Annotated in this window: 95 protein-coding genes, 4 tRNA genes and 2 pseudogenes; 41 read left to right on the plus strand and 60 right to left on the minus strand. The window is 59.2% G+C overall.

What is annotated here, in order from left to right; all coding sequences use genetic code 11:
- Positions 1-115: 115 nt before the first annotated feature.
- From AC1RMX_RS28300 to AC1RMX_RS28310, 3 genes are all read left to right on the plus strand, one after another.
- Complete coding sequence (locus AC1RMX_RS28300; RefSeq protein ID WP_493073770.1) at positions 116-1,015, plus strand: hydroxymethylglutaryl-CoA lyase; 900 nt, start codon at positions 116-118, stop codon at positions 1,013-1,015.
- Positions 1,016-2,087: 1,072 nt separating this feature from the next.
- Entirely contained in the window at positions 2,088-2,453 is a 366-nt protein-coding gene (locus AC1RMX_RS28305) for a DUF6124 family protein (protein WP_493073771.1), read from the plus strand.
- Positions 2,454-2,540: 87 nt separating this feature from the next.
- Positions 2,541-2,900, plus strand: coding sequence for a DUF6124 family protein (locus AC1RMX_RS28310; RefSeq protein WP_096822298.1), 360 nt, complete (start codon positions 2,541-2,543; stop codon positions 2,898-2,900).
- A gap of 100 nt (positions 2,901-3,000) precedes the next feature.
- Here AC1RMX_RS28310 and AC1RMX_RS28315 read toward each other — a convergent pair whose 3' ends face one another.
- Complete coding sequence (locus AC1RMX_RS28315; protein WP_493073772.1) at positions 3,001-4,698, minus strand: AMP-binding protein; 1,698 nt, start codon at positions 4,696-4,698, stop codon at positions 3,001-3,003.
- A 201-nt stretch (positions 4,699-4,899) separates the two neighbouring features.
- Here AC1RMX_RS28315 and AC1RMX_RS28320 point away from each other — a divergent pair, with 201 nt between their 5' ends.
- The 4 genes from AC1RMX_RS28320 to AC1RMX_RS28335 are packed head-to-tail and all read left to right on the plus strand — an operon-like array spanning position 4,900 to position 10,461.
- Entirely contained in the window at positions 4,900-6,063 is a 1,164-nt protein-coding gene (locus AC1RMX_RS28320) for an isovaleryl-CoA dehydrogenase (protein ID WP_102621744.1), read from the plus strand.
- Between the two features lie 12 nt (positions 6,064-6,075).
- On the plus strand, positions 6,076-7,683 hold the full coding sequence (locus tag AC1RMX_RS28325) for a carboxyl transferase domain-containing protein (protein WP_007951515.1): 1,608 nt from the start codon (positions 6,076-6,078) through the stop codon (positions 7,681-7,683).
- Positions 7,684-7,696: 13 nt separating this feature from the next.
- Complete coding sequence (locus AC1RMX_RS28330) at positions 7,697-8,512, plus strand: gamma-carboxygeranoyl-CoA hydratase (RefSeq protein ID WP_085712437.1); 816 nt, start codon at positions 7,697-7,699, stop codon at positions 8,510-8,512.
- Positions 8,512-10,461, plus strand: a complete 1,950-nt coding sequence (locus tag AC1RMX_RS28335) for an acetyl/propionyl/methylcrotonyl-CoA carboxylase subunit alpha (protein ID WP_493073774.1) — start codon at positions 8,512-8,514, stop codon at positions 10,459-10,461. The genes AC1RMX_RS28330 and AC1RMX_RS28335 overlap by 1 nt, the downstream gene beginning before the upstream one ends.
- Positions 10,462-10,500: 39 nt before the next feature.
- Here AC1RMX_RS28335 and AC1RMX_RS28340 read toward each other — a convergent pair whose 3' ends face one another.
- Positions 10,501-11,157, minus strand: a complete 657-nt coding sequence (locus AC1RMX_RS28340) for a LexA family protein (RefSeq protein WP_102621757.1) — start codon at positions 11,155-11,157, stop codon at positions 10,501-10,503.
- Positions 11,158-11,286: 129 nt separating this feature from the next.
- Here AC1RMX_RS28340 and AC1RMX_RS28345 point away from each other — a divergent pair, with 129 nt between their 5' ends.
- The 3 genes from AC1RMX_RS28345 (at position 11,287) to AC1RMX_RS28355 (ending at position 14,602) form a co-directional block, all read left to right on the plus strand.
- Positions 11,287-11,625, plus strand: a complete 339-nt coding sequence (locus AC1RMX_RS28345; RefSeq protein WP_493073775.1) for a DUF6124 family protein — start codon at positions 11,287-11,289, stop codon at positions 11,623-11,625.
- A 467-nt stretch (positions 11,626-12,092) separates the two neighbouring features.
- Positions 12,093-13,244 carry a M14 family metallopeptidase gene (locus AC1RMX_RS28350; RefSeq protein WP_096822305.1) on the plus strand — a complete coding sequence of 384 codons (1,152 nt, stop codon included), beginning with the start codon at positions 12,093-12,095 and terminating at the stop codon, positions 13,242-13,244.
- Between the two features lie 149 nt (positions 13,245-13,393).
- Positions 13,394-14,602 carry an MFS transporter gene (locus AC1RMX_RS28355; protein ID WP_493073777.1) on the plus strand — a complete coding sequence of 403 codons (1,209 nt, stop codon included), beginning with the start codon at positions 13,394-13,396 and terminating at the stop codon, positions 14,600-14,602.
- A 9-nt stretch (positions 14,603-14,611) separates the two neighbouring features.
- Here the strand turns inward: AC1RMX_RS28355 and AC1RMX_RS28360 are convergent, their stop codons facing one another.
- A complete protein-coding gene (locus tag AC1RMX_RS28360) occupies positions 14,612-15,157 on the minus strand; it encodes a cytochrome b (RefSeq protein ID WP_096822307.1) in 546 nt (181 codons plus the stop codon).
- Positions 15,154-16,248, minus strand: coding sequence for a catalase family peroxidase (locus AC1RMX_RS28365; RefSeq protein WP_493073778.1), 1,095 nt, complete (start codon positions 16,246-16,248; stop codon positions 15,154-15,156). Before AC1RMX_RS28365 ends, AC1RMX_RS28360 begins: the two co-directional genes overlap by 4 nt.
- Positions 16,249-16,405: 157 nt before the next feature.
- On the opposite strand from AC1RMX_RS28365, the gene AC1RMX_RS28370 reads away from it, so the two are divergent.
- Together AC1RMX_RS28370 and AC1RMX_RS28375 are read left to right on the plus strand one after the other, a co-directional pair.
- Positions 16,406-16,912: an RNA polymerase sigma factor gene (locus tag AC1RMX_RS28370; RefSeq protein ID WP_102621740.1), complete on the plus strand. Its 507-nt coding sequence runs from the start codon at positions 16,406-16,408 to the stop codon at positions 16,910-16,912.
- Positions 16,909-17,661, plus strand: a complete 753-nt coding sequence (locus tag AC1RMX_RS28375; RefSeq protein WP_493073780.1) for an anti-sigma factor family protein — start codon at positions 16,909-16,911, stop codon at positions 17,659-17,661. The genes AC1RMX_RS28370 and AC1RMX_RS28375 overlap by 4 nt, the downstream gene beginning before the upstream one ends.
- A 5-nt stretch (positions 17,662-17,666) precedes the next feature.
- Here the strand turns inward: AC1RMX_RS28375 and AC1RMX_RS28380 are convergent, their stop codons facing one another.
- The 7 genes from AC1RMX_RS28380 to AC1RMX_RS28410 all read right to left on the minus strand — a co-directional run bounded on the left by AC1RMX_RS28380 (position 17,667) and on the right by AC1RMX_RS28410 (position 24,097).
- Positions 17,667-18,638, minus strand: coding sequence for a Csu type fimbrial protein (locus AC1RMX_RS28380; protein ID WP_096822311.1), 972 nt, complete (start codon positions 18,636-18,638; stop codon positions 17,667-17,669).
- Positions 18,635-20,992 carry a fimbria/pilus outer membrane usher protein gene (locus AC1RMX_RS28385; protein ID WP_493073782.1) on the minus strand — a complete coding sequence of 786 codons (2,358 nt, stop codon included), beginning with the start codon at positions 20,990-20,992 and terminating at the stop codon, positions 18,635-18,637. Before AC1RMX_RS28385 ends, AC1RMX_RS28380 begins: the two co-directional genes overlap by 4 nt.
- A 108-nt stretch (positions 20,993-21,100) precedes the next feature.
- Positions 21,101-21,883, minus strand: a complete 783-nt coding sequence (locus AC1RMX_RS28390; protein ID WP_192558441.1) for a fimbrial biogenesis chaperone — start codon at positions 21,881-21,883, stop codon at positions 21,101-21,103.
- 23 nt (positions 21,884-21,906) lie between these two features.
- The gene (locus AC1RMX_RS28395; RefSeq protein ID WP_096822314.1) at positions 21,907-22,407 is read right to left on the minus strand and encodes a Csu type fimbrial protein; all 501 of its coding nucleotides are present in this window, start codon (positions 22,405-22,407) and stop codon (positions 21,907-21,909) included.
- 4 nt (positions 22,408-22,411) lie between these two features.
- A complete protein-coding gene (locus AC1RMX_RS28400) occupies positions 22,412-22,948 on the minus strand; it encodes a Csu type fimbrial protein (RefSeq protein WP_102621735.1) in 537 nt (178 codons plus the stop codon).
- A 19-nt stretch (positions 22,949-22,967) separates the two neighbouring features.
- The gene (locus AC1RMX_RS28405; RefSeq protein ID WP_096822316.1) at positions 22,968-23,501 is read right to left on the minus strand and encodes a Csu type fimbrial protein; all 534 of its coding nucleotides are present in this window, start codon (positions 23,499-23,501) and stop codon (positions 22,968-22,970) included.
- Between the two features lie 86 nt (positions 23,502-23,587).
- The gene (locus tag AC1RMX_RS28410; protein WP_096822317.1) at positions 23,588-24,097 is read right to left on the minus strand and encodes a Csu type fimbrial protein; all 510 of its coding nucleotides are present in this window, start codon (positions 24,095-24,097) and stop codon (positions 23,588-23,590) included.
- 297 nt (positions 24,098-24,394) lie between these two features.
- Here AC1RMX_RS28410 and zapE point away from each other — a divergent pair, with 297 nt between their 5' ends.
- Positions 24,395-25,525, plus strand: a complete 1,131-nt coding sequence (gene zapE, locus AC1RMX_RS28415; protein ID WP_493073783.1) for a cell division protein ZapE — start codon at positions 24,395-24,397, stop codon at positions 25,523-25,525.
- Positions 25,526-25,588: 63 nt separating this feature from the next.
- Positions 25,589-26,902 (plus strand): protein kinase, encoded by a 1,314-nt coding sequence (locus tag AC1RMX_RS28420; RefSeq protein ID WP_096822319.1) that lies wholly within the window; start codon positions 25,589-25,591, stop codon positions 26,900-26,902.
- A 56-nt stretch (positions 26,903-26,958) separates the two neighbouring features.
- On the opposite strand, the gene AC1RMX_RS28425 is transcribed toward AC1RMX_RS28420, so the two are convergent.
- Entirely contained in the window at positions 26,959-27,663 is a 705-nt protein-coding gene (locus AC1RMX_RS28425) for a YebC/PmpR family DNA-binding transcriptional regulator (protein WP_007951538.1), read from the minus strand.
- Between the two features lie 219 nt (positions 27,664-27,882).
- On the opposite strand from AC1RMX_RS28425, the gene AC1RMX_RS28430 reads away from it, so the two are divergent.
- A complete protein-coding gene (locus tag AC1RMX_RS28430) occupies positions 27,883-29,289 on the plus strand; it encodes a type VI secretion system Vgr family protein (RefSeq protein WP_493073784.1) in 1,407 nt (468 codons plus the stop codon).
- A gap of 3 nt (positions 29,290-29,292) precedes the next feature.
- On the opposite strand, the gene AC1RMX_RS28435 is transcribed toward AC1RMX_RS28430, so the two are convergent.
- Positions 29,293-30,690, minus strand: a complete 1,398-nt coding sequence (locus AC1RMX_RS28435) for an FAD-dependent oxidoreductase (RefSeq protein WP_493073826.1) — start codon at positions 30,688-30,690, stop codon at positions 29,293-29,295.
- Between the two features lie 67 nt (positions 30,691-30,757).
- A complete protein-coding gene (locus AC1RMX_RS28440; RefSeq protein WP_493073786.1) occupies positions 30,758-32,083 on the minus strand; it encodes an MFS transporter in 1,326 nt (441 codons plus the stop codon).
- A gap of 270 nt (positions 32,084-32,353) precedes the next feature.
- Between AC1RMX_RS28440 and AC1RMX_RS28445 the strand changes: the two genes are divergently transcribed.
- Positions 32,354-33,253 carry a LysR family transcriptional regulator gene (locus tag AC1RMX_RS28445; RefSeq protein ID WP_007951543.1) on the plus strand — a complete coding sequence of 300 codons (900 nt, stop codon included), beginning with the start codon at positions 32,354-32,356 and terminating at the stop codon, positions 33,251-33,253.
- Here the strand turns inward: AC1RMX_RS28445 and AC1RMX_RS28450 are convergent.
- Positions 33,223-34,083: a LysR substrate-binding domain-containing protein gene (locus AC1RMX_RS28450; protein ID WP_096822324.1), complete on the minus strand. Its 861-nt coding sequence runs from the start codon at positions 34,081-34,083 to the stop codon at positions 33,223-33,225. The two genes, AC1RMX_RS28445 and AC1RMX_RS28450, sit on opposite strands and share 31 nt — an antisense overlap.
- A gap of 113 nt (positions 34,084-34,196) precedes the next feature.
- On the opposite strand from AC1RMX_RS28450, the gene AC1RMX_RS28455 reads away from it, so the two are divergent.
- The 3 genes from AC1RMX_RS28455 to AC1RMX_RS28465 all read left to right on the plus strand — a co-directional run bounded on the left by AC1RMX_RS28455 (position 34,197) and on the right by AC1RMX_RS28465 (position 36,936).
- On the plus strand, positions 34,197-35,306 hold the full coding sequence (locus AC1RMX_RS28455) for a 2-aminoethylphosphonate--pyruvate transaminase (RefSeq protein WP_493073788.1): 1,110 nt from the start codon (positions 34,197-34,199) through the stop codon (positions 35,304-35,306).
- Between the two features lie 57 nt (positions 35,307-35,363).
- The gene (phnX, locus tag AC1RMX_RS28460; protein WP_493065158.1) at positions 35,364-36,191 is read left to right on the plus strand and encodes a phosphonoacetaldehyde hydrolase; all 828 of its coding nucleotides are present in this window, start codon (positions 35,364-35,366) and stop codon (positions 36,189-36,191) included.
- A 190-nt stretch (positions 36,192-36,381) separates the two neighbouring features.
- Complete coding sequence (locus AC1RMX_RS28465) at positions 36,382-36,936, plus strand: cytochrome b (RefSeq protein ID WP_096822327.1); 555 nt, start codon at positions 36,382-36,384, stop codon at positions 36,934-36,936.
- Here the strand turns inward: AC1RMX_RS28465 and AC1RMX_RS28470 are convergent.
- Together AC1RMX_RS28470 and AC1RMX_RS28475 are read right to left on the minus strand one after the other, a co-directional pair.
- The gene (locus AC1RMX_RS28470) at positions 36,933-37,841 is read right to left on the minus strand and encodes a 1-aminocyclopropane-1-carboxylate deaminase/D-cysteine desulfhydrase (protein WP_493073790.1); all 909 of its coding nucleotides are present in this window, start codon (positions 37,839-37,841) and stop codon (positions 36,933-36,935) included. The genes AC1RMX_RS28465 and AC1RMX_RS28470 overlap by 4 nt on opposite strands.
- A gap of 41 nt (positions 37,842-37,882) precedes the next feature.
- A complete protein-coding gene (locus AC1RMX_RS28475) occupies positions 37,883-39,919 on the minus strand; it encodes an oxidoreductase (protein WP_096822329.1) in 2,037 nt (678 codons plus the stop codon).
- A gap of 205 nt (positions 39,920-40,124) precedes the next feature.
- Between AC1RMX_RS28475 and AC1RMX_RS28480 the strand changes: the two genes are divergently transcribed.
- Positions 40,125-41,255: a nitrilase-related carbon-nitrogen hydrolase gene (locus tag AC1RMX_RS28480; protein ID WP_102621722.1), complete on the plus strand. Its 1,131-nt coding sequence runs from the start codon at positions 40,125-40,127 to the stop codon at positions 41,253-41,255.
- 3 nt (positions 41,256-41,258) lie between these two features.
- A complete protein-coding gene (locus AC1RMX_RS28485; protein WP_493073791.1) occupies positions 41,259-42,299 on the plus strand; it encodes an AraC family transcriptional regulator in 1,041 nt (346 codons plus the stop codon).
- Between the two features lie 315 nt (positions 42,300-42,614).
- Here AC1RMX_RS28485 and AC1RMX_RS28490 read toward each other — a convergent pair whose 3' ends face one another.
- The 11 genes from AC1RMX_RS28490 to AC1RMX_RS28540 all read right to left on the minus strand — a co-directional run bounded on the left by AC1RMX_RS28490 (position 42,615) and on the right by AC1RMX_RS28540 (position 53,109).
- A complete protein-coding gene (locus AC1RMX_RS28490; protein ID WP_493073793.1) occupies positions 42,615-43,481 on the minus strand; it encodes a DUF2242 domain-containing protein in 867 nt (288 codons plus the stop codon).
- A gap of 226 nt (positions 43,482-43,707) precedes the next feature.
- Complete coding sequence (locus AC1RMX_RS28495) at positions 43,708-45,579, minus strand: SurA N-terminal domain-containing protein (RefSeq protein WP_493073794.1); 1,872 nt, start codon at positions 45,577-45,579, stop codon at positions 43,708-43,710.
- A gap of 233 nt (positions 45,580-45,812) precedes the next feature.
- Positions 45,813-46,085 (minus strand): HU family DNA-binding protein, encoded by a 273-nt coding sequence (locus AC1RMX_RS28500; protein WP_096822334.1) that lies wholly within the window; start codon positions 46,083-46,085, stop codon positions 45,813-45,815.
- Positions 46,086-46,233: 148 nt separating this feature from the next.
- On the minus strand, positions 46,234-48,630 hold the full coding sequence (gene lon, locus AC1RMX_RS28505; protein ID WP_096822335.1) for an endopeptidase La: 2,397 nt from the start codon (positions 48,628-48,630) through the stop codon (positions 46,234-46,236).
- Between the two features lie 162 nt (positions 48,631-48,792).
- Entirely contained in the window at positions 48,793-50,076 is a 1,284-nt protein-coding gene (gene clpX, locus AC1RMX_RS28510) for an ATP-dependent Clp protease ATP-binding subunit ClpX (protein WP_007951558.1), read from the minus strand.
- 112 nt (positions 50,077-50,188) lie between these two features.
- Positions 50,189-50,824: an ATP-dependent Clp endopeptidase proteolytic subunit ClpP gene (gene clpP, locus AC1RMX_RS28515; RefSeq protein ID WP_007951559.1), complete on the minus strand. Its 636-nt coding sequence runs from the start codon at positions 50,822-50,824 to the stop codon at positions 50,189-50,191.
- A gap of 92 nt (positions 50,825-50,916) precedes the next feature.
- Positions 50,917-52,227: a trigger factor gene (tig, locus tag AC1RMX_RS28520; RefSeq protein WP_011335037.1), complete on the minus strand. Its 1,311-nt coding sequence runs from the start codon at positions 52,225-52,227 to the stop codon at positions 50,917-50,919.
- Positions 52,228-52,628: 401 nt separating this feature from the next.
- Positions 52,629-52,704, minus strand: a tRNA-His gene (locus AC1RMX_RS28525).
- 76 nt (positions 52,705-52,780) lie between these two features.
- Positions 52,781-52,865, minus strand: a tRNA-Leu gene (locus AC1RMX_RS28530).
- Positions 52,866-52,923: 58 nt separating this feature from the next.
- Positions 52,924-53,000: transfer RNA gene (locus AC1RMX_RS28535), tRNA-His, on the minus strand.
- 32 nt (positions 53,001-53,032) lie between these two features.
- Positions 53,033-53,109: transfer RNA gene (locus tag AC1RMX_RS28540), tRNA-Arg, on the minus strand.
- Between the two features lie 274 nt (positions 53,110-53,383).
- On the opposite strand from AC1RMX_RS28540, the gene folD reads away from it, so the two are divergent.
- Together folD and pbpG are read left to right on the plus strand one after the other, a co-directional pair.
- Positions 53,384-54,238 (plus strand): bifunctional methylenetetrahydrofolate dehydrogenase/methenyltetrahydrofolate cyclohydrolase FolD, encoded by an 855-nt coding sequence (gene folD / locus AC1RMX_RS28545; RefSeq protein ID WP_085712473.1) that lies wholly within the window; start codon positions 53,384-53,386, stop codon positions 54,236-54,238.
- A gap of 228 nt (positions 54,239-54,466) precedes the next feature.
- A complete protein-coding gene (gene pbpG / locus AC1RMX_RS28550) occupies positions 54,467-55,405 on the plus strand; it encodes a D-alanyl-D-alanine endopeptidase (protein WP_493073795.1) in 939 nt (312 codons plus the stop codon).
- 54 nt (positions 55,406-55,459) lie between these two features.
- On the opposite strand, the gene AC1RMX_RS28555 is transcribed toward pbpG, so the two are convergent.
- The gene (locus AC1RMX_RS28555) at positions 55,460-55,666 is read right to left on the minus strand and encodes a hypothetical protein (protein ID WP_102621718.1); all 207 of its coding nucleotides are present in this window, start codon (positions 55,664-55,666) and stop codon (positions 55,460-55,462) included.
- Positions 55,667-55,762: 96 nt separating this feature from the next.
- Positions 55,763-56,434, minus strand: a complete 672-nt coding sequence (locus AC1RMX_RS28560; protein WP_493073796.1) for a peptidase C39 family protein — start codon at positions 56,432-56,434, stop codon at positions 55,763-55,765.
- Positions 56,435-56,665: 231 nt separating this feature from the next.
- Between AC1RMX_RS28560 and AC1RMX_RS28565 the strand changes: the two genes are divergently transcribed.
- Positions 56,666-56,836 (plus strand): hypothetical protein, encoded by a 171-nt coding sequence (locus AC1RMX_RS28565; RefSeq protein ID WP_176504897.1) that lies wholly within the window; start codon positions 56,666-56,668, stop codon positions 56,834-56,836.
- A 74-nt stretch (positions 56,837-56,910) separates the two neighbouring features.
- Here AC1RMX_RS28565 and AC1RMX_RS28570 read toward each other — a convergent pair whose 3' ends face one another.
- Both AC1RMX_RS28570 and AC1RMX_RS28575 read right to left on the minus strand, forming a co-directional pair.
- Positions 56,911-57,660 (minus strand): TerC family protein, encoded by a 750-nt coding sequence (locus AC1RMX_RS28570; protein ID WP_096822339.1) that lies wholly within the window; start codon positions 57,658-57,660, stop codon positions 56,911-56,913.
- Positions 57,661-57,688: 28 nt separating this feature from the next.
- Positions 57,689-57,931: a hypothetical protein gene (locus AC1RMX_RS28575; protein ID WP_096822340.1), complete on the minus strand. Its 243-nt coding sequence runs from the start codon at positions 57,929-57,931 to the stop codon at positions 57,689-57,691.
- 144 nt (positions 57,932-58,075) lie between these two features.
- Between AC1RMX_RS28575 and nhaR the strand changes: the two genes are divergently transcribed.
- Positions 58,076-58,975: a transcriptional activator NhaR gene (gene nhaR / locus AC1RMX_RS28580; protein WP_096822341.1), complete on the plus strand. Its 900-nt coding sequence runs from the start codon at positions 58,076-58,078 to the stop codon at positions 58,973-58,975.
- Here the strand turns inward: nhaR and AC1RMX_RS28585 are convergent.
- The gene (locus AC1RMX_RS28585) at positions 58,972-60,132 is read right to left on the minus strand and encodes an MFS transporter (RefSeq protein ID WP_096822342.1); all 1,161 of its coding nucleotides are present in this window, start codon (positions 60,130-60,132) and stop codon (positions 58,972-58,974) included. The genes nhaR and AC1RMX_RS28585 overlap by 4 nt on opposite strands.
- A 337-nt stretch (positions 60,133-60,469) precedes the next feature.
- On the opposite strand from AC1RMX_RS28585, the gene sstT reads away from it, so the two are divergent.
- Positions 60,470-61,702 carry a serine/threonine transporter SstT gene (sstT, locus tag AC1RMX_RS28590; RefSeq protein WP_096822343.1) on the plus strand — a complete coding sequence of 411 codons (1,233 nt, stop codon included), beginning with the start codon at positions 60,470-60,472 and terminating at the stop codon, positions 61,700-61,702.
- Positions 61,703-61,768: 66 nt separating this feature from the next.
- Here sstT and AC1RMX_RS28595 read toward each other — a convergent pair whose 3' ends face one another.
- Complete coding sequence (locus AC1RMX_RS28595; RefSeq protein ID WP_096822344.1) at positions 61,769-62,278, minus strand: DUF1993 domain-containing protein; 510 nt, start codon at positions 62,276-62,278, stop codon at positions 61,769-61,771.
- Between the two features lie 124 nt (positions 62,279-62,402).
- Here AC1RMX_RS28595 and AC1RMX_RS28600 point away from each other — a divergent pair, with 124 nt between their 5' ends.
- A complete protein-coding gene (locus AC1RMX_RS28600; protein ID WP_096822345.1) occupies positions 62,403-63,050 on the plus strand; it encodes a YceH family protein in 648 nt (215 codons plus the stop codon).
- Positions 63,051-63,066: 16 nt separating this feature from the next.
- On the opposite strand, the gene AC1RMX_RS28605 is transcribed toward AC1RMX_RS28600, so the two are convergent.
- Complete coding sequence (locus tag AC1RMX_RS28605; RefSeq protein ID WP_096822346.1) at positions 63,067-63,585, minus strand: cupin domain-containing protein; 519 nt, start codon at positions 63,583-63,585, stop codon at positions 63,067-63,069.
- Between the two features lie 97 nt (positions 63,586-63,682).
- On the minus strand, positions 63,683-64,501 hold the full coding sequence (locus tag AC1RMX_RS28610) for a shikimate 5-dehydrogenase (protein ID WP_096822347.1): 819 nt from the start codon (positions 64,499-64,501) through the stop codon (positions 63,683-63,685).
- Positions 64,502-64,755: 254 nt separating this feature from the next.
- Here AC1RMX_RS28610 and AC1RMX_RS28615 point away from each other — a divergent pair, with 254 nt between their 5' ends.
- The 3 genes from AC1RMX_RS28615 to AC1RMX_RS28625 all read left to right on the plus strand — a co-directional run bounded on the left by AC1RMX_RS28615 (position 64,756) and on the right by AC1RMX_RS28625 (position 65,831).
- Entirely contained in the window at positions 64,756-65,106 is a 351-nt protein-coding gene (locus tag AC1RMX_RS28615; RefSeq protein WP_096822348.1) for a hypothetical protein, read from the plus strand.
- A gap of 245 nt (positions 65,107-65,351) precedes the next feature.
- Positions 65,352-65,546: a hypothetical protein gene (locus tag AC1RMX_RS28620; protein ID WP_085712486.1), complete on the plus strand. Its 195-nt coding sequence runs from the start codon at positions 65,352-65,354 to the stop codon at positions 65,544-65,546.
- Between the two features lie 102 nt (positions 65,547-65,648).
- Positions 65,649-65,831 carry a hypothetical protein gene (locus AC1RMX_RS28625; RefSeq protein WP_096822349.1) on the plus strand — a complete coding sequence of 61 codons (183 nt, stop codon included), beginning with the start codon at positions 65,649-65,651 and terminating at the stop codon, positions 65,829-65,831.
- On the opposite strand, the gene AC1RMX_RS28630 is transcribed toward AC1RMX_RS28625, so the two are convergent.
- On the minus strand, positions 65,828-66,889 hold the full coding sequence (locus AC1RMX_RS28630) for an AI-2E family transporter (protein WP_493073798.1): 1,062 nt from the start codon (positions 66,887-66,889) through the stop codon (positions 65,828-65,830). The two genes, AC1RMX_RS28625 and AC1RMX_RS28630, sit on opposite strands and share 4 nt — an antisense overlap.
- A gap of 112 nt (positions 66,890-67,001) precedes the next feature.
- On the opposite strand from AC1RMX_RS28630, the gene AC1RMX_RS28635 reads away from it, so the two are divergent.
- The 4 genes from AC1RMX_RS28635 (at position 67,002) to trhP (ending at position 70,800) form a co-directional block, all read left to right on the plus strand.
- Positions 67,002-67,793 carry an RHS repeat domain-containing protein gene (locus AC1RMX_RS28635; RefSeq protein ID WP_493073799.1) on the plus strand — a complete coding sequence of 264 codons (792 nt, stop codon included), beginning with the start codon at positions 67,002-67,004 and terminating at the stop codon, positions 67,791-67,793.
- Positions 67,790-68,398 carry an ankyrin repeat domain-containing protein gene (locus AC1RMX_RS28640; protein WP_493073801.1) on the plus strand — a complete coding sequence of 203 codons (609 nt, stop codon included), beginning with the start codon at positions 67,790-67,792 and terminating at the stop codon, positions 68,396-68,398. Before AC1RMX_RS28635 ends, AC1RMX_RS28640 begins: the two co-directional genes overlap by 4 nt.
- Positions 68,399-68,875: 477 nt before the next feature.
- Positions 68,876-69,406, plus strand: a complete 531-nt coding sequence (locus tag AC1RMX_RS28645; protein WP_493073802.1) for a hypothetical protein — start codon at positions 68,876-68,878, stop codon at positions 69,404-69,406.
- Positions 69,407-69,471: 65 nt separating this feature from the next.
- Positions 69,472-70,800, plus strand: coding sequence for a prephenate-dependent tRNA uridine(34) hydroxylase TrhP (gene trhP / locus AC1RMX_RS28650; protein ID WP_493073803.1), 1,329 nt, complete (start codon positions 69,472-69,474; stop codon positions 70,798-70,800).
- A 6-nt stretch (positions 70,801-70,806) separates the two neighbouring features.
- Here the strand turns inward: trhP and AC1RMX_RS28655 are convergent, their stop codons facing one another.
- Positions 70,807-71,670: a LysR family transcriptional regulator gene (locus tag AC1RMX_RS28655; protein WP_493073804.1), complete on the minus strand. Its 864-nt coding sequence runs from the start codon at positions 71,668-71,670 to the stop codon at positions 70,807-70,809.
- A gap of 102 nt (positions 71,671-71,772) precedes the next feature.
- Between AC1RMX_RS28655 and AC1RMX_RS28660 the strand changes: the two genes are divergently transcribed.
- Entirely contained in the window at positions 71,773-72,666 is an 894-nt protein-coding gene (locus AC1RMX_RS28660; protein ID WP_096822356.1) for a DMT family transporter, read from the plus strand.
- A 12-nt stretch (positions 72,667-72,678) separates the two neighbouring features.
- On the opposite strand, the gene AC1RMX_RS28665 is transcribed toward AC1RMX_RS28660, so the two are convergent.
- Positions 72,679-73,395 carry a FadR/GntR family transcriptional regulator gene (locus AC1RMX_RS28665; protein WP_096822357.1) on the minus strand — a complete coding sequence of 239 codons (717 nt, stop codon included), beginning with the start codon at positions 73,393-73,395 and terminating at the stop codon, positions 72,679-72,681.
- A gap of 365 nt (positions 73,396-73,760) precedes the next feature.
- Here AC1RMX_RS28665 and AC1RMX_RS28670 point away from each other — a divergent pair, with 365 nt between their 5' ends.
- Both AC1RMX_RS28670 and gudD read left to right on the plus strand, forming a co-directional pair.
- On the plus strand, positions 73,761-75,107 hold the full coding sequence (locus tag AC1RMX_RS28670; RefSeq protein WP_096822358.1) for an MFS transporter: 1,347 nt from the start codon (positions 73,761-73,763) through the stop codon (positions 75,105-75,107).
- A 14-nt stretch (positions 75,108-75,121) separates the two neighbouring features.
- Complete coding sequence (gene gudD, locus AC1RMX_RS28675; RefSeq protein WP_493073806.1) at positions 75,122-76,465, plus strand: glucarate dehydratase; 1,344 nt, start codon at positions 75,122-75,124, stop codon at positions 76,463-76,465.
- On the opposite strand, the gene AC1RMX_RS28680 is transcribed toward gudD, so the two are convergent.
- Positions 76,462-77,337, minus strand: coding sequence for a LysR family transcriptional regulator (locus AC1RMX_RS28680; protein ID WP_493073807.1), 876 nt, complete (start codon positions 77,335-77,337; stop codon positions 76,462-76,464). The genes gudD and AC1RMX_RS28680 overlap by 4 nt on opposite strands.
- Positions 77,338-77,497: 160 nt before the next feature.
- Here AC1RMX_RS28680 and ampC point away from each other — a divergent pair, with 160 nt between their 5' ends.
- Complete coding sequence (gene ampC, locus AC1RMX_RS28685; RefSeq protein WP_493073808.1) at positions 77,498-78,664, plus strand: class C beta-lactamase; 1,167 nt, start codon at positions 77,498-77,500, stop codon at positions 78,662-78,664.
- A 71-nt stretch (positions 78,665-78,735) separates the two neighbouring features.
- On the opposite strand, the gene AC1RMX_RS28690 is transcribed toward ampC, so the two are convergent.
- Positions 78,736-79,299, minus strand: coding sequence for a DUF4174 domain-containing protein (locus AC1RMX_RS28690; protein ID WP_096822362.1), 564 nt, complete (start codon positions 79,297-79,299; stop codon positions 78,736-78,738).
- 209 nt (positions 79,300-79,508) lie between these two features.
- Here AC1RMX_RS28690 and AC1RMX_RS28695 point away from each other — a divergent pair, with 209 nt between their 5' ends.
- On the plus strand, positions 79,509-79,973 hold the full coding sequence (locus AC1RMX_RS28695) for a GNAT family N-acetyltransferase (protein WP_096822363.1): 465 nt from the start codon (positions 79,509-79,511) through the stop codon (positions 79,971-79,973).
- Here AC1RMX_RS28695 and AC1RMX_RS28700 read toward each other — a convergent pair.
- The gene (locus tag AC1RMX_RS28700) at positions 79,963-80,292 is read right to left on the minus strand and encodes a hypothetical protein (protein WP_102621703.1); all 330 of its coding nucleotides are present in this window, start codon (positions 80,290-80,292) and stop codon (positions 79,963-79,965) included. The two genes, AC1RMX_RS28695 and AC1RMX_RS28700, sit on opposite strands and share 11 nt — an antisense overlap.
- 13 nt (positions 80,293-80,305) lie before the next feature.
- On the minus strand, positions 80,306-81,091 hold the full coding sequence (locus AC1RMX_RS28705) for a sulfite exporter TauE/SafE family protein (RefSeq protein ID WP_011335062.1): 786 nt from the start codon (positions 81,089-81,091) through the stop codon (positions 80,306-80,308).
- A gap of 294 nt (positions 81,092-81,385) precedes the next feature.
- Here AC1RMX_RS28705 and AC1RMX_RS28710 point away from each other — a divergent pair, with 294 nt between their 5' ends.
- Positions 81,386-82,057 carry a hypothetical protein gene (locus AC1RMX_RS28710; RefSeq protein ID WP_493073810.1) on the plus strand — a complete coding sequence of 224 codons (672 nt, stop codon included), beginning with the start codon at positions 81,386-81,388 and terminating at the stop codon, positions 82,055-82,057.
- A gap of 21 nt (positions 82,058-82,078) precedes the next feature.
- On the opposite strand, the gene AC1RMX_RS28715 is transcribed toward AC1RMX_RS28710, so the two are convergent.
- Complete coding sequence (locus tag AC1RMX_RS28715) at positions 82,079-82,828, minus strand: hypothetical protein (protein ID WP_493073811.1); 750 nt, start codon at positions 82,826-82,828, stop codon at positions 82,079-82,081.
- Between the two features lie 246 nt (positions 82,829-83,074).
- Between AC1RMX_RS28715 and AC1RMX_RS28720 the strand changes: the two genes are divergently transcribed.
- Positions 83,075-84,223 (plus strand): aldose epimerase family protein, encoded by a 1,149-nt coding sequence (locus AC1RMX_RS28720; RefSeq protein WP_493073812.1) that lies wholly within the window; start codon positions 83,075-83,077, stop codon positions 84,221-84,223.
- 160 nt (positions 84,224-84,383) lie between these two features.
- Here the strand turns inward: AC1RMX_RS28720 and AC1RMX_RS28725 are convergent, their stop codons facing one another.
- The 16 genes and pseudogenes from AC1RMX_RS28725 to AC1RMX_RS28800 all read right to left on the minus strand — a co-directional run.
- On the minus strand, positions 84,384-84,647 hold the full coding sequence (locus AC1RMX_RS28725) for a PAAR domain-containing protein (RefSeq protein WP_493073813.1): 264 nt from the start codon (positions 84,645-84,647) through the stop codon (positions 84,384-84,386).
- A gap of 92 nt (positions 84,648-84,739) precedes the next feature.
- Positions 84,740-84,955 carry a hypothetical protein gene (locus AC1RMX_RS28730; protein WP_493073815.1) on the minus strand — a complete coding sequence of 72 codons (216 nt, stop codon included), beginning with the start codon at positions 84,953-84,955 and terminating at the stop codon, positions 84,740-84,742.
- Between the two features lie 164 nt (positions 84,956-85,119).
- On the minus strand, positions 85,120-85,557 hold the full coding sequence (locus tag AC1RMX_RS28735; RefSeq protein WP_493073816.1) for an SUKH-3 domain-containing protein: 438 nt from the start codon (positions 85,555-85,557) through the stop codon (positions 85,120-85,122).
- Between the two features lie 12 nt (positions 85,558-85,569).
- A complete protein-coding gene (locus tag AC1RMX_RS28740) occupies positions 85,570-85,878 on the minus strand; it encodes a hypothetical protein (RefSeq protein WP_493073817.1) in 309 nt (102 codons plus the stop codon).
- A gap of 284 nt (positions 85,879-86,162) precedes the next feature.
- Complete coding sequence (locus AC1RMX_RS28745; RefSeq protein WP_493073819.1) at positions 86,163-86,657, minus strand: hypothetical protein; 495 nt, start codon at positions 86,655-86,657, stop codon at positions 86,163-86,165.
- Between the two features lie 450 nt (positions 86,658-87,107).
- A complete protein-coding gene (locus tag AC1RMX_RS28750) occupies positions 87,108-87,371 on the minus strand; it encodes a PAAR domain-containing protein (protein WP_493073820.1) in 264 nt (87 codons plus the stop codon).
- A 67-nt stretch (positions 87,372-87,438) separates the two neighbouring features.
- Positions 87,439-87,771 (minus strand): hypothetical protein, encoded by a 333-nt coding sequence (locus AC1RMX_RS28755; protein WP_096822368.1) that lies wholly within the window; start codon positions 87,769-87,771, stop codon positions 87,439-87,441.
- A 49-nt stretch (positions 87,772-87,820) separates the two neighbouring features.
- Positions 87,821-88,177, minus strand: a complete 357-nt coding sequence (locus tag AC1RMX_RS28760; RefSeq protein WP_493073821.1) for a hypothetical protein — start codon at positions 88,175-88,177, stop codon at positions 87,821-87,823.
- A gap of 447 nt (positions 88,178-88,624) precedes the next feature.
- Entirely contained in the window at positions 88,625-88,960 is a 336-nt protein-coding gene (locus AC1RMX_RS28765; RefSeq protein WP_493073822.1) for a hypothetical protein, read from the minus strand.
- Positions 88,961-89,400: 440 nt separating this feature from the next.
- On the minus strand, positions 89,401-89,586 hold the full coding sequence (locus AC1RMX_RS28770) for a hypothetical protein (RefSeq protein ID WP_493073824.1): 186 nt from the start codon (positions 89,584-89,586) through the stop codon (positions 89,401-89,403).
- 360 nt (positions 89,587-89,946) lie between these two features.
- Entirely contained in the window at positions 89,947-90,210 is a 264-nt protein-coding gene (locus AC1RMX_RS28775) for a PAAR domain-containing protein (RefSeq protein WP_192558491.1), read from the minus strand.
- Between the two features lie 67 nt (positions 90,211-90,277).
- Positions 90,278-90,646: a hypothetical protein gene (locus AC1RMX_RS28780; protein WP_255261965.1), complete on the minus strand. Its 369-nt coding sequence runs from the start codon at positions 90,644-90,646 to the stop codon at positions 90,278-90,280.
- Positions 90,639-90,737, minus strand: a pseudogene (locus AC1RMX_RS28785) (PAAR domain-containing protein); the annotation flags it as partial. The gene AC1RMX_RS28780 and the pseudogene AC1RMX_RS28785, both read right to left, overlap by 8 nt.
- A gap of 177 nt (positions 90,738-90,914) precedes the next feature.
- Positions 90,915-91,313 (minus strand): hypothetical protein, encoded by a 399-nt coding sequence (locus AC1RMX_RS28790; protein WP_176504898.1) that lies wholly within the window; start codon positions 91,311-91,313, stop codon positions 90,915-90,917.
- A 2-nt stretch (positions 91,314-91,315) separates the two neighbouring features.
- Positions 91,316-95,980, minus strand: coding sequence for an RHS repeat-associated core domain-containing protein (locus AC1RMX_RS28795; protein ID WP_493073825.1), 4,665 nt, complete (start codon positions 95,978-95,980; stop codon positions 91,316-91,318).
- Positions 95,977-97,358, minus strand: a pseudogene (locus tag AC1RMX_RS28800) (DUF2345 domain-containing protein); the annotation flags it as partial. The gene AC1RMX_RS28795 and the pseudogene AC1RMX_RS28800, both read right to left, overlap by 4 nt.

Raw genomic sequence — 97,358 nt, forward strand, 5'->3', positions numbered from 1 at the left:
CCCCCCCCCCCCCCCCCCCCCCCCCCCCCCCCCCCCCCCCCCCCCCCCCCCCCCCCCCCCCCCCCCCCCCCCCCCACAAGGGGTCCGCAGGAATTCAAAAGAGCAGGTCAACGCCATGTCCCTCCCCTCCAAAGTACGCCTGATCGAAGTCGGCCCGCGTGACGGCCTGCAGAACGAAGCCCAGCCCATCAGCGTCGCCGACAAGGTGCAACTGGTCGACGCGCTGAGCGCCGCCGGCCTTGGCTATATAGAAGTCGGCAGTTTCGTTTCGCCCAAGTGGGTGCCGCAGATGGCCGGTTCCGCCGACGTATTCGCGCAAATCCAGCGCAAGCCCGGCGTGACCTATGGCGCGCTGGCGCCCAACCTGCGCGGTTTTGAAGATGCGCTGGCCGCCGGGGTCAAGGAAGTTGCGGTGTTTGCTGCGGCATCCGAAGCGTTTTCGCAACGCAACATCAACTGCTCGATCAGCGAAAGCCTCGCGCGGTTCGCGCCGATCATGGAATCGGCGAAACAGCACGGCGTTACCGTGCGCGGTTACGTTTCCTGCGTGCTGGGTTGCCCTTATGAAGGCGAGGTCGCCCCGGAACAAGTCGCCATGGTCGCCCGTGAGTTGTACGCGATGGGCTGCTACGAAGTTTCGCTGGGCGACACCATCGGCACCGGCACTGCTGGCGCCACCCGCCGGCTGTTCGAAGTAGTGTCGAAGTATGTGCCTCGCGAGAAACTCGCCGGCCACTTCCACGACACCTACGGCCAGGCCATGGCCAACATCTACGCCAGCCTGCTGGAAGGCATCGCGGTGTTCGACAGCTCTATCGCCGGCCTCGGTGGCTGCCCGTACGCCAAGGGCGCCAGCGGTAACGTCGCCACTGAAGACGTGGTGTACCTGCTCAACGGCCTGGGCATCGAGACCGGTATCGACCTCGACGCCTTGATTGCTGCCGGCCAACAAATCAGCGCCGTGCTGGGTCGCCCGACGGGTTCGCGCGTGGCCAAGGCTCGTAGCGCACAGTGAGGGCGAAGGTGTTACCGCTGTGTCCGAAACGTGGGCATAGGCGAGTAACACGGAAACAAATTGTCTGGTTTTGCCTGAAGGAAAAATCCTTCAAAAAACTCAAACCATTGATTTACAAGGGTTTTGAAAAGTTGGCACGGCTTCTGCTATCTCTATGGCATAACAAGAATAAAAAGCAGCAAACCAATAAAAATAAGACGTACCGACTCTGACATAACAAAAACAACACGGCAGAGACGCAGCTAACAGATTTTTTTGGAGAAGGTGTGCTTTTCAGGGTGTTCCTCGGAATGACCCGCAACCGGGCAGAGAACAATAAAACTACCTTCAGGTAGCTCCCGAATCGGTTGGATCGCCTAGCGAGAAAGCAGATCAGCGCTCAAAAAAATACGTTTGCTCTTGACCCCGGATGGGGGTCGCCAAAAACAGCGGTAAAGGGCCACGGTTGCCAAAAACAACAACAGACCGACCCTCAATAATAAAAAAGAGCACGCGACGACAAAATTAAAGGGGAGCTTCGGCTCCCCTTTGTGCTTTCTGGCGTTCTGAAATTGTCCGCGACTGATCTACCCCTATCTCGATCTTCCTGCAAGCGCTCACTCGGCAAGATCTCAGTGAGACAATTGATCTTGTGCCTCAACATCCAGCCCCCCCAACACATACAAGTCATCCCAACAAAAACACGGAGGGTTCACGGCTTTCGCTGTGTGTAAACACGGCGCCGCATGCGCGTTTAAATTACACGAACCGTTACGCCATAAGGGCTACAACACCTTGCGTCGTTGCCTACGCGTACGCCAGAATCCGCCGGCTTACGCAGCTTGGAGAGGGCTATATCGTTTCCCTGTCACTGAAAAACAGTGATCGGGTTTGGTAGCCCGTCTGTAATAGCTGTATGGCAACACCGTATGCAGTCCCTTTTGGGGCTCTGTTTTATGGTGGTCATGCGTGGGGCTCATTCGTGAGCGCCGGGTTCCTATTGCAGCCGGTCTACCAACCCGCGTATGGCCGCCACCCATCGTTTGGTAGCGTGGGTGATGGCTCCTTGAAGTCTGCGATAGGAGTTACACGTATGTTCAAAGCCACACCAAACCCACCAGAAACCGATTCAATCCCCTACGACGCCGCACTCGAAGCCGAAAACATAAAAACGGCAACCGAGCGGGCGATCAATCATTACCTCGATCCCGGGGCGCAGAAGACGTCCAAGCCATCGCGCAAGCCCGGCAAGATCTATCTGGTCAATCCAACGGTGGATGACGAAACGCTGCTGGTCGAAGCGTGCGAAACGCTGTCGTCGGCCAGTGACATGGCCCGGGATCTCGGCAACACCGTCGATCCGTCGCAGCGCAAGGCGATGCAGATACTGCAGCAGGTCATCATGCTGAGTGAGCTGCTGGTCAATCGTGTGCTGGATAACCATCACGTCTCGCGGTAGTTGCCGCCTCGGTGAGGGGCTTGTCCCCTCACTGCTTGGCAGCCGTCGATAAAAATCCTCAAGCGACTCTGTCCGGAGTTCCAGCTGATGTCCAAGACCGTCATTCCACCGTTAGAAGATCCGGTGTCCCCCTACGAATTTCCCGATTCAAGAAAACTCCACGACGCCGCCGAACGTGCGCTCGACTATTACCTGACACCCGCAGCCCAGATCATGGCCACGCCCTACACCCCCAACGACATGTTCATGGTCAACCCGCAAACCGACACGGAGTCCTTGCTGGCCAACGCGTGCGAATCCCTCGCGTCAGCCACGGTCATGCTCGGTGACTTTGCCGGCCTGCTGGAAGGGCCGAACCGCAAGACCCTGCTGGGCATTGCGCAAGTGGTGATGTTGGGTGAGTTGGCGGTGAATCAGGCGTTGGAAAATGTAGAAGTAAAGCAATAAGCGCCGCTTTCGAAGCCAGGGTCCGCGCCCTGGCTTCGAAGGCTCTGATCGATATAGAAAGTTGAAACTGTGGGAGCCAAGCCCCCACAGATTGATTCTGTCAGCCCTCGTTATTGCGCAACTCCTCGATACTGATCTCACGCATCCGGAATTTCTGGATCTTGCCCGTCACCGTCATCGGAAACTCCTCTACAAACTTGAAGTAACGCGGCGTCTTGAAGTGGGCGATGCGCTCCTTGCACCACGCTTGCAGCTCTTGTTCGGTGGCGCTGTGGCCGGGATGGAATTTGATCCAGGCGACGATTTCCTCGCCGTAGCGCGAGCAGGGAATGCCGATCACCTGCACGTCCGCCACCGCCGGGTGGGTGAAGAAGAACTCTTCGAGTTCACGCGGGTAAATGTTCTCGCCGCCGCGGATGATCATGTCCTTGTTACGGCCGGCGATGCACACGTAACCCTCGTCGTTCATGCTCGCCAGGTCGCCGGTGTGCATCCAGCCTGCCGCGTCGATGGCTTCGGCGGTGGCCTGCGGGTTGTTCCAGTAGCCGAGCATCACGCTGTAACCACGAGTGCACAGCTCGCCGATGGTGCCGCGTGGTACCGGATTGCCGGCCTCGTCGATGATCTTGCTTTCGAGTTGCGGCTGGGTGCGGCCGACGGTGGTCACGCGCAGTTCCAGTTCGTCCGATGGCCCGGTCTGCAGGGACACGGGACTGGTTTCGGTCATGCCGTAGGCGATCTGCACTTCGCTCATGTGCATTTCGTTGATGACCCGGCGCATCACCTCGATCGGGCACGTGGCGCCGGCCATGATCCCGGTGCGCAGGGTCGACAGGTCGAACTCGGCGCGTTGTGGCTGATCGAGCATGGCGATGAACATGGTTGGTACGCCGTACAACGCGGTGGCCTTTTCTTCGGCGACGGTACTCAGGGTCAGCAGCGGATCGAAGGCATCGTTGGGGTAAATCATCGTGCTGCCGTGGGTGATGCAGCCCAGGTTGCCCATGACCATGCCGAAGCAGTGATACAGCGGCACCGGGATCACCAGGCGATCGGCGGCGGTCAGGCCGAGGCTTTCGCCGACCATGTAACCGTTGTTGAGGATGTTGTAGTGACTGAGGGTCGCGCCCTTGGGGAAACCGGTGGTGCCGGAGGTGTACTGGATGTTGACCGGTTGATCGAAGTGCAGACTATCGCTGCGTTCACGCAATTGTTCTGGAGAGACACTGGCGGCCAGATCTGCCAGTTGCGACCACGGGAGAAAACCCGAAGGCGGTTGTGGATCGAGACTGATCAGACCGCGCAGCTCCGGCAGGCGCTCGCTGCGCAGTTCGCCGATGGATTGCTCGGCCAGCTCCGGCAGCAAGCCTTGCAACATGCCGTGATAGTTCGAAGATTTGAAGGCACCCGCGCAGACCAGCCATTGGCAACCGGATTGCTTGAGCACGTATTCGAGTTCGGAGCTGCGGTAGGCCGGGTTGATGTTGACCAGGATCACGCCGATCTTCGCGGTGGCGAACTGAGTGATGCACCACTGCGCGCAGTTCGGTGCCCAGATGCCGAGCCGGTCACCGGCCTGCAAACCCAACGCCAGCAGGGCTCTGGCATGCACGTCCACCGCGTCGGCCAGTTGCCGCCAGGTGTAACGCTGCTGCTGATGGCGCACCACCAGCGCCTCACCGTCCGGGTACTGCGCGACGGTCTCGTCGAACTTCTGCCCGATGGTCATCGCCAGCAAGGCTTTGTCCTGGGAACCAAGGGTGTAGCTGCGCTGCGGGTTTGCACTGGGTTGATCCATGACGACCCCTATTGTCTTTATTAGTGGGTGTTGGACCGGAGCCATATGAGCTCCGACCATTCAGAACTGGCCCTACTCTCGCTCAAGTTGACGTTAACGTAAAGGGTGATTGACAGCCATTCGTCACAGGCTTACGTTAACGTAAAGGTGAGAACTGAAACGCCCTTCTCCCTACCCTACAAAAAAGCCAAAAGGTGACCCATGAGCTACCCATCCCTGAACTTTGCCCTCGGTGAAACCATCGACATGCTGCGCGATCAGGTTCAGTCCTTTGTCGCCAAGGAGGTCGCTCCGCGCGCCGCGCAGATCGACAGCGACAACCTGTTCCCCGCCGATCTGTGGCGCAAGTTCGGTGACATGGGCCTGCTCGGCATCACCGTACCGGAAGAGTACGGCGGCGCGGGCCTGGGTTACCTGGCGCACGTCGTGGCGATGGAAGAAATCAGCCGCGGCTCCGCTTCCGTGGCTTTGTCCTACGGCGCCCACTCCAATCTCTGCGTGAACCAGATCAACCGCAACGGTAACCACGAACAGAAATCCAAGTACCTGCCGAAACTGATCAGCGGCGAACACGTCGGCGCACTCGCCATGAGCGAACCGAACGCCGGTTCCGACGTGGTCTCGATGAAACTGCGCGCCGAAAAACGCGGCGACCGCTACGTCCTCAACGGCAGCAAGACCTGGATCACCAACGGCCCCGACGCCAACACCTACGTGATCTACGCCAAGACCGATCTGGAAAAAGGCCCGCACGGCATCACTGCTTTCATCGTCGAGCGCGACTGGAAAGGCTTCAGCCGCAGCAACAAGTTCGACAAGCTCGGCATGCGCGGTTCCAACACCTGCGAGCTGTTCTTCGATGACGTCGAAGTGCCAGAAGAAAACATCCTCGGTGTACTCAACGGCGGAGTGAAAGTGCTGATGAGCGGCCTCGATTACGAGCGCGTCGTGCTGTCCGGTGGCCCGACCGGGATCATGCAGTCGTGCATGGACCTGATCGTGCCGTACATCCACGACCGCAAACAGTTCGGCCAGAGCATCGGCGAATTCCAGCTGATCCAGGGCAAAGTCGCCGACATGTACACCCAGCTCAACGCCAGCCGCGCCTACCTCTACGCCGTGGCCCAGGCCTGCGAGCGCAACGAGACCACCCGCAAGGACGCCGCCGGCGTGATCCTTTACACCGCCGAACGCGCCACGCAAATGGCCCTCGACGCGATCCAGATTCTCGGCGGCAACGGTTACATCAACGAATTCCCGGCCGGCCGTCTGCTGCGTGACGCCAAGCTGTACGAAATCGGGGCCGGTACCAGTGAGATCCGTCGCATGCTGATCGGTCGTGAACTGTTCAACGAAACCCGCTAAACGGAGCTGTCCATGGCTATCCTGCATACCCAGCTCAACCCCCGTTCAGCGGAGTTCGCCGCCAACAGCGCGGCGATGCTCGAACAGGTCGACGCCCTGCACACCCTGCTCGCCCAAGTGGCTCAGGGTGGCGGCGCGAAAGCTCAGGAACGTCACACCTCGCGCGGCAAACTGCTGCCGCGTGAGCGGATCAACCGTTTGCTCGATCCGGGCTCTCCGTTTCTGGAAATCAGCCAGTTGGCCGCCCACGCCGTGTATGGCGAAGACGTGCCCGCCGCCGGCGTGATTGCCGGGATCGGCCGCGTGGAAGGCGTCGAGTGCATGATCGTCGCCAACGACGCGACTGTGAAAGGCGGTTCGTACTACCCGCTGACCGTAAAGAAACACCTGCGCGCCCAGACCATCGCCCAGCAGAATCGCCTGCCGTGCATCTATCTGGTGGATTCGGGCGGCGCCAACCTGCCGCGTCAGGACGAAGTGTTTCCGGATCGCGAGCACTTCGGGCGGATCTTCTTCAACCAGGCCAACATGAGTGCCATGGGCATCCCGCAGATCGCTGTGGTCATGGGCTCGTGCACTGCGGGCGGCGCGTATGTGCCGGCGATGGCCGACGAAGCGATCATGGTGCGCAATCAGGCGACGATTTTCCTCGCCGGCCCGCCCTTGGTGAAAGCTGCGACCGGTGAAGTGGTCAGCGCCGAAGACCTCGGCGGTGCCGATGTGCACTGCAAGATTTCCGGGGTCGCCGACCATTACGCCGAAAGCGACGAGCATGCCCTCGCCCTCGCCCGCCGCAGCGTCGCCAACCTCAACTGGCGCAAGCTCGGCGAAGTGCAGCAGCGCGCGCCGATTGCGCCGCTGTACGCCAGCGACGAGTTGTACGGTGTGGTGTCGGCGGACGCCAAGCAGCCGTTCGATGTGCGCGAAGTGATTGCGCGACTGGTCGACGGTTCGGTGTTCGATGAATTCAAGGCGCTGTTCGGTACGACGCTGGTGTGCGGTTTCGCCCATCTGCACGGCTACCCGATCGCGATCCTCGCCAACAATGGCATCCTGTTCGCCGAAGCCGCGCAAAAAGGCGCGCACTTCATCGAACTGGCCTGCCAACGCGGCATCCCGCTGCTGTTCCTACAGAACATCACAGGCTTCATGGTCGGCCAGAAATACGAGGCCGGCGGCATCGCCAAACATGGCGCGAAACTGGTGACCGCCGTGGCGTGCGCCAAGGTGCCGAAATTCACCGTGATCATCGGCGGCAGCTTCGGCGCCGGTAACTACGGCATGTGCGGGCGAGCCTACGATCCGCGCTTTCTGTGGATGTGGCCAAACGCGCGCATCGGCGTGATGGGTGCCGAACAGGCGGCCGGCGTGCTGGTTCAGGTCAAGCGCGAGCAGGCCGAACGCAGCGGCCAGGCGTTCAGTGCCGAGCAGGAAAGCGAGATCAAGCAACCGATTCTCGATCAGTACGAAGAGCAGGGTCACCCCTACTATTCCAGCGCACGGCTGTGGGACGACGGCGTCATCGACCCGGCGCAGACCCGCGATGTGCTGGCTCTGGCCTTGTCCGCGTCGTTGAACGCGCCTATCGAACCGAGCCGCTTCGGCGTGTTCCGGATGTGATCGGGAGAACCTCATGAGCGACTTCAACACCCTCGAATTGCAGAGCGATCCACGGGGTTTCGCGACCCTGTGGCTGAGCCGCGAAGAAAAGAACAACGCGTTCAACGCCGAGATGATTCGCGAACTGATCCTGGCGCTGGACAAAGTCGCCAGCGACGCCAGCCTGCGTTTCCTGCTGGTGCGCGGACGCGGCAAACACTTCAGCGCCGGCGCGGATCTGGCCTGGATGCAGCAATCGGCCGAACTCGATTACCACACCAACCTCGACGACGCCCGGGAACTGGCGGAGCTGATGTACAACCTCGCCAAACTGAAAATCCCGACCGTGGCCGTGGTGCAAGGCGCGGCGTTCGGCGGAGCATTGGGTCTGATCAGTTGCTGCGACATGGCGATTGGCGCGGACGACGCGCAGTTCTGCCTGTCGGAAGTGCGCATTGGCTTGGCGCCGGCGGTGATCAGTCCGTTCGTGGTGCAGGCCATCGGCGAGCGCGCGGCACGGCGTTATGCGCTGACGGCCGAACGTTTCGGCGGGCAGCGGGCGCGGGAAATCGGTTTGTTGTCGGAAAGCTATCCGGCGACCGAGCTTGAACAGAAAGTCGAACAATGGATCGACAACCTCCTGCTCAACAGCCCCGCCGCCATGCGCGCCAGCAAGGATCTGCTGCGTGAAGTCGGCAACGGCGCGTTGACTCCGGCCCTGCGCCGCTACACCGAAAATGCCATCGCCCGCATCCGCGTCAGCCCGGAAGGCCAGGAAGGCTTGCGGGCCTTTCTGCAGAAGCGTCCGCCGAGCTGGCAAGCCGCAACCACCACCAAGGAGCCGCGTTGATGAGCGCACCTGTTCTCACCACCCTGCTGGTGGCCAACCGTGGCGAAATCGCTTGCCGGGTCATGCGTACCGCCAAGGCCCTGGGCCTGACCACCGTTGCCGTGCACAGCGCCACCGACCGGGAAGCGCGGCACAGCCGTGAAGCGGATATCCGCGTCGATCTGGGCGGCAGCAAAGCGGCCGACAGTTATCTGCAAATCGACAAACTGATCGCGGCGGCCAAGGCCAGCGGCGCCCAGGCGATTCATCCGGGTTATGGTTTTCTATCGGAAAACGCCGGGTTTGCCCGCGCCATCGAAGCGGCGGGCCTGATCTTCCTCGGCCCGCCGGCCTCGGCCATTGATGCGATGGGCAGCAAATCCGCCGCCAAGGCTCTGATGGAAACGGCCGGCGTGCCGCTGGTGCCGGGTTATCACGGTGAGGCCCAGGATCTGGACACCTTCCGCGATGCTTGCGAGCGCATTGGCTATCCAGTGCTGCTCAAGGCCACTGCCGGCGGTGGTGGCAAGGGCATGAAGGTCGTTGAAGACGTCAGCCAACTGGCTGAAGCGCTGGCTTCGGCCCAGCGTGAAGCGCAGTCGTCGTTCGGCGATTCGCGGATGCTGGTGGAGAAATACCTGCTCAAGCCGCGTCACGTGGAAATCCAGGTGTTCGCCGATCAGCATGGCAATTGCCTGTATCTGAATGAGCGCGACTGCTCGATTCAGCGTCGGCACCAGAAAGTCGTCGAAGAAGCACCGGCACCGGGCTTGAATCCGGAACTGCGTCGGGCGATGGGTGAAGCGGCGGTACGTTCGGCGCAGGCTATCGGTTACGTCGGCGCCGGCACGGTGGAGTTTTTGCTGGACGCTCGCGGCGAGTTTTTCTTCATGGAGATGAACACGCGGCTGCAGGTCGAACACCCGGTCACCGAGGCCATTACCGGGCTCGATCTGGTGGCGTGGCAGATTCGCGTTGCTCGTGGCGAAGCGTTGCCGATCACTCAGGATCAGGTGCCGCTGAACGGGCATGCGATTGAAGTGCGGCTGTATGCGGAAGATCCTTCCAATGATTTCCTGCCGGCTACCGGACGCCTCGATCTGTATCGCGAATCCACCGTTGGACCGGGGCGCCGCGTTGATGCGGGCGTTGAGGAAGGCGATGAGATTTCGCCGTTTTATGACCCGATGCTCGGCAAGCTGATTGCCTGGGGCGAGGATCGTGAGCAGGCGCGGTTGCGGCTGCTGAGCATGCTCGATGAGTTCGCGATTGGCGGGTTGAAGACCAACATCAACTTCCTGCGGCGGATTATCGGTCATCCGGCGTTTGCGGCGGCGGAGCTGGATACCGGGTTCATTCCTCGCTATCAGGAACAGCTACTGCCAGCGCCTGTCGCGCTGAGCGATGAATTCTGGGATGCGGCGGCGCAGGCTTTTGCGCAGAGTTTGCCGGGGATGACTCGGGAAGATGATCCGGCCTCGCCTTGGGCGCTTCACAGCGGCTTGCGCGCGGGGTTGCCACGTGAAATCACTCTGCATTTAAGTTGCGAGGGGCAGGATCGGGCGCTCACGCTCGGTGCTGGCGGCAATGCAAAATTGATCGGCGAGCAACTGGTGATCGAGCGCGATGGTTTGCGTCGTCAACTGCGTGCGATTCGTCATGGAGAAGTTCTGTATCTGCAATGGGATGGCGAATTGCGGCGCGTTGAAACGTACGACCCGATCAGTGCTGTCGAAGCCAGTCACAGCCATCAGGGTGGTCTGACTGCACCGATGAACGGCAGCATCGTACGGGTGCTGGTGGAGGCTGGGCAAACGGTTGAAGCCGGCGCTCAACTGGTGGTGCTGGAAGCGATGAAGATGGAACACAGCATCCGCGCACCCCATGCCGGTGTGATCAAGGCGCTGTATTGCCAGGAAGGCGAAATGGTCAGCGAAGGCAGCGCGCTGGTCGAGCTGGAAGAAGCTTGAAAGGTGGATCGATCCTACGCCTGGCGAGGATCGATCTGACTAGTACTTGGCCGATGCCTGAACCACGACACCGATAATTCGGCACTCGTCGGTAAACACGGCTTTCGGCCAGGTCGGATTGAGCGGCATCAGGTAACGCTGGCCGCCCTCTTCGATCAGTTTGCGGAAAATCGCTTCATCACTGTCCTGCCACTGGGCGATCACCAGTTTGCCGGGCTCCGCCTCCACCGCCGGATCCACCAGGATCAGCATCCCCTCGCCGATGCTCTGCCCGGTTGGTGCGGTCATCGAGTTGCCCATTACCGTGAGCCAGAATGCCGGGCCACGGGCATGGTAATCCGTCAGTTCGAAACGTCGCTTGTCCTTGCCGCTCGAATACGCCGGTTGGGCTTCACGGGCCTCGATCGGGGTTTTCCAGTCGCTGACCGGATAGCGGAAGTAAGGGTTGTACTTCTGCGCCAGAGGCATTTCGTCGTCCTTGTCGACTTGCGGTTCGCGGATCACTACCGCGACTTCGAGAAACTCCATGCCCAGCGCTTTCAGCACGCGGTTCATCTGCGTGATGCCGGGCTCACGGCGTTTGTTCAGCCAATGGCCGATACCGCCCTGAGACATGCCGACGCGCTCGCCGAGTTCGACTTGAGTGACGTTGAGTTCACTCATTTTGGCCTTGACCAACTCAATCCATTTATCCATGTGCGGCACCATACGTGCCCGTCCCGGGCCATCAAAACACATATTGTAGTATTTAAATTCTGGTCACAAATACTCTAGGTACTATTCTTGGATCACGGATTTGAATCGACCAAGGAGTGACCTTTCACCATGAACATCACCAGCAAAGACCTGCCCGACCTGCAAATGGACACCACCTTCACGTCTGCGCAAGGTTGCGCCGCTGCGCAGCGGGCATTGGACTATTACTTGAAACCGGCTGTGTCAGAACCGGATGTGGAAGAACGTTTTTTCGGCGTGAACAGCAACCTGAGTGGCGAAGAATCCCTGGTCCACGCCTCGGATTTGCTGCGATGTGCAGCGGCCACGGCATTCAAGGCAGCAGACGGCTTGCAGGGTGTCAGTCGGGATTTGGCTTTTTCGGTCGTGCACATGGTGGACATGGCACGAGCGATGGTCGATCACTCGCTCGATGCCGGTGTTCGCTGAAGACGGACGGGAAAGAATTTTCCAATCGAGCAGATAAAAACGTTTGACTTGCAAATGATAATGATTATTATTGCATGCAGCTGATCGCGAGATCAGTCGATGGACCAGAGACCTTAGGTCGGTCTTCTGGACTATCTCCTCATCAGGCTAATCACGGTTTTTGACCCGGCTTTTTGCCGGGTCTTTTTTTTGCCAGTTTTCTGGCTTGTGGCTTCAGGCTAATGAAGTCTTTGGGTGCTGCAAATTCGATGGCGCGGATAATATCAAAAGAATATCGCTTGGCAAGAGAACCCCGCCCGCGTTAGGGAAAAGTAATGCCAATTAGCACTTGAGAATCAATCGCACAGCTACTAAGCTGCATCCGCGTCATGGAGGACGCCCCCCGCCACACCCCGCAATTTCCCTCGGTTTCACCCCTGTCTTGCGTGTAAAGTAGCCGCCATAAAAATCATATTCAGGAACCGATTATGACCGTGGCCAAATCTTCGTTCGACATCAGCGCCAACTTCGACAGCGGCAACATCCAAGTCATCGACATCAGCAACCCGCTCAGCCCGGTTCTGGCGATTCGGCCAGATACCCGCAGCGCCCACTTCCAGTGGTTCCACTTCAAGGCCAGTGGCCTGCATGTTCATCAGGAACACTGGTTCCGCCTGGTCAACGCCAGCCAGTCCTCCTACAACAAAGCCTGGACCGGCTATCAGGCCGTCGCTTCCTACGACCACGTCAACTGGTTCCGCATTCCGACCCAATTCGAAGGCGACAGCCTGCGTTTCTGCCTTGAAGCCGAGCAGACTCACGCCTGGTTCGCCTACTTCGAACCCTACAGCCGTGGCCGTCATGACTGGCTGATCGAGCAAGCGCTGACCAAGGCCGGCACCGAGCTGCTGGCCACTGGCAAAAGCGTCGAAGGCCGTGATATTCAACTGCTGCGCAAAGGCACTGGCGCTGAAGGCCGACGCAAGATCTGGATCATCGCCCAGCAGCATCCCGGCGAGCACATGGCCGAGTGGTTCATGGAAGGCGTGATCGAGCGTCTGGAGCATCACAACGATCCAGTGCTGAACAAGTTGCTGGAAAGTGCCGATCTGTACCTGGTGCCGAACATGAACCCGGACGGTGCCTTCCACGGCCACCTGCGCACCAACGCCATGGGCCAGGACCTGAACCGCGCCTGGCAGAACGCCAGTCAAGAAGTCAGCCCTGAAGTCCTTTTCGTACAGCAGCAAATGGAAAAGTACGGCGTCGATCTGTTCCTCGACGTACACGGCGATGAAGAAATCCCCCACGTGTTCACTGCCGGCTGCGAAGGCAATCCGGGCTACACCCCGCGGATCGAGAAACTCGAAGAACACTTCCGCAGCCACCTGAAACACACCACCAAAGATTTCCAGACAAAGTACGGCTACACCCGCGACGAACCGGGCCAGGCCAACATGACCCTGGCCTGCAACAGCGTCGGCCAGAAGTTCGACTGCCTGTCGCTGACCCTGGAAATGCCGTTCAAGGATCACGATGACGCACCGAACCCGCTCACCGGCTGGTCGGGCCAACGCTCGAAACAGTTGGGCAAAGACGTGCTGACCACCATCGCCGACATGGTCGACACCCTGCGCTGATCCCCCCCTGTTTTTCGCCACATGAAAGATCGCAGCGTGTCTGCGATCTTTTTTTTGCGCTGCACTTTTATCCAACCAGGTTGCAAAACAAAACCAGATTACTTACCGTCAATCCAGTTTTAATTTAAAACCTGAAAAGGAATCGGGACATGAAAGCTCAAACACTCGGCAGCGGCGTGGTGTTGCTGTTCGCCATCGCTTGCGGCCTGGCGGTGGGTAACGTGTATTACGCTCAACCGCTGTTGGATGCCATGGCCGCAGCGTTCAACCTGTCGCCCGCCAGTATCGGCATCGTCATCACGCTGACCCAGGTCGGCTACGGCGTCGGGCTGATACTGCTCGTGCCGCTCGGCGATCTGCTCAACCGTCGGCGCTTGATTGTCACGCAAACCCTGTTGTCCGCCGCGGCATTGCTGATGATCGCGCTGGCAACCAGCAGCACCTGGCTGCTGATCGGCATGACCCTGACCGGTCTGCTCGCCGTCGTCACTCAAGTGCTGGTGGCCTATGCCGCAACCCTGGCCATCCCGGCGCAACGCGGACACGTCGTCGGCGTCATCACCAGCGGCATCGTGGTCGGCATTTTGCTCGCGCGCACTGTGGCCGGCGGGATGGCGGATCTGGCCGGTTGGCGGGCGATTTATCTGTTGTCCGCAGGGCTGACGCTGGTCATGGCGTTGCTACTGTTTCGCGTGCTGCCCAAGGACGAGAGCCCGCAACCGGCAACGTCCTATACAGCGCTGATCGCCTCGGTGTTCCGGTTATTCCAAGAGGAACCGGTACTGCGACAACGGGCGATTCTGGCCCTGTTGACCTTCGCCAGCGCCATGGTCCTGTGGACGCCGATGGTTCTACCGCTCGCCGCCCCGCCACTGTCGCTTTCCCACAGCGAAATCGGATTGTTCGGACTGGCCGGCGCGGCTGGCGCACTGGCGGCTGCAAGAGCTGGGCGCTTGGCGGATAGAGGGTTCGGCCAATGGGTCAGCGGCCTGTCCTTGCTGCTGATGCTCGGCTCATGGCTGCCGATTGCCTTTACCCAATCCTCGTTGTGGGCGCTGCTGCTAGGCGTGATCACTTTGGATCTGGGCCTGCAAGCTGTGCACGTCACCAGCCAGAGCATGATCTACAGCGTCCGCCCGCAGGCACAAAGCCGACTGACCGCCGGCTACATGCTGTTTTACTCGATTGGCAGCGCCGTGGGCTCAATCGCCTCGACGGCCATGTACGCCTGGGCAGGATGGCCGGGTGTCTGCTGGTTGGGTGCCGGAATCAACATGGTCGCGTTGTTGTACTGGTGGCGAACGCTCGCACCGCAAAAACGTGGCGAGCAGACTTGCTCCCTCGCCACGCCAGATTAACGTCCGTGGTCAGTCGCGACTCCGTCCCCGCAGCATGCTGTCGAGCACCTCGTCACGGCGCACCCAACCATGGAACAGCGCCGCCGCCAGGTGCAGCAACACGGTCAGAAACAACAGATACGCCAGATAACCGTGTGCTTTGCGCAACAGCGCAAACACCTGGGCATCCGCCGGCAGGATCGATGGCAATTGCAACGAATGGCCAAGCATCACCGGATCCCCCGCCGCGCTGATCATCGCCCATCCCAGCAGCGGCAACACCAGCATCAGCGCGTACAACAACACATGCGACGCCTTGGCCGCCATCACCTGCCAACCCGGCAAGTCCTCCGGCAGTGGCGGCTGACGCGTGCCCAGTCGCACCAGAATGCGCACGATCACCAGCAACAGGATCGCGATACCCAGCGGTTTGTGCAGGTTGATCAGCCATTCATGCCGCGCCGATACCGAGGTCACCATGCCGGCGCCGATAAACAGCATGGCGATGATCATCAGCGCCATCAGCCAGTGCAGCAGTCGCGCCAGCGGATTGAAATGCGTCGGTGGCGTTCTCATGGGCGAGCCTCCTGTTTGGCGGCGGGCAGTTGGCTGACTTCGCTGGTGCGACGCAGGTAGGAATCGGCGTAACCGGCTGAACGAGCGGCGAGCAGCGGGTCGTCGGAACCTTCAATCCCGGCGGGCAGGACCAGTGGGTCGTAGTTGATGTCACGGCATTCGCCGCTGAGCTGCGGCTGAGTCTTTTCCAGCACCAGGGTGCCGGCGTTCAGCACTTTGCGACCGGCAGGCCAGGCCTTGCTCGCGTCGTTCACCGGATCGTCGGCGTTGGCCAGGGTGATGTTCAACTGAAAACGCAGCGGTCCTTCGGCCAGGTGTTGCACCAGATCCTTCTCCAGAAAGTCGCTGCCTTCCGGCGCCGAGGCCCCCGCGGGATCCTGCGCCAATGGCGTCATGCTCCAGCGCACGGCTTGCTTCTTGCCGCTGGCATCGACCAGATAGAACGCGTTGACACTGTTGTAGGTTTCCGTGACATAGCTGGCCGAAGGCTTGGCGCCCTTTATCCAGGTCAGGAACGGTACGGCTTCCGGGTGCGAGGCAAAGAACGCCGGGACCTTGGTCGGGTCCGGTTTGCCGGTCGCCGGATCCGGCGATTGCGCCTGCTGCAATTGATAGAACGCCTCGGGCGTGCCGACCGGGAACACCGGCATGCTGTTCATCCCGGTACGCCACTGCTGGCCGTTGGCCTGAGTGAAACGCAGCGCCAGGCTGCGAATCGGTACGGCGCTGTCCGGTGCATAAGGACTGCCCGCCGGCAACGCAAATCGCCCGACCACCGCTGTGCGTGGCTCGTTGAACACCTGCGCAACGGAGAACGGCCGCGCTTCACCGCTGCTCTCGAAATGTCCGATCACACACACGCCCTTGGCGTGGTTGCGGCGAAACCCGGGATGCACGCCGTTGTTCTTTTCCAGCACATCGACCAACGCCTTTGGCGTCAGGCGTTGTGGGTCAAACGAGCCATGAACGTAGGCAAACGCCCCGGCCACTGCTGCGACCACCACGGCGATACCGCCAAGACGCAACACCAGGCTCGCGGCACTCAGTGGCGGGCGTTGTGGCCCGCCGGGCGGTGAGCTGCGATCAACCATGAAAGACTCCAGGGCCATCGGCCACAAGTAGGAAGAATCAGCAAGACGCACGCCATCAGGATTTATTCCACGGCCCGGTATTTATTTTTCCGAGCGTGGAATAACCTCGAATGCCGGGCGTCTTCCTAGTCCACAGCGTAGTGACTAGCAGAACTTCATGAGCGAATTCGACGAACAACTGAGAGAAATCATTCCCAGATTGCGGCGCTTTGCTGTGTCGTTGACGCGCAACGGCAGCAGCGCCGATGACCTGGTGCAGGCCAGCCTGGAGCGCGCCCTGTCCAGTTGGGGTGACAAACGCGCCGAGGGCGATCTGCGCGCGTGGCTGTTTTCGATCCTGTATCGCCAGTTCCTTGATGCGCACCGACGCTCTCGGCGCTACGCGCGGATGCTCGAATTCTTCACCGGCCGCGATGACGCCGAACCCTCGGTAGAACGCACCGTGATTGCCCAATCGACCCTGCAAGCCTTCGATCGTCTACCCACCGAGCAGCGCGCCCTGCTGTTGATGGTGTCGGTGGAAGGCTTGACCTATAAGGAGGTCGCCGAGATCCTCGACGTCCCCACCGGCACCGTGATGTCGCGCCTGTCCCGCGCCCGCCAGGCTTTGCGCCAGCTCAGCGACGGCGAAATCAGCAGCCCTTCCTTGCGGATACTCAAATGATCAGCCTGCCCCCCAGCGAGCGTGATTTGCACGCCTACATCGACCACCAGCTCAGCGACGCCGACCGGCGTGTGCTGGAAAACTGGCTGGCCAGCCACCCCGACGACGCCGCATTGATCCGCGCCTGGCAACAGGATGCCCAGCACCTGCGCGCCGCCCTCGGTGGCGCCCTGCAACAACCGGTCAACCCGGATCTGGACCCGGCACTGATCCGCCAACGGCTCAAGCATCGATCGCGCCGACAATGGGCCAGCGCAGCCGTGTTGCTGATAGCGGTCAGCATCGGCGGTATCAGTGGCTGGCAAGCCCGGGAAATAACCTTTGTGCGCACGGTTGCGCCCATGACCGATGCCTTGCAGGCGTACCGTTTGATCGCCCAGCAAGGGATTCTGCCGGCGGACTACAAGGTCGGCGGCGAAGGTGACATGCAGCGCTGGCTCGACCGTTACTTCACCCAGGCCAATCGCCTGCCGGACCTGACGGCGGCGGGTTTCCGACCGGTCAGCGGTCGCCTGCTGAGCACCGAAGAAGGTCCCGCGGCGATGGTGATGTATGAGGATCGCGCCGGGCACAAAGTAAGTTTCTACGTGCGCCCGCCCGGGCCGAAAAACACCTTCCTGCCACGCGGTAGCCGACTCGACGGGGATTTACAGGCCGAATACTGGTCCGGCGAAGGTTACAACTACGCGATGGTCAGCCCGACCGACACCCCGGCAGCGCAGCTCCTCAAGCAGACCGTGCGCTTCTGATCGGATCAGAAGCCGACATCCAGTACCACGTTGTCCAGATAGGTGCCGGCGGGCGGCGTGGTCTGATCGGTGTAGATCTTCGCGTTGTAGTTGAAGATCTGGCTGCCGGTGCCCAAACCATTGCCAGGATTGACCTCGGCATCGCTGCTGGCCCGTCGCTCCGCACCGACACTGCCCCAGCGAGTGGTGCCGGCGCTTTTGAAAATGTCGTAGGCCAGGTAATTGCTGCCGGAAATCATTCGTCGTCGACCGCCGACACTGACCGCGTTCTGTCCATCGTTCAAACCCACGGTATAGGCGCTGCCCTTGGTGCAGGCCAGGTTGATGGTCTGACCGGTCACCGGGGTAAACGCACTGATCACCGGGGCGCTGCCGAAGGCGATGTTGGGCGCAGTGATGGTGCAATCGTTGGCCACTGTCAGGTTCACTGTCAGCGTCGTGGTGCCGCTACCGATATCGCGCCCCAGACACACCGAGCCGATGCCAATCCCGGAGCAGTAGTTCCAGTTCCAGAAAATGCTCAGGGTTTCGGTATACACCCCGGCTGCTACGTTGCTGCCGATGGTGGTGCCGAAGTACAGCGGCACGGTTTTCGGCACCGTACCACCGAGCAATCCGAGCGCATCGATGATGCCGTTGCGGGCGAAGTCGTAGGCCGTGCCGCGGGTCAGCGGATAACTGGTGCTGTTGTTGGCGTAGATCGTGTAGCCGATGACGTCGCCGGTCGGCCCGAGCAAACCACTCTGGGTCGAAGTCACCGTGGCCCAGAAGTGGTCGCTGGTGCTCAGCAAGGACAGTAGCGAGCCCGTACAGCTCAAACCACCGTTCAGCGTGGAACTGGGTTGCGAGGTCGTGCGGACCGCAATCGAACTGATCGTGCCGAACGCGGCCGGTGTGGTGGTGACCACCGAACACAGCGCCTGCGCCGCCCCCGGCAACGTCAGCACCAGCCACAGACAGAGCCGAACCCTCGTCATTGGCACACCAACGGACCGATCAGCGGCACCTGATCCTGTTGCAGATCCACATTGAACTGCGCCTGACAGGTCTTGCCATCCGCCAGGGTCACCCTCAGCGAGTTCTGCGCCTGCAGGTTTTCCAGGTAGACCAGCCCATCCCAGCCCACCACCGTTCGCGTGCCGCTTTCCTCGTGCAATACGCCGCTGCCCAGCGGCAGTTCCTGTTGCTGCGCATCCACCAGGACGATGCTCGCAGCAATCACCCGGCTCAGCGGAAACTCCAGCAGATAACCGCTGCCACGGCGCACGGCAATGCGCTGTTCAACATTCGGGCTGCGCACGTTGGCCGGCAGGTTCAACGGATCGATTTCGTATTTGCCTCGGTAGTAGGCACTGCTCCACGGCACCAGCAAGTGGCCGTTGCGATCCGTCTGACCGACCTGCTGATTCTCGTAACGCACCGGAACATCCGCATAACCATCGGTACTGACCACCACGAAGGCATCGTCGATGCGGTTGGCCGCAAACACTTGATGATCCATCCACACCAGCGAACCGCTGGCATCGGCCCAGCGGGTTTCCGCATCCGAGGTGCCGTAGACACCGGCCTGCAACTGCACCGATTGCAGACGCCAGGTCACATCGGCCTGACGGTAATCAGGCCCGTCGCCGTTGGCATAACCGAGATTGAAACCTACCCCGCCCTGGGACGGCACGGCACGGCTGTAGTTGACGCGTTGTTGCGTCTGCCCGGTCTTGCTGCGCTCGCTGCTGATGGCCAGGCTGCCGCGCAGATCGAACGGGATCACCAGTTGCGCCTGCACCGCCCAGTTGGCATCGCCGATTTCGCGGTTGGCCGACAGGTAGAAACTGCTGTTGTGCCATAACGGCTTGCTCCAGCTCAGGTTGAGCAACCGCGTGCGGGTATCGTCCGCCGCCCGGATATCGAAGTAACCGACACCCAGACTGCCCCACCGCTCAAGGTTCAGGCTCAGGGTCGCCTGCTCGCTACGCTTGCTGAGGCTGGTGTAAGGACTGTCGACCACCGTGAGGTCGGCGTACTGGTCGCGGCGTTGCAACCGTTGCCAGGAAAAGCTGAAACGCTGAGCGCTGTACTGATAACCGAGACTGAGTTGTTGACCACCGTCACCGTCGAAACGGCTCTGGCTGATCGCACTGTTGAGGACCCCGAAATTGCCCAGCCGCAGATTGCCACCGAGCCCGCCGAGGGTCAGTGAATCGGCCGCTTCGGCGTGGCTTTCCAACGTGAAGCTGTCGCTGATGCCATAGCGCAGGCTGCCCGACGTCACGCCCGGCCCGTAGCTGAAATCCTTCAACCCATAGTCACGTCGCAGCGTACCGGCGCTGACCGAAAAATCGCTCAAGCCCTTTTGCAACAGGCTGCTGGTGACATAGAAAGGCACGGTGGTCGATACCTGCCGCCCCAACGCATCGGTGGTCACCACCACGGCTTCGCCCGCACCGTTGATGAACGGAATGTTGGTCAGCGTGTACGGCCCCGGCTGCAAATCGGTGCTGCTGGACTTGTAGCCATTGATGAACAGGTCCACCGAGGACGGCACCGCCGCTTCACCGGCGAACTGCGGCAGCGGATAAGTCACCAGGTCCGGGCGCACCGCAAAATCCCGGGAGAACTGCACGCCGCCCAGACGCACCGAGCTGCTCCACGGCAAGGCGCCGCTGACCACGTCCCCCGCCTCGTAGGTCAGCATCCGCTCATCATCGGAGAAGCGCCATGTGGTGTCGTAGCGCAGATACCCGTTGCTCAGCGTGCTGACCGAATCCCCCGACAAGGTGCGCCGGTACTGCCCGGTGTTGGACAGCGTGCCCCAACTGTCGAACACCCGCACCTCGTTCCATGCCGCCAGATAAGTCCCGGCGTCATCGGTGTCGTTGAGGTACAGGTCATAGTTGAACAACGCGCCGAAACTGCTCAGCGCCGGGGTGCGCGGGTAGACCTGACGGTTACCGATGAATTGCTCCGGCAGCCAGTCCGGCGGCACGTCGAGCAACAGTCGCTGGCTGACGCTGTCGTAGTCGCTGTGCAGCCCCGGCAGACCGTCGAGATCGACTTCAGCCCCCGCACTCTCGGGCAGTTTCATACCGGTGTCACGCAACACACTGGCCGGCAGGAACAACCGCCCGCCGCGCTGCTCCACCGCCACCACCCGACCGGTATTCATCTGGTTGACCACCAGTTCCAGAAACAACTGAGCATCGCTGACGGCCTCCATGCCGCTGGGAGGCGGCGGCAGTTCGCCGGCCCCGGATGGATGAATGAACATCAGGCAACACGCGCCGGTGACAAGCCACAACGGACGCTGAATACGGCGAGCCCATCCCGGACTCATTAGCGTGTTTCGTCCGTCAATGGACTGGTTCCTCCTGAAACCGCTGTTGCCCGCCGGCCAATCGCTTGCCTGGCGGCCCCGCACTACCCGACCCGCAGGCCGCCATCGCTACTTCGCCGGAGCGATGCTCTGCACTTGTGCTGCGCCATTGATCCGTCCCGCCAGTTCCCCCGCCACAGGTCCCGGCGCCGGCCAGCGCATCACCGCGCCGGGCAACACATAACCCAACAGCCCTTCCGCCAGCGGCTTGCTCTGCCCGCCCTGTTTGAGCGCAACATCGGTCAAGCGCGCATGCACCGCGCCCTGATTGCGCACCTCCACATAAGGCCGGCCATCCACCGCCACCGTGCGCCAGCTCAATTGCGGCAGGCCGATGCCTTTGGGATCACGCTGACGCGTCGTGTCTTCCTTGCTCCACAGCCCCGCGCCGTAGGCGAACAGGGGCACCGAATAGCGCATCTGGAAGCGGATCGCGGCGGCGGTTTTCCCGGCGTCGGCGGCAGGCGGCTGGGCCGAGGGAATTTCGTCGATGATGATCCGGTAGGCCAGTTCCTGGCCGGGCGGGACTTCTCTGGTCCGGGTCAGTCGCACCAGTTGCTTCTGCCCCGGCTCGATCTTCGCCACCGGTGGACTGCCGATCACGTCACGCTGGTTCTGGTATTGCTCCTGGAAACCGTTCTGGCTCCAGCCGAACACGCGGATCTGCAGGTTGGCGGTTTCGCTGCCACGATTCTCCAGCCACAGCGCACTGGCCTGCTGATCGGCTTCGAGCACCGGGTCGATCGGCCAGATCAGCACCGAACTGGCCGCCTGCGCCTTGACCGCAGCGAGCAGAGCCCACATCAACATCGCGCAACGCACGAGCCATGGCCGTGACGTGATAAACCCCATAAACCCGCTCCTTGAGCCTTGCATCACCACGACAGCTGCACCTGCAACACGTCGCTGTATGTCCCCCCAGGCTGATTGCCCGGCAATTGCACCTGACCGTAGATCGGCAGGCTGATGTTGTTGGCGTCGCTATAGGCGACCGCCACGGTCTGGCCGATGCCCAGACTCTGGCTGTAGGCCGCATCGCGAAACAGCGCATACGCCACCTTCGCACTGCCGCCACTGATCTGCATGCGTCGCCCGCCGCTGTTGTACTGACCGCCATCGACCGTCATGTTCAGCGTCACCCCCGGCGTGCATTGCAACTGCACGCCACCGGTCAATGCCACTTGCACCGTGCCGGTGGCCAGGGCGGAACTCGAGCCGAAATTCAGCCCGCCATAGTTCGACACGCCCCCCACCACCAGGCAGCCCGGTGTGATCGTCGCGCTGACCTGAAAGCTCTGGCTGGTCACCGCCGCCAGCGGCAACGGCACAGCCCCCGCGCACAGCACCAGCAGCGCCGCACAGCCATGCCGGCCCATGGCACTAGAACGTCAGTTCAACGGAAATGGTGTCGGTGTAAGTGCCCGCCGGCAGGCCGGCCTTGCCCACCGCCTGACCGTAGATGTTCACGGTCTGCGCCACACCGGTGCTGGCGGCGAGGTTGATCACGCCGTCGATGGCCAGCAATTGCGAGTGCCCGGCATCGGTGTACAAGTCGTAAGGCACATAGTTGGCGACACCGTCGTACAGCGCGCGGGTGCCGCCGGGCGACAACCCGTCATGGGCACCGGCCCGCACCTTGACCGTCGGCGTGGTGCCGGCAGAGCAGAGAATCGACAACGCCCCGCCACCGCCGCCCAGCACTTGCCCGGTGGCCGTGGTGAACAGGCTGTTGGCGGTGCCGAAGTTCAAGGCACCGAAGTTCAGACCGGAGGACCCGCCGGAACCGTTGACCTGGCAACTGCTGATCAGGATCAGGCTGGAGGTGATCTGACCGGTGACCGTGGTGGCGGCGTTGACGCTGGAGGCCAGCGTCAGGCCGAGCAACGACAAACCTATCCTTGATGCAATCGTACGCATGGTGTCCTTCCTCTACGGTTTACCAATCGAGCGTCACCGTCAGGGTGTCGGTGTAGACACCCACCGGTACCGCACGGGTGTTCGCCACCACCGTGCCAAATACCGGGATGGGTATCTGCGCGCCGCTGGTGACAGCGAAATTGTGTTGTTGGCCGATGCTGTAGCTCTGGCTGCCCGAGGCATCGAGAAACAGTTGATAGGGAATGGTCTGGCGACCGTTGCTCAAGCGCCGGGTGCTGCCGTCGCCATGGGCGCCACCGTCGATGGTCACGGTGAAACCGGTCACTGAAGGATTGCAGGCCACGTTGAGCCGGCCGCTGCTGTCATTGGCCAGGCTGGCCTTGATCGGCGCATTCCAGGTCGGGCCCTGCTGGCCGAAATCGAGTTTGCCGAAATCGCCCACCGGGCTGGCGATGCTGGACGAATTGGTCACCTCGCAGCCGGCGATCAGAATCAGCCGCGCGTGAATCTGCCCGTTGATCGCGGCTTGCGCGTCCTCGGTGAGCAACAGCAATGCGCCTGTGGCGACTACCAGCCAGTGCTTGCCTGTCATTGCGTCCCTACTCCTTCTGATCCTTCAGCATCACTCGACCTCTGCGTTCGTCATTGAACGTCGATTTCCTGTTGCATCCGGCTCGATCACCAGGTGACCGTAACCTTGACCAGATCCGAATACCGGCTGACACGCGGAACTTCGGCCATCCGCTCGATCCGCCCATACAGCGGCAATTCAACCGAACCGCTGTCCGGCACCCTCCCGGTGACCGGCACGTCCACCACCAGCGGCACTCGCCGCGCGGCGTCCTGATACAAACGGTAAGGAATGGCTTTGCCACCCGACTCGCCTGCCATGTAGCGCACTTCGCCCGTCCCGCCGTGCAGGCCGCCATCGACGCGCAACTGATACGGCGTGTCCGGGTTGCATTCCAGGCGCGGCAATCGCGAATTGATCAGCGCCGCCCCGAGCGGCCCGGCCGGATCGTCGAGGCGCGCCGTGCTGCCGAAGTCGAGCACGCCCAGTTGCTCGATACCGGCTTCGCGCTGCTGGCCGATCAACTGGCAACCGCGCTGCACATCGACGCGCACCTCAACCTGCAAGTCAGCCGCCTGCACCGTTGTTGCGAACCCGCCCAGCAATGCCCAGACCATCCCTGCATTCACTGCCCGTTCCTTGATGGCGACAGCGTCTGTGTCGTTACAGTGTTTCAGGTTAGCAACGGACGCCGATTGCGCCAGTCGATTGGATCCACTGATCGGGCGGGATTTGTTTCGAAAGATTGGCGATCCGGCACGCCAGGACGCTGAAAAAACCTGTACGCGCCGCAGAATGCTGTCCAGAAAAGTCGCCGGCCGATAAAGCGCAGTGGAAGGAAAACTATCCGTCTGGTTACACTACGCCGCCGCGCTCGGGGGGAGCCGGCCTGACGATGACGGAGTGACCTCACCGTGCCCGCCCGACCGCCCGAACGTTCGCGTCTGTCACAACGCCTTTCAGGATTACGCCGCTTGTTCGGCAAGCGAAACCTGGCCAGTGCTGGCCATTGCGCCAGCGCCCAGTCGATTCGCGATTATTTCCGGCACAAGGCCCATGGCCAGGGCTACACCCTCAGCCACAGCCAGCAGCGGGTGATCGACTGCATGGCACAGCAGGCCGGCCTGTTGTTCGGCCCTTCGGCGCAAACCCCGCCCAGTCTTTACCTGCACGGCGCCGTCGGACGCGGCAAGAGCTGGTTGCTCGACGGTTTTTTCCAGGCGTTGCCGATCCAGCAGAAACAGCGCCTGCACTTCCATGAGTTCTTCGCCCGCCTCCACCAGGGCATGTTCAGGCATCGCGAACAGGAGGACGCCCTCGGCGCCACCCTCGATGAGTTGCTGCAGGACTGCCGGGTGCTGTGCTTCGACGAGTTCCATGTGCATGACATCGGTGACGCGATGCTCATCACCCGCTTGTACAAAGCCCTGTTCCAGCGCGGAATCCTGTTGCTGGTGACCTCCAACTATCCGCCGGAAGGACTGTTGCCCAACCCGCTGTACCACGCGCGGTTCAAACCGGTGATCGACCTGATCAATGCCCGCATGCAGGTCATGGAAGTCGGCGGCCCCCACGACTACCGCAGCCAGGCGCGCAACCACGCGCATCAACTGTTCACCCAGGGCCATTACGTTTGGCCGGCCACGCCGGCACAACGTCTGGCACTGGACTTGCCACCACGCGATACCGCGCCGCAGCCGTTAGCGGTCGGCAACCGGGTTTTACAGGCGCGTCTGTGCACAGACCGCCGCGTCGCCTTTACCTTCAATGACCTTTGCGAGCAGCCCACGGCCGTGATGGATTATCTGGAGCTGTGCCGGCGCTTTGACCAGTGGATCATCGATGAACTGCCGGAACTGGACGAATGCTCGATTGCGGTCCAGCAGCGCTTCATCAACCTGATCGACGTGCTCTACGATCAGGACAAACACCTGACGCTGCTCGGGCAGCTGCCTCTGCACGAAAGCCTGGCCGGCAACGCCATTGACCTGGCCCGCACCCGCAGCCGGCTGGGGCAATTACCGGAAGTGCGTGAACCGGCCTGATTTGCCGTTATCATGCCGCCCATTCCCGGCGTCACTGCGCCCTCTTTGATAGCGACCCATTACATGCACACCCTTGCTCAATTGCGCGCCGGCGAACTGTCGGGCATCACCCGGCTGGACCTGGTCGAAGGCTTGACCGAGTTTCCACCCGAGATCTTCGACCTGGCCGACACGCTGGAGGTGCTCAACCTCAGCGGCAACGCGCTGAGCAGCCTGCCGGACGACTTGCATCGCCTGCGCCATCTGCGCGTGCTGTTCTGCTCCGATAACCGGTTCACCGAACTGCCTGAATCCATGGGTCAGTGCCAGGCACTGACAATGATCGGCTTCAAGGCCAACCGGATTGTCCAGGTCTCCGGCACCGCCCTGCCACCGCGCTTGCGCTGGCTGATCCTGACCGACAACCTCATCGAAACCCTGCCCGCCGAACTGGGCGAGCGCCCGCTCCTGCAAAAACTCATGCTCGCCGGTAACCGTCTGCGCGCACTGCCGCCATCGTTGAGCCAGTGCCATCGACTGGAGCTGATCCGCATCGCCGCCAACCAGCTGACAGAATTGCCGCAATGGCTGTTGACCCTGCCGAGCCTGACCTGGCTGGCCTACGCCGGCAACCCGCTGGAAACCGAGGCCGACGCCGCCGCACTGGAAGCCACGCCGCTGATCGATTGGTCGACCTTGCGTCTGGAACAACGGCTGGGCGAAGGCGCGTCCGGGGTGATTTCCCGTGCGGTGTGGCAGCCGGCCGGCCAACCGGAGCGCTCGGTGGCGGTCAAACTCTACAAGGGCGAAATGACCAGCGACGGCTCGCCGTTGCATGAGATGAACGCCTGCATCACGGCCGGGCTGCACCCGAACCTGATCCGGGTCGAGGGCCGCATCGGCAATCACCCCGATGGCCAGCAAGGGCTGGTGATGCAACTGATCGATCCGAGCTATCGCAACCTCGCCGCCTTGCCGAGCCTGGCGTCCTGTTCGCGGGATATCTACACCGATGACTGCCGGTTCAGTGCCGATGTCGCCTTGCGCATCGCCAAGGGGATTGCGTCGGTCGCCGAGCATCTGCATGAACAAGGCATCACCCATGGCGACCTCTATGGGCACAACATTCTGTTGAACGATCAGGGCGACTGTCTGCTGGGGGACTTTGGCGCGGCGTCGTTCCATGCCACCACGGACAACCTGGAAACCCGCGCACTGCAACGCATCGAAGTGCGAGCGTTCGGGATTTTGCTGGGGGAATTGCTGGCGCGCATCGACTCGGGTCTGAGTGCGGATCGGCGTGAGGTGCTGGAGGCGCTGGAACAGCGCTGCTGTCAGCCGGATGTGCTGGCGCGACCGGGGTTCAGCGAGGTTGTGCAGCAGCTGGAAGCGTTGTAGCCGCTACACCGCCATCGCGAGCGAACTCGCGATGGCGGCATCATTGACGCCGCGGATCAGCCGGCCAGGCCGACGAACATGTCCTGCACGTCGTCGTGGTTGTCGAGGCCTTCGAGGAACGCTTCGACTTCAGCCATCTGCTCGTCGCTCAGGCCGCTGACCGGGTTCTTCGGCTGATAGCCCAGCTTGGCCGACAGCACGGTGAAACCTTGCTCAGGCAGGGCTTTCTGCACCGAGTCCAGGTCGGTCGGGTCGGTCAGGAACAGGGTCGCGCCCTCTTCGCCCGGCTCGAAGTCCTGGGCACCGGCTTCGATCGCGGCCATTTCCGGATCGGCATCCGGGGTGTCCGGCGAGGCTTCGATCATGCCGACGTGGTTGAAGTCCCACGCGACCGAACCGGAAGCGCCCAGTTGGCCCTTGCGGAACGCCACGCGGATTTCCGCCACGGTGCGGTTGATGTTGTCGGTGACGCACTCGACGATCAACGGAACCTGGTGCGGAGCGAAACCTTCGTAAGTCACGCGATGGTACTGAACGGTCTCACCCAGCAGGCCCGCGCCTTTCTTGATCGCGCGGTCCAGGGTTTCCTTGGGCATCGAGGCTTTCTTGGCCTGTTCGACCACCAGACGCAGGTGTGCGTTGGTGGCGGTATCGGCACCGTTGCGGGCAGCGATGGTGATTTCTTTCACCAGTTTGCCGAAGATCTTGCCCTTGGCGTTGGCTGCCGCTTCTTTGTGTTTAACCTTCCACTGTGCGCCCATTACTCACTCTCTTGATCTGTGGCGCCGAGACATCTATTGGCCGACGCGTGGCGCCAAGTTTATACGGCCTAAAGTCGGCAATCGACCAAAAATTCCGTCACGTGTCGACATCTTCTACACACCTTGTAGGGCGATTCTGAAAAACCGGTTTGTCATGACCATTTCGCACTGCGGTTTCGTACCCTCTGTGGCCCGTATGACCCGACAGAGCCCGTCCGAATGCTCAATGACAAGGAAAGTCCCTTCACGCTGACTCTCATCGAGGGTGGCCTGTGCCTGCCGGTACTGCGTTTCAGCGGCCACGAAGGCCTGAACCGGCCCTATCGTTTCGAGATAGAAGTCCTTGGCCTGGCCCCGGCCCTCGCCCCCGCCACCCTGTTGCATCGGTCGGCCTTCCTGCAGTTGAGTGAAGGTCATGGCCTTCACGGCACCCTTCACAGCGCCAGTTGCGAACATCGCGGTGCCCATCGGATCGGTTACCAAGTGGTGCTGGTACCGCACCTGCAGAGGTTGGAGCAGCAGCCCAGGCGCCGGGTGTTCACCCGGTTGAGCGTGCCGGACATTCTCGAACGACTGCTCACCGAACATCGCCTGCCCGCACACGGTTACCGGCTCGACCTGACGGTGGGACACTATCCGCCGCGTGCGTTCTGCATCCAGTACGACGAGACCGACCTCGCACTGTTGCATCGACTGTGCGAGGAAGAAGGCATCCACTATCACTTCGAGCACCGGCCGGATGGCCATGTCGTGGTGTTCGCCGATGACAGCCTGAACCTGCCGCAGCCCCCGATACCCGTGCCCTTCAATCCAGAGAACGAGGCGCGATCCCCCGCCCTCAGCACGCTATTCCTGCGTCACGACGCCGTCACGGCGCAGGTGTCACCCACCGTCCGTGAGCGCGGGCAGCCATTCAACGAAGATGAAGCGGCCAATCACGCGGTGACAGGCGTCATCCCCCTGCGAGGATTCCCGCCCTCAGGGCAACGCCACGCCGATCAACGCAGCCGTCGACAGCTGGAACGCCAGCGCTGCCAATACCGCTGCATTCAGGGTCGCAGCGATTGCACGCAATTGCTCAGTGGCCATCTGTTGCAGGTTACGGATCATCCTGTGGGTGCGTTCAACGAGCAGTGGCTGATCACCGAATTGCGCCATCAGGGGCAGCAGCCGTCGATTCTCGAGCCGATGTCCACGCCCCGCCGTTATCACAACGATTTCACTGCACAGCCCTGGTCGACGGAGTATCGCCCGCCGCTGCGGCAACCGCGCCCGAGCATTCCGGGCTATCACCCGGCGCAAGTGTTGGGCTCGCCCGGGCAACCGCCGCAGCTGGACGATCTGGGCCGAATCGCCATCCGTTTATGGCCCGCGCTGGCACGGAACGCCGACGGTGACGGGTTATGGCTGGCGATTGCCATGGTCGGTGCGGGCGGCCGGATCGCCAGGGAAGCGCTGCCGCGTGCCGGCAGCGAGGTGTGGGTGAGTTTTCTCGACAGCGATCCGGATCGACCGATCCTGTGCCTGGACATCAGCCAGCCTCGCCCGGCGCGCAAAACCCCGGAACCGCACGACAACGGCCTGTTGCTCGACTGGCTGCTCAATCGCACCCCGCCTTCGTCCTGACGTTCAACCCTTGTCAGCCTTGCCGGCGGCGGCGGCGAATTTCGCCAGGCGTACATCGAGGTGCCGAGGTCGCCGCCCGTGATCCTCGGCGCGCTCCTTGCGGCGAATGGCGTTGCGCACCATCAGCGAACCGAGATAGCGGATAGGCTCAGGCGGAAAGTAACCCAACGGCCCGTTGACCAGCGGCGAACGCGTCCACGGATTGTCGAGGCCTTGCACCAGCGAGGCGAGAATCTGCCCGCCCATGTGGCACGGCCCGACGCCGCTGCCGGAGTATCCGAACCCGTAGAACACGTTGCCGCTGGCACTCATCTGGCCGAAAAACGGCAGGCCGGTGACCGAACGATCCGACGGGCCATTCCACGTTGCGTCGACCTTCACATCGGCGAAGGCCGGGAAAAAATCGTCGAGGCTGCGCTTGAGCAACCCGGCGTAAGGCGATGGTTGATCAAACACCGGCAGCATCCGCCCGCCGTAAGCGAAGGTGTTGCCGCCTTTGCCGAGCATGATCCGTCCGTCCGGGGTGTTGTGGTAGTAGTGAACGAAAATCCGCGAATCAAGCACGGTCACGCCGCTGGTCAAGCCGATTTCCTGCAACAGCTCCGGGCGCGGCTCGGTGATCAGCATGTCGCTGGAGACAATCGCCACGCTGCGTTCGAACTGCGGGAATGCACGGGCCATCCAGGCATTCATCGCCAGCACCACGCGGTCGGCGACCACACTGCCGCTGGCCGTCTGGAGACGCGCCGGACGCCCTTCCTCCAGTCCCGTCATTGCAGTGTTTTCGTGGATTTTTACGCCCAGTTGCAATGCTACTCGCCGCAACCCACGCACCAGTTTGCCCGGCTGCACACTCGCGGCGGCCGGCGAGAACCAGCCTTCCAGATGCTTGTCCGAACCGGCCATGCGCTGAACATCAGCGACCGGACGTTGGGTAAAGGAGTTGATGCCGTTGCGCTCAAGCGCCGCAATCACCGCGTCGGTCGAACCGCATTGCGCCCGGTTGGTGGCGGTGTAAAGCGTACCGTCCAACCGGTAATCGGCATCGACGCCGTACTGCTCGCAGAACTCGCCGATGGCGTGGATGCTGCGTTCGGACTCCTTGACCAGCCGTACCGCCTCTTCGACACCGAACAACCGCTCGAGGGTGAAATACTTCGCCGACCACGACAGCGCACAACCGCCATTGCGCCCACTGGCGCCGGCACCGCAGATGTCGGCCTCGATCAGCAGCACATCGAGTTCCGGGGTCTGTTGCTTGAGCATGATCGCCGTCCACAACCCGGTATAACCGCCGCCAACGATGCACACGCCGGTGCGCACTTCGCCTTGCAGCGGCGGGCACGGTTCGGACGAATCGAGTTGCAAGGCCTGCTCCAGCCAAAACGGTCTCATGAAAATTCTCCAGTCAGTCGGCCACGGCACAGCCTGCCGCGAATGCCGCAGCAGGCCGCGAGGCAGGGATTGTTCAGTTACGCAGGGGTTTGATCGTCAGGGCCCGATTGGGCACGTAGGCACGCGGTTCCATGACGCCGACCGGGCGGCTGTTCCAGTGTGGAATCAGCACCAGCGCCGAGAACAGCGCACAACCGGCGAACACGATGAACACCGTCACCGAATCGAAGTAGCCCGGCAGCAAACCACCGAGCACCGCACCGACCGAGCCGCAGCCGTTGACGAATCCGGCGGCGGTGGCGCCGGCCTTGGCCTTGCCGAAATCGATCGCGGCCGCGCCGCTGATCATCGAGTCCGGGCCGTACAGGGTCAGGCCCATCACGAACAGCAGCGCCACCACCAGCATCACGCTGCCGGTGTGCAAGGCGCCCATGAACAGCGCCAGGGTTACGGTCAGCGCCAGCAGGCTCAGTACGCAGGCCGGCATGCGTCGGGCGCCGAACAGTTTGTCCGAGGCCATGCCGATCATGATCGGACCTAAAAGACCTGCCAGTTCAAACGAGGTCGGAATGATCGCTGCGCCGACCTTGCCCACGGTGGGCATCTGCTCGAAGACGATCACCGGGCCCCACAACAGAATCGCGTAGCGCGCCGGTTTCAGCAGAAAGTACGCCAGTCCCAGCACCAGCACCGTGCGGTTACGGAGGATTTCCTTGAGCGGTTCCCAGACGCTGAGTTTGCTGTTCGCTTCGGTTTCCTCGGCACTGATGACCGGCTCCGGTTCCACCGCCGGCAGGCCGACATCTTCCGGTTTGTTGCGCTGAAAGATGAAGAACAACACCGCCACCGCCGCGACCACCGCCGCACTGGAAATGAACGCCGCGTGCCAGGTGCCGACCAGCGTGTACGCCCACCAACCGGCGAACGGCGACGCCACCAATCCACCAAAGGCGTAGCAGGAACTCCACAACCCGAGCACTCGCCCGCGCTGTTCCGAAGGGAAAAAACTGCCGAGGTTCTTGCACAACCCCGACCAACCGGTGGACTGCGCCAGGCCCTGAATCAACATGCAGGTGGCGAAGATCGGCAAGGTCGCAAAACTGCCCATCACCAACGCCGCCGCAGCGGAAATCAGCAACCCACCGAGCACCACGACCCTTGGACCAAAGCGGTCGGCGAGCATGCCCCAGGTGAACTGGCCAATGGCGTAGGCCGCCAGGTAAATCGCGTCGAGGTTGGCCATGGCCATTTTGTCGAGCATGAAGGTGGGGTCTTCGGCGATGCCCAGTTTGGCCACCGAAAAGGCTTTGCGGGTGAAATAGAACGCGGCGTAAGCGAGCCAGGTAACAGCGAAGATCTGCATGCGCCAACGCGCAAGGGTGCCGATGTGCTTGTTCATTGTGGTTCTGACCTCAGGGTGTGAGTGTGCCGGCAGAATCGATGAGTAAACGCCTGTGTTTTTTATTGTTGAGCACTGCGATATCACCCCGTCCCTTCGGCGATACCGGTCAGATGAGTCCTGGTGTTGCACGCACAGGCTCATGGCCAGCGTCGCTGCCCGACCGGGCAGTCAGCGTTGGCGTGAGCCGATCAAAGCAATTACTGTTTAATAAATAAAATCGATTTATCGTATTTCACACATAAGCTCAGCTTGTTAATGGAGTCTGCGATGTCTGTTTCCCACGCCCAGCTCAAAGCCTTTCACGCCGTGGCCGTGCACGGAAGCTTCACCAAGGCCGCCGAGCGGCTTTATCTGACGCAACCGGCGATTTCCGATCAAGTGCGCAAGTTGGAAGAACGCTTCGGCGTGTTGCTGTTCCATCGCAACAAACGCTCGGTGCGCCTGACGGATCTGGGCGAACGCCTCCTGGCAATCACCCAGCGCCTGTTCGTGGTCGAGGCCGAAGCCCAGGAGTTGTTGCAGGAATCCCAGGCCCTGCAGACCGGCAGCCTGATTCTGGCGGTGGATGCGCCGGTGCATGTGTTGCCGCAGATCGCCCGGTTCTGCGAGCGCTACCCGGGGATCAGCGTGAAGATCGAAACCGGCAACACCGATGAATCGCTGTTTCGCCTGTTCAACTATCAAGCCGATCTGGCGCTGCTCGGGCGCGATGTCAGCGATGAACGCCTGCTGTGCGTGCCGCTGCGCAACGATCCGATGGTGGCGTTCGTCTCGCGCCATCATCCGTGGGCCGAGCGTGAATCGATCTGCCTGGAAGATCTCGACGACACGCCGCTGGTGCTGCGCGAACACGGCTCGGTGACCCGCCAGACCCTGGAAGAAGAAATGGCCCGCGCCGGGTTCCGCATCCGCCCGGCGATCCAGGTCGAAGGCCGGGAAGCTGCGCGGGAAGCGGTGGTCGTGGGAATTGGCGTGGGCGTGGTGTCGGCGGCGGAGTTTGGTGCGGACTCACGGGTCTGTGCGCTGCCGATCACCGATTGCACCCGGCGCTTGACCGAGACATTGGTGTGCCTGCGGGAGCAGAGTTCGCGTCGGGTGGTGGCGACGTTTCTCGAGATGGTGCGCGAGAGTCTTGTTCAGACCGGCGCCAATCCGAAAAACGCCTGAATCAAGCGCAACTCCCGCCGCCGCTCCACGCAGCCGATCATGTGCCGATTGACCAGCCCCTCGCCGGCAATCGGAATCGCCACCACCCGCGGGTCATGGCTGACTTCAACCGATGACACCACGCCAACCCCCAATTCAGCCGCCACCGCTTCCGTCACCGCCTCACGGCTGTCCAGTTCCAGCAACACCCGTGGATTGACCGACGCCTGCGCACAGGCCTGATCGAAGGTGCGTCGGGTAATCGAACTCGGCTCGCGCAAGACCATGATCACCTGATCCAGCTCCTTGAGCCTGACTTCGCCACTGCGTTCCGCCCACGGATGCCCGGCCGGCACCAATGCGCAGATCCGCGATTCGCTCAGCGCTTGCAGATGCAGGCCCTTGCGCGGCTCGACTTCGGTCAGCACCGCCACGTCCGCATGTTCGGACAACAACGCCGCCAACGTTTCCTGAGCGTTGCCCAACCGCAGGTTCACCGTGATCCCGGGGTACCGTGCCCGCAGGCTGGCGAGCATCGGCATGACCATGTGCGGACCGTCCGCCGCCACCTCAAGTCGCCCGGTGAGCAACTGCCGGTTGGCTTCAAGCAGCGCCTGGGCCTCTTCGGCCATGCCGAACATCGCCCGGGTGATCGCCGCCAGTTTGGTGCCCTCCTCGGTCAGCTCGACCCGGCGTGCCGTCCGTCGCAACAGCGTGATCTGGTAATGCTCCTCCAGCGCCTTGATGTGCCCGGTGACCGCCGGCTGGCTGATGAACAGGCGTGCGGCGGCACGGGTGAAGCTGCCTTCCCGGGCCACGGCGTCGAAGGCGCGAAGCTGGAACAGGTTCATGAATAACCCTCACTGATGGCTGGCATAACAACAAACAATTTGATTGATGATCCGCCGAATTGCAACGTATGCCCCGTAGCTTCATCCCACAGCGCTATCGCGAGGACACACGAATGAGTACTGCCGCACCCATCCTGCTCACTCCCGGCCCGTTGACCACCTCGGCCCGCACCCGCCAGGCGATGATGGTCGACTGGGGTTCATGGGATGACCGCTTCAACCAATTGACCGCCAGCCTGTGCGAGCAACTGCTGGCCATCCTCAACGGCGCCGACAGCCACCACTGTGTGCCTTTGCAGGGCAGCGGCACCTTCGCCGTCGAAGCCGCGATCGGCACCCTCGTCCCCCGCGACGGCAAGGTGCTGGTGCTGATCAACGGCGCCTACGGCAAGCGTCTGGCGAAAATCTGCGAAGTGCTGGGCCGCTCGTTCAGCACCTTTGAAACCGCTGAAGACGAACCAACCACCGCCGCCGACGTCGACCGCCTGCTGCGCGCCGACAGCGACATCACCCACGTCGCGCTGATCCACTGCGAAACCAGCACCGGCATCCTCAATCCACTGCCGGAGATCGCTCAGGTCGTCGAGCAACACGGCAAACGCCTGATCATTGATGCCATGAGCTCGTTCGGCGCCTTGCCGGTGGATGCGCAAAAAGTCCCGTTCGATGCACTGATCGCCGCTTCCGGCAAATGCCTGGAAGGCGTGCCGGGCATGGGCTTCGTGTTTGCCCGCAAGGAATCCCTGGCCGCTGCCGCCGGCAACTCCCATTCGCTGGCGATGGACCTGTTCGACCAGCACAGCTACATGAAGAAGACCGGCCAATGGCGCTTCACCCCGCCGACCCACGTGGTCGCGGCGCTGCACGAAGCCCTGCTGCAATACAACGAAGAAGGCGGCCTGCCGGCACGGCATGCGCGTTACGCCGCCAACTGCCAGGCGCTGATGGAGGAGATGGGCAAACTCGGCTTGCGCAGCTTCCTGCCCGCCGCCATCCAGGCACCGATCATCGCCACGTTCGATGCGCCAAAGGATCCGCGCTACCAGTTCAAGGACTTCTACGAACGGGTCAAGGCCAAGGGATACATCCTCTACCCCGGCAAGCTGACCCAGGTCGAAACCTTCCGCGTCGGCTGCATCGGCCACGTCACCCCGGCGCAGATGCGTGAAGCCGTCTCGGCAGTCGGTGAAGTGCTGCGCGAGATGGAAGTGCTCGACATCTGACTCACCCGGCCCGCTCCCCCATTTGAATTGCATTGCCCACTCAGGAATTTGATCGCCATGAACTACAACAACCCAAGCAAACTGCAAGCCGCCATCCTCGACTGGGCCGGCACCGTGGTCGATTTCGGTTCTTTCGCACCGACCCAGATCTTCGTCGAAGCCTTCGCCGAATTCGACGTCCAGGTGTCCATCGAAGAAGCTCGCGGCCCGATGGGCATGGGCAAGTGGGATCACATCCGCACCCTGTGCGATCAGCCGCAGGTTGCCGAGCGCTATCGCAAGGCGTTCGGCCGCACCCCGACCGATGACGACGTGACCGCGATCTACAACCGTTTCATGCCGCTGCAGATCGAAAAAATCGCCGAGCACTCGGCGCTGATCCCCGGCGCACTGGAGACCATCGCCAACCTGCGTCAGCAAGGGATCAAGATCGGCTCCTGCTCCGGTTATCCGAAGCAAGTGATGGACAAGGTCGTGGCACTGGCCGCCAGCAACGGCTACATCGCCGACCACGTCGTGGCCACCGACGAAGTGCCGAACGGCCGCCCATGGCCTGCTCAAGCGCTGGCCAACGTGATTGCGCTGGGCATCGACGATGTCGCCGCCTGCGTGAAAATCGACGACACCGTGCCGGGGATTCTTGAAGGTCGTCGCGCCGGGATGTGGACCGTGGCGCTGATCTGCTCCGGCAACGCTTTGGGCCTGGATTACGAAGGCTACCGCGCACTGGGCAGCGACGCGCTGGCCAGCGAACGCAAGCGCATTCACGCGCTGTTCGAAGGTTCGCGTCCGCACTACATGATCGACACCATCACCGATCTGCCGGAAGTGATCGCCGACATCAACAAGCGTCTGGCCAACGGTGAAATGCCGCAAAGCAGCTGATAACGCAGCCTGCGGCAAACAGAAACGCCAGTGTCTGCGCGACACTGGCGTTTTTTTATGGGCAAACCCCTGATTTCGCGCAATGAAAGAGTTTTTAGACACGCGCAAATCGGCCAAAGCGGATTACAGTTAAAGCATGCCGTCGCTCAAGAACGGCACGTTTCGACCCTGATCCGTGAGGAAATACCGTATGCCGTGGACAAGTTCCGAATCACGCTACAGCACCGTGTCAGTCCTGTTGCACTGGTTGATGCTGGTGTTGTTGGTGCTGGTGTATGCCAGCATGGAATTGCGAGGCATCTTTCCCAAGGGCAGTGGTGGCCGCTCGCTGATCCGTGAAGCGCATTACATGCTCGGCCTGACCGTGTTCGTGCTGGTGTGGTTTCGCCTGCTGGCCCGCAGCATCGGCCCGGCACCGAAAATCTTCCCGGCTTCACCGCAATGGCAGACCGCACTGGCCCGACTGATGCACTGGGCGCTGTACCTGTTCATGATCAGCATGCCGATCCTTGGCTGGCTGATTACCAGCGCCGAAGGTCATCAAGTGATGTTCTACGGTTTCGACCTGCCGTTGCTGGTGCAAGAGGACAAAGCCTTCGCCAAGCAGGTTGAACACTGGCACGTGTTGATCGGCAACATCGGCTACTGGCTGATCGGCCTGCACGCGCTGGCGGGGCTGTATCACCATTACGTGGTAGGCGATAACACACTGCTGCGGATGATGCCCAAGCGCAACCAGGTTTAGCCATCGAATCCACGCCGGCCCTGCAAGCCGCCGGTGTGGACGAAGATCAGTCGCGTTCCACGGGCAAAGCGGCCCGCCTCGATCTGCTGTTTGAGCGCCAGCAAGGCCTTGCCGGTGTACAGCGGTTCGAGGGGAATGCCGCTGGCCAGCTCAGTCTGTGCGATGAACTCAAGCAACGGCGCATCGACTTTGGCGAAACCGCCACGGCTGGCGTCGATCAGTTCGTAGCCTGCGATGTCACCGACAATCGCTTCGACGTTGGCCGCGACACCGTGATCGTCGGGCACGGCCATCGCGCCATACACCAGATGTTCACCGGCTTCCGCCAGCACCAACCCCGCAAGCGTGGTGCCAGTACCGCACGCCAGCCACCAACCGTCATGGTCGTCCCAACCGAGCTTGCCCAGTTGCTCACTGACCTGATCCTTGAGTGATGCGCAACCCTGCGCACCCGGCAAACCACCGCCACCTTCGGGCACAGGATGCAGCGTCGGATATTGCGCCAGCCACGGCTGCCAGAACCCCGGCTCATGCCGTGCCCGGTAGCCACCAAAACCGAGCCAGTGCAACTGCATGTCAAAGTCCTGCAGATCCCTGACCGTCGGCGTGTCCTGCGGATGCCCGCGCAGCAAACCGACCGTTGCGAATCCCAAGCGCTTGCCCGCAGCAGCCAGTGCATGCAGATGATTGGAGTGCGCACCGCCCAGGCTGATGATGCCTTCGGCGCCCGCACGGTCGGCGGCTTTGAGGTGTTCGACGAGTTTGAACCACTTGTTGCCGCTGATCAGCGGATCGATCCGGTCCAGACGCAGAATCGCGACTTCAATGCCGGCGGCAGTGAGCCAGTCCAGATGAAGGGGTTCGAGAGGGGCTGGGGCCAGCCAGTCGGTGGGAGGCAGAAACATGAAGGCCGGCTCTGTGCAAAGAGCCGGCATTCTAGGGTGGATCAGAGCTCGGCGGCCAGACGCGAACCCTGATTGATCGCACGCTTGGCATCCAGCTCGGCCGCCACATCGGCGCCGCCGATCAGGTGCACGTTCTGCCCGGCTGCCACCAGCCCTTCTTGCAGCTCGCGCAGCGGATCCTGGCCAGCGCAGATGACGATGTTGTCCACCGGCAGCACTTGCGGCTCGCCGGTTTCACCGATGCGGATGTGCAGGCCTTCGTCGTCGATCTTCAGGTACTCGACGCTGTTGAGCATCTGCACCTGCTTGTTCTTCAGACCGGTACGGTGAATCCAGCCGGTGGTCTTGCCCAGACCGTCGCCGACCTTGGATTTCTTGCGTTGCAGCAGGAACACGTCACGGGCCGGGGCATGCGGTGCAGCCTTGATCCCGGCCACACCACCACGAGCCTCGAGGTGGGTGTCGATGCCCCACTCTTTCCAGAACGCAGCGCGATCCTGACTGGTGGCCACGCCTTCATGGACGAGGAATTCCGACACGTCGAAACCGATACCGCCGGCGCCGATCACCGCCACCCGCTTGCCGACCGGTTTGCGCTCGAGCAGCACATCCAGATAGCTCAGCACTTTGGCATTCTCGACGCCCGGAATCGCCGGCAGGCGCGGTGCAATACCGGTCGCCAGGATGACTTCGTCGTAACCGCCCTCTACCAGTTTCGCCACATCGACTCGGGTGTTCAGGCACACCTCGACGTTGGTGGTCTGCAACTTGCGTTTGAAGTAGCGCAGGGTTTCGTAGAACTCTTCCTTGCCCGGCACACGCTTGGCGACGTTGAACTGACCGCCGATTTCACTGGCCGAATCGAACAAGGTCACCTGATGCCCGCGCTCAGCGGCAACAGTGGCGGCAGACAGACCGGCAGGGCCGGCACCGACCACGGCAATCTTCTTGATCTGCTTGACCGGCAGGTAATTGAGCTCGGTCTCGTGGCAGGCACGCGGGTTGACCAGGCAACTGGTGAGCTTGCCACCGAAAGTGTGATCGAGGCAGGCCTGGTTGCAGCCGATGCAGGTGTTGATTTCGTCGGCGCGGCCTTCGGCGGCCTTGTTGACGAAGTCCGGGTCGGCGAGGAACGGACGCGCCATCGACACCATGTCGGCATCGCCTTCGGCCAGGATCTGCTCGGCGACTTCCGGGGTGTTGATGCGGTTGGTGGTGATCAGCGGAATGCTCACCGAACCCCGCAGCTTGGCCGTGACCTTGCTGAACGCCGCCCGCGGCACTTTGGTGGCGATGGTCGGAATCCGCGCTTCGTGCCAGCCGATACCGGTGTTGATGATGGTCGCGCCGGCCTGCTCGATGGCTTTGGCCAGGGTGACGATCTCTTCCCAGGTGCTGCCGCCTTCGACCAGGTCGAGCATCGACAGACGGAAGATGATGATGAAGTTCGGGCCGACCGCTTCACGCACCCGACGAACGATTTCCACCGGCAGGCGCATGCGGTTTTCGTAGCTGCCGCCCCAGCGGTCGGTACGGTGGTTGGTGTGGGCCGCGAGGAACTGGTTGATGAAGTAGCCTTCGGAACCCATGATTTCCACGCCGTCGTACTCGGCGGTCTGGGCCAGTACCGAGCAGGTGACGAAATCGCTGATCTGTTTCTCGATACCTTCCTCGTCCAGCTCTTTGGGCTTGAACGGGTTGATTGGCGCTTGAATGGCGCTCGGGGCGACCTGTTTCGGGCTGTAGGCATAACGGCCGGCGTGGAGGATCTGCATGCAGATCTTGCCGCCCGCCTCATGCACGGCGCGGGTGACGATGCGGTGCTTGAGCGCTTCTTCCTCGGTGGTCAGCTTGGCTGCGCCGGAGTACACGCCGCCCTCGTCGTTCGGGCCGATACCGCCGGTCACCATAAGGCCAACGCCGCCACGGGCGCGCTCGGCAAAGTACGCCGCCATGCGTTCGAAACCACCCGGCTTCTCTTCAAGGCCGGTGTGCATCGAGCCCATCAGGGTGCGGTTGCGCAGCGTGGTGAATCCCAGGTCCAGCGGGGCCAGTAGGTGCGGGTAAGTGGCGGTCATCGGTAACTCCACAGCGAGCGATCACGGAAAATGCGGGAGCTCTGCGTCCCCCGTCAGTCATGTTCGACAGACTAAGAGTCGCATCGCTGTCACTCAATGACCGTAACTGACAAGTTATTGATCCAAATGCGCAGCGCCCCTTGGCAAGCGCAGGCATGGGCCCTACCCTAGTCGCACACCCTGTACCCGGCTGTTGTTGGATTTCATGCGCAAACTTTTGTACCTGACCTTTTCCATGGCGCTTGTCGCCGCGCTTACCTTCTACGCCATGTGGGCGGCTGACCGCCCGGCCGGTCATTACCTGTCGGACCTGCGGATCAAACTGGCGGTCGATCAGGGTACCCGAGCCGACCGTGGCAACCTGCTGGGGATTCAGCCGGAACTGTTCCCGACCGACTATCAAAGCTCCGAACGCCTGCACCGCAAGCTCGCCGCTTATTTGCAGCAGGCTCAGGATCAGGGTTTGCTCAATGAAAAAACCATCGTGGTGCTGCCCGAGCATGTTGGCACCTGGCTGATGATCAGCGGCGAGAAAGACGAGCTGTACCAGGCCCCCACCCTCGCCGAAGCGATGAACTGGCTGGCCGCCAGCAACCCGTTGCAATTCGCCCGCGCCTGGCTCACCGCCAGGGGCAGCAGCCGTCTGGATGACGCCCACTTGCGGATGAAATCCCGAGACATGGCCAAGGACTATCAGTTGCTGTTCGGCGGTCTGGCCAAGGAATTCCACATCACCCTGGTGGCCGGCTCGATCGTGCTGCCGGAACCGAACATCATCGACGGCCGGCTCAAGGTCGGCAGTGGCGCGCTGTACAACACCAGCGTGGTGTTCGGTCGTGACGGCGCCCCGCTCGGTCAGCCACAGCGGCAGATGCGCCCGATCTTCGATCAGGATGACACGACACCCTCCAACGATGTCTCCCGGATCAATGTGATCGAAACTCCGGCCGGGCGCCTCGGCGTGCTGATCGGCAACGACAGCTGGTACCCGGACAACTATCGCAGGCTCGACGAGCAAGGCGCGCAACTGATCGCGGTGCCCGCGTTCGTCATCGGTCATGGCGTGTGGGATCTGCCCTGGCAGGGCTACAGAGGCTTGAACGCACCAGACTCGGTCAGCCTCAAACCGGGAGAGGTCAGCGAAGGCCAGGCCTGGCACCGCTTGACCCTGACGGCACAACCACCGGGCAGCCGGGCGATTGCCGGCATGAGCGTGTTCCTGCGCGGGCAGTTCTGGGACAAGCCAAGCTCCGGGCAGAGCTTCCTCAGCAGCAACGGCCAGCAGTTCGCCGACGGTGAAGCCCGTGGCGCGCGCTTGCTGAACCTCTGGTTGTAAACCATGAAGCCGCTGCCGATGCGTCTCGGGGATCTGTCAGTGGGCTTCGTCCATAGCCTCGCTGATGCCGTGCGCAGCCATGACGCCGACCCGCAACCGCTGCTCGAACAATACGGCCTCGACGCAGCACGGCTGGCCGAGGCCGGGGCACGCCTGTCGATCCCGCGCTACATGCGCCTGGGCCATGGCGCGATCCAGTTGACCGGCGATCCGGCACTCGGTTTGCGCATGGGCCAGCTCAGTCGCCTGAGCCAGGCGGGATTGGCCGGCGTCACCGCAGCGCAGGCACCGACCGTGCGCGAAGCCGCCCGCTGCCTGACGCGCTTCGAACCGTTGTACGGTTCCAATTATCGCGGCCAGTCGAGTTTCCACGAGGATGCCAGCGGAGCCTGGCTGCGCTTCTACTCGATCAGCCCGTACAACGCCTACAACCGCTTTGTGGTGGATTCGATCATCGCCGGCTGGCTGCATCAGTTGTCCAGCGTCAGCCCCGAACCGCTGCGCGCCGAACGGATCGAGATCGAATTCGACACCCCGGATTATCGCGACGCCTACGCCGCACTCGGCGACTGCCCGATCCAGTTCGGCGCCGAGCACAATCAGCTGCGTCTGAGCCTCACCAGCCTGGCCGCACGCAACCCGGAGCATTGCCCCAGCACCTGGAAGCATCTGCTGCAACTGTGTGAACGGGAGCTGGAACAATTGACGCGAACCCGCAGCCTGCGCGAACGCATCACGCAATTGCTAGGACCGTTGCTCAATGGTGGCCGTGAACCCGACCTGGAAGAAGTGGCGGCGCGCCTGAAGCTGCCGACCTGGACGTTACGGCGAAAACTGGCCGAAGAAGGCACGCAGTTTCGCGCGATCCTCAACGACACTCGCCGTGATCTGGCGATGACCTACATCCGTGACACTGAACTGGCATTCGGTGAAATCGCCTACCTGCTGGGTTTTGCCTCGGCCGAAGCTTTCCAGCGCGCCTTCAAGCGCTGGAACGGCCAGACGCCGGGCGAGTTTCGCCGCAGTCACCGCAAGACCGGTTGAAGCGTCAGAGCTCGGTGGCGTCTTCCGCAGGCTCCGGTGAATCCAGTTCGTAGGCCTGGAATTCGAGCAGTTCTTCTTGATAGTCATCCATCGTGTAATCCCCCTAACTGCTTTGCTGAAATGGCCTGGAGCAAATGACCAGTGCCTCGAGCATAAAGTGCCCGTATGAAGGAAAAATGAAACGCAGCCTTCATGAAATAAACGTAGCAGGCGGTCAGGGATTTATCGCGGGGATATTTTCAGAATGTGTGAACCGACATTTCAGATCACACAGAAATCGAAGCGGGAGCGACGTTGCGTCGCCCCCGCAACCGATCAATGCCCGGTTGGCATTGCCGGAATCGGCTCGGACGGCGGCGGCAGATCCGTCGGATTGGCCGGAGGCGTGATGACTTCCGTTGCCGGCGCTGCTACTGGAACCAGCTCCGAACCTGGTGCCGGGGTGATCGGTGCTGCTTCAGCCGGTGGAACGACCGGCTCTGAACTGACCGGAGCCGGCTCTGCGGGGGCCGGTGTCGCAGCAGGTGCGGCGGCCGGGGCTGGGGCCGGAGTCGGTTCAGCCGCTGGCGTCGGAGCCAATGCGGCCGGCGCGGCCTTGGGTTCCGGCACGCCCAGATCGGCCTTCGGCTTCTCGGTGATGTGCGCAGCTTTCTTCGCATCTGCCGGCAGGAACAGCTCCACCAGGGTGAAGAAGCGCTCGTAGAATTTCTGCGAGGACACGGTTTCGCTGGCCACCTTGACCATCGAGTCGTCAGAGGAGCCGATCGGCATCGACACCGAGCCCAGCACGCCAACCCCCAGGCTGGCCGAGTTGTTGGTCTTCTTCAGCGCGTAGCGATCCTGCAAGGCGTTGGCGAATACCGTGGCGTGGTGGCCAGCGCTACCATCATCGGCACACACGACGTTGAAGCTGATCTCCAGGTGGGTTTCACCGGTCTGCTGGAAACTCTTGTGTCCGCTGACCAGTTTCGGGTCGCTGCTGGTGATGATGTAGCCTTGGCTGAGCAACGCCCGGCGAGCCGCTTCGCAACTGGCGGTGTCGGTGACCGGGTAATTGCGCGAAAAGGTGCCGGAGTCGTCGAAGTTCTCATGCTCGTAGATAGGCTTGTCCTTGGAGCAGCCGGCAGCGGCGGTCAGCAACAACGCCAACCCGATGAAACGCACGGGAATAGAATTCAACATTAAACATCCTGAGGGAAAAACGGTCCGGGGCGTATTGTGCAACATATCGCTGCCCCGCGGCGTACGGATTAGTGTCTTAAAACAGTTACAACTCTACCGGTCATGGGTGCAGGGAAAAAGGCAAACCGGCCAATGGTCGATGAAAATCCTGTCACCCAGTGATTGATAGGCAAAAAAAAGCCCCGAATGTTCATCCGGGGCTCATTTTTTGTCGCTCAGTCAGGCATCAGAAACGCTTGATGTCCGCTTCGCTTTCCAACTGCTTGCGGTACGCCGCGAAGTCCTGCTGGCCTTCACGCGAGGCGAGGAAGCGACGGTATTGCGCTTTCTCTTCATCGGTCGGCGCAGCGGCTTCGTTCACAGCGTTCAGGCGCACGATGGTCAGGCTGCCATCAGGCAGTGTCACGCTGCTGAAAGTCGGCTTGTCCTTGCCTGCCGGTTTCGGCATGCGGAACAGTGCTTGCAGCACGGCGGGATCAACACCTTCCTGGGCGCGGGTGGCCGCCTGGGTCACTTTCCAGTTCTGACCGTCGATGGCCTTGTCCAACGGGGTCTTGCCATCACGCAGACCGGCGATCAGTTGCTCGGCCTTGGTCTTGGCAGCAGCGCTGGCGTGCTCTTTGGCCAACTGGGTGCGAATGGCAGTCGCCACGGCTTCCAGCGGCAGTTGCGCAGGCTTGAGGTGCTCCTTGGCGCGCAGCACGATCACGGTTTCCGGATCCAGCTCGATGGCGGTGCTGTTGGCACCCTCTTCCAGTACTTCGGTGCTGAACGCTGCAGTCACCACGGCGCGGTTGGCTGCAACACCTTCGCCACCTTCACGGCCGAACGGCTTGGAGGTGTGCACGGTCAGTTTCAGATCCTGCGCCGGCTGAGCCAGGTCAGACGATTCGAACGAAGAGTCTTCCAGTTGCTTGGTCGCCTCGACGAAACGTTGCTCGACCTGCTGGGTTTTCAGCTCGCGGGTCAACTTGTCTTTCAGGCTGGCGAAAGTCGGAACTTCCGGTGCTTCGACGCCCAGCAGCTTGATCAGGTGGAAACCGAAGTCGGTGCGAACCGGCTCGGACACTTGATCCTTGTTCAACGAATACAGGGCTTTTTCGAAAGCCGGATCGTAAACGCCAGGACCGGCATAACCCAGGTCGCCGCCATTGTTGGCCGACCCCGGATCCTGCGAGAACTCCTTGGCCAGCGCTTCGAACTTCTCACCCTTGGCCAGGCGTGCCTGAATGTCTTCGATCTTCGCCTTGGCCTGAGCCTCGGTGGCCTTGTCGTTCACTTCGATCAGAATATGCGCCGCACGACGCTGTTCCGACAGGTTGGCGATCTCTTTCTGATACGCCGCCTGCAGGTCTTCGTCCTTGACGGCGACCTGGTCGAAGAAAGAAGCCTTCTTCAGCTCGAGGTAATCGATGACCACCTGATCCGGGGTCATGAATTCCTTGGCATGTTCGTCGTAGTAAGCCTTGACCTCATCGTCGGTCAGCTTCACTGCCGCCGGGTCAGCCTTGATGCTCAGCGAGGCGAAGTCACGGGTCTGTTTTTCCAGACGGGCGAAGGCCAGCACTTGAGCGTCAGTCACGAAACCGCTGCCCGCCACACCGGCGCGCAGTTGGCCGATCAGCATTTCCTGAGCCAGCATCTGGCGAAATTGCATGCGGCTGTAGCCCAACTGACGGATCACCTGGTCGAAACGGTCGGAACTGAACTTGCCGTCAACCTGGAATTCAGGTGTTTGCAGGATCACTTGGTCCAGCGCCGCTTCGGAGAAAGCGAACTTCGATTTTTCTGCGCCTTGCAGCAGCAGCTTGCGATCGATCAGACCCTTGAGGGCCGACTCGCGCAGCATTTTTTCGTCGAGCAAGGAAGCATCGAAGTCCTTGCCCAGCTGTTGCATCAGCTGACGGCGTTGCATGTCAACGGCCTGGCTCAGCTCGTTCTGGCTGATTTCTTCACCATTGACCTTGGCCGCCTCGTTGGTGTGAGTCGTGGCCTTGAAAATGGCGTCGAAACCGGTCAGAGCCATCAGTGCAACGATGACCCCGATAATGGTCTTGGCAATCCAGCCTTGTGAATTGTCCCTGATATTCTGCAGCATGCGTCCCCCAGAAACGGTTGAACTTCAAAAATTAGGCAACCGTGGAGCGTGGGTAGAATCCGGATAGAAGAAAGGCGCATCCGAGGATGCGCCTTCTCGTAACTGGCGGAGCGGACAGGGCTCGAACCCTCGATCCCGGTGTAGCAGGCAATTATTCCAAACCGCCTGCTCTACCGCTCCGCTGCCAAGTCAGGCATGACCCCGACCCGGATGGGTAAAAACCTGAATCAAACTTAGTTGACGGCTTCTTTCAGGGCTTTACCGGCTTTGAAACCTGGCTTTTTGGCAGCAGCGATTTCCAGAGTCTTGCCGGTCTGTGGGTTACGACCAACGCGAGCTGGACGATCAGTTACGGAGAAAGTACCGAAACCAACCAGAACTACGGAGTCGCCAGCCTTGAGAGCGCCAGTGACGGATTCGATTACAGCGTCCAGCGCACGGCCAGCAGCAGCTTTCGGGATATCAGCGGATGCAGCGATAGCATCAATCAGTTCCGACTTGTTCACTCTAAGTCCCCTTATATCTATTTGAGTATGATTCTAAGTTTTTTGGTGAAAGCAAAAACGAGTGCTGAATGGCCTACAGACACTTAAGAGCCGCTTTATAACAAGGGCTCTAAAAAGCTGTCAAGGAAGCCCCCCAGGCAAAAGCGTATTAATGCGTGCTAATTCTTTCCTTAGAGTCAGACTCACGTTTTTCGTCCTTGGCAACTATCTCCGGAGCCACATCCGGCAAGGGCTCCGGCGCGTATTGCAGCGCAATTTGCAGGACCTCGTCAATCCATTTAACCGGTTTGATCTGCAGATCCTGCTTGATATTGTCAGGAATCTCCTTCAGATCGCGCACGTTCTCTTCCGGAATAATCACTGTCTTGATTCCGCCACGGTGAGCGGCCAGCAGTTTTTCCTTCAGACCACCAATGGCGAGGACTTGACCACGCAGGGTGATCTCGCCGGTCATGGCGACATCGGCACGCACAGGAATACCCGTCAAAGCCGACACCAGCGCAGTACACATGCCTACACCGGCGCTAGGACCGTCTTTCGGCGTAGCCCCTTCCGGCATGTGAATGTGCGTGTCGCGCTTCTCGTGGAAGTCCAGGGGAATGCCCAGGCTCTTGGCACGGCTGCGCACCACGGTCAGGGCCGCAGTGATCGATTCGACCATTACGTCACCCAGCGAACCGGTCTTGATCAGTTGACCTTTACCCGGTACGACAGCGGCTTCGATGGTCAGCAGTTCGCCGCCGACCTGAGTCCAGGCCAGGCCGGTCACCTGACCGATCTGATCCTGTTGCTCGGCCAGACCGTAGCGGAATTTGCGGACACCGAGGAAGTGTTCCAGCAGATCAGCTGTCACTTTCACCGAGAAGCGTTTTTCCAGTGCATGCTCTTTCACTGCCTTGCGGCAGACCTTGGCAATCTGCCGCTCGAGGCCACGCACACCGGCTTCACGGGTGTAGTAACGGATGATGTCGCGGATCGCTTCCTCGTCGAATTCCAGCTCGCCTTTCTTCAGGCCGTTAGCTGCAATCTGCTTTGGCGACAGGTACTTGACGGCGATGTTGATCTTTTCGTCTTCGGTGTAGCCCGGCAGACGGATCACTTCCATCCGGTCGAGCAGCGCCGGCGGAATGTTCATCGAGTTCGAGGTGCACAGGAACATCACATCCGACAGGTCGTAATCGACTTCCAGATAGTGATCGTTGAAGTTGTGGTTCTGCTCCGGATCGAGCACTTCCAGCAACGCCGACGCCGGATCGCCACGCATATCGCTGCCCATCTTGTCGATTTCATCGAGCAGGAACAGCGGGTTGCGGACGCCCACCTTTGTCATCTTTTGAATCAATCTTCCTGGCATCGAACCGATGTAAGTCCGACGATGGCCACGGATTTCCGCTTCGTCCCGCACGCCGCCGAGGGCCATGCGCACGAATTTACGGTTGGTGGCGTGGGCAATCGACTCCGCCAGCGAGGTTTTACCCACACCCGGAGGACCGACCAGGCACAACACCGGGCCACGAATCTTCTTCACGCGCTTCTGCACAGCGAGGTATTCAAGGATGCGCTCCTTGACCTCTTCGAGGCCGTAGTGATCGGCATCGAGAATGTCTTCGGCACGAGCCAGGTCCAGACGCACCTTGCTCTGAGCCTTCCACGGCACCTGCACCAGCCAGTCGATGTAGGAACGCACGACGGTGGCTTCAGCCGACATCGGCGACATCTGCTTGAGTTTGTTCAGCTCGGCAGTGGCCTTGGCCAGCGCATCTTTCGGCAGGCCAGCGGCATCGATACGCTTTTTCAGGTCTTCGATTTCGTTGTGGCCTTCGTCGCTGTCGCCGAGCTCTTTCTGAATGGCCTTCATCTGCTCATTCAGGTAGTACTCGCGCTGACTGCGCTCCATTTGCTTCTTGACGCGGCCACGGATGCGTTTTTCGACCTGCAGCAGATCGATTTCAGCATCCAGCAAGGCCAGGACGTGCTCGACGCGGGCCGGCAGCTCGATGATTTCGAGGATTTCCTGCTTCTGCTCGATCTTCAGCGCCATGTGCGCGGCCATGGTGTCTACCAGACGGCCAGGCTCATCGATGCTGTTGAGCGACGACAGGACTTCAGCCGGGACTTTCTTGCCCAACTGAACATATTGTTCGAACTGCGACAGCAGCGTGCGCACGAAGACTTCGGATTCGCGCTCGGCGGCGTCGACTTCATCGATCAGCGACACTTCGGCGCGGCAATGGCCGTCGACTTCGCTGAAACGCTCGACAGCGCCACGCTGCTCGCCCTCGACCAGAACCTTGACGGTGCCGTCAGGCAGCTTGAGCAGTTGCAGAACGGTGGCGATGGTGCCAACGCGATACAGAGCGTCTTCTCCGGGATCATCGTCAGCCGGGTTTCTCTGGGCCAGCAGCAGGATCTGCTTGTCGCCCGTCATCGCGGCCTCGAGGGCTTCGATGGATTTCTCGCGCCCCACGAACAGCGGGATAACCATGTGCGGATACACAACGACATCACGCAATGGCAGGAGAGGCAATTCGATGGTGGTCTTCATGATTTCGCCTCTACGGCGGCCATATGGCCGTAATCAGATGGAATTAAGCTTGAAACCAAGATGGGGGCTGCTTCCAAAAAAAACAAGCGCTATGAGGACGTTAAAATTTCTTAAAAAAAAAGAGGCCCGAAGGCCCCTTCTTTATTCCAGCAGACTGGACGCTTAGGCGTCCGGCGCTGCCTTGGCAGCCGGCTCACTGTTTTCGTAGATATACAGTGGCTTGGACTTGCCTTCGATCACGCTTTCATCGATCACGACTTTGCTCACCTCGGACTGCGAGGGGATTTCATACATCGTGTCGAGCAGCACACCTTCGAGAATCGAACGCAGGCCACGGGCACCGGTTTTACGTTCCAGGGCACGTTTGGCGACCGATTTCAGCGCGTCGGAACGGAATTCCAGATCCACGCCTTCCATCTCGAACAGCTTGGCGTACTGTTTGGTCAGGGCATTTTTCGGCTCGGTGAGAATCTGCATCAACGCAGCCTCATCCAGCTCGTCCAGCGTTGCGAGGACCGGCAGACGACCGACGAATTCCGGGATCAGACCGAACTTGACCAGATCGTCAGGCTCGACTTCACGCAGGGATTCACCGACTTTCTTGCCTTCTTCCTTGCTGCGTACTTCTGCGTTGAAACCGATGCCACCTTTGGTGGAACGGTTTTGAATCACTTTCTCCAGACCGGAGAACGCACCACCGCAGATGAACAGGATGTTACGGGTGTCAACCTGCAGGAACTCCTGCTGCGGATGCTTGCGACCACCTTGCGGCGGAACGGAAGCGACCGTGCCTTCGATCAACTTGAGCAAGGCCTGCTGCACGCCTTCACCGGAAACGTCCCGGGTGATCGACGGGTTGTCGGACTTGCGCGAAATCTTGTCGATTTCATCGATGTAGACAATGCCCATCTGGGCCTTTTCCACGTCGTAATCGCACTTCTGCAGCAGCTTCTGAATGATGTTCTCGACGTCTTCACCCACATAACCCGCCTCGGTGAGGGTGGTTGCGTCGGCGATGGTGAACGGAACGTTCAGCAAGCGGGCCAAAGTTTCGGCCAGCAGGGTTTTACCGGAGCCTGTCGGGCCGATCAGCAGGATGTTGCTCTTGCCGAGTTCGACGTCGTCAGCCTTTTTGTCACGCTGGTTCAGACGCTTGTAGTGGTTGTACACCGCTACCGCCAGAACCTTCTTTGCACGCTCCTGACCGATTACGTACTGGTCAAGGATGCCGCTGATTTCTTTAGGCGAAGGCAATTTATGCGCGCTGCTTTCGGCCTGTGCTTCCTGCACCTCCTCACGGATGATGTCATTGCACAGGTCGACGCACTCGTCGCAGATAAAGACCGAGGGGCCGGCAATCAATTTGCGCACTTCATGCTGGCTTTTGCCACAGAAGGAGCAATAGAGCAGCTTGCCGTTGTCCTCGCCGTTGCGGGTGTCAGTCATTCGTTCGATCCAAATCCGATAGGCTTGCAACACAAGATGAAGGCTATTGCGGGCTTTTTCAAGCCCGCCACTGATCGGACCAGCCGACCAGGCCTATTTCGAGCTGCTTATTTTAAGCTGGACGCTGGTTGATCACTTCGTCGATCAAGCCATATTCCTTCGCAGCTTCTGCACTCATGAAGTTGTCGCGGTTGGTATCGCGCTCGATTTCTTCCAGAGTGCGACCGCTGTGCTTGGCCATCAGCGTGTTGAGACGCTCGCGGATGAAAAGGATTTCCTTGGCGTGGATTTCGATATCCGACGCCTGGCCCTGGAAACCGCCCAGTGGCTGGTGAATCATCACACGCGAGTTTGGCAGGCAGAAGCGCTTGCCTGGAGCACCTGCGGTCAGCAGGAATGCGCCCATGCTGCACGCCTGGCCGATGCAGGTGGTCGACACGTTTGGCTTGATGAATTGCATGGTGTCGTAGATCGACATGCCCGCAGTCACCGAACCGCCCGGGGAGTTGATATAAAGATGGATGTCCTTGTCCGGGTTTTCCGCTTCAAGGAACAGCAATTGCGCGCAAATCAGGTTGGCCATGTAGTCCTCTACAGGACCCACCAGAAAGATCACTCGCTCCTTCAGAAGACGCGAATAAATGTCATAGGCGCGCTCGCCACGAGCGGACTGCTCGACAACCATCGGGACCAGGCCGCCGGCGGCCTGGATATCAGAGTTCTGCTGAATATACGAATTTCGGAACATGCTCTGCAGTCACTCCCAAATAGTTATGTCTTGAATACGCATAAGCCAGCTCGAAAGCTGGCTTATGGTGTGTGCTTCTAACGCAAAAACAATCAGTCGGCTTTTGGAGCTTCTACCGGCTTGACCGCTTCTTCGTAAGAGACCGATTTGTCGGTCACACTGGCTTTCTGCAGAACAGTATCCACAACTTGTTCTTCCAGCACAACCGAACGGACTTCGTTCAGTTGCTGCTCGTTCTTGTAGTACCAGGACACAACCTGCTCAGGCTCTTGGTAAGCCGAAGCCATTTCCTGGATCATTTCGCGAACGCGGGCTTCGTCTGGCTTCAGGTCGAATTGCTTGACCACTTCAGCCACGATCAGACCCAGCACAACGCGGCGCTTGGCTTGTTCTTCGAACAGCTCGGCCGGCAGTTGGTCAGGCTTGATGTTGCCGCCGAACTGCTGAACAGCCTGCACGCGCAGACGGTCAACTTCGTTGGACAGCAGAGCCTTTGGCACTTCGATCGGGTTGGTGGCCAGCAGACCGTCCATTACCTGATTCTTGACCTTGGATTTGATCGCCTGACGCAGTTCACGCTCCATGTTCTTGCGAACTTCGGTGCGGAAGCCGTCGATGCCGCTTTCCTTGATACCGAACTGGGCGAAGAACTCTTCGTTCAGCTCTGGCAGTTTTGGCTCGGAAACGGTGTTGACGGTCACGGTGAACTCGGCGGTTTTGCCAGCCAGGTCCAGGTTCTGATAGTCCTCTGGGAAGGTCAGGTTCAGAACGCGCTCTTCGCCAGCTTTAGCGCCGACCAGGCCTTCTTCGAAGCCTGGGATCATGCGGCCGGAACCCAGCACCAGCTGAGTGCCCTTGGCGGAACCGCCAGCGAATACTTCGCCGTCAACCTTGCCAACGAAATCGATGTTCAGTTGGTCTTCGTTCTGGGCAGCGCGATCGGCCACTTCGAAACGGGTGTTCTGCTTGCGCAGGATGTCCAGCATCTTGTCCAGATCGGCGTCAGCCACGTCAGCGCTCAGACGCTCGACGGTGATGCCTTCGAAGCCGGCAACGGTGAACTCTGGGAACACTTCGAATACGGCTACGTATTCCAGGTCCTTGCCAGCTTCGAGCGACTTAGGCTCGATCGACGGCGAACCGGCCGGGTTCAGCTTCTGCTCAACCACAGCTTCGTAGAAGGAGGACTGGATCACGTCGCCGATCGCTTCCTGGCGCGCATCAGCACCGAAACGGCGCTTGATTTCGCTCATTGGCACTTTGCCTGGACGGAAGCCAGCAATCTTGGCCTTTTGGGCAGTCTGCTGCAGACGCTTGTTGACCTGAGTCTCGATGCGCTCAGCCGGCACGGTGATGCTCATGCGGCGCTCAAGAGCAGTAGTATTTTCAACAGAAACTTGCATGGATATTCCTCGTTGCACAGACGTTAGCCGGCCGTTTCCGACCCAAGAATCAAGGGCATGCATTCTAGTGGGTCAAACTCAAGAAGTCACCCTACTGAAAACGGGTAAGAAAACAGCAGGCAATTTGAAGGCGGGGACAAACGGTTGCGCCTCGCCCTGTTAGCAAATACAGCCAATCAAGCCAGGGCTCTGCGCCAACCTCTTCTATATATAGAGGCGGTTGAATCATCTCCCTGACAGCCAACCTCGCAAGCAAGGTCGGCGGGCAGCGCAGCATCATCGAGCAACATTAATACGACGAAGCGCCCTGCCCTGCGACCCGAAACCGGCAGTCGCCGAAATACTCGAAACCGTAAAACAAAAAAGGCGCCAGACTGTTAAGTCTGGCGCCTTTCGAAATATGGGGTGGACGATGGGGATCGAACCCACGACAACGGGAGTCACAATCCCGTGCTCTACCAACTGAGCTACGCCCACCATATTGCGTGCCAAAGAAGCCAAACAACTTCTTTGTAGAACTTCACCCTACCAACGGCATGAATGAAGCTTTGATTGGTGCGGATGAAGAGACTCGAACTCTTACGCCTCGCGGCGCTGGAACCTAAATCCAGTGTGTCTACCAATTCCACCACATCCGCGGATGAAGCTTTTTAAAGCAAAGGCGCCAGACTATTACATCTGGCGCCTTTCGAAATATGGGGTGGACGATGGGGATCGAACCCACGACAACGGGAGTCACAATCCCGTGCTCTACCCAACTGAGCTACGCCCACCATATCGCGTTACTTGTGCCAAAGCTGCCTAATGGCGCACCCGGCAGGACTCGAACCTGCGACCATCCGCTTAGAAGGCGGATGCTCTATCCAGCTGAGCTACGGGCGCCTTGTTAGCTGTACCCTTGGAGGACTACAAACTAAGTGCTTTCCAGTCTCGCAGAACCTTGATTCCGCTCAACCTTCTTAACCAGTGCTAGGCTGTGCCCGACAAGTGCGACGAATAGTATAGAGCGACCTGCAGGTCGTCAAATCCTTTTTAAAAAAAATTCATTTAATTAAAGGGCTTAGGGGAATTTGCTGACCAAGCGCCTTTGCCCTCACCGTCTGACATGCGAGAATGCGTTCTCTTTTTTTCCCCTCTCGATGGTTAATCACGCGCAATGACTGCACAACTAATCGACGGCAAATCAATCGCCGCCAGCCTGCGCCAGCAGATCGCCCAACGGGTAGCCGAACGTCGCGAGCAAGGCTTGCGCACTCCCGGCCTCGCGGTGATCCTGGTCGGCAGCGATCCTGCCTCTCAGGTTTATGTCTCGCACAAGCGTAAAGACTGTGAAGAGGTCGGCTTCCTCTCTCAAGCCTACGACCTGCCTTCTGAAACCACTCAAGAAGCGCTGACCGATCTGATCGATCGACTGAACGACGACCCGGCAATCGACGGCGTTCTGCTTCAACTTCCGCTGCCTGAGCACCTGGACGCCTCCAAACTGCTGGAACGCATCCGCCCGGACAAGGACGTCGATGGTTTCCATCCTTATAACGTCGGCCGCCTGGCCCAGCGCATTCCGCTGCTGCGCCCCTGCACCCCGAAAGGCATCATGACCTTGCTGGAAAGCACCGGTGTCGATCTGTACGGGATGGACGCCGTGGTTGTCGGCGCTTCCAACATCGTCGGTCGCCCGATGGCCATGGAGCTGCTGCTGGCCGGCTGCACCGTGACCGTGACCCACCGCTTCACCAAGGACCTGGCCGGTCACGTCGGCCGCGCCGATCTGGTGGTGGTGGCTGCCGGCAAGCCGGGCCTGGTCAAGGGCGAGTGGATCAAGGAAGGCGCGATCGTGATCGACGTCGGCATCAACCGTCAGGACGACGGCAAACTGGTCGGTGACGTCGTGTACGAAACCGCCCTGCCCCGCGCTGGCTGGATCACTCCAGTACCAGGCGGCGTCGGCCCGATGACCCGTGCCTGCCTGCTGGAAAATACGCTGTACGCGGCAGAAACCCTGCACGCCTGAGGCGCTTTTCCCGCACTCCCGAAACCCCGCCTCGTGCGGGGTTTTTCATATCCTCGAAAAAACCTTTACCGTTCGCCGGAAACCCCTATTTTCACAGGGCTTTTCACGACTTTTTCATGCCCCACAAACAACCATCGACAGATCTTCAGCCATACTCCTAGAATGCGTCGTTTTACGACACAGTCCGTTACAAATAACGGCATTTCCAACCTTCATGAGTTCGCCCGCGTGAATATTCGTCTGTCCATCCTGAGCCTGGTTTTTGCATTTTCAGGCACGCTCCTCACGCCAACGGTCAACGCCGCCGAAACCACCGCTGCCCCCCGAGACGCCTCGCAACTGAAAATCGCCTCTGGCAGCGCCCTGCTGATGGATCTGCAGACCAATAAAGTCATCTACTCCAGCAATCCGGACGTGATCGTGCCGATCGCTTCCGTCAGCAAGTTGATGACCGGTCTGGTCGTGGTTGAAGCGCACCAGAACATGGACGAATGGATTGACGTCGACATCAGCCATACCCCGGAAATGAAAGGCGTGTTTTCCCGGGTCAAACTGCGTAGCGAATTGCCGCGCCGAGAGATGCTGCTGATTGCCCTGATGTCCTCGGAAAACCGCGCGGCGGCCAGCCTGGCGCACCACTATCCGGGCGGCTATGTGGCATTCATCGCGGCGATGAACGCCAAGGCCAAGGCGCTGGGCATGACCAGCACCCACTTCGTCGAGCCGACCGGCCTGTCGGAACGCAACGTTTCCACCGCCCGCGATCTGAGCAAGTTGCTGATGGCCGCGCAAAAACATCCGATCCTCAGCGAGCTCACCACCACCAAGGAAAAAACCGTGTCGTTCCGCAAACCCAACTACACCCTGGGTTTCCGCAACACCGACCACTTGGTCAACAAAGCCGACTGGGACATCAAGATCACCAAAACCGGCTTCACCAATCCGGCCGGCCACTGCCTGGTGCTTGTGACGAAGATGAGCAACCGTCCGGTCGCCCTGGTCATTCTCGACGCCTTCGGCAAGTACACCCACTTTGCCGATGCGAGCCGCATCCGCAGCTGGATGGAAACCGGCAGGAGCACTAACGTTCCGGCGGTGGCTCAGCAATACAAGGCCGAGAAGAACCTCAAGGGTCGCCACAGCGGCGTCGTCGAAGCCTCCAAGTAATCCGCGACACAAGAAAAAGCCCCGAACATTCGGGGCTTTTTTTCGTCTGCCGGTTCAGTCGTTGGGCAAAGGCATCTGGTCATCATCGGGAATGCCGTCACCAGCGCTTGGATCGCGCCGATGCTCCGGCGTCACGACGGCGGGACGAGCCAGCGGATCACGCAGCGGGCTGTCCGGGTCCAGCACCGGATCAACGTCCGGTTCCGGCGTCGTCGGCACACTGTCCGGTTTATGGTCGTCGAAGCTCGAATCGGTACTCATACGCACCTCTCATTCGGGTCATCACCCGAAAAATCGGGCGTTACCTTTAAGAGCTTAGCCCCGCGCCATCGTGCCCGTCAGAAGACGGACGGAACCTCATTTCTCTTCCAGCGCCTTGCGGGCCTGTGCCGCCTCGCGCTCCTGACCGGCCTGTGCCAGTTCATCAGCCGCCTTCAACCAACGCTGGCGATCGACCGCTGCGGGGATCTGCGAAGGCTTCTGAATCAATACTGCCCAGCCACCCGACTTCTCGAGCGCCGACTCAAAAGAGCTGAAACTCATCAGTTCGCGGCGGTTCATCCCGGCGCGCAGCAGCACCTTCTGCTTTTTGCGGTCGTAGCCAGAGAGGATCGCGTAACGCGGCTCGGCCCAGAACGCCGAACCCTCGCTGAAGCGCACCATCACCGGATAACCGGCCGCCACCTGGGTCAGCAGCGCGGGCAACTGGCTGTCCAACCGATAGACCACCATGCCGTACTCGCGGGCCAGGTTCTGCATATTCTGCTGCAACTTGTCTTCGGCGCCCGGCAAATGCAGCGGTTTTTCCAACAGGCCCGGCGTGATCATGACGCCCTGTTGCGACAGCAGACTGGCCAGCACCTGCGGCCCGCTCTGATTGGCTTCGCCACGATAGAAGGTGCCACTGAGCTCGACGCGCTCCGGCAGGCGCTGGACCTCGGGTGTCACACTGCCCGCACAACCCACCAATGCTGTCACGCAACCGGCTACCAGCAACGCCATGCGAATCCGGGAAAATAGCTGCACCATCGTCACTCTCTTGATCAGTTACCGGTCATCGTGTTCCGGCTTGGTCGAGGATCATAGGACGGCGTAACGCTGCGGTATAGCCCAAAGGGGCAGATGCATCGCCTGCATAGAGCGAAGTGATTGGTCACCACCGACCTTTGGTCAATAGCCTGAAACACGCCAGCGACTAGACTGTCATCCAGACAAGCGCAAAAGAGCGAGCGCCCGACGCAGGGCAAAGAGGAGGCACAGATGAGCCTGACCATGACCATCGTAATGCTGATTGCCGGCTGGCTGGCCGTCGCCGCCGCCATGCTGTGGGGCGTGCTGCGGATTTCCCGGCGCCACCATCACCACCCTGCACAACCCGCACCGATCAAGAAAGTCGAGAAACACAGCACCCGTCACGCCACCGCGCACTGACCTCCTGCAACCGACTCAAACAAAAAGGCCGCCTGGACTCTCGCGAGTTCAGGCGGCCTTTGGTTTTTCAGCGATTACGCTTCGGCAGTCAGTTTCTTCTGTTTGGCGCGGCGCGACATCATGTTCAGCACTTCAATCGAAGCCGAGAACGCCATGGCGGCATACACATAACCTTTCGGTACGTGGGCGCCGAAGCCTTCGGCGATCAGCGTCATGCCGATCATGATCAGGAAGCCCAGGGCCAACATCACCACCGTCGGGTTGTCGTTGATGAACTTGGCCAGCGGATCAGCCGCAAACAGCATCACCAGCACCGAAACCACCACCGCGATCACCATGATCGGCAAGTGTTCGGTCATGCCGACCGCGGTAATGATGCTGTCGATCGAGAACACCATGTCCAGCATCAGAATCTGCCCGATGGCGGCAGCAAAGCCCAGGGTCACTGTCGACGTCGCGGACTTCGGATCTTCCGGCGCCGGGTCCATGCTGTGATGGATCTCGGTCGTCGCTTTCCACACCAGGAACAGGCCACCGGCGATCAGGATCATGTCCTTCCAGGAGAACGCCTGGCCGAGGATCTCGATGACCGGCGCGGTCAACTGAACGATGAACGCGATGGTGCTCAGCAAGGCCAGACGCATGATCAGCGCCATGCCGATGCCCAGGCGACGGGCCTTCTGCCGGTACTGCTCGGGCAGTTTGTTGGTCAGGATCGAGATGAAGATCAGGTTATCGATGCCCAGCACGATTTCCATCACCACCAGTGTGGCCAAGGCAATCCAGGCGGTCGGGCTGGAAGCGAGTTCTAACAGATATTCCATGGGTCAGTCCTGACTCTTGTAAGACGATTTAGATGGTCTTGGAGGAAGATTCGGATTTTTCCGCGTCTTTTTCCGGGTCTTCTTTTTTCTCGACCAGGCCGCCAGTGGCCTCGCTGAGCGCTTGTTCAGCGGCTTTGTGCGTGTCGTCGATCGCCTGCTTGGCGCTCTCGGCCGCCTTGCCCATCAACTGCTGGGCGCTTTTTTCAGCCTGGTCGCAACCCGCCATAAGCAGTAAAGACGTAAACATCAGTGCCGGGATCGTGTATTTCATGAGGTTTCCTTCCAATGAACAGACAGGGTCACAGACCACTCGTCGATGGCTGGGCATTCTAGGGAGACAAACACTTCAGGAAAATTCGTATTTTTAGCGGCTATACTTCGATTTATACGAACTGTATTTCATGGACGGATCGCCATGCTCAATTACCGACAACTGCACTACTTCTGGGTGGTCGCCAAGACCGGCAGTATCGTGCGCGCGTGCGAGCAACTGAACCTGACGCCACAAACCATCAGCGGACAGATTTCCCTGCTCGAACAGACCTACGGCATCGAATTGTTTCAACGGGTCGGCCGGCAATTGGAGCTCACCGAAGCCGGGCGCCAGGCCCTGCCCTATGCCGAACAGATGTTTCAGCTCGGTGGCGAACTGGAACTGATGCTGCGCGCCCAGCCCAATGAACAACAGATCCTGTTTCGGGTTGGCGTGGCGGACGTCGTGCCCAAATCCATCGTCTATCGCCTGATCGCGCCCACCATGGAACTGAGCGAACCGCTACGCATCACCTGCCGCGAGGACAAACTCGAGCGATTACTGGCGGATCTGGCGATACAGCGCCTGGATCTGGTGATCTCCGACAGCCCGATGCCGTCGCACCTGGACATCAAGGGCTACAGCCAGAAACTCGGGGAATGCGGGATCAGCTTCTTCGCCACCGCCGAACTGGCGGCGCAGTACGGTCAGGATTTCCCACGCAGCCTGCATGGTGCGCCGCTGTTGATCCCCGGCGCAGAAACCGTAGTGCGCAGCCGTTTGCAGCGCTGGTTCGCCGAGCAGCAGATTCAGCCAAGAATTGTCGGGGAGTTCGATGACAGCGCCTTGATGCAGGCGTTCGGCCAGTCCGGCAGCGGGATTTTCATCGGCCCGAGCGTGATTGCCGAGGAGGTGAAGCGCCAGTACGGCGTCGAGTTGATCGGCCAGACCGATGCGGTGAGCGAATCGTTCTACGCGATCTCGGTGGAACGCAAGGTCAAGCACCCCGGCATCAAAGCGATTACCGAAGGTGCCCGACGCGAGCTGTTTACAGAGTTTTAAGCCGGCGCGCAGACGTCGCGCGGCTTGAGCACCATCAGCACCATGGCGAGGAAAATCGACAGCAGAATGAACCCGGCTGCGGCGAAACCCACGAAGCCGAGGCCAGCGCTGTCGATTACCCGACCGCCAATGATCGCGCCCAGACCAATCCCGAGGTTGGCCCCGGCAATGTTCAGCGACGCCGCAAAGGCCGGCGCTTCAGGTGCGGCTTTCATCAAGCGCACGTGACTGACCAGGAACAGCGCCGCCTGCGTCACGCCCCAGATGCCCATCGCCGCTGCCAGACCCAGCGACGAATTGATGTTCGGCACCAACGCCACCATCCCGGGAATCATGAACGCGCAGAACATCACCGACGCCATCAGCGGATGACGATCCACCGCGCGTCCACCCAGCGAGTTGCCAATCAGACCGACCGCGCCAAAGCCCATCAGGCACCAGCCGACCACGGTGCCATTGAAGCCGGCCAGGCGTTCAAGAATGTCCGCCAGATAGGTGTAAGCGGTGAACATGCCGCTGAACACCAGGATCGACAGCAGCACATGGCCAAGCATCAGCGGGCTGCGCAGGATCTTGAACTGTGAAGCGAAACTGACCTGATGCTGGTGCAGGCTGGTTTTCGGCAGATAGACAAACAACAGCAACGCCTTGGCAAACGCGATCACCGCCAGAATGCCGAACGCACTGCGCCAGCCGAATGCATCGGAAATCAGCGTGCCGACCGGAATGCCGAATACCGTGGCGCAGACGATGCCGAAGCCGATCTTGGCGATGGCACGACCGGCGAAGTCCGGGCCGACGATATCCACGGCGGTTTCACTGGCCAGCGCCCAGAACACCGGCAGCCCCAGCGCCGGAATCAGTCGGGCAATGGCCATGACCCAGATGTTCGGTGCCAATGCCGCCACGGTATTGGCCAGGCCGAACATGATCAGGATGGTGATGAACAGTTTGCGCCGTTCGAAACGGGCGAAATATGCCGTCAAGAATGGGCCGAACATGGCCACGGTGAAAGCGAATAGAGTCACCAGCAACCCGGCTTGCGGGATGGTGACGGCCAGGTCGCGGGCAATCGCCGGCAACAGGCCGACGATGACGAACTCCGTGGTCAGCACCGTGAACCCGGCGGCAGACAACAGAAGGATGGGCAACAGCATGGGGAACTCCAGCAAAACGACGACACCAGCGCTGACCCGAAGGCCCGCCGGCAGAACTTGAAAATAAGGATGCGCAATCTTAACAGAGTGTTTCCAGAGTGACTTGCACAAACCTGTCTAAGTTGCCGAACAATCCGGTGGCAGATCGTCACAGGTCTGAAGGATCCGGACGACCCTGTGATAAAGTCCGCGCCCTGCAAAACGTACACCCTGTTCAGCCGCCCGTTTAACGGCGTGGCTGTCGCGTCATTCCTTTCGGTTCGTGTCTGTGGCCTGCCCCCGATTCATCGCCCGGATCACGCAACCTTGCACCCTATAAAAAAGCAGAGATGCCGTTATGACCGCTTCATCCCCTTCTCTATTGCAACGCCTTAAAAGCCTCAGCCTGGTCACACAGATCCTGATCGGCCTGATTGCCGGCATCGCCCTGGCGCTGCTCGCGCCGGATGCGGCCAAAGGCACCGCATTCATCGGCAAGGTGTTCGTATCCGCGCTGAAAGCCGTGGCGCCGATCCTGGTGTTCGTGCTGGTCATGGCCTCGATCGCCAACCACAAGCACGGCCAGGAAACCCACATCCGGCCGATTCTGTTCCTTTATCTGCTGGGCACTTTCGCCGCTGCCGTGGTCGCGGTAATCGCCAGCACAATGTTCCCGTCGCATCTGGTGCTGTCCACCGACAACATCGCCGTGAGCGCGCCGGGCGGCATCGGTGAAGTGCTGCAAAGCCTGCTGCTGAGCGTGGTGGAAAACCCGATCACCGCGCTGATGAACGCCAACTTCATCGGCATTCTGGCCTGGGCCATCGGCATGGGCGTAGCCATCCGCCATGCGGGCGACACCACCCGGGAAGTGGTCAGCGACCTGTCCAACGGCGTGACCCTGATCGTGCGCGTGGTCATCCGCTTCGCGCCGCTGGGGATTTTCGGCCTGGTGGCGTCGACCCTGGCCACTTCGGGTTTTGGTGCACTGGTCGGTTACGCGCATCTGCTGGCGGTGCTGCTCGGCTGCATGCTGTTCGTCGCACTGGTGATGAACCCACTGATCGTGTTCTGGAAGCTGCGTCGCAACCCGTACCCGCTGACGCTGAAATGCCTGCGTGAAAGCGGCATCACCGCGTTCTTCACCCGCAGCTCAGCAGCGAACATTCCGGTCAACCTGGAACTGAGCAAGCGTCTGGGCCTGCACGAAGACACCTACTCGGTGTCGATTCCGCTCGGCGCCACCATCAACATGGCCGGCGCGTCGATCACCATCACCGTGCTGACCCTCGCGGCCGTGCACACGCTAGGCATCGCCGTGGACATCCCGACCGCCATCCTGCTCAGCGTCGTCGCGGCGATCTGCGCGTGCGGAGCATCGGGTGTGGCCGGTGGTTCGCTGCTGCTGATTCCGCTGGCGTGCAGCCTGTTCGGCATCCCGAGCGAGATTGCCATGCAAGTGGTCGCAGTCGGTTTCATCATCGGCGTGTTGCAGGATTCGGCCGAGACGGCGCTCAACTCCTCCACCGACGTGCTGTTCACCGCCGCCGCTTGCCTGGGCGAAGAGCAGAAAACCCAGCGTCCGGCGTAAAAACCGAGCGCAATAAAAAGCCCGCCAAGGTTTGCACCTTGGCGGGCTTTTTCGTTGCTGGGCGGTTTAGAACGCGCCCATGTAATCGCGTTTGCCCACTTCCACACCGTTGTGACGCAGCAGTGCGTAGGTGGTGGTGACGTGGAAGAAGAACTGCGGCAGACCGTAGCTCAGCAGGTAAGCCTGGCCGGAGAAGCGCTTCTCTTTCGGCGTGCCCGGACGGGTAACGATTTCGATGCCTTCCTTGCCATTGATCTGCTCAGGCTTGATCTCGCCGATGAAGGCCAGAACCTTGGCGATCAGCGCTTGCAGGTCGGCGAAGGTGGTTTCGGTGTCGTCGTATTTCGGAATCTCGACTTCGGCCAGACGTGAGGAAACGCCTTTGGCGAAGTCCACGGCGATCTGCACCTGACGCACCAGCGGGAACATGTCCGGGTACAGACGCGCCTGCAGGAAGGCGTTCGGGTCGATGTTTTTCTCGGTGGCGTGGGCCTCGGCCTTTTTCAGCACATCGCTCAGGGCGTTGAGCATTTGTTGGAAAACCGGGACGGATGCGGCGTACAGGGAAATGGTCATGGCAGTCTCACGTGGTGGCTGGGTGAATCGTGGGGCGATTATAGCCATGCTCGCGCGCCACGCGGCTTGTCTTTTATCCAGCAAGGATTAGGCTAGGCGCCTTCGACTGCAGAGGGAACGCGCGATGACCACAGAACTTGAAACCAACGCCAACGAACCACGGCTCAACGCCACGGAAATCCGCATTCTGGGTTCGCTGATCGAGAAACAGGCCACCAGCCCGGAAACCTATCCGCTGACCCTCAACGCCCTCGTGCTGGCCTGCAATCAGAAAACCAGCCGGGAACCGGTGATGAACCTGACCCAGGGCCAGGTCGGCCAGAGTCTGCGCGCCCTCGAAGGTCGCGGTTTCGCCAAGCTGGTGATGGGCAGTCGCGCCGACCGCTGGGAGCACAAGGTCGACAAGGCGCTGGAGCTGGTGCCTGCACAGATGATTCTGACCGGGCTGATGTTCCTGCGCGGCCCGCAGACCGTCAACGAACTGCTGACCCGCAGCGGTCGCATGCATGAATTCGAAGACGCCGAACAAGTGGTACATCAGCTGGAACGCCTGATCGCTCGGGATCTGGCCGTGCTGATTCCACGTCAGGCCGGCCAGCGCGAAGATCGTTACACCCACGCACTGGGTGATCCGGCGGACATCGAGGCGATTATCGCCGCGCGGCAGAACCCGAGTGATCGCGGCGCGGCCAGCGGTGTTTCAGTCGAACGCATCGAAGAACTGGAAGCGCGGATTGCAGCGCTGGAAGAGCGTCTGGCCCGACTCGAATAAGTGCAATGGGGCGGCGTTATTCGCCGTCCCAGTAATCCACCCCGTCCGCCTGCCGCGCCACCGCCACGAAGCCCGAGGCATTGCCTTCGGCATCGACGCTGAAATTATCCATCACCGCGTATTTGTTCGAATCCGGGTACTCGCAGATTTCCGGTTGCTGCTGAGTGCTGACCGCCAGATAGCGCAGTTCTTCGCAGCTGGTGTTGATGATCTGATGCGCGGCTTCCGGACCACCCGGCGGGCAGGCGATCACGTCGCCGGCGCGGATCGGGAAACGCTCGGCACCGAGGCGCACCTCCCCTTCCCCGGCCACCACGTAAAACATTTCCTCATTGACCCGATGGCTGTGAAACGGGCTGCCACGCATGCCCGGTGGCAGCGCATACAGGCGATAACCAAGTTTCTGGGAGCCCAATTGCTGGCCGACCCGGGCGAACCGTTGTTGATAACGCCCGGCCGTTTCGCCTTCGGGGGCCAAGCCTTCGGGGAGTGGTTCGAGTTCGACGTCATTCAGGTTGAGAATCGGCGGGTGCATGCAAACCTCGGTTCTTGTGATGGGCAAGTCTGTGCTTGCTGATCCGACAGTATAGGCATCGGCAAGTCCGGACGGATTTGCCGATGCTCAGGATCCATCAACTACGGGCAAACGCCACCGCTGCATCGAACTGCTCGCCCGTCGGCCGCACGCCGGTGTACAGCACGAACTGCTCCAGCGCCTGAATCGCGATCACTTCCAGCCCGGTGATCACTTTTTTACCTTCGGCGCGGCCACGCACGATCAGCGGGGTTTCCGAGGGGATCGCCACCACATCGAACACAGTCTCGGCAGACTTGATCACATCCACATCAAAAGAAAGCTGACTCGCTTCCGGGCCGCCGTCCATCCCCACCGGGGTGACGTTGATCAACATCTGCGGGCGTTCGTCGCCCAGTTCCGCCTGCCAGCGATAGCCCAGGGAATCGGCCAACGCACGGCCGGCGCGCTCGTTGCGGGCCACGATCAAACCATTCTTGTAACCGCCATCGCGCAAGGCGCTGGCCACCGCTTTGGCCATGCCGCCGCTGCCGCGCAGGGCGAAGGTCGAGTCCTTCGGCACCGCGTGGGTTTCCAGCAATTGGGCGATGGCGATGTAATCGGTGTTGTAGGCCTTGAGATGGCCGTTGGTGTTGACGATGGTGTTGATCGACTGGATCGCTGCCGCCGACGCATCCAGCTCATCGACCAGCGCAATGCTCGCTTCCTTGAACGGCATCGACACCCCGCAACCACGAATCCCCAGCGCACGAATCCCACCGACGGCCCCCGGCAGATCCTGGCTGCTGAAGGCCTTGTAGTAGAAATTCAGGCCCAGTTGCTCGTACAAATGGTTATGAAAACGCAGACCGAAATTCCCGGGACGCCCAGACAGGGACATACACAGTTGGGTGTCTTTGTTGGGGTTCATCTGCATGGGAGTCTCCTTCTAATGCACTTTCGGATGGACGGGATTAGCCAGACCATCGGCTTCTGAACGATCATAAGGCGGTCTGTTCCGGGCATCACAGCCGTTGCATGAAACCCGGTAAGCAAACCGGTACAGACCTTACACAAAATTTACCCAGCCGCCGTGCTGTTTTTCCAAATGTTGCTGTCTTAGAAGTATCCCCGCGCCATCCCGAGCCTGTTGCAGGCCTCGACGCCGGGTCGAAGAACCGAGGATTTATCATGATTCGTAAACTCCCCATCGTGGCCTTGTTGATCGGTGCATGCGCTATCACAGGTCAGGCAGAAGCCCATGGCGGTGGCTGGCAGGGCCCGGCGGTATTTGGTGCGATCGTCGGCTCGGCCATCATCGGCTCGGCGCTCATCAACCAGGATCGTCCGGTGTATGTTCAACAGCCTGTTTACGCTCAACCGGCACCGGTGTACGTGCAACAACCGCCACCACCGGTCTACTACCAGCCGGCCCCGGTTTACGTACAGCAACCGGTCTACGTGCAACCAGCGCCGGTGTATTACGGCCCTCCGCACGGCTATTACGGTCGTCCGCACTACTACGGCGGCCCGCGCTGGTAGCCAAAACACAAAGCCCCGCTGTTTAGCGGGGCTTTTTCTTGCCCTGGATAAAGGGCACCGTCTGTCGGACAAAGTCTGAAAAAATCTCGCCAAGGTCGCTGTGGGGACAGTTTGAACCGTTAAAGTCGGCATGATGGACTCGACCGTCGGGGGCAAAACACAAAACGGTCATCTATTTGTCATGACGGAACCGCAATCTGAATCCGTCCGCATACAACAGGTTGATAACAACAAGGACGACTTGAATGCCTACACAGAATCCGCACCGCATCGTCGGTTTATGCACCTCGAGCAAGGTGTACAACGCACTGACCGAGCTCAAGCACCTGGAAGGCCATCGCACGGCGAAGTTTGTGTCGCTGCTGGCGGAAAACCTGGTGCGCAAGGGCTTGCTCAATGAGCACGAGATCGTGCACATGCTCGATCAAGTGGTGGATTGAGCCAGTCCTCACTGGCATCAATGTCCACTATCGAAAGCGTTGATTGTCCCTGAAACGGACGAGTCCTTAAGGTAGCTCCATAGATTGATGGAGGTACTTCTCATGGCTCAGGTTCAAATCATGTCCGTTATCGGCAGCGCGGTTCCCGCATCGCTCAGAGAAATGGGACTGCTCGCCTGCTGGTATCTGGTGCGCGACGGCGAGCCGGTCAGCGGCCCGCTCACTTCACTGCCAGCCGCCCAGGCATTGTCGCAACGGCTGATCAACGGTCCGTTCAAGGCTTAAGGCAGCTGCACCTTCGGCCTGGTTTCGATGAACAGCGCCCAACTCGACATGAACAATGCAGCGATCAAAGGCCCGATCACGAAACCATTGAGGCCGAACACGGCCATCCCGCCCAGCGTCGAAATCAAAATCATATAGTCGGGCATGCGGGTGTCCTTGCCGACCAGCACCGGACGCAGCACGTTGTCCACCAGGCCGATCACGAATATCCCGAACAACCCCAGCACCACGCCCTGCCAGATCATCCCGCTGAGCAGGAAATAAACCGCCACCGGCGCCCAGACAATCCCCGCACCCACCGCTGGCAACAGCGATAGAAACGCCATCAACACCGCCCAGAGCAACGCGCTGGGAATATCGAGAAACCAGAAAATCGCCCCGCCCAATGCGCCCTGAGTAATGGCCACCAGCAGGTTGCCTTTGACCGTGGCGCGCACCACCCGGTTGAACTTCAGTTGCAGCCGACGCTTGTGATGCTCCTCCAGCGGCACCGCCGTGCGCACTTTACGCGCCAGTTCGGCGCCATCGCGCAGAAAGAAGAACAGCAAGTACAACATGATGAAAAAACTCACCACGAAATCGAACGTGCCCTGGCCGAAACTGAACGCCTGGGTCGCCAGCACCTGACTGCCCTGCATCGCAGCCTTGACGATTTTCTCGCGCAAGGCATTGAGTTCACCCACGCCAAAACGGTCGAGCAGGTGCTGAAAGTACGGCGGCAGGCTGTGCTTGAACTGCGCCAGATACGCGCCGATGTCGAGCTTGCCGCTTTCGATGTTGTCGTAGAGCACCGCCCCTTCCTGCACCAGCAAGACGCTGATGACGATCACCGGCAGGATCGCGATCACCAGGCAGACACTCAGGGTGCACAGTGACGTCAGGTTGCGTTGCCAGCCGAATTTCTGCTGCAACCGGCGCTGCATCGGCGCAAACAGAATGCCGAGGATCACCGCCCAGAACACCGCGCCGTAGAACGGCAGCAGGATCCAGATGAAGGCGATGGTCACCAGAAACAGCAGCACGGTGAGGGATTTGAATTGCAGACTCTTTTGGTTCATGTCCGGTCCATGTCAGTCAGGCGCCACGCGCACCCGCCCAACTTAGTCAGCCCATGCCCGCGCGAGTGCCATCTTTGTTCATGGAGCATAGATCCAGATCGATCAGGTCTCGATGGGGGCACAGGCACTGCGGCATCAACCGATTCACCTGAGTGGTCAACCCGACTACAGCGACAGCTACAGCCTCGATGACGACCCTTTGTGGAATCACAAACCGGCCGCTCTACCCTTCGAGATGCTGGCCTGGTATCAATGTGATCACCTTGGCACTCCGCAGGAACTGACCGACCAGCAAGGCAATACCGCGTGGAATGCGCAATACAAAGCGTGGGGTGAAATACGCGAACAGCGCTCGACGTCAGCACAACAGCAAGGACTGACGAACCCGATCAGGTTCCAGGGTCAGTACCACGATCATGAGACGGGGCTGCATTACAACCGGCACCGCTACTATGATCCGGGGGTTGGGCGGTTTATTTCGAAGGATCCTATTGGATTCGTAGGTGGCATCAACCTATATCAATATGCTCCTAACCCGGTAGGGTGGGTTGATCCGTCAGGACTAACGCCCAAGAAGGCCGCCTGCTATGCGAAGCTAGCAAAAATACAGACAAAATCAGAACTTCTTCACAACGAGTTCCGTAAATATGATCCAGACGAAGATGCCAAAGGTGGTCATACTCATAAACATGGGATTACTGTACCCGGAGGACATTACAAGGAAATTCGAGATCTCCAGAGAGGGGTAAAGAACTCATTGAAAGACTATTCAGATAATGAATGCAGTTGCCAATGCCTTGGCATCAAGGCAAAGCCAATCATTGATAAAGCTGAAGGCCTTGCAAATAGACACGTTGAAACTCCACCAGGAGTTGCATACATTCCTGTAGGTAGCAATCGATGATCGATGATGAACTTTTAGTGGATCTGTATGAAGCCGGCGAATTGTTCGCTCACGGTGATAAGAGCGGGATGGAGCGTTTACTGCCGCATATAAAAAATGGCGAGCTGTATGACGACATACCCTTATTGTTCTATGTGGCTGACAACACTGAAACACTGGACTTCCTTGAGGAAAACGGAGTCAATTTCTTACAAAAAAGTTGTTTGGGAGGGGGAAATCTTCTTCATCGAACCTCATCGGAAAGTGATGACCATGTATTCGAATGGGTGTTGAGCTGGTATAAAAACAAAAACATTATTGACACCCCTGACGACAACGGAATTACAGTGCTTTCGTCACTTTTGAAAATCGGCCCGATTGAACGTGCAAAACGATTGATTGACAGTGGGGCGAGTATTTATTCTGTCGCAGATAACGGCCTGACCCCGGCACGACAAGCGGTTTACCACATAGGAGAAGAGAAACATGCTATTGAAGGTCTTGAGACGCTTCGGATGCATGGATTAACTTTGAGTGAAGATGAATCACAATATCTGGTGAACATGGCGAAGCGTATAAACCGACCAAACCTTGCAAAATGGATTGAGACACACTTGAGAAGTTAAAGTAAACACGCAGTTAAACCGCAAGAAAGACGGGTATATTTTGCGTCTTTAATTTTTTCCAATCAGCTAGACGGCCGGGGTTGAATTCATACTCTATCATCGAGGCTTACAACTATTTCTCCGGCCGAAAGTACATAACTGAAGAAAAAATGGTGGGGCGCATGAAAACGACGATCTGGAACCGACGTTTTTGATTTACTGCCTGCCGATGAAGACGCTTTGGTTAGAATTGCCGTTGCAGCCAACCAAAAGACTTCACACGAGACCTTGACAAGGTTATGTTACGACATTGACGAACGTGTACACGATGTCGCCGTGTATAACATAAAGCATAGAAAATGGCCGAAACAGATGAATAACTACACCTCTGACCTCCAACAAGATCTTAACAAACCCACTCACACCTGCATGAACATCGGCATTTTATAACAACAACTCGCCACTTGATAAACCTGCCATGCTCTTATTTACAAACTGATGAACGTTTTGCAGAGAATAAAGACTGCACTCCATGCAGCGACCGGTAAAGGAGCACGCAAGCTCATTGCAGCGCAAGCCGACATTTATGAGAACATCACTCTGGCCCATGAATACTTTTCGGATGAATGCCTGGATTTCATCATCCACCTACTCTCTGCGCAAGATTTGTTCAACAAACCTGGAATGCATATATTCATAGTCAAAATACACACCGACATGGATATTATTTCAGACACCCAGAAAACAGCGCTTCTGCATACGATATCTACAAACTATCATCAGTACACTGAAACTGATCTATGTTGGCACCTGGGTGATCTAATAGCCCGATGCTACAACCCCTTCCTGGCCATTAATTTCTTTCAGAATCAATTCGCCTCCGCAACGCTTCAGGGGAAAGAGGGCATTGCACTCGGACTGGACATCATCGCCAGACAATCGAAAAGAGACCCGGGCATCATGAAAAGCATTGATCGAATCATGTGCCAGAGCGACCTGCGCTATTCCCTCCCCGTTCATAAAACATAGACCCAGATCAACAAACCCTCGCCGCACCTCGTTTACCCTCCCGCGCTTTTGCGACCGACACCGCCATGACGCCCTCCTTCACCCCGGAACTGCTCGCCCCCGCCGGCACCCTGAAAAACATGCGCTACGCCTTCGCCTACGGCGCCGATGCGGTCTACGCCGGCCAGCCGCGCTACAGCCTGCGGGTGCGCAACAACGAGTTCGACCACGCCAACCTCGCCCTCGGGATTCGCGAAGCCCAGGCCCAGGGCAAGCGTTTCTATGTGGTGGTCAACATCGCGCCGCACAACGCCAAACTCAAGACCTTCCTCAAGGATCTGGCCCCGGTGATCGAGATGGCGCCGGACGCTCTGATCATGTCCGACCCCGGCCTGATCATGCTGGTGCGCCGGCACTTTCCGCAGATGCCGATTCACTTGTCGGTGCAGGCCAACACGGTGAACTGGGCGAGTGTCGAGTTCTGGCAGCAACAGGGGCTGAGCCGGATCATCCTGTCGCGGGAGCTGTCGCTGGAAGAGATCGGCGAAATCCGCGAACAGGTGCCGGCCATGGAGCTGGAAGTGTTCGTCCACGGCGCACTGTGCATGGCCTACTCCGGCCGCTGCCTGCTCTCGGGCTACATGAACAAGCGTGACGCCAATCAGGGCACCTGCACCAACGCCTGCCGCTGGAAATATTCGGCGCAGGAAGCCAGCGAAAACCAGCTCGGCGAGATCGTGCAGACCTTCGAACCGCAACCGACCCTCGGCCTCGGCGCCCCCACCGATCAGGTGTTCCTGTTGCAGGAAGCCAATCGCCCCGGCGAACTGATGCCGGCATTCGAAGACGAGCACGGCACCTACATCATGAACGCCAAAGACCTGCGAGCCGTGCAGCACGTCGAGCGCCTGACCCGCATGGGCGTGCACTCACTGAAGATCGAAGGCCGGACCAAATCGCACTTCTATTGCGCACGCACCACCCAGGTCTATCGCCGCGCCATCGACGATGCAGTCGCCGGCCGCGAATTCGACCGCAGCCTGATGACCGACCTGGAATCCCTCGCCCAGCGCGGCTACACCGAAGGTTTCCTGCGCCGTCATGTGCATGACGAATATCAGAACTACCAGAACGGCAGCTCGGTGTCGGAACGTCAGCAGTTTGTAGGTGAACTGACCGGCGAACGCCGGGAGCGGTTAGCCGAGGTGAAAGTGAAGAACCGCTTTGCACTGGGCGATCATCTGGAACTGATGACACCCAAGGGCAACTTCCATTTTGATCTGCATGAATTGCAGAGCCTCAAGGGCGACGCCATCGACGTGGCACCGGGGGATGGGCACACGGTGTACCTGCCGATTCCGGATGCCGTGGATTTGCGCTTCGGCTTGTTGATGCGCGACGTGACCGGAGCCTGATCCAGCTCAGACAAACTCCTCGCGCAACATCGCCACAAACGCCTCACGCGCCGGGTGCACCCCGGCGTTTTCATGCCAGTAGAACAAGTTGTCGATGGCCGTCAGTTCCGGGAATTCGTAACCCGCACACCCTGCGCCTTTGGCGTATTGCTCGAACACACCCTTGGGCACCAGCGCCACGCCAGCGCCAGCACTCACGCAACCGACAATCGCCCCGTAACTGGCCAGGCTGACAATCGGCAACGCCAGGCCCTGACGCAACAGCCAGTGCTCCAGCGCGGCGCGATACGGACAGCCTTGCGGCCACATGAACACGGTCTTGTCCTGCAAATCATCGAGGTCGCGCACCGGCCCGAATGAGGTCGATGCGATCAGCAGCAATTCTTCGCGATACATCGGGGTGCGTTTGAGCTGGGAGCGCTCGACATCCACCGCGACGATGGCGCCGTCCAGACGATGGCTGGCGGTATCGTCGAGCAGCTGCCCCCAGGTGCCGGTGGTCAACTCCAGTGCCACGTTCGGAAAGCGTTTGTGAAATTTCGCCAGCAGACGCGGCAGTCGCCCGGTTGCCGAAGATTCAATGGCGCCGATGCGCAGCGGCCCCGAAGGCTCGGCGGCAGGATCGACCGCCCTTTTGGCTTCAGCTGTCAGCGCCAGAATCTTCTCTGCATAAACGAGAAAGGTCTGCCCGGCAGGACTGATCCGCAGCCCGCGCCCTTCGCGCAGAAACAACGCCACCCCCAGTTCCGCTTCCAGGGATTTGATCCGCGCCGTGATATTCGACGGCACGCAAAACAGCTTTTCAGCCGCTTTGGCGATGCTGCCGACCTCGGCCACGGTCTTGAACATGCGGATCTGCGCCAGCTCCATAACTCGTCACTCATAGTGAATGGTTGACGCAGTATAAGTCAGTTGTGGCGAATAATTGGCCGCCCGGATACTCGACGCATCAACCCTCTTGGTGCCTCGCTCATGCCTTCCACTTCGCCTTTGAAAATCCTGTTGGCCATGGCCTTCGTCGTCGGCTGCTGGGCTTATTCGCCGACCGGCATTCACATCGGCCTGCAAGCCTACGACCCCGGTCATCTGGCGTTGCTGCGGTTTCTGCTGGCGTCGTTGTTCATGGCGGTGATTGCGGGTTTCAAGGGTATTCACCTGCCGCGCCTGCAGGATTTGCCGCTGTTGTCTGCCTTGGGCTTTTTTGCCGTCAGCCTGCATCACGTCGTGCTGAACATCGGCCAGCAAAGCGTCAGCGCCGGCGCGTCGAGTGTGCTGGCGCAATCGACGCCGCTGTTCAGCACGCTGCTGGCGCGGTTTCTGTTCAAGGATCGGGTCAGCGTCTGGCGTTGGGGTTGTGTGTTGCTGGGATTCGTCGGCGTGGTGATTGTGGTCAGCGGCGATCGCGGCCTTGGCAGCATCGACGCCCACGGTTTGCTGATCCTGCTGGCGGCGGTGTCGTGGAGCGTTTACTTCGCCCTGCAAAAACACCACGCCCGGCGCTACGACGGGCTCACGCTGGTTTGCTACACGGTGTGGTCCGGCACGCTGTTGCTGTTGATCTACTTGCCGGGGCTGGCCGACAGCGTGGCCCGTGCACCGTTGCGGGTGCAATGGGCGGTGCTCGGTCTGGGTGTGTTTCCCAGCGCCCTCGCCTATCTGGCGTGGGCGTTCGTGCTCAAGCATGTCGATCTGAGCCGGGCGACGATGACGCTGTATCTGATTCCGCCGACCGCGATGGGTATTGCCTCGGTGGGATTGGGTGAGCGACCGACGCTGTTGGTGCTGGTGGGATCGGCGGTGGTGTTGATCAGCGTGCTGGCGTTGAATCTGGAGCGGCCTGCGGCGGTGCGGGCCATTGAGACTTGAGTTGCGACACCGTTATGCGCCGCCCGCCGAAAACCGGTCGCGACTGTTGGTCAGGTGCAGCCACATTGCAGCACGCGCCGCGTCCGGATCCTGACGCTTGATCGCGTTGAGGATCGCCTCATGCTCAAGATTCGCCAGTTGCCCGAGCTTGCTCAAATCCACCGCCCCGCGCTCGGCCGCATTGACCCGGGTACGCGGGATCATCGCACTGCCCAGGTGCTGCATGATCTCGGTGAAGCAGACATTGCCGGTGGCTTCGGCAATCAGCAGGTGAAAGCGCCGGTCGGCCTCGACGCAACTATCGTTGTTGGCCAGTAGACGCTGATAGTCGTCCAGCGCCTGACGCATCTGCACCAGTTGCTGTTCGGTGCGGCGCTGCGCGGCCAGTGCCGCCGCTTGCGTCTCCAGTCCCATGCGCAATTCGAGAATGCTGCGCACCCCCAGCGCGGTGTCGACATTCAGCCGCAGCCCCTGCTCCGGTGCGCGCTCGATCACGAACGTGCCGATGCCGTGCCGCGTCTCCACCAGCCCCGACGCCTGCAACTTGGAAATCGCCTCGCGCACCACGGTGCGGCTGACGCCGTGTTCCTGAACGATCGAGTTTTCCGAAGGCAACTTGTCACCGGGCAACATCTGGCCGAGCAGGATGCTCTGGGTGAGTTTTTCCACCAGATCATGGGCCAGGTTGTGCGCGCGTTTACGGGCGGGAGCGTCGAGGTCTTCTTGCATGGTCGGTTCCGGTGATCGGGGCAAACCGATCGTAGCACTGCGGGGGATGACTTGTATGAGCTCCTATGATTTCAGGCCCTCAACTTGTATGACAACAATCGATTTTAGCTAGAAAAATTTCCATTTCGCCGGGCAATCAGCCAACGATCACTGGGACAGAACGCTGTATCACGCTTGATGAAATCTCTCTAAGCCCCAACAAATACGGCACATAAAATCTGAAAAAGCATAAAAAACGCTCCCCGTAGACAAATTTGATTGAGCACTCCCGCTTGTAGGACAAAAAAATCTAGTTGTATGATGTCTATCAACAACGCAGCATCCAGCCACACCCCGCATAAAAATAACGAGTGGGAGAAAACCAAGTGAAATCATCCATTGCCGGGATGAACGAGGGCGCCGATTCGGTGCTGTCCTCCGCCATTGCCAAAGTCAAACGCCACGTCCTGCCTCTGTTCGTGATCATGTTCATCGTCAATTACATTGACCGGGTGAACATCGGCTTCGTCCGCACTCACATGGAACATGACCTCGGTATCGGCGCCGCTGCCTATGGCTTCGGTGCGGGCCTGTTCTTCATCGGTTACGCGCTGTTCGAAGTCCCCTCAAACATGCTGCTGCAAAAGGTCGGCGCGCGAATCTGGCTGACCCGCATCATGTTCACCTGGGGTCTGGTGGCCGCCGGCATGGCGTTCATCCAGAACGAAACCCACTTCTACATCCTGCGATTTCTGCTCGGCGTGGCCGAGGCCGGGTTCTTTCCCGGGGTGATCTACTACTTCACTCGTTGGTTACCGGGGGCCGAGCGCGGCAAGGCGATTGCGATTTTCCTCAGCGGTTCGGCCGTCGCCTCGCTGATTTCCGGCCCGTTGTCCGGCCTGCTGTTGCAGATCGAAGGACTCGGCCTGCACGGCTGGCAATGGATGTATTTCATTGAAGGCATGTTCTCGGTCGGCCTGTGCGTATTCGTCTGGTTCTGGCTCGACGCCAAACCCCACGACGCGAAATGGCTGACCCGCGCCGAGCAGGACGCACTGGTCAAAGCCATCGACGATGAACAGAAGGCACGCGAAGCCGCGACCCCGATCAAGCCGTCGCTGAGCAAATTGCTCAAGGATCGCCAGATCATCCTGTTCTGCCTGATCTACTTCTTCATTCAACTGACGATCTACGCCGCGACGTTCTGGCTGCCGAGCATCATCAAGAAGATGGGCGAGATGAGCGACTTCCAGGTCGGCCTGTTCAACTCGATTCCATGGCTGCTGTCGATCATTGGCATGTATGCGTTCGCCTCGTTCTCGGCGAAGTGGAAACACCAGCAGGCGTGGGTAGCCACGGCGCTGTTGATCGCCGCCGCGGGGATGTTCATGTCCACCACTGGCGGGCCGATCTTCGCCTTCGTCGCGATCTGCTTTGCCGCACTGGGTTTCAAATCCGCGTCGTCGCTGTTCTGGCCGATCCCGCAGGCCTATCTCGATGCGCGGATCGCCGCTGCCGTGATCGCGCTGATCAACTCGGTGGGCAACCTCGGCGGCTTCGTCGCCCCGACCACTTTCGGCCTGCTGGAACAACACACCGGTTCGATCCAGGGCGGCCTCTATGGCCTGGCCGCGACCTCGATCATCGCCGCGATCATCGTGTTCGCCGCCCGCATGACACCCAAATCCGCACCTGACGTCGCCGTGGCCGATGCCGCGCCGAAACACGCTTGAAAGGACAACGCCAAATGACCGCACACGACATCGCCAAAGCCCCGATCATCACCGAGATGCAAGTCATCCCGGTGGCCGGCCACGACGGCATGCTGCTCAACCTGAGCGGCGCCCACGGGCCGTTTTTCACCCGCAACATCGTCATCCTCAAGGACAACGCCGGCCACACCGGCGTCGGTGAAGTGCCCGGCGGCGAACGCATTCGCCAGACCCTCGAAGACGCCCGCAGCCTGGTGGTCGGCAGCCCGATCGGTACTTATCAGAAGATCCTCAACCAGGTGCGCCAGACCTTCGCCGACCGCGATGCCGGCGGCCGCGGCCTGCAAACCTTCGACCTGCGTATCACCATTCACGCGGTCACCGGGCTGGAAGCCGCCCTGCTCGACCTGCTCGGCCAGCACCTCGACGTGCCGGTGGCGGCATTGCTCGGCGAAGGCCAGCAGCGTGATGAAGTGAAGATGCTTGGCTACCTGTTCTACGTGGGGGATCGCCGGGAAACCGACCTCGCCTACCGCAGCGAACCGGACGCCGACAACGACTGGTTCCGCGTGCGTCACGAGAAAGCCATGACTGCCGACGCGGTGGTGCGTCTGGCGGAGGCGGCCCATGCGCGTTACGGCTTCAAGGACTTCAAGCTCAAGGGTGGCGTGCTCAGCGGCGACGCCGAAATCGAAGCGGTGACCGCACTGGCCGAACGCTTCCCCGACGCACGCATCACTCTTGATCCGAACGGCGCGTGGTCATTGAAAGAAGCCATCCGTTTGTGCCGTGACCAGCATCATGTGCTGGCCTATGCCGAAGATCCGTGCGGTGCGGAAAACGGTTATTCGGGCCGTGAAGTGATGGCCGAATTCCGCCGCGCCACCGGCCTGAAAACCGCCACCAACATGATCGCCACCGACTGGCGCGAAATGGGTCACGCGATTCAGTTGCAGTCAGTCGATATCCCGCTGGCCGACCCGCATTTCTGGACCATGCAGGGTTCGGTGCGGGTGGCGCAGATGTGTCATGAATGGGGCCTGACCTGGGGCTCGCACTCCAACAACCACTTCGACATTTCCCTGGCGATGTTCACCCACGTCGCGGCCGCCGCGCCGGGCGACATCACCGCCATCGACACCCACTGGATCTGGCAGGACGGCCAGCGCCTGACCAAGGCGCCGCTGCAAATCGTCGACGGCTGCGTGCAGGTGCCGAAGAAGCCGGGGCTGGGCGTGGAACTGGACATGGATCAGGTGGCCAAGGCCCACGAACGCTATAAAGGCATGGGGCTGGGTGCGCGGGATGACAGCGTGGCGATGCAATTTCTGATTCCGGGCTGGACGTTCGATAACAAGAAGCCGTGCCTGGTGCGTTAAACCTGCGCAGCCTCCAGCAACCAGTGCTTGAATGCCGCCATCGCCGACGTCTCCGGCCGTGACTGCAACCGCGTCAGCCAATAGCTGCCGGTGGTGATTTCGATGGCAAAGGGTTGGCGGATCAGGTCCGCCGCCAGTTGCCGGGCAAACATCAACGGCGGCGCCAACGCCACTCCGCCACCCTGCAACGCCGCTTCCATCATCGCCAGCGACGAGTCGAACACGATGCTCTGGGGCGGCGCGGCATGGGTCGCCAGACCGGCTGCATGAAACCATTCCGGCCACTCATCGGTGCGATAGGAACGCAGCAAACGCTGCTGCAGAAGATCCCCCGGCGTGTGCATTTGCCGGGCGATTTCCGGCACGCAAAGCACCGACAACGGCGCCTCCAGCAAACGGGTCGCCTCGATACCGTGCCACGCCCCCGCGCCAAACCGGATCGCGTAATCCAGCCCTTCAGCGGCGACGTCCACCCGATTGTTGTTGGTCGACAGTCGCAAATCTATGAGCGGATGTTTCGCCTGGAAGTCCGCCAGCCTCGGCAACAACCAGCCCACGGCGAAAGTGCCCACCGCGCCGACCGTCAGCATTTCCCGATATTGCCCACCTGCCAGACGCTCGAGCATCTGCGCGATATGATCGAACGACGTGGTCAGCACCGGCAGCAAAGTTTCGCCCTCGCCGGTCAGCATCAGCCCACGGGGCAGGCGTTTGAAGAGGATCACGCCGAGTTGCGCCTCCAGGCTTTTGACCTGATGGCTGACCGCGGCTTGAGTCACGCACAGCTCAACGGCAGCGCGAGTGAAGCTCAAATGACGAGCAGAAGCTTCAAAGGCGCGTAATGCATTCAAGGGCAATTGAGGTCGAATCATGCCAAGTCCCAAATTTTTCTAATGGCTCATCCGAGTTTTCATCGTTTGTCGAAAGACACCGGACTGCCTAGATTTGGCGGCGCCGATCAGCCGGCCCGACGGAAAACGCTCGCAGTGTAGCGGGATAACACCATCAACACTCATGGAGAGTGGTTCAAGCATGTTTTCGATCAACCTGAACAAACTCAAGTCCCTGTGCGCTTTCGGACTTTTCTTCAGCGCCGCCACCTGCCTGGCCGCCCCGCAAACCGACGATCAGTTGCAGGCGCTGGTCAAGGCCACCGTGACACCGGTCATGCAGCAACAGGACATCGCGGGTCTGGCTGTAGCCGTGACCGTCGATGGCAAGGCGCATTACTTTAACTACGGTGTTGCCGACAAAAGCACCGGGCAAGCGGTAAGTGAAAACACCCTGTTCGAAATCGGTTCTGTAAGCAAAACCTTCACCGCAACCCTCGGCGCCTACGCCCAGGCCAGCGGCAAACTGGCGTTTTCCGACAAGGCCAGCCAGCACTGGCCCGAGCTGAAAGGCAGCGCGTTCGACCGTATCAGCCTGCTGCAACTGGGCACCTACAGCGCCGGTGGCCTGCCACTGCAATTCCCGGACGCCGCGGACTCTTCCGACAAGATGCTCGGCTATTACCAACAGTGGAAACCGACCTTTCCGGCCGGCAGCCATCGCCTGTATTCCAACCCGAGCATCGGCCTGTTCGGTTATCTGGCCGCAAAAAGCCTCGGCCAGCCGTTCGATCAGATCATGACCGAAACCCTGCTGCCGAAACTCGGGCTCAAGCACACCTTCCTGTCGGTGCCCGCGTCTGAAGAGAAGCTCTACGCCCAGGGCTATGACAAGAACAACCAACCGGTGCGAGTCAGCCCCGGCGCACTGGATTCCGAAGCCTACGGCGTGAAAACCAGCGCTGCGGACCTGCTGCAATTCGTCGAAGCCAACCTCGACACCGCCAAACTCGAAACACCGCTGCAAAAAGCCATCGCCCTCACCCACACCGGCTACTACACCGTCGGCGACATGACCCAGGGCCTGGGCTGGGAACGCTACGCCTACCCGATCAGCCTCGAGCGCCTGCTGGACGGCAACTCCACGCCGATGGCGATGGAAGCGCACAAGGTCAAATGGCTCAACCCGCCACAGCCGGAACCGGCGAACGTGCTGCTCAACAAGACCGGCGCCACCGGTGGCTTCGGTGCGTATGTCGCGTTCGTGCCGTCGAAGAAAGTCGGGATCGTGATTCTGGCGAACCGTAATTATCCGAATGGAGAGCGGGTGAAGATTGCGCACAAGATTCTGGGTGAGTTGACCCGGTAATCACGCCATAAAAAATGGGCGACCTGAGAAGGTCGCCCATTTTTGTTTCAGCTCATTCCACGATCACGCCATCAGTCATCCGGCATTTCCGCAGGTTTGGCCGGCTTCGCGGGTTTCGCCGGTTTGCCGCCCTTCGTCCCTTTGGTCGGTGCCGCTTCAGCAGCCACCGGTGGTGGAGGCGGCGCGGCAAGCTCTTTCTCGGCGGCTGGCAGTGCATCGATGGTGTCGAAGACTTTTTTCAAATCGACTGACTTGGCCTCATCACCCGAAACGGCAAGCTTGGTCTCGCCGTCCTTGCCCACCAGAAAAATTTTCGGATAAGCCCCGGCACCCAGCTTCAACGAGCGCAACAGCCCCATGGTGTCCTGCTGGCCGAGGTCCTTGCCGTCGAGTTGGCCGAACATGTTGAGGATGGTGTAGACCTTGAGCTTTCGGTCGGCGATGCCTTGCTTGTTGGCCGGATCTTCCAGCGACTTTTTCAGGCCGACCCAGACGGGGTCGACCGTGCTGCTGGCGATCACGATCAAGGGACGGTAGTTGCCTTTGTCGACGTCCAGCGGGGAATCGTTGTCGCCGGCGAACAGGGGGCCGGCAATCGCCAGCAAGAGTGTCAGGGTCAATGACCTGATGAGCATGCGCATCTCCTTTTGATATCCACGCTCTAATGATTGCGCATCGTGGCGATTGTTCCGGGGTTACCCGGCAAATATGTTTCGCCTTGTTCAAAGCGTAGGTCAGCAACGATTTTGCGCAACCGGATGCGCTCGATCATGTCGCGCATTTGATTACCTTTCATGACCGCATTAGGGTGGTTGTTCTGCTGATGAAACGGAGTTCAAGCCCCATGCACATCGACTACCTGTGCGATCACCCCGAACTGATTGAAGAACTGGCCGAGCTCAACTTCAAGGAATGGGGCCAGTACAACCCCGAAGACACCCTCGCCGCCCGCACCGAACGCATGCGCGCCGCCTGCGGCAAAGGCGCGATTCCCAGCGTGGTGGTGGCGCTCGAAGACGGCCGGTTGCTCGGCGGTGCGCTGCTGATCGACAGTGACATGGACGCCCGTCCGCAACTGACGCCGTGGCTGGCCGGGGTCTACGTGAAGGCCGAACAACGCGGACGTGGCATCGCTTCGCAGCTGGTCAACCGCATCGTCGAGGAAGCCGCTGCGCTGGGCCTGCCGCAGTTGTACCTGTACACCGATGCGGCGCAGTCGCTGTATGCGCGACTGGGTTGGGAGGTGGTGGAAGAGATGGAGTATGACAGCTTGCCGGTGACGGTGATGAAACGTTCTATCAGCCAGTGATCGCTTGGCTCAGCGCCGCTTCCAGCCCGGATGAATCGACACATCGGCCGTCAAGCCGAAGCATTCCATCATCGAGGTTGACGCTCAGGGACACCGCAGGTTTGTCACCCGGATACCTGCGCAGCAACAGTTTGATGCCGTTGTCGCTTTCCTCGCTGGTGGAGATCAGATCCCACTGGCTGTCGCTCAAGTCCAGCAGCGTCTGTTGGCGCTGCTGATCGACGACCAGTGGCGCGTAGAGCCAGTGGCTCATGCGCATTTCCCGGGGCTCGACCGTGATGGCGAGGCGGCCATTGCAATGGAATGTGGTTTCGCTCATGGCTGCCTGCCGATCAGAAGGCCAGTTTGTAGCCGATCAGCACCAGCATCGTCGCCAGGCACGGGCGCAGCAGTTCATCGGAGACGCGACCGGTCAGGTGGCTGCCGAGCCAGATGCCCGGCAGCGACCCCACCAGCAGAAAGCCCAGCACCCCCCAATCCATATTGCCCATGCTCGCGTGGCCGAGGCCCGCGACCAGGGTCAGCGGTACGGCGTGGGCGATTTCGGTGCCGACCAGACGGCGGGTCGGCAGCAGCGGATAGAGGATGAACAGTGCGACGGTGCCGAGGGCGCCGGCGCCGATGGAAGTCAGGGCGACCATGGTGCCGAGGATCAGACCGGTGATCACGGTCATGACATTCAGGCGCGCACCGCTGGGGTTGTAGTTGCCGCCGGCACGTTTGTGGGCGAACTCCAGCAGGCGTTTCTTGAACAGAATCGCCAGCGCCGTGGCGAACAGCACAAAACCCAACGCCTGCTTGATGATGGCGTTCATCGCGTCCGGAGCGGTGTGCAGGGTGCTGAGAAACCACAAGGTCATCGCCACCGCCGGGACACTGCCCAGGGTCAGCCAGCCGGTGATGGCCCAGTCGATGTTCTTGTTCTTCCTGTGCACCAGCACGCCGCTGGATTTGGTGATGGCGGCGTACAGCAGATCCGTGCCCACCGCCGTGGCCGGATTGATGCCGAACCACAGCAGGATCGGCGTCATCAACGAACCGCCGCCGACACCGGTCATGCCGACGATGAACCCCACGACCAGCCCGGCAATCACCAGGCCGAAATTTGCCAATTCCATTAAGACGTCCAGACGAACCACAGGAAAATCCGGCCCGCAGCATAACCAGTTTTCTTATAACGCCCTATATCGATCGGATCTATCGTTATTCTTTTTCATTCATCAACTTTTCATGGGCAACGGCAACAGATCAGGCAACCGATGGACCATGGATCGTCCTGATACTTTCGGATAGTGGTTTGTAGAGAAAGTCCTGTGACATGCTCGGCAAAGCCATCATTAAGCCACTAATCACAGGCACACCATTCAGTATGTGAAGGCTGTCACCCACTGAAACATTCCAAGGAAGAAGAAATGCAAGCGAGCACCACTGAAGAGACGTGTTATTGCTGTGACAAACCGAGTGAAGGACGGGAGCATGTCCCCCCACGCTGCCTGTTCCCCAAAGGCGAAGATGCAGGGTTGGCAGATCTGATCACTGTGCCTTCCTGCGCCGAACACAACCCTGATCAATCTCACATTGATGAGCAACTCATGCAAATGCTGGTCGGGACCTCAGCTGACGTACACCCGGAGGTACTCCAGCGGACTGTGCGAGGGATTATTCGCCACGTTAAGAAGGACAGTCAGATCATTGGTCGTTTCGGCATAGAAAAAGTCGCGCCAAAACAGTACATCCAGCATCCGACCGGGCCAGTTAATTTCGAGGTGATCGAACAGGCACTCGAAAAAATTGCCAAGGGTGTCTATCACCATCACACGAAAGAGGAAAAGAAAATTGACTCAGTGCTTGCAGTTCACCCTCTCTTTTTGGGCATCGACGAAAGTGCGACACCTGAGGCACGCGAAAAAATTCTCGACCTGATTGCCTTGGCGCACTGCGATTTTGAAGAGTTTCCAAGCCATGGTCTGAACCCGCAGTATTTCGCCTATCAAATCATCGACTACCCAGGGCATGTTTTCATCAACCTGAAATTCTACGATCAAAAAATCGCGAGTGTCGTCTGCCGTCTCCCCGACCAATAAAAGAGAGTCGGTCCAACTCTTTTACTGCACCGGCAAAAAATTCAAAAACAGCAGGCTCTGGGCGTAATTCAAACCGATGCGCCGGTAGCGCTCGTCGAGCATCTGGGTCAGCAAGTCCAGACGCGCCACGACTTTGCCGAACTCCGTGGCGAAACTCAGATTGCTGCCCTCCTCCGAAATCTCGTTGGAAAACAGCAACGGCTGACCCTCCTTGTTCTGCCGCTGGGCGAGGATCCACGTGGCTTTCTCAATGTTGCGCGCAGCGTTGTTGACGAAGGTCGGGTTGATCTCATCGGTCATGTAGAACTCGGTGCGGTTGCCGTGGGCGGTGACCAGCATGCTGCCGATCGCATAGATGAACGCGCCGACCCGATCACCGAGAAACTCCGGACTCATCGCATAACTCAGCGCTACTAGATCTTTTTTACCGCCCAGCGTCGGCAGCGGTTGTTGCTGTTCGATGGCTAGCCGCACCTGCTTGACCGCGGTGCGAATGTCGAGGAAGCCGGATTTGCGCAGCTCGTCCGGGTTGCGCAGGTACAACTTGCCCATCAAACGATAAAGGCTGTCGAGGTTGTCACGCATCGCCAGCGTGGCCATGCGGTCGACGCTGGTCTGGAGAAATTCCTGAGGTCTGCCCTCGCGCATCTGGTTGATGAAATTGTTGCCGTCCTGATGGCTGCAGCCGCCGAGCAACAGCGTCGACAGGCAGGCCAGTAACAGGCACGGGCGATGAATGAAAGCAGCGATTGGGCGAAAAACTCTCGGCATGAATTCTTTGAAGGACACATTCCTGTGCGGCGGGAGTCACCGCAACCTGGCCATGGATAGAGCCGAGGATTTCGCAAAAGTGCAGTGCCGCAGAGATTTCCCGACCTTCGGCGCAGGACACCCACTCAATTTAGTCCGACTTTATTTTTGCAATAAACGTTTAATCCGCTATAAATTTTCATTCACACGATAATTAGCATGACTATTTAGCGATTTTCAAAACAACAACAAAATGGAAGGTCAACCATGCTTCAATCCCGACATCAACTCTGCGGCCTCGGACTGTCCCTGATGATCGCCACCCTCTCCGCCCAGGCCGCTGGCCTGTCCAGCGAACACAAAGCCTTCGGCAAAACCAATGACGGCACGCCCGTCGAGCAATACATCCTGCGCAACAGCCACGGCATGCAAGCCACGGTCATCACCTACGGCGCAACCTTGCAGGCGCTGCTGGTGCCGGATAAACACGGCAAGCTCGACGACATCGTCCTCGGCTTCGACGATGTGCAGGGTTACCAGAAAGGCACCGCGTACTTCGGCGCGACCATCGGCCGCTTCGGCAATCGTCTGGCCGATGGCGCGTTCGAACTCGATGGCAAACGCTATCAAGTGCCGCAGAACGACAAGACCAACGCCTTGCACGGTGGCACTCAGGGCTTCGACAAAAAGGTCTGGAAGGCACAGGAAACCAAGGACCAGGATTCGGTCGGCGTGACCCTGACCTACCTGTCGGCGGATGGTGAAATGGGTTTCCCCGGCAACCTCACCACCGAAGTCACCTACCGCCTCACCGACAACAACGAGCTGCGCATTGACTACAAGGCCAGCACCGACAAACCGACGGTGCTCAACCTGACCAACCACAGTTACTTCAACCTCGCCGGCGCCGGCAATGGCGACATCCTCAAGCAAGTCGCCACCCTGCACGCCAGCCATTACACCCCGGTCACCGCCAAACTGATCCCGACCGGCGAACTGGCGCCCGTGGCCGGCACGCCAATGGACTTCACCCAACCGACCGCCATTGGCCAGCACATCAAGGTCGATCACCCGCAGTTGAAATTCGCCGAACCGAAACACGGCGGCTTCGACTTCAACTGGGCGCTGGACACCAAAGGGGACGCAAGCAAACTCGCCGCCGAAGTCAGCGACCCGCAATCCGGTCGCCACTTGCAGCTGTTCACCAATGAACCGGGCGTGCAGTTCTACACCAGCAACTTCCTCGACGGCACGGTCAAGGGCAAGGGCGGCAAGGTCTATCCGCACTGGGGCGCGTTCACCCTGGAGACTCAGCACTATCCGGACTCGCCGAACCAGCCGAACTTTCCGAGCACCCGTCTGGATCCCGGTCAGGCCTACACCCAGAACGTGGTGTTGAAGTTCTCCGCTAAGTAAAAGCAAAAGATCGCAGGCTGCGGCAGCGTCTACAGGGGAAAATTAATCCTGATGTTGAGTTGTCGCAGGCTGCGATCTTTTTGCTTTTTGAACCCCTGGACTGGCCCTGCCCACTCTAAATATCGACCAAGGCAGACAGAAGTAACCGAAATTCAGGGACTCAGCTGATTACGGCGCCTTTCGGGCCACTGGAAATCAACGCGGCTCCACAGGCGGTTTTCATGCCGTCCAGCGCGATGGACACGCCATCGACGGTGTAGGTGCTGCTGCCTTCCGCAATCGGGAAAATCCCCTTGCACAATGGGCAACTGACCTTGTGACCGACTCCGGCAATCGGTTTGCCGTTGAGGTCGGTCCGGGAGAATGCTTCGAGGACCTTGCCACCGTGAGTGGTGGAGTCGCCCAAGCGAATGGCGTCTTTCATGTTTCACTCCTTTGACGGATGAAGTGGCTCAGACCACCAGCACGTCCGACGAGCCAAGCACCTGCAATCGGAAGCCCTGGCGAATGTTCTCGTCAGACTCTACGCAATAACTCCAGCTCGCCCCAATCAGACGCAAGATTGCGCTGTGTCAGAAAGTCAGAGACATCCAGAACGGTTTCGCCGAGATGCTCCGCCTCAACTGTTTTCCACAGTGAATCGCATTCGGTACAGACGAGGACTTCTTCGCCTGTTTTTTTTACTTTAACGATGACCAGATCACCGTACTCGCCACAAGTCGGGCATTGCATATCAGTTCCTGTTTCACTGGAAAAACAGTGATGTAAGCGATGGCCTTGCTTGGTATAGCAGAGGCTGCAGATGAGTCATTCAACATCAGCCGACGGGGTCAAAATCGTATCAGCATCAACAGACAGACGAACTCTTTACACTCACCAAGTCCGGGGCACAGGAATCACTCGCTCCACTCACTGGCCTTGCGCCCGAAAATCAGGGTTTCCATGGCCTGAATGAAGTCACGTCCCTGCATCCAAAGTGCGTCATGGATAAGGCTCAAGACGTAGCAGCGACCCCGCTCGTCCATCAACAGCGCGCCGTGGCCGTGTTGGACTTCGGCGATGCTCACCAAGGTACTGCCCAGGCGTTGCTGCCACTCAAGGAACTCTTCGCTCCCATGCAGATGTTCAAAGGTGCCGAATTCGACATCACTGGTAGCGCATTCCTCACCTGCGCCGCAGGTGCCCACCCGCAGCCCGGCAAGTTGGTCGAGCAAGGCCGCGGCCGGGTGTTCAGGTGGGACGAAAACCGGCAGTGGTTCGGTGCTGGTAGTGGGCCAGCCTGCGGCGAGAAACAGTGGACGCAGGCTTTCGGGGAGTTCGATCAGTGGGGGCACGTCAGCATCCGGTCACGCTTTAATTATTTCGCTATTAAGTGCAATAAAGTCCACATTCGCGTCATAGTCGAAATTTTCAACTATATCTTGAAGGTGCATATGCTCAAGACCATTCGTTGACATCTCATACGATGCACTAATAAGAAAAACACCAAGCTCTCTAATCGTTTGTGGATCAGCAAGAATCGAAATCTCATCCAGCTGAATACTCGTATCACTCCCGACAGCGGCCCCGTGCACAGTGAACTTATTCAGCTTCTTCATAGATTTAAAATCTTTATCCCGAGATTCATCTTTTTCTTTCCGCGTGAGCTCAGACATGCTACCCCGCGCACCATCACTCCGCCCTCGCCCTCGTTAACCAAAACTTCAGCCTTCCTTGCCTTGAAGTGACCGGAGCATGAACGTCTAGATTCGCATTTACCACAGAGCATTCAGCCCTTTGCAACATATAAATCCGTCCCCATCATTGCACAGCAGGTTGTCGACCCGTTTGCTGCGCGGTGGGGTCAGGTCCAGTGAGCGACGAGAGATGCAAAAATAAATCCATCCCCATTAATTCACCATTAATCCTTAATTCCGCCCTCATTAATCCCGACCGTTATTTATACCTCAAACATACGCCTTCTGGCGAAAGGGGTTTTTATTGTGAAATTTCGTGTTAACGGTGTTGGAGTCCGATTGGGGTCGATTCGAACCAAAGTATTTGCGAGCTCTGAAAATTCGATTATCTGTTCCGGATGGCCTGAGATCAGTATTGCTCGAGTATCAGAAAGATCTTCACCTAGCATGACGACAGTGCACTTTTTTGAAAATAGCGTTGCCGTTACTTTATGAAATAAATTTAATGAGGAGGCCTCAGAGAAATTTGTTCCTGAGGCTCTATAAATCTCAGAGATTGCACCGAGAATTTCTTTCTTATCACTTTCATTCACTTCTACCTCTGATAAAAATATTAATGCATTCCATCCTTTGTATGTGGCAGTCAAAAGGGTTTTTATTTCTTCGCTGCTAGAGAGGGCAGAGAGGTCACAGAAATGATGTATCCCCTCAATGTCTAAGTCTAATTCCAAGTGTCTTCTTTTGTTTGCTGCGGCCAAGCCAAGCTTCCCAAACGCTCTTTTATGCTGGCCTAGTTTCTTCGCGATACTGCTACTGGAATCGAGCTCGGCAGCAAGCACCGCATATATATTATGCCGAAAAAAATGGGAGCCAAGCAATCAAAAATCAATCCATAATCATAGCCTGTAGCCAGATACCATATCGAGTCGCATGAATTATCAAAGCGAAATCCTGCAGATTTCGAAGCAAGAACGGACCCGGCATCAACTACAGCTTTCATTGTGGACATCCTTTAGACTTTTGATTCTCATATAAATAATGCTCCCCGTTGACGCCGTGCTTGTTAAGGACGACAGATTTATTTAGTGCAAAAGTGATGTAAAAATAAATCCGTCACCTTTATTACCCGTTCGTTGGTGTGAGCCTGGTTAAAATTCTCAAACGTAAAACACGCGACGTTGAAGTGAACCTAAACGAAATTCAGAGACTCAGCTGACTACGGCCCCTTTTGGGCCGCTGGCAATCAGCGCGGCACCACAGGCGGTTTTCATGCCTTCGAGCGCGATGGGCACACCATCGACAGTGTAGGTGCTGCTACCCTCGGCAATCGGGAAAACCCCTTTGCACAACGGGCAACTGACCTTGTGACCGACCCCGGCAATCGGCTTGCCGTTGAGGTCGGTCCGGGAGAACGCTTCGAGGACCTTGCCACCGTGAGTGGTGGAGTCGCCCAAGCGAATGGCGTCTTTCATGTTGTCACTCCTTTGAGCATGGCCTGTCTATTTGCACGGACGCACGATGCAGACCTTCAACCGCTCTTCAAACATTACCCTTGATGCGAAATGCTTCCTTGAGCGGCACCTTTTCATCGTCATCACCATCCTCAAGACATCTATAGTCGCTGCCGCCCAACGCCGAGAGCATGGTTTGGTAAAGGCTCAATGACTTGAAATTGACCTGAAGCCACAGAACGCTTTCACTTTCATACATCAATCGAGCGTCATAATCAGCGCTGCTGTTGAGCGACTGATCTTTCAGGTAGAAGTCACCAGGCTGTTGCACGCGAACGCATGCGCCGCTGCCCTCTACTTTCTTCATTACTTTGCTGGCTGAAGTGGTGTCGTCGAACACCAGCTTGCATTCATAACTCATTGCAAAAAATAAATCCGTCCCAATTATTGGAACCAAGCATGCATTGACTTCATTCGTTGAGAAACCTCAAAAGTTCTGCAAGTACTGAGGCCTCTGAACGCTCCAAAGTTTTCCTGATTTCGTCACAACCGCCTTTTGCAGACACCACCTTACCCTTCAACATTTCCCCTTCAGGAGTACATATATCCAGACTCACAACATAACTCCCGCCCTCTACTTGCTCACCTTCAAAAACAAGCTCAACTTCCTCGGGGAAAACCGTAACATATACAGAGAACTTGTCACCCGCATAATCGTAATGACCACAGTTTCTACTTAATACACCGTCCTGTTCTCTCGACGCCTGTCCATAAATCCTGTCTAAAAATCCCTGAAGTAGATCAACGCATTTTTGTTTTTCAGTCATTACTTCACCCCTTTGCGGCTTATTGATTTCAACACACCGTCAGTCAGGGGGTAATTGAAGTATTAAAGGTGACAGATTTATATAATGCAAAAATGATGCAAAAACAAATCCGCCCCCTTTACCAGTCCAATCAACCAATAACGACAACAACAAATCCGATGTCATTTAAAGTTAATAAAAACCTTCCTCTCATGAGACTTGAATTACAAGCTCTCCCGCCAACAAATCTTCATCGACAATATTTCTCTTCAATAACAGATACCCCATACCACCCACAAAAATACTCTTATGGCTAGGCGCCGCTTTGTTAAGCCGAGAGTTGTTGATCTGAAGAACATAAGTCAAGTCATCTCGACTCTCATCATCTTGAATCCATGCAGGAATGCCAGCAATCTTAGCGACTCCATTTTCATCGCTATCTTCACCTGTATTTTCGATTGCAGTAATTTATAGCGAGGGAAAAATTGGTTTTCCATAACCGTCCACTTGCCGATCGGAAGGTCTGTACGCTAGAACTCTGCCCCCTTCGTTCATCGCCGTGTTGATGTAGGAGTCGGAGGATACCGAGTAAGGTGTAAAAAGCGAGATCATGATATCTTCGCTTATTTTCACTTGCGGAATGTAGCGATTGATGAACGCTGCCGGAAGACTCGCTAAATGTAACAAAGGTGCGCCAGTCGAGTCGGTCGGCCAAGCGATCGACTCAGGCAGGTAAGGGTTACCGCCAAGAAATGGATACATCTTGTCAGGGTTACCATTCGAAAAAACCAGTTCATTGAACATCGATTATTCCTCTTTAATTGCATGGGCAGGGACAGCCTGCCAAGAAACCTTTAGCCTGTTTTCTGAGCTGCCTAGCTCGAGAAGCTGGAAGACCCGAAGTTCTTAAAGCTCCTTGCCAAACATCCGTTTGACGCTTAGAAGGTAGCCCATCTGCTCCAAGCTGAAACTCGTCACGCCCTACATTCAAATGCTGAACTGCCAGTACATTCTCATTGATTTGTACATGCATATGCATGCCCCGAGGAAGCGCAATAGAGGGGTTAGCTTTATTTCGCCCCTCCTCGGGAGTCAGTCACCTCTGCTCCAAAGCTTCATTGCGAACGAATTCATGAGCGTCTAGTTCATCTCCCCTGTTAGCTTTCCCGATCGAGCACAAAGGTGACAGATTTATATAGTGCAAAAATTATACAAAAACAAACCTGACCCAATTACTCCATTAATCACAACTGAGGAATATCGATGCCATTTTTGCGAAGAATTGAAGTTATTTTTTCTAGGCGTTTGACCGGCAGCTCGCTTGGAGCTCCATAGACATCTACTATTCCGACCTCGACCGAGCTATCCACAACATGGCAAAAATCGTCAATATCTTGAGATGGAATCGATTGGTTAAGGTCTTGAGGCATATCATCCCCCCTTCCACTGAGTGGCAACAGTGCACCCTTTCTCTCCCACTCAGCCAAGTCACGACCTTCAGGAAAACTATTAAGGTGGACTATCAACTCATCGACTGCCACGTGCCGAATAGATTTTGCTACGCAATAAGCATGTAAAATCTTTGATACGCAGAGATTGTAAATCTCTCGGAGAAAGATTGAAAAGTTTGCTTAAACACTCTGACATCATGATTTCCTCCGCCCCCACCGACAACTTTCAAGTTAAATTTCTTCACCAACTTTCAAGGGGGGAGACAGGTGTGATCGTGGTTAAGGTTCTCACACGTAAAATACGCGACATTGAAGTATGCCTAATCGAAATTCAGAAACTTAGCTGATCACGGCGCCTTTCGGGCCGCTGGCAATCAGCGCCGCCCCGCAGGCGGTTTTCATACCGTCCAGTGCGATGGGTGTGCCGTCCACGGTGTAAATGCTGCTGCCCTCGGCAATCGGGAAAATCCCCTTGCACAGCGGGCAACTGACCTTGTGACCGACCCCGGCAATCGGCTTGCCGTTGAGGTCGGTCCGGGAGAACGCTTCGAGGACCTTGCCACCGTGAGTGGTGGAGTCGCCCAAGCGAATGGCGTCTTTCATGTTGTCACTCCTTTGACCATGGCCTGTCTATTTGCACGGACGCACGATGCAGACCTTCAACCGCTCTTCAAACATTACCCTTGATGCGAAATGCTTCCTTGAGCGGCACCTTTTCATCGTCATCACCATCCTCAAGACATCTATAGTCGCTGCCGCCCAACGCCGAGAGCATGGTTTGGTAAAGGCTCAATGACTTGAAATTGACCTGAAGCCACAGAACGCTTTCACTTTCATACATCAATCGAGCGTCATAATCAGCGCTGCTGTTGAGCGACTGATCTTTCAGGTAGAAGTCACCAGGCTGTTGCACGCGAACGCATGCGCCGCTGCCCTCTACTTTCTTCATTACTTTGCTGGCTGAAGTGGTGTCGTCGAACACCAGCTTGCATTCATAACTCATTGCAAAAATAAATCCGCCCCCTTTATTGTCCGGCAATCGGTTTACCATTGAGATCGGTATGGGAAAAGGCTTCGAGCACCTTGCCACCGTGTGTGGTCGAGTCACCGAGGCGGATTACGTCCTTCATGTTGTCACTCCTTAGGCTAGAGAACTGATAGCCCGCTCAGATCTGAAGTTATAGGAGTACCCGAAACCCAAGGGGCACTCAATCAACCCATAACTCCTTTCCATTAAGCATCTGCGAAAAAGCCTGCCTAATACTCCATTAAATCCACTTGACTACAACTACTTTCTCGAGAGTCGCCTAACCCTCAAGCTCATAAACCTCTATATCACGCCCAATAACATATAGATCCCCATCTTGGCGAATTTCATTAATCGATGCTGGGTCAGCATCCAAGGCGTAATTCCCATCAATATCGACACACCAATAGTCGTCAAATTTCAATAACCGAACCCCCGAGCAAATTGAATTAAACTGATGCCCGCCAACTTTCGCACTCAGCTCTTCAACACCACGGACAACGACTTTAACCTTTTTCCAAACATTCCCTTCAACCCGATGATCTCTGGCATGAAGTAAAATCTGTGCCGCGAGTCGCTCGCCAGGCATATAATTAAACTCAAACGACAATAGCAGCCCATCTTCGAAACCATGAAAAGCTTGCAATATCTCACTTATTTTTTCTGCAGACTCTGACATTCTCATTTACCTATAGGCGTCGAAGGTTGTATGCCGTCGGGTAACTTCGCCCACCCTTCGGGAACCTTACCTGGTTCAAGATGGACAGCATTAGGGCCGTGACCCGCTGCAAGGTTGCCTGGCGGTTCGATTAAATGGCCATGCCCTGAAACCGCACCACTACCATGGTTCTTGAAGTCGACCTGCCCCATTGCTTCACCCCGTTCATTGTAAACAGTGTTTTGAACAGCAACCTGGCCTGTTTTGTCGGTTTTTGTATAAATCGAATTTGGAGTAGCACCATCACTTCTTGGTCGCTCGCTCCCAACGAAGTGCCCACCAATTCCACAACTACACTCAGAGGTTAAGCCAAATGGGTCTACCCAATTTACCGGGTTAGGAGCATAAGAAAATAGATTGATGCCTCCTGAGTATCCAATCGGATCCTTACTGATGAACCGCCCGACTACCGGGTCGTAGTACCGATACCTGTTGTAATGCAGCCCCGTCTCATGATCGTGATACTGCCCCTGAAACCGTATCGGGTTCATCACACCATGCTGCCGCGCCCACTCAGAGCGCTGTTCCGTCACCTGCCCCCACGCCTTGTACTGCGCGGTCCAAGCCAGGTTGCCTTGGGAATCTGTCAGTTCCTGCGGCGTACCGAGGTGATCACACTGATACCAGGCCAACGCATCGAACGCTAACGCCGTTGCCTTGTGATTCCACACCGGGTCTTCATCGAGGCTGTATTCACCACTGTAATCCGGCAGCCCCATCAGTTTGATCGGCGCATGCCGTACAGCCTGTGCAACAGGTACAAAAGTCCCCGGCTCGAAGACGTAGTGCACCGTGCGACCCGGCTCGCCATCGCCCTGCGCCAGACTGCTTTCCCACGCGAGGTTGTCGCCGTCCCATCCGTAGAGCGTAAAACCGCAGCCCAGTTCACGCTGTTTGCGGGCGTGCTCGCTTCTATTCCAGAGGGAACCGGCTTCCGGACGCTGTTTGTAGTGCGCGCGGGAGTTTTTGTGCAGGCGGCGTCCCAGTGCGTCGTAGGCGAAATCCACGCTCAGGCGCGGATCTTCGAAATGCACCAGTCGATCAAACAGGTCCCAACTCAGATCACTGCGTTGACCGTTGTGCCAGCGCTGGATCTGATTACCGCGTTCGTCGTAGTCGTAGTGGGTGCCGGCGTATTCGCGCAGCAGGTTGTCGACCAGTTTGCTGCGCGGCGGCGTCAGATCCAGTGGACGGCGGATTTCAGCAGTCTTGTCATCCAGCAGGTTACCGGCCGGGTCGAAGGCGAACGTTTCAACGCTTTGACGCGTCACGGCGCTGAGCAGTCGGCCGACGGGATCGTAACGATAGGCGAGCGGGCCGCGACGGCTGTCATTGATGTCGGTCAGTTGGCCGGCAGCGTCGTATTTGTATTCGCGCTTGAGCAGGATGCTTTTGTCATCGCTGCGCCCCAGCAGTTGCTCCTGCAAGCGTCCGGCCGGGTCCCAGCTTTGGGTTTGCAGCAGGTGATTGCCTTGATGGCGGGCGATTTCGCGGTGCCGGTCGTCGCGTTCGTAACCGATCAGTTCATGCTCATCCAGACGCATGCCCAGCAGGTGGCCGCTGCCGTAAGTGAGCCAACTGACGCGGTGGCCGTCGGGGCGTACGGTGGCGACACGCTGGTTGAGTACGTCGTACTCGTGCTGCCAGATCGCGACGGTGGGTTTTTCCAGTCCGAGGTAATGTTGGTGTTCGCGCAGCAGATTGCCGGCCGGGTCGTGGAACCATTGCAGGCGGCTGTCGGCGTTGTCGGCCAGCACCATGTTGCCGTTACCGTCATAGGCAAAGGTTTCGCTTTGCGACTGCTCGCCCTGGGTGGCGCGACGCTCGGTCAAGCGGCCCATCGGGTCGAAGCTCACCGAGATGACGCGTTGGCCATTGATCGATTGGGCAAGGCGACCGGTGAGAGGGTCGTACTGATAACGTGTGCTACGCCCGTCAAATCCGCTCTCTTCGAGCAGGCGCCCGACCGGGTCGTAGTGGAAGTGTGCGCGTTGTTCGTTTTCGTTTTCCAGGGCCGTTAGCCGGCCGAGACGGTCCCAGCGATAGCGCAGGGTTTGCTCGGCGGCATCGACACGTTCGGCGATCAAACCGGCCGCGCTATAGCTCCAGGTGGTGCAGCGATCGAGACCGTCGACATGCGTCAACAGCCGGCCCTCTGCGTCACGATCAAAGCGTTCTTCGGTTTTATCCGGGTGCTTGATCAGCACCAGTTGGCCAGCCTTGTATTCGTATTCGGTGGCGTTACCGGCGGCGTCAGTGAAGCAGATCATCTGCCCCAGTTCGTTGTATTCCCAGGCGCTGGTCTTGCCTGAGCAGTCGACGTACTCGACCAGTTGCCCGGCGTCGTTGTAGTCCAACGTCTTTTCGTTGCCGTTGGCGTCCTTGATCGCGGTGGGCTGACCGGATTTGTTGTAGGCGTATTCGGTTTTGTTGCCCAGCGGATCGAGCGCTTCGACCAGGTTGCCTTGGTCGTCATAAGCGCGTTGCCACTGACCACCCTCGGCGTCGCTGATCTTGATCAGCAAGTCCTGATCGTCGTAGGCGTAATGCATCACCGTGTGATCGGCGCGGATGTGTTCGAGCAGGTTGCTGCGTTCATCGTAGCTGTAGCGATCGGTGCTGCCATCGGCATTCACGCGGCGCACGATGTTCTTGGCCTCGTCGCGGAAGAACCATTCCGAACGCTCATCCGCATAACGGATGCGGTAGGTGTAGCCAAGGATGTCGTAGTAGTGCCAGGTCTCGTTGCCGAGCGCATCGGTGACGTAGGTCAGACGAATGTTTTCGTCCCACTCCAGGCGCGTGTCGAAGCTGCCGTCGTCCGCCCATTCGCGGATGGCTTTGGCCTTGGCGCCGGGGCCGTCCCACTGCAGGTTCATGCCGCGCCCGGTGCGGTCGGTGTAGCGGGTGATCAGGTGATGCTGGAACTGATACGACCAGACTGCGCCGTTCTCGTCCTGCGCTTGAATCAGGTCGCCATAGGCGTCGTACTGGTAGGCGCAGAGCTGTCGCTGCGGTTCGCCGTCAACGATTTGCCAGAGACCGATAAACCGCCCGTGATCGTCGATCATTGTGCCGAGGTGAAGGTGGACCTTGCTGGTGTCGTTTTCCTGATAGGTGATCAGATCCGAGAGCACCGACTGTTCGCCATGCCGATGCTCGTAATGCAGCATGATCCCGGCGCCGTTGTGCAGCGAAATGTTGGTCAGCACAAAACGCTGGCCACGGCGGACGTAGGTTTCCTTGCGCTCGAAACCACGGCACAGCAATAGCTGATCTTCGCTGGCACGAACGAGGGTGATGTTTTCGATGGCGTCGTAGTGGAACAGGCCGACTTTGGGCAACGGATAGCTGTGGTCGCGGCCATCGGCGCCGTAGAACGTCAGGCCATCGTCCACGCAGTCGAAACGCGTGGTGAATTCGTTGATCCAGCGGGCGCCGAGTTCGCTCTGATCGTAGGCGTCGAGGCGAGAGTTGTAAGTGCGTGTCCATTCGATCGGGAATGGGCCGGGCAAGCTGAAATCGGTATGTCTGAGGCTTTCCGAACCCAAGGCGAAATTGATGCTGAATGGCGTGGCGCATTCACAGGGGCCTTTGTCTGGATTGGGCGCGCTTTTCGCTGGAGCCTGTTGGCCATTGGAAGCCAACTGCCCGTCAGGTGCCATACGCTTCGCCTGACCGGTTTTCTCCGGGTGGACGGCGGCGTTCTGGCCATGGGCATTGCGCTTGCGCCACAACGTCACGGCGCTGGAAAGGATCAGCAGCAACCAACCGATGGAGTTCTGAACGGACTCATCATCCAGCTTGCTCAATTGGGTGCGCAGTTCCGGGCCCATCGCCCGCAGTTTTTTGGTTTCGTCGGAAACGGCTTTTTTGAAGTCATCAGGGACGAGGTTTTGCGCCACGCTGTTGGCCAGGCCTTTGCCTGCTGACTTCAGCGCACTGTTGGCAGCCCCAAAAACATTGCTGAAAGACGCCAACGGATCATTCTTGAATTGGTCGGCCGCAGCGCTTGCCTGGGCGCTGGCTGCATTCAGATCACCTTTGGCATCCAGATTGCCAAACGCCACCGCTTCGATGCCTTTGGCAATCTCGTTGATAACGTCTTCACCCAGCTTGCCAGCGTCCGCCAAAATACCGGGTAACTTGCCTTTTGCCTGTTCAACAAAGTCATCGAGCGTGCCGATAATCGAGGCGTTCAGGTGACCGACCAGCACCTCGATCACGGAAGTGCTGAGCAACAACTTGCTGCTGGCCCTCATCTCCTGACGCACCAGAAACAGGGTCGGGCGCAGGGTCATGCGCGCCGCTGCCATCGACGGTGGTAAAGGCAATACGCCGATCAGGTTGATGCCAAGGCTGGCCCACGCGAGCAAGTCGCGCTGCTTGGCGTTCGACAGCGTGACGATGTCCCCCAGCGCATCGACCAGCGCCATGATGTTGCCCACCACCGGCAAGAAGCCCGCGTAATTCTTGATTCGATCAAGAGTGACCACGCCATCAGTGGCGGATTGAAGCCAGGCATCAAAGGTAGCCGCACCGCTGGCGACATCCTGAATATCGATGGCATTCAGGGGAACAATGGCAACCTGAGGTTCCCGTTTTACTACAGCATTTTCAGTGGTCATGACAGCATCTCACCCGCCAGCAGGCCCGGGGTTTTCAAGGAAGGTTTTGGAAGCGTCGGCGCCGGCAGACTCGGCAACTTGCCCGCCTTGCTCGCCGCCCCGAGCAGCCCGGAAGCACTCGGCATCGCCGCACTCGCCAGTTTCGGCAGCCCCGCCGCTCCGCCCTGCACGGCGCCTTTCACCTGCTGCGCCGTTTGCATCGCGCCTTGTGCGGTCTGCACCGCGCCCATCCCTGTCTGTGCCAATTCCTTGCCCTTCTCCAACATGTCCCAGTTCTTGCTCGGCAGCGCCTGCGCGACCATCGCCTGCACCTGACTCGGCACGTCCTCAGCGCCCGGTGGATTCAACGGCCATTCCGGCTTGCCGATGTAGCTGCCTTCGCTCCAGGTATCCGCCGGATCCTTGCCGAACAGCACGCGCGCCGGGCCCGGTGCCGCGCCGGCAACACTGGCAAAGCCCTTGGCGTCGAGCTTGCCCTTGATGCTCTTGCCCAGCGCATCGATGACTTCGTAATCGCCTTCCTTGATGCCCTGACGCCCGGCGTACTGGTTGAATAATTCGAGATTGCCCTTGCCCGGTTTCGGCGGTTCCGGGAACACGCCCGCCAAGGATTTCGCCCCGGTGTAGGCGAAGTTCGCCGCGTGGGCGGTGTACGGGCCGCTGGTGGCGTGGGTGATGCCGCCGGCGTTGTAGGTCGTGGCGCTGCCGCCGCCCTGGATCACCAGTTCGGTTTTCGCGGTGATGGTGATGCGGTCGGCGTTGGCGGTGATGTTGAGCTTGGCCAGCAGGTTGATGCTGTCCTTGAGTGCCTTGACGTCGATGTCGCCGGACGCCGCCACCAGCCGCCAGCCCATGCTCTGCACGAACAGGCGCATGCCGCGACTGGCACTGGCCAGCAGGCGTTTGCCGATGGAAAAACTGGTGTGCCCGGTGCTGCTCAGCGCCAGGTGTTCGCCGGTGGCGATGTGGCTGGAGCGCGGTGTGGTCAGGGCGATGCCGGCCGGACTGGCGAGCACCAGATGCGGCTCGGTGAACTCGGGGAATTCGTTGGCGGTGAGGTTTGCCGGACCCGAGCCGAGTACGCCTTGATGCTGCGCGTGCAAGGCCTTGGCCACGTCGTCCTGATCGCCCCCTCTTGAGCCTGAAGCTCTTTGGCCTGCGTGGCGAAACCGTCCTGTTGATCGCTGGCGGTGGCCAGGCGTTCGGCGGTTTCCGGCAGGTCCTTGTGGTGCTTGGATTCGTTTGGGCGCGGCTCGGTGGTGATCAGCAGGCCGGCACCGGCACGCACCGCGCCATGGCGGTCGGTTCTTAACTCGAAACCTTCGCCGCGTGGCTGGCCACCGCTTGGACGCGGATGGGTCAGGTAACCAAGGTTGAT

This window comes from Pseudomonas sp. GW822-FHT03F04 (genome assembly GCF_058801405.1).

Excerpts from the sequence above, each read along its gene's own strand:
- AC1RMX_RS28700 (WP_102621703.1), bottom strand. The coding sequence starts at position 80,292 with ATGAGCGAAACCACATTCCATTGCAATGGCCGCCTCGCCATCACGGTC.
- AC1RMX_RS28605 (WP_096822346.1), bottom strand. The coding sequence starts at position 63,585 with ATGCACCCGCCGATTCTCAACCTGAATGACGTCGAACTCGAACCACTC.
- AC1RMX_RS28680 (WP_493073807.1), bottom strand. The coding sequence starts at position 77,337 with ATGATTCGACCTCAATTGCCCTTGAATGCATTACGCGCCTTTGAAGCT.
- trhP (WP_493073803.1), top strand. The coding sequence starts at position 69,472 with ATGACGCCCTCCTTCACCCCGGAACTGCTCGCCCCCGCCGGCACCCTG.
- AC1RMX_RS28645 (WP_493073802.1), top strand. The coding sequence starts at position 68,876 with ATGAACGTTTTGCAGAGAATAAAGACTGCACTCCATGCAGCGACCGGT.
- AC1RMX_RS28310 (WP_096822298.1), top strand. The coding sequence starts at position 2,541 with ATGTCCAAGACCGTCATTCCACCGTTAGAAGATCCGGTGTCCCCCTAC.
- AC1RMX_RS28465 (WP_096822327.1), top strand. The coding sequence starts at position 36,382 with ATGCCGTGGACAAGTTCCGAATCACGCTACAGCACCGTGTCAGTCCTG.
- AC1RMX_RS28635 (WP_493073799.1), top strand. The coding sequence starts at position 67,002 with ATGGGGGCACAGGCACTGCGGCATCAACCGATTCACCTGAGTGGTCAA.
- AC1RMX_RS28755 (WP_096822368.1), bottom strand. The coding sequence starts at position 87,771 with ATGAGTTATGAATGCAAGCTGGTGTTCGACGACACCACTTCAGCCAGC.
- AC1RMX_RS28315 (WP_493073772.1), bottom strand. The coding sequence starts at position 4,698 with ATGGATCAACCCAGTGCAAACCCGCAGCGCAGCTACACCCTTGGTTCC.
- AC1RMX_RS28585 (WP_096822342.1), bottom strand. The coding sequence starts at position 60,132 with ATGCTGTTGCCCATCCTTCTGTTGTCTGCCGCCGGGTTCACGGTGCTG.
- AC1RMX_RS28720 (WP_493073812.1), top strand. The coding sequence starts at position 83,075 with ATGCTTCAATCCCGACATCAACTCTGCGGCCTCGGACTGTCCCTGATG.
- AC1RMX_RS28655 (WP_493073804.1), bottom strand. The coding sequence starts at position 71,670 with ATGGAGCTGGCGCAGATCCGCATGTTCAAGACCGTGGCCGAGGTCGGC.
- AC1RMX_RS28705 (WP_011335062.1), bottom strand. The coding sequence starts at position 81,091 with ATGGAATTGGCAAATTTCGGCCTGGTGATTGCCGGGCTGGTCGTGGGG.
- AC1RMX_RS28570 (WP_096822339.1), bottom strand. The coding sequence starts at position 57,660 with ATGGAATATCTGTTAGAACTCGCTTCCAGCCCGACCGCCTGGATTGCC.
- AC1RMX_RS28345 (WP_493073775.1), top strand. The coding sequence starts at position 11,287 with ATGAACATCACCAGCAAAGACCTGCCCGACCTGCAAATGGACACCACC.
- AC1RMX_RS28405 (WP_096822316.1), bottom strand. The coding sequence starts at position 23,501 with ATGACAGGCAAGCACTGGCTGGTAGTCGCCACAGGCGCATTGCTGTTG.
- AC1RMX_RS28665 (WP_096822357.1), bottom strand. The coding sequence starts at position 73,395 with ATGCAAGAAGACCTCGACGCTCCCGCCCGTAAACGCGCGCACAACCTG.
- AC1RMX_RS28710 (WP_493073810.1), top strand. The coding sequence starts at position 81,386 with ATGCAAGCGAGCACCACTGAAGAGACGTGTTATTGCTGTGACAAACCG.
- AC1RMX_RS28445 (WP_007951543.1), top strand. The coding sequence starts at position 32,354 with ATGTCTGTTTCCCACGCCCAGCTCAAAGCCTTTCACGCCGTGGCCGTG.
- AC1RMX_RS28400 (WP_102621735.1), bottom strand. The coding sequence starts at position 22,948 with ATGCGTACGATTGCATCAAGGATAGGTTTGTCGTTGCTCGGCCTGACG.
- AC1RMX_RS28410 (WP_096822317.1), bottom strand. The coding sequence starts at position 24,097 with ATGGTCTGGGCATTGCTGGGCGGGTTCGCAACAACGGTGCAGGCGGCT.
- AC1RMX_RS28565 (WP_176504897.1), top strand. The coding sequence starts at position 56,666 with ATGAGCCTGACCATGACCATCGTAATGCTGATTGCCGGCTGGCTGGCC.
- AC1RMX_RS28485 (WP_493073791.1), top strand. The coding sequence starts at position 41,259 with ATGAAGCCGCTGCCGATGCGTCTCGGGGATCTGTCAGTGGGCTTCGTC.
- AC1RMX_RS28380 (WP_096822311.1), bottom strand. The coding sequence starts at position 18,638 with ATGACGAGGGTTCGGCTCTGTCTGTGGCTGGTGCTGACGTTGCCGGGG.
- ampC (WP_493073808.1), top strand. The coding sequence starts at position 77,498 with ATGTTTTCGATCAACCTGAACAAACTCAAGTCCCTGTGCGCTTTCGGA.
- AC1RMX_RS28690 (WP_096822362.1), bottom strand. The coding sequence starts at position 79,299 with ATGCTCATCAGGTCATTGACCCTGACACTCTTGCTGGCGATTGCCGGC.
- AC1RMX_RS28470 (WP_493073790.1), bottom strand. The coding sequence starts at position 37,841 with ATGTTTCTGCCTCCCACCGACTGGCTGGCCCCAGCCCCTCTCGAACCC.
- clpP (WP_007951559.1), bottom strand. The coding sequence starts at position 50,824 with ATGTTCCGAAATTCGTATATTCAGCAGAACTCTGATATCCAGGCCGCC.
- AC1RMX_RS28610 (WP_096822347.1), bottom strand. The coding sequence starts at position 64,501 with ATGCAGATGAACCCCAACAAAGACACCCAACTGTGTATGTCCCTGTCT.
- AC1RMX_RS28425 (WP_007951538.1), bottom strand. The coding sequence starts at position 27,663 with ATGGGCGCACAGTGGAAGGTTAAACACAAAGAAGCGGCAGCCAACGCC.
- AC1RMX_RS28475 (WP_096822329.1), bottom strand. The coding sequence starts at position 39,919 with ATGACCGCCACTTACCCGCACCTACTGGCCCCGCTGGACCTGGGATTC.
- AC1RMX_RS28350 (WP_096822305.1), top strand. The coding sequence starts at position 12,093 with ATGACCGTGGCCAAATCTTCGTTCGACATCAGCGCCAACTTCGACAGC.
- AC1RMX_RS28320 (WP_102621744.1), top strand. The coding sequence starts at position 4,900 with ATGAGCTACCCATCCCTGAACTTTGCCCTCGGTGAAACCATCGACATG.
- AC1RMX_RS28450 (WP_096822324.1), bottom strand. The coding sequence starts at position 34,083 with ATGAACCTGTTCCAGCTTCGCGCCTTCGACGCCGTGGCCCGGGAAGGC.
- gudD (WP_493073806.1), top strand. The coding sequence starts at position 75,122 with ATGACCGCACACGACATCGCCAAAGCCCCGATCATCACCGAGATGCAA.
- AC1RMX_RS28420 (WP_096822319.1), top strand. The coding sequence starts at position 25,589 with ATGCACACCCTTGCTCAATTGCGCGCCGGCGAACTGTCGGGCATCACC.
- AC1RMX_RS28390 (WP_192558441.1), bottom strand. The coding sequence starts at position 21,883 with ATGGGGTTTATCACGTCACGGCCATGGCTCGTGCGTTGCGCGATGTTG.
- AC1RMX_RS28330 (WP_085712437.1), top strand. The coding sequence starts at position 7,697 with ATGAGCGACTTCAACACCCTCGAATTGCAGAGCGATCCACGGGGTTTC.
- AC1RMX_RS28790 (WP_176504898.1), bottom strand. The coding sequence starts at position 91,313 with ATGTCAGAGTCTGCAGAAAAAATAAGTGAGATATTGCAAGCTTTTCAT.
- AC1RMX_RS28490 (WP_493073793.1), bottom strand. The coding sequence starts at position 43,481 with ATGTTGAATTCTATTCCCGTGCGTTTCATCGGGTTGGCGTTGTTGCTG.
- AC1RMX_RS28480 (WP_102621722.1), top strand. The coding sequence starts at position 40,125 with ATGCGCAAACTTTTGTACCTGACCTTTTCCATGGCGCTTGTCGCCGCG.
- tig (WP_011335037.1), bottom strand. The coding sequence starts at position 52,227 with ATGCAAGTTTCTGTTGAAAATACTACTGCTCTTGAGCGCCGCATGAGC.
- AC1RMX_RS28750 (WP_493073820.1), bottom strand. The coding sequence starts at position 87,371 with ATGAAAGACGCCATTCGCTTGGGCGACTCCACCACTCACGGTGGCAAG.
- AC1RMX_RS28375 (WP_493073780.1), top strand. The coding sequence starts at position 16,909 with ATGATCAGCCTGCCCCCCAGCGAGCGTGATTTGCACGCCTACATCGAC.
- AC1RMX_RS28355 (WP_493073777.1), top strand. The coding sequence starts at position 13,394 with ATGAAAGCTCAAACACTCGGCAGCGGCGTGGTGTTGCTGTTCGCCATC.
- clpX (WP_007951558.1), bottom strand. The coding sequence starts at position 50,076 with ATGACTGACACCCGCAACGGCGAGGACAACGGCAAGCTGCTCTATTGC.
- AC1RMX_RS28560 (WP_493073796.1), bottom strand. The coding sequence starts at position 56,434 with ATGGTGCAGCTATTTTCCCGGATTCGCATGGCGTTGCTGGTAGCCGGT.
- AC1RMX_RS28455 (WP_493073788.1), top strand. The coding sequence starts at position 34,197 with ATGAGTACTGCCGCACCCATCCTGCTCACTCCCGGCCCGTTGACCACC.
- AC1RMX_RS28730 (WP_493073815.1), bottom strand. The coding sequence starts at position 84,955 with ATGCAATGCCCGACTTGTGGCGAGTACGGTGATCTGGTCATCGTTAAA.
- AC1RMX_RS28725 (WP_493073813.1), bottom strand. The coding sequence starts at position 84,647 with ATGAAAGACGCCATTCGCTTGGGCGACTCCACCACTCACGGTGGCAAG.
- AC1RMX_RS28440 (WP_493073786.1), bottom strand. The coding sequence starts at position 32,083 with ATGAACAAGCACATCGGCACCCTTGCGCGTTGGCGCATGCAGATCTTC.
- AC1RMX_RS28795 (WP_493073825.1), bottom strand. The coding sequence starts at position 95,980 with ATGACCACTGAAAATGCTGTAGTAAAACGGGAACCTCAGGTTGCCATT.
- AC1RMX_RS28575 (WP_096822340.1), bottom strand. The coding sequence starts at position 57,931 with ATGAAATACACGATCCCGGCACTGATGTTTACGTCTTTACTGCTTATG.
- AC1RMX_RS28620 (WP_085712486.1), top strand. The coding sequence starts at position 65,352 with ATGCCTACACAGAATCCGCACCGCATCGTCGGTTTATGCACCTCGAGC.
- AC1RMX_RS28325 (WP_007951515.1), top strand. The coding sequence starts at position 6,076 with ATGGCTATCCTGCATACCCAGCTCAACCCCCGTTCAGCGGAGTTCGCC.
- AC1RMX_RS28630 (WP_493073798.1), bottom strand. The coding sequence starts at position 66,889 with ATGAACCAAAAGAGTCTGCAATTCAAATCCCTCACCGTGCTGCTGTTT.
- AC1RMX_RS28600 (WP_096822345.1), top strand. The coding sequence starts at position 62,403 with ATGACCACAGAACTTGAAACCAACGCCAACGAACCACGGCTCAACGCC.
- AC1RMX_RS28775 (WP_192558491.1), bottom strand. The coding sequence starts at position 90,210 with ATGAAAGACGCCATTCGCTTGGGCGACTCCACCACTCACGGTGGCAAG.
- AC1RMX_RS28430 (WP_493073784.1), top strand. The coding sequence starts at position 27,883 with ATGCTCAATGACAAGGAAAGTCCCTTCACGCTGACTCTCATCGAGGGT.
- lon (WP_096822335.1), bottom strand. The coding sequence starts at position 48,630 with ATGAAGACCACCATCGAATTGCCTCTCCTGCCATTGCGTGATGTCGTT.
- AC1RMX_RS28335 (WP_493073774.1), top strand. The coding sequence starts at position 8,512 with ATGAGCGCACCTGTTCTCACCACCCTGCTGGTGGCCAACCGTGGCGAA.
- folD (WP_085712473.1), top strand. The coding sequence starts at position 53,384 with ATGACTGCACAACTAATCGACGGCAAATCAATCGCCGCCAGCCTGCGC.
- AC1RMX_RS28305 (WP_493073771.1), top strand. The coding sequence starts at position 2,088 with ATGTTCAAAGCCACACCAAACCCACCAGAAACCGATTCAATCCCCTAC.
- AC1RMX_RS28300 (WP_493073770.1), top strand. The coding sequence starts at position 116 with ATGTCCCTCCCCTCCAAAGTACGCCTGATCGAAGTCGGCCCGCGTGAC.
- AC1RMX_RS28365 (WP_493073778.1), bottom strand. The coding sequence starts at position 16,248 with ATGGTTGATCGCAGCTCACCGCCCGGCGGGCCACAACGCCCGCCACTG.
- AC1RMX_RS28360 (WP_096822307.1), bottom strand. The coding sequence starts at position 15,157 with ATGAGAACGCCACCGACGCATTTCAATCCGCTGGCGCGACTGCTGCAC.
- AC1RMX_RS28340 (WP_102621757.1), bottom strand. The coding sequence starts at position 11,157 with ATGGATAAATGGATTGAGTTGGTCAAGGCCAAAATGAGTGAACTCAAC.
- AC1RMX_RS28615 (WP_096822348.1), top strand. The coding sequence starts at position 64,756 with ATGATTCGTAAACTCCCCATCGTGGCCTTGTTGATCGGTGCATGCGCT.
- nhaR (WP_096822341.1), top strand. The coding sequence starts at position 58,076 with ATGCTCAATTACCGACAACTGCACTACTTCTGGGTGGTCGCCAAGACC.
- AC1RMX_RS28395 (WP_096822314.1), bottom strand. The coding sequence starts at position 22,407 with ATGGGCCGGCATGGCTGTGCGGCGCTGCTGGTGCTGTGCGCGGGGGCT.
- AC1RMX_RS28770 (WP_493073824.1), bottom strand. The coding sequence starts at position 89,586 with ATGCCTCAAGACCTTAACCAATCGATTCCATCTCAAGATATTGACGAT.
- AC1RMX_RS28760 (WP_493073821.1), bottom strand. The coding sequence starts at position 88,177 with ATGACTGAAAAACAAAAATGCGTTGATCTACTTCAGGGATTTTTAGAC.
- AC1RMX_RS28625 (WP_096822349.1), top strand. The coding sequence starts at position 65,649 with ATGGCTCAGGTTCAAATCATGTCCGTTATCGGCAGCGCGGTTCCCGCA.
- sstT (WP_096822343.1), top strand. The coding sequence starts at position 60,470 with ATGACCGCTTCATCCCCTTCTCTATTGCAACGCCTTAAAAGCCTCAGC.
- AC1RMX_RS28715 (WP_493073811.1), bottom strand. The coding sequence starts at position 82,828 with ATGCCGAGAGTTTTTCGCCCAATCGCTGCTTTCATTCATCGCCCGTGC.
- AC1RMX_RS28595 (WP_096822344.1), bottom strand. The coding sequence starts at position 62,278 with ATGACCATTTCCCTGTACGCCGCATCCGTCCCGGTTTTCCAACAAATG.
- phnX (WP_493065158.1), top strand. The coding sequence starts at position 35,364 with ATGAACTACAACAACCCAAGCAAACTGCAAGCCGCCATCCTCGACTGG.
- AC1RMX_RS28695 (WP_096822363.1), top strand. The coding sequence starts at position 79,509 with ATGCACATCGACTACCTGTGCGATCACCCCGAACTGATTGAAGAACTG.
- AC1RMX_RS28740 (WP_493073817.1), bottom strand. The coding sequence starts at position 85,878 with ATGTCTGAGCTCACGCGGAAAGAAAAAGATGAATCTCGGGATAAAGAT.
- AC1RMX_RS28555 (WP_102621718.1), bottom strand. The coding sequence starts at position 55,666 with ATGAGTACCGATTCGAGCTTCGACGACCATAAACCGGACAGTGTGCCG.
- AC1RMX_RS28370 (WP_102621740.1), top strand. The coding sequence starts at position 16,406 with ATGAGCGAATTCGACGAACAACTGAGAGAAATCATTCCCAGATTGCGG.
- AC1RMX_RS28660 (WP_096822356.1), top strand. The coding sequence starts at position 71,773 with ATGCCTTCCACTTCGCCTTTGAAAATCCTGTTGGCCATGGCCTTCGTC.
- AC1RMX_RS28495 (WP_493073794.1), bottom strand. The coding sequence starts at position 45,579 with ATGCTGCAGAATATCAGGGACAATTCACAAGGCTGGATTGCCAAGACC.
- AC1RMX_RS28765 (WP_493073822.1), bottom strand. The coding sequence starts at position 88,960 with ATGTTCAATGAACTGGTTTTTTCGAATGGTAACCCTGACAAGATGTAT.
- AC1RMX_RS28640 (WP_493073801.1), top strand. The coding sequence starts at position 67,790 with ATGATCGATGATGAACTTTTAGTGGATCTGTATGAAGCCGGCGAATTG.
- AC1RMX_RS28385 (WP_493073782.1), bottom strand. The coding sequence starts at position 20,992 with ATGAGTCCGGGATGGGCTCGCCGTATTCAGCGTCCGTTGTGGCTTGTC.